Genomic DNA, 115,343 nt, shown 5'->3' on the forward strand with positions numbered 1-115,343 from the left:
TGGAAAAGATGAAGTGTTAAAAAATATTTCTTTTGAAGCGAAACAAGGCGAGACAGTAGCGCTTGTCGGTCATACTGGATCAGGAAAAAGTTCCATTATGAATGTACTTTTCCAGTTTTATGAATTTCAAAAAGGAAAGCTTACAATTGATGGTCACGATGTAACAGAGATGCCGAAACAAGCAACGCGTGAACATATGGGAATCGTACTGCAAGATCCGTTTTTATTTAGCGGGACAGTGGCATCTAATGTTAGCTTAGAGAATGAAAACATTTCAAAGGATCGCATCGTAAAAGCATTGCGTGATGTTGGTGCTGAAAGATTTGCGAACAATATAAATGAAGAAATCACAGAAAAGGGAAGCACGCTTTCCACTGGAGAACGTCAGCTTATTTCGTTTGCTAGGGCACTCGCTTTTGATCCGGCGATTTTAATTTTAGACGAAGCAACATCTAGTATCGATACAGAGACAGAAGCGATGATTCAACAAGCGCTAGAAGTTGTGAAAAAAGGAAGAACGACATTTATTATTGCTCATCGCCTTTCAACAATTAAAAGTGCAGATCAAATTATTGTACTTGATAGAGGAACGATTTTGGAAAAAGGATCTCATGATGAATTAATGAAAAAGCGCGGGCGTTATTACGATATGTACAAAACGCAAATGGAAGGAAACCAGAGCGCTTAATATGTAGAGGGGAGAACTTGCGATTTTCGCAAGTTCTTTTTTTAGTGAATCAGGGCAGTTAAATAAGAAGTATTGTTTTACCTTTTTCTATATAAATGCTATATTTAAAAATGTTACTTATTTTTTGTATGTAGCGTTATTTTTCCATTTTGTTTGATTATGAAGAAAAAGGATAAACTAAATAAGAACATTTTCATTGAAAAATTGCTCAAGATTGCATACAATCAATATAGTTTTTAAATTCCTATCAGAATACTTGGAGGATTACTATCATGAAGAAATTATTTTCAGTGCTTGCAGTAACTACATTAGCGATCGGGATTGTAGCCGGCTGCGGTAAAGAAGAGAAAAAAGATACAGCTAGTCAAGACGCATTACAAAAGATTAAACAAAGCGGTGAACTTGTAATTGGTACAGAAGGTACATATCCACCATTTACGTTCCACGATTCAAGCAATAAATTAACTGGATTTGACGTTGAACTATCGGAAGAAGTTGCAAAACGTTTAGGTGTAAAACCTGTATTTAAAGAAACACAATGGGATAGCTTACTTGCTGGCCTAGACGCAAAACGTTTCGATATGGTTGCAAACGAAGTTGGTATTCGTGAAGATCGTCAAAAGAAATACGATTTCTCTAAACCATACATTTCATCTTCAGCGGCATTAGTTATCGCAAAAGATAAAGATAAGCCTGCTACATTTGCTGATGTAAAAGGGTTAAAAGGAGCACAATCTTTAACAAGTAACTATGCAGATATTGCTAAGAAAAACGGTGCAGAAATCGAAGGTGTAGAAGGATTTAGCCAAGCGGCAGAATTATTAGCTTCAGGACGCGTTGATTTTACAATTAATGATAAGTTATCAGTATTAAATTATTTAGAAACGAAAAAAGATGCAAAAATTAAAATTGTAGATACAGAAAAAGAAGCTTCACAAAGTGGATTCTTATTCCGTAAAGGTAGCGATAAGCTTGTACAAGAAGTAGATAAAGCGTTAGAAGATATGAAAAAAGACGGTACGTATGACAAAATAACGAAAAAATGGTTCGGTGAAAATGTTTCTAAGTAGTGTAGTGGTCTCAGATCGACTGTCTACTTGGATAGATATTATGCAGTCTTCCTTCATGCCTATGCTGAAGGAAGCTGTATTTACGACAATTCCATTAACGCTTATTACATTTATTATCGGTATTATACTTGCGACGCTAACAGCGCTCGCTCGTATTTCAGGTAGTCGTATTTTACAATGGATTGCTCGTATCTATGTATCTATCATTCGCGGAACGCCACTTCTTGTACAGTTATTTATTATTTTCTATGGTCTTCCAACTCTTAATATTGAGGTTGAGCCATATACAGCAGCAATTATTGGTTTTTCATTAAATGTTGGTGCATATGCATCTGAAATTATTCGTGCTTCTATTCTTTCTATTCCGAAAGGACAATGGGAAGCAGCTTACACAATTGGGATGACATATCCACAAGCATTAAAACGTGTTATTTTACCGCAAGCAACGCGTGTATCTATTCCGCCGCTTTCGAATACATTTATTAGTTTAGTGAAGGATACGTCATTAGCGTCGTTAATTTTAGTAACAGAAATGTTCCGAAAAGCGCAGGAAATTGCGGCAATGAACTATGAGTTTTTAATTGTTTATTTCGAAGCAGGTCTAATTTATTGGGTAATTTGCTTCTTATTATCTATCGTGCAACAAATATTAGAAAAACGTTCAGAACGTTATACTCTAAAATAACCCTTTCATAAAAGGAGTTTTTGTTTTTATGATTTCAATTCAACATTTACAAAAAAGTTTCGGAGATAATACCGTACTAAAGCATATAGATTTATCAGTTGAGAAGGGCGAAGTGGTTGTTATTATCGGGCCATCTGGATCTGGTAAAACAACGTTCTTACGTTGCCTCAACGTGTTAGAAACGCCGAACGCTGGTAGCATTCGTATCGGCAATAAAGAGCTTGATTTCGCTCAAAAAGTATCGAAGAAAGATATTGTAAATCTTCGTACGCAAACAGGTATGGTATTCCAGCACCATAATCTATTTCCTCATTTAACGGCACTTCAAAATGTAATGGAAGGGCTCGTTACAGTGAAAAAGATGGAGAAAGAAGAAGCGAAGAAAAAAGCAAACTATTTCCTTGAAAAAGTTGGTCTTGCGGATAAAGTAGACTTATATCCGTTCCAATTATCAGGTGGACAACAACAGCGCGTTGGAATCGCTCGTGCGCTTGCGATGGAGCCGGAAGTTTTACTATTTGATGAACCAACGTCAGCACTTGATCCTGAGCTAGTTCAAGAAGTTTTAAAGGTTATGAAAGAACTTGCTAAAGAAGGAATGACGATGGTCATTGTAACGCATGAAATGCGCTTTGCTCATCAAATTGCGAACCGTGTTATTTTCATGGATGGCGGTGTCGTTGTCGAACAAGGTACACCGGAAGATGTATTTACAAATCCAAAAGAAGAACGAACGAAGAAGTTTTTACAAATGTTGCAATAAATTAAGGAAGGTCTCAAGGCATATGCCTTGAGACCTTTTTGCCATATATATTTATTTTTGGAATCCGCCAAGGCTTTGCTCAGCCATTGCAACTAGACGTTTTGTAATTTCTCCACCAACAGAACCGTTAGCGCGAGCCGTAGAATCTGCTCCTAATTGTACACCAAATTCTTGAGCGATTTCGTACTTCATTTGATCGATTGCAGCTGTTGCTCCTGGTACTACTAATTGATTGTAAGAACTTTGGTTTGCCATAGGAATATATCCTCCTTAGAGTTATAAAAATTTTTTTGGTTGGACTAGCTGGATTTGAACCAGATTATCGCCCCGTTTGGCGCTAATCCATCGGTAATTAAGTTTGTACTCATAGTATGGATGTTACCTAGAAAGATATACAAAATAATAATTTGTAAATTTTGTAAAAAAATCTTCGCTATTTTGTAAATTATGAAATAAGAGTAATCGTTGTATTTTTAAGAAAGAAGGCTAAACTAAGAGCGAAATCATCTACGTTTAAATTCTATATATAATCAGCTGTGCTTACAGCTTAGTAAAATAAAAATTAAATTGGTATTAACTTCATAGTTCTGTTTTAATCCGGGATGGGGCAGGAAAAGGTACTGACTGACCGCTCTTATGCACGGCTAGAATCTAAAAAGGATAACATATGGAGGAATCACGATGGGAATTTGCCCGCTTTGCAATGCATTAGAATCACAAACATATTCTTGTCAAAATTGCCAAGGAATACTCCAAGATTATGGGAAAACTGTGGATTACATAGATGATTACAGTGCATATATGGATCAGGAATTATTAAGTGCGGTAGATGGTTTAACACATAATAATTCAAATGAATATTGCAATCATATTTTTTATTGCGGAGTATGTAATGTGGAAACGGAAGTTGTAGTGAAGTTTGTATAAAGTGAAACTTTAATCAGTGGGGGTTTTGTTCATCCCCACTAATTATTAGCCCGTAACAATCGGGCGTTTACGGGCAGCCTGACTCCAGCCGAATTTTGAGGTGGGAGTTTTACTGCCCACAAATAGCGGGATAAATAGAAAACTTCCACCTTATGAGTGAGGTGGAAGTTTTTGTTTTTTTATTTGTGAGTTAATCATAGGGGACGGGATATTTTCAGTGTTAGGTGCAGGATTTGATTGTATTTGAGATATTTTTTCTTTCGAATCGCGCAAAGAGTGTTCAGTTAAATAGATGGCATATTCATAAAATAATTGACGCGTAAGCTCGCTTTGTTCTTTTAACTTTTCATCTTGGAATACAGTTCGCCCCGGTTTAGAATTTGCTTCAAATAACCACGGATTTTCCGCTGTATCTAAACCGATATCGAAACCAATCTCTCCAATGTTCCCGGTTACTTGTTGATCAAGTGCGTAACTGATTTGTAAGGCTGTTTGTTTTAGTTTATTTTCAATTTGAACTTGCTTTGTTGAATCAGGAAATAGTTCCTGAAGTAATTTCGTATCACCGCCGCTATTTACATGAGTTGTTAAGCTACCTTTGCCGGCGATTTTTGCGACGATTGCACTGACTACCCAATTACCAAAATGGTTTTTATTTGTATGAATGCGAAAATCGACGGGTTGCCCTTCGAAGCGGAGCAGTGAGATACCTTGTTGTACGATAAACTTTTTTAAATCATGTCCTTTTAACACATGGTTCAGAAGAGCTTCTAATGATTGATACTTTCTTAGTTTATTTTGGTCATTTTCACGATAACGACAATAGTAGCAATTCTCCGTTTGGGAATAGAGTATTTGATGAATATTTCTTCCGAAGCTACCATGTATCGGCTTCATATAAATGTACTTATACGTACCGAGAAGTCGTTCTACTTGTTCAAAATGTTGAAATGCTTCTGTTTTTGGTAAGAATGGTTGAATCGAATCTTCTTTTATTAGAAGTTGATGAACTTCCCATTTGTTGAAAAAACCTGGATTAAACCATGGAATCGCATAGTCACTTTCTAATCGTTTTTTTGCTCTTATGATAGGTTTGTAATTTTCTGCTTGGCGATTGGGTAAACGGTCGTAAATGACATTTGGTAAAGGGACTTTGTTCTTTACCCATTTGCTATCTTGAAAGAAGTACCCTTCAATTGTTTCCTCTTCCCAGTTTATATGTTGAAGGCCAAAGACAAATACAAATGGCTGTAATGTGAATGGTGGTGTTAATAACTCACTGAGAGAGATGGAACGACTTCCTAAAGGAGAATTAGAATCATCGTTAAAGCCAGTTGTGAAAATCCCGATTAATGGGCCGAAAACAATGGTTTGATTGTGTAAGAAGGCATGAATTGTTGCTGAATGCGGTAGTAAAAGATCGGCTGCAATCTGTTCGCCAATAATAATTTCTCGCGTGAATGAATAATGAATTTTAATATTCTCACATGCAATATAACGTAAGCCAAAGGAAAGGGATGTAATTGGCGGTGTAATAGAAAAAACGTAAGGTAAAGTAATACTATTTGGATGCTCATCTGAAATACTTAATGTATATATGTGCTCTTTCAACGGGTGTCTCCTCCTTTCGTTATGGTGTAAATCGGCTAAACTTTAATGGACCATGAAAAATTTGTTCGGCTAATTGGTCGTTGTACTTGGTGTAAATTTCGTATGACGGCATTGTATTGACGTACATAAGCCAAATGGCACCTTTGTGATCCATAATGGTAGAAAGCTCTAATTCAAATAATGAAGAATAGGACTGATCAAGTGTTTTAAAAACTTCAGTTACAACGTCATGTAAAGCATCTTTCAATAATTGAACGCCAGTTGAAGAAAGTAAATATTTAATTTTAGGAAATGGATGTAACATAGAACGTTCTGTTGCTGAAAGTAAAAATTGTGTAGGGAAGGTATCCTTTTGTATAAATTGACCGAGTACTTCCCAATTCTGTTCTTTATTTTTTTGCATAATGGTTCGAATATGAATTGGATATGATAGTTGATTTGGAGGTTGTAACATTGGATGAATCATATAACGGGATGCGTGTATGTGAAATTTGCACCATGATATAAATTCATCTGTCCGTTTGAATTGAGTAGAAGTATGATGCTGTTCATTTATTGTATCGACATGAAATGTTTTATTTTTGTAAGTGGCCCGATATAAATTTTCATTGGAATGTATATTGATTGGTCTTATAATGATATCTCTTGTTTCTAGTAGTAATTTAAAAATTCCTTGTACTGTCCCTTTTTTTATTTTTGGTACGTAAGGAGAAAGACGTTTATTAGTAAGAAAAAGATTGTGCAAATCGTTTGGATTAATAAGAGTGTTGTTTAAAAAAGTAGTGGAAGAACGTTTGTGTAATGAATGAATAATCGCATTTGCTTGTTGGAATTCCTCATCCTCTTTGAAATGACAACGATCATATATATATGAAGGAATGGGAAAGGTTTGATTTATCCAATTTCCTGTATCTGTATCGTAAATAAGACCGGAAATAAGATCTGTCTTTGAATCAATGCTAAACGGTGTGAATTGAGCAACGACGTTATGATAAAGACGAGCACGCTTAGCGATTTCGGTGTAATACGTTTGCTCGTGATGGAGCCCGGAAGTTAAAAGACCAAGAACCAACGAAATCACTCCTTTATTAACAAGATGTTTGCATAATAGGCGAAGTTATATATTGCAAATACGTTTTTATACTATTATACTTTTGTCCGTATGATGATATGCTATAGTTTTGGAGAAGTGAAAGGTTGATTGTGATGAATATATGGTTGAATATGTTAACAACGACAGGACTCGGGGCAATTATTGGAGGGTACACAAATCATTTAGCAATAAAAATGTTATTTCGTCCTCATCGTCCTATATATATTGGGAAGTTTCAAGTTCCATTTACGCCAGGGTTAATTCCGAAGCGCCGTGATGAGCTTGCTGTTCAATTAGGAAAAATGGTTGTAGAGCATTTGTTAACACCAGAAGGAATCGGAAAGAAGCTAACAAATGAAGAGTTTCAAGTCGGTTTAATCCGCTGGGCGCAAGTTGAAGTTGAGAAAGTAATTACGAATGAACAATCGTTACGGGATATGTTAGAAAAATGGAATTTAACACATGTCGAAGAAGAGGCGACTCAAAAAATCGAACATGTTATTACAGGAAAAATTCATGCATTTTTAGCAGAGTATTATACATATACATGGGAACAAGCATTGCCTCATTCTGTTCATGAAAAAGTAGAGCATGCGATTCCGAATATCTCGGCGTTTATTTTAGAGCGAGGAATTCGCTTTTTTGAAAGTGAAGAAGGAAAAGCACGTCTTTCAAAAATGATTGATGATTTCTTTGCTTCTAGAGGAACGCTACTTAACTTAGTCGGAATGTTTTTAGGGAATGTCAGTTTAGTGGATCGAGTACAGCCAGAAGTCATTAAGTTTTTAGGGCAAGATGGCACGAAGCAGATTTTAAGTGATGTACTGCAAAAAGAGTGGGAAAAGTTAAAAGGAAGAGATGTAAAAGAATTAGAAACGTTTGTAGAAAAAGAAATGATTGTGAAATCCATATTGTCAGCAGTTAAAGTTGAGGAAACAGTGAGTAAATTTTTAAATCAATCTGTTCAGCAAGTATGTGAGCCAGTTCGAGAAACAATCATGGAAAAGGTAGTCCCAAGTGCAGTAACGAAAGGATTGAAGTGGGGGACAGAAAACGTAGAAAGTATATTAAACAATCTACACCTTGCGGAAATTGTACAGCAAGAAGTGTCTACATTTTCAACAGAGAGACTAGAGGATCTAGTCTTATCTATAACAAAAAATGAATTGAAAATGATTACGTATTTAGGGGCATTATTAGGAGGAATGATCGGACTCGTGCAAGGATTGTTACTGTTGTTCCTTAGGTAATAGAAGCGAATACATAGAAATAAAAGTGAAATTTCTTCACATCTCTTGCATAGTTTGATATGGTAAGAAGAGGTGCGTATGTAAATGCACTTAAAAGGCAGTGCGAGCGAAAAGCGCTAGCCTTCTAAAGGAGGAAAAATAAAATGACAAAAAACATTCATGATGTTGCATATGAATTACAAAAAACAATCGCTGAAAACGAAGATTTCCAAACATTAAAAGCAAGCTACGCAGCAGTACAAGGAGATGCAGTTTCAAAGAACTTATTCGATGAGTTCCGCATGATGCAACTTGGCCTACAACAAAAAATGATGCAAGGTCAAGAAATCACTGAAGAAGATAACCAAAAAGCACAAGAAGTTGTAGCTCGTATTCAACAAGATGCTAAAATCACAAAGTTAATGGAAACTGAGCAACGTTTAAACATCGTTATCACTGACGTTAACAAAATTATCATGAAGCCACTTGAAGAATTATATAACGCGCAACAACAAGCGTAATGATGAAGATGCTCCTAGTATAGGGGCGTCTTTTTTGTTTATGAAATAGATGAATTGCATTTTGATAGTCCATCCACAAAAAAAAGCCCATTCAAAATAGTCTTTTTTAGTGACTATTTTGAATGGGCTTATGATAGATTCAACAATTTTTGAATATTTCATCACTTGTTGAAATACTCAGTTTCAATATTCTTTTCCTTCAAAAACTTTTCAATCTCTTTTTGCTTTCTACCATTAACTTTCTCAAAGCGCTTTGTAAAAGAAAAATCGGCCTTGAATAAGTTACCATCTTGAGCGATTTTTTCTATTTCTTGATCTAGCTCTATTGAAAGTGCGGTAGACGATGAAATAAATTCATAGATTTCTTTTGAAGGCTTTTTGTAATCATTAGGTATAGTGTTGTTACTAATAAAATCATGGAAATTTGCATCATTTTGTTTTGCTAAATCTATTAGTTTTTTTAATTTCTCTCGGTCGGATTCAGTGACATTCTCGTCAGACAGGGCTGATGAAAGGGGAACGGTGTTTTCAAATAACTCTCCGCTATAATCTAAATAATTTTTTATATTTTGTTTCATTTCGTCTTCATTAATATTTTCGTCCTTTTTTTGAGAGTTAAATATATTTTCTGGAATTTTAATAGTAACATCTTTAATAGATTGTACATCGTCTAATTTATCGGATTGTGTATTGTTCATATCATTAGATTGTGCACTGTGTGAACAAGCTGATATAAATAAAAGAGCAAGCAGTATGAGTGGATATAAAGTGTATTTCTTCATTTTAATCTCCTTTTTCATTCATTAATATCTTTGTAAAATGGAAAAATTCCACTTTAAATACTTTACTAAAATTGAGTATACATGTTTTATCATTTGGTAAGATATCACAGAAATTAGTAAACCGATGCAAAAAGCTATGAACACACTATATACATCTGAATAACTGATTTGATGAAATCCTTTAAAAAATCCTAATCCTAGTAATAAAATAGGTGAAATGATTAACAATGGTGTGGCAATGATAAGGGCTAGAAGAATCGGTAATAAAAAGAGTAGTACGAAAAAGGCGATAATGATAAAGGCAAAGTTTAAAACACTTAAGCTCATAACAGAAAATAGTGCGGTTATCATATTTTTGAAGCTTCGTTTATTGTCCGCGTTTTGTATTGCATAGGAAACATTAAGTTCTTTAGCAATAGTTTTAGGGTCTCCTAGTTTTCTAGAAATTTCTTCTTCAGATTTCCCATCCTGTTTAGCACTGATAAAATGAGTTTCATACTCTGAAATAATATCTTTCTTTTCTGCATTAGGCATATTCCGCAGGGAAGAACTAAGTTGTTCCAAAAATTCACTTTTGTTCATAACAATCACTTTCCTTTATAAAATGATGAATTACAGCTAAGAATCCTATCTTTTGAAAAGGGGGATAAGAATTATAAGGAGTGTTCCAATTATTGGGTATTCCAATATTTACAAATATATCATTTAGTAGTATTCTTTGCAAGGTACTATAATCTTATTAATACTGTGATTAGATGGAATTTTTTCGTGCATTTTTAGAGGAGATATAAAAATATTATTTTAGGATAAACAAAGGGTTGTAAGCGTATTCCTTAGAGGTTGTCAAAAAACTGTCAAATTCATATCGTTGGAAAAATAATGCATTTGTAATATAATGATAAACGATACTTCACCACATTAATTAACTAGGTGAAATTAAAAATCTTTATTACACACATTATGAAATAAAGGGATGATTAGTTTGAGTACAGGTGTAAAAGCAAACGACGTGAAAACAAAAACAAGAGGAGCAGATCTTGTTGTTGATTGTTTAATTAAACAAGGTGTTACACATGTTTTCGGTATTCCAGGAGCGAAGATTGACTCTGTATTTGATGTACTGCAAGAAAGAGGACCAGAGTTAATTGTTTGTCGTCATGAACAAAACGCAGCATTTATGGCAGCTGCTATTGGTAGATTAACAGGGAAACCGGGTGTGTGTCTTGTAACTTCAGGACCAGGGACATCGAATTTAGCGACAGGTCTTGTTACTGCGAATGCGGAGAGTGATCCCGTTGTTGCTTTAGCTGGTGCGGTTCCACGTACGGATCGATTAAAACGTACGCACCAATCTATGGATAATGCTGCACTATTCGAACCAATCACAAAATATAGCGTAGAAGTAGAGCATCCTGATAATGTGCCAGAAGCGCTATCAAATGCATTCCGAAGTGCGACTTCCACAAATCCAGGAGCTACTTTAGTAAGTCTTCCGCAAGACGTTATGACTGCGGAAACGACTGTAGAGTCTATCGGTGCGCTTTCTAAGCCACAGCTTGGAATCGCTCCCACACATGAAATTACATATGTAGTAGAAAAAATAAAATCAGCGAAATTACCAGTTATTTTACTCGGTATGAGAGCGAGCACGAATGCAGTAACGAAAGCGGTTCGTGAATTAATTGCTGATACAGAACTTCCTGTCGTTGAAACATATCAAGCAGCTGGTGCGATTTCACGTGAGTTAGAAGATCATTTCTTCGGCCGCGTTGGATTATTCCGTAACCAACCAGGTGATATTTTACTAGAAGAAGCGGATCTTGTTATTTCTATCGGTTATGACCCAATTGAGTACGATCCGAAATTCTGGAATAAACTTGGAGACAGAACGATTATTCATCTTGATGACCATCAAGCAGATATCGACCATGATTACCAACCAGAGCGTGAATTAATTGGCGATATCGCTTTAACTGTAAATAGCATTGCAGAGAAATTACCGAAGCTTGTATTAAATACGAAATCAGAAGCAGTTTTAGAACGATTACGCTCGAAATTATCAGAGCAAGCAGAAGTTCCAAACCGTGCTTCAGAAGGTGTTACGCATCCACTTCAAGTCATTCGTACACTTCGTTCTTTAATTAGTGACGATACAACCGTTACATGCGACATCGGTTCACATTCTATTTGGATGGCAAGATGTTTCCGTTCTTATGAACCACGTAGACTATTATTTAGTAACGGTATGCAAACGTTAGGTGTTGCACTTCCTTGGGCAATTGCCGCTACTTTAGTTGAACCGGGCAAGAAAGTTGTTTCCGTGTCAGGTGATGGTGGTTTCTTATTCTCTTCAATGGAATTAGAAACAGCGGTACGTTTAAATGCTCCGGTTGTCCATCTCGTATGGAGAGACGGTACGTACGATATGGTTGCGTTCCAACAAATGATGAAATACGGCAGAACATCAGCTACAGAGTTTGGCGATGTTGATCTTGTGAAATATGCGGAAAGTTTCGGGGCGTTAGGTCTTCGTGTCAATACACCAGATGAATTAGAAGATGTATTGAAAACTGCATTAGAAGCAGACGGTCCTGTCATTATTGATATTCCAATTGATTATCGTGACAACATTAAATTAAGTGAAAAACTATTACCAAATCAATTAAACTAATGGAGGCATGAGTGAGATGAATGTTGCGCAATTAATTGATATTGATGCAAAAAAAACGAAAACGAGTAATGAAGTATATCAAACATCTACAATGCTTGCGCTATTAGATGGTATATATGATGGTGTTATTAACTTTGAGGAATTGAAAGAACGTGGTGATTTTGGCATCGGCACATTTGATCAATTAGATGGTGAAATGATTGCGTTTGATAATGAGTTTTATCATTTACGTTCAGACGGTTCAGCGGAAAAGGTAGATCCGGAAGAAACAACACCGTTTGCGACTGTAACGTTTTTTGAAAAAGAAATGAGCTATACGGTAGAGCGTCCGATGAATCGTGAAGAAGTGGAAGCATTATTACATGAGTTAATGCCAAGTAAAAACTTATTTTATGCGATTCGAATGGACGGTACGTTCCGTGAAGTTAGAACGAGAACTGTTCCAAGACAAGAAAAACCGTATACGCCACTCGTTGAAGTGACGAAATCACAACCGATTTTTTCGTTTAAAGATACGGATGGAACGATGGCTGGATTTTGGACACCGGATTACGCGCAAGGTATTGGTGTAGCTGGTTTCCACTTACATTACATTGATGATGAAATTAGCGGGGGTGGACATGTTTTCGATTATGTTGTAGAAAACTGTACGATCCAAATTTGCCAAAAATCTCATATGCATTTAGCACTTCCAGAAACAGCTGATTTTATGGCGGCTGAATTATCAAGAGAAAATTTAGAGGATAATATTGCGACTGCGGAAGGTGCGGAGTAAAAGGAATCGAAATCATGTATTCTCTATATAAGAAACGAAGTCTTGTTCAGGCTTCGTTTTTTTTATTGATGAGCAATCTTCTCGTGAAATTCCCCTCTACCGCCTCATTATGTTTCATTTGTAAAATGAAAACTCAATTTTGAATCAAAAGAAATATAAATTTCTCCCTAAACATATACATCAAAAGGATAGGGGGGATATGATGGGAAACTCGATTACTATTAGTTTATGCATGATTGTAAAAGATGAGGAACAAACTATATCGGAATGTTTAGAATCGGTCAAAAGTGTTGTGGATGAAATTATTATTGTAGATACAGGTTCCACAGATGCTACAAAAGAAATTGTGAAGAAGTATGACGCGAAAGTTTATGATTTTCAATGGATTGAAGATTTTTCAGCGGCACGAAATTTTGCATTTTCTAAAGCTACAAAAGAATATATTCTTTGGCTAGACGCAGATGACATAATAGATACGGAAGATGTAAAGAAATTGTTGCAGTTAAAAAGTACGTTAGATCGTAGTACGGATGCAGTATCTATGAAATATTATTTAACTTTTGATATAGAAGGAAATCCAACACATTCTTTAAGGCGATATCGATTAGTCAACAGAAGTAGAAATTTTCAATGGCATGGATTTGTTCATGAATATTTAGAGGTGTATGGAAATCTTATAAATAGTGATGTAGGGGTAAGTCATAAAAAAATAAAAGCATATACTAATCGTAATTTAAAAATATATGAAAAACATCTTGAGAGTGGAAAAGAATTTAGTCCCCGTGATGTGTACTATTATGCAAATGAATGTAGAGATCACAGATTATTTGATAAGGCTGTTAATGGGTATTCTAAATTTTTAGATGAAGAAAAGGGTTGGGTTGAAGATAATATTCAAGCTTGTTTAAAAAGAGCCGAATGTTATTTAGAATTGGGGGACTTAAAAAAATCTATACAATCTTGTTTGCAATCATTTACGTATGACACGCCTAGAGGAGAACTTTGTTGCCACTTAGGACGTGTATTTTTGCAACAAGGGGAATATTCTAAAGCGATATATTGGTACCATGCAGCAATTGACGGGCCAAGGCCAAAGGATTCTCCGTTTGTCCGAGAAGAGTGTCATACATGGTTGCCGCATATTCAACTATGTATTTGTTATGATCGAATAAAAGAATATGAAAAGGCGATTTATCATAACGAACAAGCTGCACAGTTCATACCTAATAATCCAAGCATTGAATATAATAGAAAATATTTTGATAGTTTATCGGAAAAATAATATTTAATAATACTAGATAATCATTTTGGCTGCTGAGAGGAGTTTGATTCATGCTCACAAGTATAATTATATTGACTCATAATCAATTACAGTATACAAAAGAATGCATCCAAAGTATTAGAACTTATACAGTGGAACAAGAGTATGAGTTAATAGTTGTGGACAATGCGTCAACAGATGGTACTGTAGAATGGTTACAAAAACAATCGGATATTATGCTAGTGGAAAATGCGGAGAATATGGGTTTCCCAAAGGGATGCAATCAGGGAATTAAAGAGGCAAAAGGTGACAATATTCTATTATTGAATAATGATGTGGTCGTAACTGAAAATTGGCTAAGCAACTTAATTCGGTGTTTATATGAAAGTAAGGATGCTGGAGCGGTAGGGCCCGTAACTAATAATGCCGCTTACTATACTGCTATACAAACTTTTTATAAAGATATTGAAGGAATGCAGAAGTTTGCAACTTTATATAATCAAAGTGATAAAGATAAATGGGAAGAACGTATGAAATTAATCGGATTTTGTATGCTTATAAAAAAATCGGTGTTAGATGAAGTTGGATTATTAGATGAACGATTTACACCGGGGAATTATGAAGATGATGATTTGTCACTAAGAATTTTTGAAAAAGGGTATAAATTGTATTTATGTAGAGATACATTTATTCATCACTATGGAAGTGTCTCATGGAAAGAAGATAGTATGAAATTTTCTGTAGTTTTACATGCGAATAATATAAAGTTGTATGAAAAATGGGGATTTTATGGTGAAAGTTTATACATTCATTATGATTTACTAGCAATTTTAGAACGATTTGCGCCTGATAAAGTAAATATTCTTCATATAGGAGCTGGATGTGGTGCCACTTTATTAAAAATGAAAGGGTGTTATCAGGCAGTTTCTTTATTCGGAGCAGAAAGTAATGAAAAAGCGGCAGCTCTTGCAAATCGGGTAGCTCCTACAACTTCTGCTGAGTATGACAAGTTACATGAGGTATTTACAGATGAAAAATTCCAGTACATTTTGTTATCACATCCTATTGAGTTAGCTCAATTACCTCAGGTCATACAATCTATGTCACAACTTTTAACGCCAACAGGAACTTTCATTATGTCGAAATTCAATTTGGATAATTATTATGCATTAAAAAAATAATGCTTTTAAGGTTTTCTCTTTGGAGATGAGCTGTATTTGGCAATGTTGGAGGAACAACGGTTTCTTCTATAGAAGCAAAACCGAAATCCGAGCCCGGATTTCGGCTTTTCGACGTGTGGTGAATTACGAAAAAAGAGCTATCCTATAAGTTGGTTTCACTGACTTATAGGATAGCTTCTTTATTTTGAAACAAACGGATGCTTTTCATAATAAAACCGCCATGGGTAGTGAATGGCTTCTTCTGCGTAATCAATATTAATACGAGGGCCAGCTATTATGTTATGTGTGGATGATAAATGTTCTTCTTCCGGAACTAACTCAATATATAATGTATCACTTTGTAATGATACCCCGCGTTCTTCTAAAGTGATTCCGAGTGCGCGGCATAGTTTTCCAGGTCCATTTGTTAAGTTTTTATACTGCTTATTTGTAATATCGGTTTTGTTGTAGCGCGCTAGTTTCATTTCTTCGATTCCGTCTATAGGCTCAAGAGCACGAATGAGAATTCCTTGCGGGGTGCCGACTGGTGCTGTAATTACGTTAAAACAATGATACATACCATAAATAAGATATACGTAAGCATGTCCGGGTGCACCGAACATTACTTCTGTTCGATCTGTTCGTCTACCGCCGTAACTATGTGCGGCCTTATCATCTGGACCTTTGTATGCTTCTACTTCTACAATAATTCCGCTTCGTTTTATTCCATCTACAATATGAACAAGTTTATGTCCGAGTAACTTCTTTGCGACTTCTAACGTATCGCCTTCATAGAAAGAAGGTGGTGCCTGCATTGTACTATCTCCTTTGCTGGTTGTATATGTATATAGTAAACCAAATTTTGAGTAGTAATTCTAACTCGTTCTATTTGCTACATTTATTTCATAAATTATGGATAGAGTACAACAGCGAAGAGGGGGAGTGCGACATGATTTATCGCTTACTAGCTCTTAATATAGATGGGACACTACTATACAACAACGGAAAAATCGCAAAAGGGTTACGGGAAACGATTGAATTTGTGAAAAGAAAAGATGTATACGTTACATTATTTACGAATCGTAATTTTCAATCGGCTCATAAAATTGCCAAGGCGCTAAAATTAGATTCTATATTAGTTACACATGGCGGAGCTTTCGTTTCAGCATCGTTAGATAAGCCGTTCGCTCAAAGGAGATTATCTGAAGAGAAAACCTTTAATATTGTGCAAGTGTTAGAGCATTTTGATTGTAATGTTCGCATTTCTCATGAACGATTTTCAATTGGGAATCGTGAGAGAAATACACCAAACTTAATTGCGCGTACTGTATTATCGAGCGCAGATCCGTTATTTTATCCAGTTCAATTTGTAGATTCGCTAGGGGATGCACTGCGCGATCATCCAGTAGCTGCACCAAAAATTGATATTGTTTTCCATACGAAAGGTGAAAAAGAAAGAGGGATGAATACGTTAAGAAAGGCATTTCAAGATATAGAGTACGTCGAATGTGATGCGAGGCGTATAGAAATTCTCCCTCAAAATGTATCGAAACTACGTGGTTTACAATTACTTGGGGAGCATTTAAATATTCACCTTAGTGAAATGGTCGCGATTGGGGATAGCATAGAAGATTTAGAGGTCATTGAAAACGTTGGACTTGGGGTAGCGATGGGGAACGCGCCTGTAGAGTTAAAGCAAGCCGCAGACTGGATTACACGTTCTAATATTGAGAACGGCGTAGAATATATGATTAAAGAGCATTTCCGTAAGCAATTTCCGCTTCCATTTTTGAAAAATCATAAAAATACACCGAAACGATGAAAAAAGAAACGTAGCATTTTCGCTACGTTTCTTTTTTGTTTTTATGCTTCGATTACTTTAAGCATTCTATTTAAAAATGCAGCAGCTTCACCACGTGTTGCTGTACCTTTTGGGACAAACTCGTTTCGCTCATTACCTTTTACAATTCCGTATGCATAAACGTTTTGTAATGCTTTTTTATTGTATGCTAAGTCTTGGTCAGTGAATGGTAATTTCACTTCTTTTCTATAAATCCATTTGTATTCTAGTGCACGATCAATCATAATAACAGCTTCATCACGTGTTATTGTAGCATTTGGATCAAATGTATTATTCCCACGACCATTAATTATACCTGCGCTAGCGGCACGATTAATTCCATCTACTAAAGATGAATGTGCTTCGTTTAAGTCCGTAAATTTAGAATTTCCAGCAGGTAATTTTAAAGAGCGGGACATTAAGTTTGCAAATTCGGCACGTGTTACAAGACGATTTGGCCAATAAGAACCATTACCGTCGCCGAACATAATTTTTTTAGCTGCTAACTGGCGAATATCTTGCTCATACCAGCCACCTGTAATGTCGTCTTTTTCATGTGGGATTTCTTCAGGGATAACATCTTTACGATTTTCATTATAATAAGCATTTGTTCCTTGTAAGAAAGCAGTCCATTGTCCACGTTGAATCATAAATGCAGGACAGTTTTTTCCACTCCAAAATTGGTGCTTTTGAACGTGATCTAGTGAGATATTTAGTTCATTCATTAAATACGCAGCTAATTTGCGGGCGTTTTCTACTGCTTTAACATAATCGCCATCGCTATTTACAGCAATTTCAATTCCGATTGATTCATAATTTCCAGTTTTATTTCCAGCATGCCATCCAACTTCATTTAATGGAAGGTGTTGATAAATTTCTTTATCATCGACAGTAAAATGCCAAGATGCTGAACGATCAGTGTTTCCACGTGCTTGACTATCTAGGTACTTTGCGTGATTTAAAGCGTTAGCACCGTTGCTCGTATTAGCAGTTTCATGAATTGTAATGTATTTTGGATCCATTGCGTATCCAGGTCGAATGTTTTCATTACCTTTTGGGACAATCATTTCTTTAAATGTCACACCATAAATATTGCTTGTATATAAATTTGCGGGAGTTCTATATAAAGTTTTCTTTTCTGTAGAACTCTTATTTTCTAATAAGGATGCTTTCGTACCTTCAAACGTAGCTGAAGGCGCGTAAATCCATTTTGATGTTTCGTTTACTTGAATTTTAAACCAATTCCCAGATTGTTCAGTAGGAGTGATTGTTTGTGGTTGTATTTTATTTTCTTCTTTAAATGGTTCGAAAGGAAGTGAATATGTAAAAGTCTCTTCCTTTATAATTAATTTTTTATTGGAAAGTTTATGAATCTCTCGTACTTCTAAACTATTATCATCATTATTGATCCAGCCAGAACTAGACGCAGTTTGTACATAGTATGCAGTATCTTTTTTCTTTGTTGCCTTTACGACTTGGTCAGTAACTTCACTATTTGTTTTGTTCTGTAAAGTGTTCGAATCATATAGTGGAAGTTTTTTTGATAAATGGAGCAGATATTCACCATTTATTTCAAGGTGATTCTCTTCATCATGTCGATGTTTTTTTGCATGTTCTTCGATGCTTTTTAAGGCTTCTTCATCAGTAGATGTTTCTGTGTTTGTCTTTGCAGTTTCTGCAAATGAATAAGTGGGAGTTGCAAATGTTTGTAATGCCAAAGAAAGTGCTAAAATGTTGTAAAACTGTTTTTTCATAGTTGTTATAACACGCTATAGTCTGTATCTCGTGTTAACAGTCCTCCTTTTATAGTTAAATTAGTAACAAAATATGTTCTAGATTGTAGCAAGAGTATGTTATAATGTCTATACAACTAGAAAATGTTCGTGGAAAATCAATATTCAGTATGTTGTAAATATAATATAGAAATAAGGTAAAACCTTCTGTATTGACCTGCAAACTCCCTTCAAGTAAACTAAAGAGAGTTTGCAAATGAAAAGGTGATAATGTTGTTAATTTCAATTAAAACGTTACAAGATGATCGTTTTTTACGTCCGCTACAAAATATTGGCGGTTTATTTTTTGAAGAGAGCACGATAGGGTTTGAGAAAGAAGAAGCAAATCTGATCGTTGATATACAGATAGAAGGTAATGTGGCAGCATCAGCTCGTTTAACAGATGTTGCAACCGGAAATGTGTATGAAGAAACATTCTCGAAAGATTTATCTGCTTTTACAGATGAAAAAGAACGTATGAAGCAAGTGAAACATGTTGTTTCTTATGTATATCTTTCTGTGCTTCAACAGCTAACTGGGCTTGAACAGAGCTGGGGTATTTTAACGGGAGTACGCCCAACGAAGCTGCTTCACAAAATGCTTCAAAATGGTATGTCAAAAGAAGAAGCGCACCAAGAACTTCGTGAAAGTTATTTAATTCATGAAGAGAAAATTGAACTTCTTCAGCGTATTGTTGATTGCCAATTAGCGGTGGTTCCAGATTTATACCGCTTGAAAGAAGAAGTAAGTATTTATATCGGTATTCCGTTTTGTCCTACAAAATGTGCGTACTGTACGTTCCCTGCTTACGCAATTAACGGACGCCAAGGATCTGTTGATTCATTCTTAGGCGGTTTACATTATGAAGTTCGTGAAATCGGTAAGTTTTTGAAAGAAAAAGGTGTTAAAGTTACGACGATTTATTACGGCGGTGGTACACCGACGAGTATTACAGCAGAAGAGATGGATATGCTGTATGAAGAAATGTACGAAGCGTTCCCAGATGTGAAAGATGTACGTGAAGTAACAGTTGAGGCAGGTCGCCCAGATACGATCACACCAGCGAAGCTAGAAGTGTTAAATAAATGGAACATTGACCGTATTAGTATTAATCCGCAGTCATACCATCAAGAGACACTAAAAGCAATTGGACGTCATCATACTGTAGAAGAAACGATTGAGAAGTATCATTTAGCACGTGAAATGGGAATGAACAATATTAACATGGACTTAATTATTGGTCTTCCTGGTGAAGGATTAGAAATCTTTAAGCATACGTTAGATGAAACAGAAAAGTTAATGCCAGAATCGTTAACAGTTCATACGTTATCATTTAAACGTGCTTCTGAAATGACACAAAATAAACGTAAATATAAAGTAGCAGGTCGCGAAGAAATCACTGCGATGATGCATGAGGCGGAAGAGTGGACGAAGAACCACAATTACGTGCCATACTATTTATATCGTCAAAAAAATATTTTAGGTAACTTAGAAAACGTTGGATATGCAATGCCTACGCAAGAAAGTATCTACAATATTGTTATTATGGAAGAAGTACAATCAATTATTGGACTTGGTTGCGGGGCATCAAGTAAATTTGTTCACCCACAAACAGGAGCAATTACACACTTTGCGAATCCGAAAGATCCAAAATCATATAACGATGGCTTTGTGAAATATACAGAAGATAAACTGAAAATTTTAGAAGAGCTATTCGCGTAAGGAGAAGGAGACTGTTCCGATTTGGAACAGTCTCTTTTTTATCCCGCTATTTGCCGGGCTGATTAAAGTTTCACTTTATATTGTCAGTTTTTGTCGGTAAGTCGATATATTCGAAAAATCGCTGATATAAATTGAGTTGCGGTCGATATATTTTAAAAATCGCTGATATATTTCAAGTTGCGTCGATATATCTTAAAAATCGCTGATATATTTCAAGTTGCGGTCAATATATTTTAAAAATCGTCAATATAATTTCATTTACCGTCAAGTGGCACTGTTTGTAAAACTATGTCGATAATAATCAGAAAAATTAGTTAAATTATTAGAGGACAATGTCTACTTATAGACGAAATGATAGATTTATGAAAGAGAAAAGGGGGAAATTGTTGGCATGTACATGACGATAGGGAGAATTTTTGATTTAGCAGTTGGCAAGTATCCGAATAAAGAGGCGTTAGTAGAACCAGAAAAAAATATTCGCTGGACATATAAACAGTGGGATGAGCAAATAAATAAAACAGCGCAAGCTCTATTGAAAGAAGGAGTACGAAAAGGAGACTCTGTATCTGTTTACTTATATAACTGTCGTGAATTTGTAAACGTTTACTTAGCCTGTGCCAAAATTGGGGCGATCTTTAACCCGATCAATTTCCGCTTAAAAGCAAAAGAATTATCGTATATCCTCCAAGATGCAGCCTCGAAATTAGTTGTCTTTGAAAAAGCAGTCGAATCAACTGTTGCTATGATTGAACGAGATTTTCCAAATACGTCTTTTTGGTATGTAGAAGACGATACACCTTCCTATGCGAGTTCTTACCATGAAAAAGTAAATGAAGCATCAGCTGAAAAAGTAGATATTGTAGTAGATGAGATGGATTATTGTTCTATGCTTTATACGAGTGGTACGACTGGTCATCCGAAAGGTGTACTACATCGCCATCGTGATATGGCTGAGCATAGTATGATTTGTACGTACTTCATAAAATATAACAGGGATAGCGCCGGACTTGTGGTAGCGCCTTTATATCATTGCGGCGAGTTAAATGCTGGGATCATACCGCGCATTCAAGTTGGCGGAAAAAATGTTATTTTACATCATTTTGATACGGATCGAGTGCTACATACAATTCAAGAAGAGAAGATTACGACGTTTTTTGCAGCACCAACGATGTGGAATATGTTACTGCAAAAAGATCTATCCGAGTATGATTTAACTTCGATGAAAATCGGTGTATATGGCGGGGCCGCGATGGCTCCAGCACTAGTGAAGGAATGTAAAGAGCGTCTTTATATTGATCTTGTCCAAATTTACGGAATGACAGAAATGGGACCGGTTGTTGCGTTTCTCGTAGAGGAGGATCAAATTACGAAAGCTGGTTCAGCAGGAACACCGTGCTTTAGCCATGAAATTAGAATTGTTAAACCGAACGAAGATGCACCAGCAGAGCCAGACGATGTATTGCCTCCTTATGAAGTAGGGGAAATTATTTTGCGCGGCCCGACTATGATGGCTGGATATCATAATCGAGAAGAAGCAAATGCAAAATCGATGTATAAAGGGTGGTATCATTCTGGTGATTTAGGCTACTTCGATAAAGACGGCTATTTATTCGTCGCAGACCGCGTTGATGATATGGTAATTAGCGGTGGTGTAAATATTTATCCTCGTGAAATTGAAGATTTCCTTCATAGTCACCCTGGTGTATTAGATGTTGCAGTACTTGGTGAGCCAGATGAATTATGGGGAGAGCGTGTCGTTGCGGTCGTTGTAAAGAAAGATGAAAATATTTCAGAAGCTGATTTAGAAACGTATTGTAAAGAAAGTGATGAATTAGCAGATTATAAACGTCCGCGTCATTACTTATTTGTAGATGAACTTCCTCGTAATGCGAGCGGAAAATTACAAAAATTTGTGCTAAGAGAGTCGTTAAAAAGCGCGAAGAAATAAGGTGTAGAGCAGTTGTCTATACAAATAAGGCTATCTTTCTTAATAAGGAAAGGTAGCCTTATTATTGTGAAATTATTAAAAATGAGGAGATAACAGTCTAAAAAAAATTGTATGCACCTCTATTTATAATTACTTCCTATTATTATAGTAGGATATATTTTATTATTTCCTGTTTTAATTTTAATACTATATGATCCTTGTTAAAAAGGTTATTTTTGAAGTGATGAGAAATATTAAAATAGTAAATGTGGGTGTGTAATTTCAGAATATGTTCGTGCTTTGGTACTAGTGGAATAAAATTATTAAGGAGAATGGTGATGGATAATGTTTGAAAGAGAAAAAAATCAGTCGTCAGATGACCGTATGACTAAAGTGGTCATTTAGTAATTTTTGGTTACTACTGGTATAGTAACAAATTAAAGTGCAAATGAACAGTCTTGTAATGCATTTTTATTAGTACTAATATTTATTGTTGGCTGCCAGAAAAAGAGAACAATATGGTTAATGAATCGTGTTGTTTACTGATTTGTTTTGCATGATTAAAGATAGTTTGATGCTGCAAATATTCTTTAATTGTAACCTTTTTCAAGGTGGTTTAGGGTGAAAAGGATTTTGTAATATAAAAATGTGATGATTGAAATTGGAGGCGTTATGAGTACATATTTAAAAAGAATATCTGTAATTTGTTTTATTGTTACCGTTATTATTGGACAAGTTTTTACACCTATCATCGGACATGCTCAAGAATTAAACACAGCAGGATTTGTTGATAGTTTTGCAATCGAAAAAACAACATTAAATTATGGGGAACAGACTAGCATACGTGTAAACTTTAGTGAAAAACCTGGAAAAAAGATGAAGTCCGGGGATACATTAACGTTAGCACTTCCTCCAGAATTAAAGGGTTTTAGTGGCACAATTGCATTAAAGGATGATTCAGGACGTGTTTTTGGTGCGTGTCAGATTAATGGAAATAATGTGGTTTGTACATTTAATGATACAGTAGATAAGCTTGAAAATATTAGAGGGAACTTTAATTTCACTGTTCAAGCTACGAATGTAGAAGCAGGAAAAACGAAAGATGTCCAAACGAATTTAGGAACAAATTTAGAAAAACAAACGGTTAGCATTACCCACTCGAAAGGAGGAGGTACAGAACCGGGGATCTTTTTCTATAAATCTGGTGATATTCAGCCAGACAAAAGTAATGAAGTACGTTGGTTTTTAAATATAAATTTAAAGAAACAATATTTACATGACAATATCGTTTTGAAAGATACTTTACAAGAAGGACAAATTCTTAATAAAGGTAGTTTTAATATAGCTATTAATAATAGAGAATATTTGTCTCTTGAGCAATTTCAACAGCGAGGCTATGGATATATTAAGTTTACTAGTGATAACTCATTTGAAGTTGTAGTTTATAGACATATGGGGAATGCCACTTCATTTACTGTTGCCTATACATCAACTATAACTGAGAGTGGGAAAAAGTTAGAATTTTTACAAAATGACTATAAACTTGATTATCAAATTTTATATGAGAAGCCTACTTCTGAATCTAATAGTGTAAAGGTTAAAAATATATCATTTGGTGGCGAAGCTGAAGGGGATTTACCTGCGAAGGGAACATTGCAAATTGTTAAGCATATTGAAGGAAACGAAGGGAAAATTATCCCAGGTGTTTCTTTTAAAGTGTACACAGAATCAGGTCAGCAAATCGGTGATTCCTATACAACAAATCAAGACGGAATAGTTGAAGCGCCAAACCTTGCTCCAGGTAATTACTATGTACAAGAAATTTCAGCACCGAACTATGTAGAGTTCAATCCACAAACGAAAATTCCTTTTACAATTAAGAAGGATGATGTAAATGGAATAAAACTTATGGTTCCAAATAAGTTGAAAACTACATCAGTTACAGGAACAAAAACGTGGAAAGGCGACAAAGTAAAGGATCGCCCAGAAACAATTAAAGTAGATTTACTGCAAAATGGTAAAGTTATTACAACGAAAGAAGTTACCGCAGCAAATGATTGGAAATATGAGTTTGAAAAATTACCAGCAGTTGATAATGAAGGAAAAGCTCATAAGTATGAAGTGAAAGAACAACCAGTATCAGGATATCAATCGAAAGTTAATGGATATGATATTACAAATATAAAGATACAGGAAGCAACGGAAGTAGAAGAGCAAGGTAAAGAAGAAACAATAGAAGAACTGGAAGATCCAACTAAACCGGAAATGCCAAAGGTGACAGAAGAGCCGAATAAGCAAGAAAAACCAGAGGTAACAGACAAACCGGAAATTTGGGTGAAACCAGAAGAAGAAAAGATTGAAGAAGAAACAACAGAAGAAATGGAAGAGCCAGTAAAACCGGAAACGCCAAAGGTGACAGAAGAACCGAATGTTCTTGAGAAACCAGAGGTAACAGACAAACCGGAAATCTGGGTAAAACCAGAAGAAGAACAAGTGGAAGAAGAAACAACAGAAGAGATGGAAGAGCCAGTAAAACCGGAAACGCCAAAGGTGACAGAAGAACCAAATGTGTTAGAGAAACCAGAGGTAACAGAGAAACCGGAAATCTTGGTAACACCGATCGAAGAAGAAAATAAAGAAGAAACAACAGAAGAGATGGAAGAGCCAGTAAAACCGGAAACGCCAAAGGTGACAGAAGAACCAAATGTGTTAGAGAAACCAGAGGTAACAGAGAAACCGGAAATCTTGGTAACACCGATCGAAGAAGAAAATAAAGAAGAAACAACAGAAGAGATGGAAGAGCCAGTAAAACCGGAAACGCCAAAGGTGACAGAAGAGCCGAATGTGCTAGAGAAACCAGAGGTAACGGACAAACCGGAAATCTTGGTAACACCGATCGAAGAAGAAAATAAAGAAGAAACAACAGAAGAAATGGAAGAGCCAGTAAAACCGGAAACGCCAAAGGTGACAGAAGAGCCGAATGTTCTAGAGAAACCAGAGGTAACGGACAAACCGGAAATCTTGGTAACACCGATCGAAGAAGAAAATAAAGAAGAAACAACAGAAGAAATGGAAGAGCCAGTAAAACCGGAAACGCCAAAGGTGACAGAAGAACCGAATGTTCTAGAGAAACCAGAGGTAACGGACAAACCGGAAATCTTGGTAACACCGATTGAAGAAGAAACAACAGAAGAAACAACAGAAGAAATGGAAGAGCCAGTAAAACCGGAAGGACCAAAGGTGACAGAAGAACCAAATGTTCTAGAGAAACCAGAGGTAACAGAAAAACCGCAAGTAGAGGTAACACCGATTGAAGAAGAAACAACAGAAGAAACAACAGAAGAAACAACAGAAGAAACAACAGAAGAAACAACAGAAGAGATGGAAGAGCCAGTAAAACCGGAAACGCCAAAGGTGACAGAAGAGCCGAATGTGCTAGAGAAACCAGAGGTAACGGACAAACCGGAAATCTTGGTAACACCGATTGAAGAAGAAAATAAAGAAGAAACAACAGAAGAAATGGAAGAACCAGTAAAACCGGAAACGCCAAAGGTGACAGAAGAACCGAATGTGTTAGAGAAACCAGAGGTAACAGAGAAACCGGAAATCTTGGTAACACCGATCGAAGAAGAAAATAAAGAAGAAACAACTGAAGAAATGGAAGAGCCATCGAAACCGGAAACGCCAAAGGTGACAGAAGAGCCGAATGTTCTAGAGAAGCCAGAGGTAACGGAAAAGCCGCAAGTAGAGGTAACACCGATTGAAGAAGAAACAACAGAAGAAACAACAGAAGAAATGGAAGAGCCATCGAAACCGGAAGAACCAAAGGTGACAGAAGAACCAAATGTGTTAGAGAAACCAGAGGTAACAGAAAAACCGCAAGTAGAGGTAACACCGATTGAAGAAGAAACAACAGAAGAGATGGAAGAGCCAGTAAAACCGGAAACGCCAAAGGTGACAGAAGAACCGAATGTTCTAGAGAAACCAGAGGTAACAGAAAAACCGGAGGTCTTGGTAACACCGATCGAAGAAGAAAATAAAGAAGAAACAACAGAAGAAATGGAAGAGCCATCGAAACCGGAAACGCCAAAGGTGACAGAAGAACCAAATGTGTTAGAGAAACCAGAGGTAACGGAAAAGCCGCAAGTAGAGGTAACACCGATCGAAGAAGAAAATAAAGAAGAAACAACAGAAGAAATGGAAGAGCCATCGAAACCGGAAACGCCAAAGGTGACAGAAGAGCCGAATGTTCTAGAGAAGCCAGAGGTAACGGAAAAGCCGCAAGTAGAGGTAACACCGATTGAAGAAGAAAATAAAGAAGAAACAACAGAAGAAATGGAAGAGCCATCGAAACCGGAAACGCCAAAGGTGACAGAAGAGCCGAATGTTCTAGAGAAGCCAGAGGTAACGGAAAAGCCGCAAGTAGAGGTAACACCGATTGAAGAAGAAAATAAAGAAGAAACAACAGAAGAAATGGAAGAGCCATCGAAACCGGAAACGCCAAAGGTGACAGAAGAGCCGAATGTTCTAGAGAAGCCAGAGGTAACGGAAAAGCCGCAAGTAGAGGTAACGCCGATTGAAGAAGAAACAACAGAAGAAACAACAGAAGAAATGGAAGAGCCATCGAAACCGGAAGAACCAAAGGTGACAGAAGAACCGAATGTTCTAGAGAAACCAGAGGTAACGGAAAAACCGCAAGTAGAGGTAACACCGATCGAAGAAGAAACAACAGAAGAAACAACAGAAGAAATGGAAGAGCCATCGAAACCGGAAGAACCAAAGGTGACAGAAGAACCGAATGTTCTAGAGAAACCAGAGGTAACAGAAAAACCGGAGATCTTGGTAACACCAGAGAAAGAGCATTCAGAAGTACCGAACAAACCAGAAGTACCAAACAAGCCAGAGGTAGAAGAGAAACCGGAAGTACCAAACAAGCCAGAGGTAGAAGAGAAACCGGAAGTACCAAGCAAACCAGAAGTAAAAGAGAAACCGGAAGTACAAAACAAACAAAATGTACAAAATAAATCTGAAGTACCATCTAGTAAAGAAAATAATAAGCAATCCAAATTACTTCCTCAAACAGGGGGAGCATCAACTGAATCTACTTCTATTATTGCAGGTATGTTTGCATTAATTTTGGGATCGAGATTGTTTAGACGCAAAAAAAATTAATGGTGAGAGTTAGTTCGGAAACAAAATGTATGTGAAAAAGCGGAGACTATGGGTCTCCGCTTTTTATTATTTTTGTACGCAGCTAATTTGGATAAAACGTATTGTTGAAAGATTTTAATAACATGCTCTTCGTTTTAATTCATATTTTTTACAAACGCATGCTTTATTTTTTTGCGAAATCGGGTGATTAGCGTAATGATAATAATACCGAAGAGAATTTTCCAAATGTGTTGTTCAAGTACTAGGAAAATATTGTCTAAGTTTTCCCCTAACCAGTAACCACTGATTAAGAAGAATGATACCCAAAATAGGGCGCCTGCATAAATTGTCATCGCAAAGCGGCGAAACGGTAAGTTGATAATTCCTGCAAAGTAGCCTGTGAAGTGGCGAACGCCTGGAATGAAAAAAGCGATAAAGATTAGAAAATATCCGTATTTATCAAACCACATTTTCGTTAAATTAATTTTTCGTTCTGTTAAAAATACATATTTCCCGTATTTCTGAATGAAAGGCATACCAAGTTTATTCCCTAAAAAGTATTGGAATGTCATACCTGCACTTGTCCCAATAAAGGATAAAACAATTAAAATTGGTAAACTTAAATCACCTTGATGTGATAAAAATCCTGCATAGGCTAATGTTGGCTCTCCTGGAAACGGAAGAGCAATATATTCTAATAGTAATCCGACAAGTACCACATAATACCCATATTGCTGAAATAATTCGTGAATCCATTCCATATTGTGCGCTCCTTTTTATATTGAAGTTGTTATACATCTTCCTCTCTTTCGCACTAATCGAACTGAAACAATAGTAGTAGAAGAGTTTGGCTGAAGGATCTAGGTTAGTATGATTTTTGACAACCACTCACGATCATACTTAATATAGCTCTTTGCTAAGTAGCAAAGAGCTTCGAAGTGTACACGCTACGATTAGTTAAAGTCATAGCGGTATAAAAATACGTTGAAATCTTCTTTTTTTGGCCCAAAATCAACTGCTTTTTCTTGTATACGTTGGAAGTTTTGTTTGTCATAAAATTTATAGTTACATTCATTATCCGTATATAAATATAAAGATATTACATCTTCTTTTGTCATGTATTGGAATAAATGATTTAATAAAGATTTTCCAACTCCAAGACCTCTCGATTCTTCGGATACGATGAATAATTGTATACAGCCTTGAAAATGATCTTCTTTTCCTTGAATGAGTTCTTTATATGTTTTTTGAACTTTTATAAATGCTTTTAAAAATTCTCTATTCTCTTTATTTGTTATGAATAGTTTCAGCGTGTTAAAGGTAAAGCTAATAGTATTATGGAATTTCTTTAAACGGTTTTTATCTTTTTCGGAATCGCCTAAAATAACACCGATAACTTTATTATCTTTTTCAGCTACCTTACTAAAAGAACTTCCTAAAATGCAACTGTGTAGATAGAAGTTTAATATTGAGTTTAAAAACTTTTTATCTGTAATGAATTCATTAAATCCAAATGCTTCACCAATTAAATGTTTTATAGGCTCATAGTCTTCCTTAACAAGACTTCTATATTTTACTGTGTTCATAATTCTATACTCCCTTTATCAATATAAATAACTTATTATAAATAGTAAGGTCTCCTCTTAGAGGAGAGTCAATAGTCTTGTGAGAAAAAATATGAGGGAAGAGATTCAAATGAAAAAAATATTTTCTATTGGAGAAGTTGCAAAAATAAAGGATATTACGATAAAAGCACTAAGGTACTATCATAAGATGGGGATTCTTATTCCAAAACATGTTGATGAATCAACAGGATATAGATATTATTCTATAGATCAATTCATTCATATTGATATTATAAAAAGCTGTAGAGAGTTGAACACTAGTATAGTAGAACTTCAAGAGATTTTTAAGGAATGTAATACGGATAAGTTGCTACAATTTTTACAATTAAAGAGAGCGGAAGCGGAAGAACATATAAAGAAAATGAAAGAGGTAATTGAAACGATTGATGGGTTAAATGAGAAAGTAGGGAGTTCACAGGACATATTAAAGAATGATGAAATATCTATTCAGTTCTTTGAACAGCGTTATGTAATTGTAGCGCCTTGTAAAGAAGTGGGGAGTTTACAGGAGTTACTTTATTATTCGGATTTAGAGAAACTTATTCAAGATAATGAAGAGAAAATGTCAATGGAAATGGGGATTCTATACAATGTCAATGAAAAGTGGGATGTAGAACCAAAGTATGTTTTTAATAAGGTACAAGATTATGTACATATGGAAGAGATGCCAAATATAAAAGTATTACCAGGCGGGAAATATGTAACATTAGCGTATAGTAAAGAAAATGAAGAAGAACGTCGAAATATTATAATCGAATATACAAGAGAAAATAATATAGAAGTAGAGAGTTTTATTGAAGTAGAGTTAGTTAATGATTTTTTTAATACGGAGTCTTATAGTTGTCAAATTCAAATTTTTATAGGGGATAGTGAGAATAAGAAGTTTTGATTCCATAATTTTAGGGATGGAAATGTTCCAAAAGCCTAATCCTAAATATATCGACTTAACTGCAAAATACGACAATAATAACCTGCCTATTAATAAGAGAGGCCGTCCCCAAAAAAATGGGACGGCCTCATTAGTAGTAAGAAACGTATTATTTACGTGAGAAACCTTCTTCATCAAGGTATTCCGCAGCTTCTGGATAAGAGTTGAATGTACCGTCTAAGTTTACGCCAGCGTAAACGTTCCACATATCATCCTCTTGAATAAGAGTTAGGATATGACCGTCTTCGTTCTTCCATTCTTCTTCTGCAGCAGGTTCCATCGGTGTAACAATTTCTTCTTGCTCCTGTGATAGACGTTCAATTACTTTTTCAATTACTGAACGCAATTCTTCTTCTGAAAACTCACGGATGTTAATCATGCCTTTATCATCTGTTTTATAACCTTTAATGAAGTTTGCGTATACAAACCCGTTTCCGTTTGGATGTAAATGATATACAACGTTCTTTTTATCTAAACGACTTTCTTCAAAGTGAAAGTTTACGCGTTTTAATGATACGTTCTTTCTTTCTAATTCCGGGAAAGATTCAATAATTGATAATTTTTCTTCAAAAGTTAGCATAGTGCCTCCAAGTATATAGTAAAAGATTTAATTTGTTCATTATAGCATAGTTGCAATTGTTTCCAAAGGTAAGGGGGAAACTTTTCATTGAATCCGTTTACGTCACGATACTGTAAAAAGTAAACTAACGAATGTATCCTTTTAGGTGTACAATGGAAAATGGACTTTATACAAAGGTGGTTATTCTTATGTTTCAAAAAATAGCAAAGGAATGTTTAGCAGGGTTTACTGTTGCGATTGTTGCTTTGCCGCTAGCAATTGCATTTGGTATTGCCGCAACGGGAACGTCTGAGGGAGCGCTAGTCGGGTTGTATGGTGCGATTTTTGCAGGTTTGTTTGCGGCGTTATTTGGTGGTACACCGGGGCAAGTAACGGGTCCTACTGGGCCGATTACAGTTATTGCAACAGGTGTTATTGCAACTCACGGATTAGAAGCAAGTTTTATTGCATTTATGATGGCGGGGTTATTTCAAATCTTATTTGGTGTATGTAAGCTAGGCTCTTACGTTCGTTATATTCCGTATCCTGTTGTTTCAGGGTTTATGAATGGGATTGCACTCATTATTATTTTAGGTGAAATGAAGCACGTACAAAATAGCTTTCTGCTTGTGTTATTAACGATCATTGTAATGATTGTTTCTGGAAAATGGATTAAGGCCATTCCATCAAGTTTAGTAGCATTAGTAGGTGTTACAGTAACGTTGCCGTTGTTTTCTTCTATGCTACAAGGACTTACGGTAAACTTACCAGTTGTAGGAACTCTTTCTTTAAATAAGATGATTGAAAAGATAGGTGCAATTCCAGAGGCGATGCCATCTCTTCACGTACCGACTTTAGACGCAAATGGCATGTTAGCACTTGTATTACCGGCACTTAGTATTGCTTTACTGGGATCAATTGACTCATTATTAACATCTGTCGTAATGGATAATGTGACGGGGACACGTCATAAAAGTAATAAAGAGTTAATCGGACAAGGTATTGGCAATGTTGCAAGTGGTTTGTTCGGTGGATTAGCAGGAGCAGGTGCAACTGTTAGGTCTATCGTTAATATAAGAAGCGGGGGGAAGACGGCACTTTCAGCTTGTATGCATAGCGTCATCTTATTCATTTTCATTATGGGACTGGGTTCAGTGGTACAATATATTCCGCTCGCTGTATTATCAGGTATTTTAATTTTAACCGGTATTGGAATGTTTGATTGGGAAAGTATGAAGAAGATGCATGTAGCACCAAGAGGTGATGTAGTTGTAATGCTCGTAACGATGTTTGTGACAGTGAAATTTGATTTAATGGTTGCTGTTGCGTTTGGCATTATTCTTTCTTTCATTATATACATGGTGAAGTGTAAAGAACGTAAAGCTTCTATTATAAAAGAAAAAGAAGCGACGTATACAATTCAGGGACCACTTTCATTTCTAACAGTAGATCGTATTTTTGCTTCTTTACAAGATGTGAAGTCACCAGTTATTTTACGGATGAAAGATGTACGCTATATGGATGTATCAGGGGCTATGGCATTATTAAACTTTGTTGAGCAATCGGATAAAGCAGGAGCGAGTGTAACACTTGAACATATACATCCGCATGTTGAAAAGACGATTGTGATGATGGCGAATAATGAACAAAAAGAGAAATTACAATTTTTAGGAACTAAATCTATGTAATAATAAGGACTTTCACACGGAATGCTTTGTAGAGTGTGAAAGTTTTTATTATTTTTACTGTGTTTGTTATATTTGGAATTCTTCATCAGGTAAACTAGACATTTGTTTTTCTAAATTGTTAATTTCTTGAACAAGTTGTTCATACTTTTTTAGCTTTCTCTTTTGAAAATCTCCTAACAATTTCTTTACCGCATTCAGCATGTTACAAACACTCCTCTTACTGACAATAGCTACGTTATATAGCACATATTTATCTTGAACAAGTAGAAGTAGTAAATTGAAGAAAAAACTGGATAAAAGAACATATATATGGCACATATTATATTTAAAACATAAAAAGAAAGAGAGTATTCAACATATAAGAAATTTGGTATGATAACTAAATGAGATAAGGTGATGATTCTCAAAATGAATGAATAATACTGATTTAATATTTTATGTAGATTATATATTGAAAGAAAAGAGATAGAAGATGAATAAAAAGTTTGTAAAAGGCGCTGCGATTTTAACCGTTACAACGTTTCTATCGAAAGTAGTGGGGAGTTTTTTTCAAATTCCATTGCAAAATATAGCGGGGGATGAAGTACTTGGGATTTTTCGCCTTGTTTTTCCTGTATATATGATAGCCTTAACTTTATCAGTAGCGGGAGTCCCGCTAGCAATATCTCAGTTAATAGCTGAGCTTCATGAAAAGAATGATCGGGACGGAATAGCTAAATTGTTTACGTCCGCGTCTATTATCGGTGTTATATTTGGGGTGCTCGGATTTTTAATTATTATCATGGGGTCAAGTGGCATTGCAAATATGCTTGGTGGGCAAGAGACGAGGCTAGCATTAATTGTTACTTCGTTTGCTTTATTAATCGCACCATATATGGCAGTGTACCGTGGATATTTCCAAGGGTTCGGAGATATGATACCTACTGGTGTATCACAAGTAATTGAACAGTTGATTCGCGTATTCTTAATGTTAACGATCGCTTATGTATTTGTATATTCGAATAAAAGCAGTGATATCATAACGGGCGGAGCGATGATTGGTTCTTGTTTTGGTGTTATTACGTCACTCATATATTTGCGAGTAAAATATGTGAAAAGCCCGTATCGCTATAAGAGTAAAACATATTCATTGCAAGACTTTAAGAAAAACGGGAAAAACATACTCCGTATTTCAATTCCGATTGCAATTGGAGCGTTATCTATGCCGGTTTTAAATTTAGTTGATTCTGTAACAATTCCACATGTGCTACATGAATCTTCTACAACGATTCAGGAACAGTTTGGTATATATAGCCGTGGTTTTGCATTTACGCAATTAATTGTTGTATTTGCAAGTGCGATAGTATTTCCATTAATTCCATTATTAACAGCAGCTTTAACAAAAAAAGATATAGCTTTAGCTAAACTGACAGTAAAACGTACAAATGAGTTTGCGCACGTTTTAACAATGCCGATAACGATATGGCTTATGGCGCTCACAGTACCGCTTAATGTTGCATTATTTACAGATACAAAAGGAAGTGGTATGTTAGCTATTTTAATTGGTAGCTCGTATTTCACATCACTTATGGTATTATCAATAGGAATCTTGCAAGGGATTAATCGTTCGATGCAAGCAGCATGGATTGTCATCGGTGCAAGTTTTGTAAAAATTATATTAAATATAGCGCTAGTAAATCAATTCGGTATAAATGGAGCAGCGTATAGTACTCTAATTATTTATATAATGATTTGTATCGCAAATCATATTTATATTAGAAAAGATCTTTCTTATCCAATGGATATAGGGAAGTTTTTGGCTGTGATTGGAGTATCTAGTATTTTAGGTATAGCATTATACTTTGTGTCTACATTAATTAATGTGACAGATTCCAGGGTTTTAGCAATGATATATAGTGGTGTAGCGCTAAGTGTAGCTTCAGTATTATATGGCATATGTGCACTTAAACTAAACTGGATATCGAAAGAACAAATTCCATTTTTACGTAAATAAAATCGTTTGTTATAGAAAATGAACAATATTATAAATGGGTACGACTTTTTAGATGTTTGCGAAAGAAATCAATTTGAAGTTATCAATCCTTCCTCGGCAAGGAATGGATAACAATTTGTTTAATTACAAAAAGAGTTGATTGTGAAATGTTGGAGGAGATTAAGAGTGCGGTTAGTTTTATCAGGATATTATGGTTTTTATAATGTTGGGGACGAAGCAATTTTGCAATCAATTATTAAAGCGCTACATGAAGAGGATCCTACTCTTGAGCTTGTTGTACTTTCAAATGACCCCGACTATACAAGGAAAATGTACAGTGTAGAAGCAGTAAATCGCTGGGATATAAGAGCGATTTACCGAGAAATAAAGAGAAGTAATGGTTTAATTAGCGGAGGCGGAAGTCTCTTGCAAGATAAGACGAGTATTAAAAGTATTTTATACTATACGGGTATTATGCGGCTTGCCCGTTTTTTGAAAAAGCCGTATTATATTTACGCTCAAGGAATCGGACCTATTACGAAGAAGCAAAATCGTTTATTAGTGAAATGGCATGTATCAAAGGCTGAATATATATCAGTACGTGATGAAGACTCTTTTTTGTATTTAAAAGAAATTGGTATTAAGAAAGATATCGAACTTGTTCCAGATCCGGTATTAGCTTGTCAGCAAGAAGAAAAGAAATCCAATTGGCTTCAAAAACATTCTCTGCAAGGAAAGATCGTTGCGGTTAGTGTAAGGTACTGGGATGCAAAAGAAGATTATATGAAGAAGTTAGCAGGTACGCTGAAAAAGCTTAAGCAAGAGGGATACCATATTTTATTTGTACCGATGCATGGACCATTTGATCAAAATGCATCAAAGGATATCATTAATTTGATGGGAGAAGAAGCGCACATGCTCCCTTATAAAATGGATATTCATGAGAAAATCTCTATTTTATCAGAATGCTCCCTTTTAATAGGGATGAGACTGCATGCTCTTATATTATCGGCAGTTGCAAACACGCCTATGATTGGAATTTCATATGATCCAAAGATCGATTCGTTTTTACAACAAGTAAATCAGCCGATTATTGGGAATGTTGATGGAGACTGGACGACAGAAACATTACATAGTATGGCGGTTAAACAATTAGAGCAAACAGAATATGTACAAGAAATGTTAGGACAAAGGGTAGAGGAATTGCGTGAGCAAATTGCCATAGCGTCCAAATATATTATTAATGACTTACATGCAAAAGAGTCTATAAAAAGAGGAATAGAATAGAGGTCATTCCTCTTTTAATTCAATAATTGAGTTGAAAAAGAACAGGAATTACCTGTTCTTTTTTTGCTATGTAAGTAAGAATTTGAAAGAGAAGCGTATGAAAGAAAAAATGTCGGCAAAAAATTAATCGTAGGTACAATGACAGCAGCAATGGTAGCAGGTGTTGTATCTTCAGTAGCAGCAGGTAAAACATTCTCAGACGTTCAACCTGGTTCTTGGAGTGAAGAGTACATTAATTATTTAGTAGCAAAAAAGGCTATCGAGGGTAAACCAGACGGAACATTCGATCCATCTGAAGCAATTGACCGTGCTTCTGCACTTCCAAACTTCAATGCAGACATCTACAATACTTTAACTACTAAGTACACTGACAAAGGTACATTAGTATTCAAAGTATTAAGAGATAAAGATGTTGTAACAAGCGAAATCGTTTCACAAGCTGTACACACCCAAATATATAATACAAAGAAGCCTCTTGTACATGTACAAGAGGCTTCTTTTATTGTTTAAACTTAAACATCTCACCGCTCAAGTTCGAATCACTATACACAAACAATACCATGTTAATGTTGTTGTCTTTAATGTATTGATATATATCCTTTTCGTGATAGTGACGAAGGTCGAGGATAGATGTGTGATTGAAGCTTTGTGCTAAGTGAGGCACGATTGCGTTTGCGAATGAATCTTTTAGGACTAAAGCTCGTACATCATTTGGTGCATTGTTATTTTCGATGACGATTTCTGGATAGTCGTTTGTGTAATAACCGGCGTATGATGTTGTATCATTTTGTTTTTCTACGCCATATAGTTCATCCAATGTGCGATATACAGTGCCGTTCACATCTTTTGCGGTTACGCTTGTAAAGTTGAAACCGTCTTTTGGTGTGTAGTAGCATAGTTTTTCACCAGTCGCATCAATCAGTTGGTATAGCTGGTTGTTAAAGCTTCCGACTAGATGTTTATTTGGAGCGCACGTACGAGTGTAATCTTCTTTTTTTATTTCTTTTCCTTTATATATAGAAGATTGTTGCACGATTGTGTTCATTATATATTGATAGCCTAAGAAGGCACCATCCATATTCCAGTGATGGTCTGTTTTGAAGTACATACTTTGTATTTCTTCATTTGTATAGTTTTTCTTAAAGTGTTCCATGAGTTTAATTGGTTTTACGTCCGCTGGAAGTTTATCTAGAAAATAATTTAAATTTTCCTGTGCATATGTGTGAATATGAGAAGGTAATTTAAATGATAATGCATTCGTTTTGGACGGTGGTAAGGCAAAGTAAAACTCGATATTTTGTTCTTTTAAAAACTGAGATAAGTCGTTTACAGCTGGCATGGATTGATCGATTTCATTATATTTTGTAGTCCATGCTGGATTTTTAAGAAGCCATTTATCATCAGTTAAAATAATATCGTTAATGAGAGACTTGTCCATTTTAATTTGAGCAAGTGTATAGTTTTTTATGAGATCATCTCTTCCGATTAATTGATCGTTTGTATATGTCTCAAAGTCTTTAAAGAAGCTACCATTTATGACAGCTTCTTTTGTAAGAGCTGGTTTTTGAGCGAGTGGACGATTTTCAACGGGCGAAACTGCTCGGTCAGTTTTGAGAAGCGATAATATGCCAAATGAAAAGATAATGGTGAGAAAACCGGTAAATAGGACGATGTTCCCCAATTTTTTCATAATAACGTTTCCTTCCTACATAAAGTGAAACTTTAATCAGTGGGGGTTTTGTTCATCCCCACTGATTATTAGCCTTAACCAATCGGGCTTTTACGGGAAGCCCGACCCCCACCTAACTTCTTTGCTTTCGCTGAATTTTGAGGTGGGGATCTTACTGCCCGGCAAATAGCGGGATAAGTTAAAACCTGAAATAAATAAATGGATTATATGTTGAATTAACTAAATACATAATCGAAAGCATAAATAATGTTAGTAATAATATAGGACGTACAACTTGCATCCCGAACGTATATGTTTTTGGTGCAAGTTCTAGTATGTTTTTAACTCTCTTTAAAATAGGTGTCGCTGCGATAAAGGCAATGATAAAAATAATAATGTATTCATGTACGTATAACATTGTATTATCATCGACGAAAGAGTGCCCCCCTATGCCAAACATAGCTTTTAAATATTGGAACGAGTAAGCGAAGTTGTCAGCTCGGAAGAAGACCCAGCCAATCATAACGATTACTAATACGTATGCATGTTGCAGCGGCTTCCATAGTTTGTTTAATATTTTTTCGAATCCAGCTTTTTCAATTGAAATAATAAAGCCATAATATAAGCCCCAGGCGATAAATGTCCAGCTCGCCCCGTGCCATAAACCAGTTAACCCCCATACGATGAAGAGGTTACGATAATTCGCTAGTTTTGAAACGCGGTTTCCGCCGAGCGGGATATATATGTAATCGCGGAACCAAGAGCCGAGTGTAATATGCCATCTTCTCCAAAATTCTGAAATAGATTTAGAGATGTACGGATAGTTGAAGTTTTTCGGGAAATCAAATCCGAACATTTTTCCAAGTCCAATTGCCATATCAGAGTACCCTGAAAAATCGAAATAGATTTGAAGTGTATAGGCGATAATCCCAATCCAAGCTGTTCCAGCGCTTATCTCAGACGGCGGTAAGGCGAAGATTTTATCTGCGACAAACCCGACTTGGTTGGCGATTAATATTTTTTTCGCTAATCCTAGAATGAAAATTTGTAGACCTTCTGTAAATTTTTCAAAAGAATGGATACGCGTTTTAATTTGTTCAGCAACGATATTGTAACGAACGATTGGTCCGGCAATAAGCTGAGGGAAAATAGAAATATATAGTGCTAAGTTAAGTGGGTTCTTTTGAACATCACCGTCTTTACGATATATATCGATGACATAGGACATCGCTTGGAATGTATAAAATGAAATCCCAATTGGTAGTGGAATAGGTTCCACTTGGATAGATAAATGTAAAGCGTTGTTTAAAATGTCTGTGAAAAATGAAATATATTTAAAATAAGAAAGTAATAAAATATTCCCGACCACAGCCATAATCAAAAATGTGACTTTCATATTTTTTCGTTTATCATAATGATGCACGAGTAGGCCGAAGCAATAGTTTAATACAATAGAAAAGAGCATTAAAAGAACGAAACGTGGTTCTCCCCATGCATAGAAAATTAAACTAAATGCAAGTAATACGAAATTACGAAGCTCGGCACGCACTATAAAATAGAAAAATAATACGAGAGGTAAAAAGATAAATAAGAAAATCGAACTACTAAATACCAAAGGATTCTCCTCACTTTATTCAAAAATACATTTCGTGCAAAAAAACGACATTTCTATTATATATTCTTTTAAATAAAAGTGCCTTTAATATTTTAGCATGTTAATAATTCGATTAAAATAATTATTCTATGTAAATAGTTTCTAATTTAATACATAAGAAAGGTGGGCAATTAAGTGTTTTTTAAAATGGAAAAGAAGGCATTTGAGTGATTTATGGGAATTATTAATTTTGAGATAAGAGAAGTGACATAACTAAGGAGGAGAATAGGGAGTAAATTCGGATTGTATGGCAAATTTATCGTGGAAGAAAGTAATCGAGATATATTAGCAGATATTTTGTTAGAGGCGAAGGAATCAATGCAGTCATTAGGGATACTTGTGAAGTGTATATTGTAAGTAATTCTAATGATGAGCCGAATGCTGTATATGTTTTTGAAGTATGGAGTAATGAAGAGGAACAACGAGATTTTCTGTCTATACAAAAATGTAATAAGCAGATAAAACCACTTATTACAGAAGCGGTAAGAATTAGTATCTTGAATATGAGAGGAGGTAAATTTATCCATAGAAAAACTGCACCCCAATTGTTAGATTGTGTGTCTAACAATTGGGGTGCAGTTCACATCCAAATAGATGCTGCTTCTTTTTTTATTCTATTTCTAAATCAACAATTAAGTAAGCGAGTATAACAACGAAGAAAATACTAACGGACGGCGCTGTTAATACATGGCCGGACATAAAGCCGATTCCAAGTGATAGTACAACAGTGCTAGCTAATAGCATATATTTCACGGTTATTATTTTCTTAAAGTTTGTTATGACGCGAATGAATAATTTAATACCGAAGTATAGAAGCGGTATTAAGTAAATAAGGAAACCGACGATTCCGAATGCAAAGAATAGATCGTGGAAGTCCATTTCGATTAATTTAATTTTAACCGTATAGTTACCAGCATAGCCCATTCCGAATAATTTTTGTGATAGCGGTGCTTCTTTATAGTATTGTTTGTATACTTTTAAAAACTTATCGCGATCACTGTAAATTAAACTTTTGACCTCAGAGTCTGTTAGCTCACCTTTTGCATGTTTTTTTGCTTCGTCTGGATCTTCTTTAATTACTTTTCCTTCTTTTCTATCCTTTTCTTCTTGTACTGATTTTTTGTATTCGTATATTTGCATGTGGATGCCCATATTTTTTGCAATAGGAGTATGCGGTGTAAGTGCAATTAAACCTCCTAAAACAACAGCGGCAACAACTGTATTTACGAGATATGTGAATCCTTTACCTTCTTTTTTGCGATGAATCATATATTCAATGAATGAGAATAAAAGTGCCACGCCAAGCGTTAGAACAATTGCACCATATCCTACTTTCGTTCCGACCATAATACTTGCATACATCGCAAGTATTGTTGGAATCCAGTAATAGATTTTCGAGAAAGAAGTTGTTTTATGAATCGAATATAACACTACGCTTGGGAACATAATTGCAAAAATAGAACTTAAATCATTTCCAGCAAAGAACCAACCTCTTGAACCAATCTTTGAGTGAGGATAGCTTGGGAAATCTGTACCAGTTTGCATTGCAACAATCAGTGTGATGCTGAAAATTAAAGTTGCATATAAGAAATATGTAATGATTTTATGAAACGTATATTCTTTATTTTTTAACTCTTTAAAGACGATAATATATCCAAACAGTAGCACAATTGGATATATGCTCTTTAAAATAAATTTCACTTCTTCGCCAAATGAAACTGGAGATTTGACCATCATATTATTTACAAGACCAATTGCTAGTACGATCCCGAGTAGGCATAAATAGAGAATGTACTTTTTTGCCCCGTGTTGTTTTCTATGAAGAAGTAGATAACCTAATGCAAGAAGCATAAAGGCGAAACGGACTACGATTCCAACTGTTGCGCTCATGTGTAACACATAGATTGAAAAAGATGTTAATAAATCTAAAATTGGTTGAAACACAATGAATAGCAATAGGAAATGTGGGAAGTAGTTAGCCGTTTGTTTCAACTTAGTAACCATATGTTCCTCCATTTCTTCATTCCTTTATTTCAACACCCGAGAGATGGGTATAAAAGCCTTTTTTTGGCATAGTAAGGTGAATGAATTTCAATGTTTGTTTTTTGCATCAAACTTAAGAATACACCATTTCATTGCAATGGTAAATAGATGAAAAGCAATGATAAACCGACTTTAATTTCTATATTTTTTAACGAAATTGTATGTTTTATACGGATATATATACAAATTACGAGAATATTAGACAGAAAATTAAGAAAAAAGAAGGGTTTTTAACATGCTTTCTATAATTATAGAAGTATAATCTTTATGTGGAAAAGAGGGGTATATATAATGGAAGTAACAAGTAAAACAGAATCTGTTGTTGTAAAATATGAAGGGCGCGTAGCGACGGTTATGGTCAATCGCCCAGAGGTTTTAAATGCATTAGATGAACCAACGTTAAAAGAGTTATTACAAAAGTTGAAAGAAGTGGCGGAAAGTTCTGTTCACGTTGTTGTGTTATGCGGCAGTGGCCGTGGTTTTTCTGCGGGTGGAGATATTAAATCGATGCTTTCAAGTAATGATGAAAGTAAGTTTGAAGGCATTATGAATACAATTGCTGAAATCGTTGTGACGTTATATACGATGCCAAAGCTTGTTATTAGTGCAATTCATGGACCAACTGCTGGACTTGGATTAAGTATTGCATTAACAGCTGATTATGTTATGGCAGATATATCATCAGTTATTGCGATGAACTTTATTGGAATCGCTTTAATTCCAGATGGTGGTGGCCATTTCTTCCTTCAAAAGCGCGTCGGTGAAAATATGACGAAGCAAATCATTTGGGAAGGGAAGAAATTATCAGCGACAGAAGCGTTAGATATCGGTTTAATTGATGAAGTAATCGGTGAGGATTTCCAAACGGCTGTGAAGCAAAAAATTAATGAATGGTTACACAAACCAATTAAGGCGATGATTCAAACGAAACAAATTTTATGTGAAGTAAATCGTTCTAATTTAGAACAAACGCTTCAGCTCGAAAAGCGTGGTCAATATGCGATGAGACAAACAGCGGATCATAAAGAAGGTATTGCTGCTTTTCTAGAAAAACGTTTACCAGCATTTAAAGGGGAATAAAGGGAAGCTGTAATCCGAGGGGATTTGTTTATCCCCCGCGGATTATTAGTTTTACTGCCCGTTAATTCGAGATAAAGGGAAGAAAGTGCTAACACATTTTAGTATAATTGTGTTAGCACTTTTTTTAGGAGTAATAAATGAAGAAAATTATCGGTGTTATCGTTATGATTTTACTTATATATTATGCTTTGCATAGTACACCATCTCTTGCGGTGCGGACTGCATTATTCTTTGAGGGACATCCAACTGTTGCTTTCTCAGGTGAAGTGAAGAAAGCACGGGATGTGAAAAAAGAGGCGATTCCTGATGAGTACCGGACCTTATACGGCGATAAGAAAGAAGAACCAGAGCATTACTTCTTTCCGGTAGTAAGGGCGCACGGATCGGGAATTGATATGTTAAGTGCTTGTGTGAAAAAAGAGTGGTTTTTCTATAAAGCAGAGCTTGGTTGTTTTTAAAAATAGGAGGTAAGTGATGTCAACTTATAACAGGTTAGTGAGAGACCGTGTCCCGGAGAAAATTTTAATGTCTGGAAAAACATATACAGCACAAAAATTAACAGGACAAGCTTACATACAAGCGTTAGCGAAAATTGGTACAGAAGAAATTCGTGAATTTGCTTCAATGAAAGAACGTGAGCATGCGCTAGATTCACTTGCAGACGCACTTGAAGTTATTATTTCTTTAGCGCGTGCAGAAGGTGCAACAATTGAAGATATAGAGCGTATTCGTAAGCAAAAAGAAGAAGAACGCGGCGGATTTACAAGAGGGATTTATTTGATGGACGTTTCGGAAGAGTAGTTTAATAGAAAAAGCACAGCTTACTCAGTAGCGCTGTGCTTTTTTCCTACAATTAGGCTAGTGATTAAGAAAATAATCGTTAATGCCCAGCCAATTGTAATTGAGGTAGTAGTGTGAAAGACATAAGAAACTTGTAAACATAGTAATGATGATAAAAACCAAATAAGTGCAATATGTACATGTTTTTTCGTTACATTCATTTTTGTTATCTCCTTTTCACTTACTAAACTAAATTTTACTATAATTTAGAAAATTAGACTATATGAGTAGAGGTTTTATTGTAATTTCGCTATACTAAATAGTAGAGAAAATGAGGAGGAAACGACAATGACACATCATGCAAAAGAAACGATGGAATTAATTAAAGAGCTTGTCTCTATTCCAAGTCCATCTGGAAATACGGCGAAAATTATTAATTTTATTGAAAACTATGTAAGTGAGTGGAATGTAGAGACGAAGCGTAATAATAAAGGCGCTCTTATTTTAACGGTTAAAGGAAAGAATGATGAGCAGCATCGTTTATTAACTGCACACGTTGATACGTTAGGTGCGATGGTGAAAGAAATTAAGCCTGACGGTCGTCTTCGTCTATCTATGATTGGTGGATTTCGCTGGAACTCTGTAGAAGGGGAATATTGCGAAATTGAAACGTCAAGCGGTAAGAAGTATACAGGTACAATTTTAATGCATCAAACTTCTGTCCATGTGTACAAAGATGCAGGGGAAGCGAAGCGCGATGAGAAAAATATTGAAGTGCGTATTGATGAGCGTGTCTTTTCGGCAGATGAAGTACGTGAGTTAGGAATTGAAGTAGGAGACTTCGTTTCATTTGATCCACGCGTTCAAATTACAGAGAGTGGATACATAAAATCACGTCATTTAGACGATAAAGTAAGTGTAGCAATTCTATTAAAATTAATTAAAAGATTGCAAGATGAAAAGGTAACATTACCGTATACAACACATTTCTTAATTTCTAATAATGAAGAGATTGGGTACGGTGGTAACTCAAACATTCCAGAAGAAACTGTAGAATATTTAGCAGTTGATATGGGAGCGTTAGGTGATGGACAAGCATCTGATGAATATACAGTATCCATTTGTGCGAAAGACTCTAGCGGTCCATACCATTACGCTTTACGTAAGCATTTAGTTGAACTGGCGAAAGCGAACGCTATTGAATATAAAGTGGATATTTATCCATACTACGGATCAGATGCATCAGCCGCGATTCACGCTGGATTTGATGTGAAACATGCATTAATTGGAGCTGGTATTGATTCTTCTCACGCATTTGAGCGTACGCATGAAAGCTCGATTGTACATACAGAAGCACTTGTTTATGCATATGTGTTATCAGAAATGATAGTAGAATAGTGAGAGGGTGGTTGATTCTATGAATCAGCCACTTTTTTTTGCATAAAAACTACTTAAATTGTATTGTGCAATATTAAAAAAGTAGGTTTACTATAGAATTCTAGTATTATAAAATGATAGAGGCGCACTAATTTTTTTAATTTATATTTTCTAAAATTTGTATATTAAGATTGTGTGTTTTTAAAACGTTAATTTTCGAGGGGAGTATTATTATTTATGAAGTATCGTGCAGTCGCGGCAGGTATTTTAGCCGCAAGTTTATTATCGTCTCCAGTTAGTAGTTTCGCAGCAGGGAAAAAGTTTTCGGATGTTCCTACATGGGCGCAGGAGTCGGTTGACTATTTAGTAGGGAAAAAAGCACTTGATGGAAAACCAGATGGAACGTTTTCTCCATCTGAAGCAGTAGATAAAGGATCAGCTGCAAAAATATTAGCGGTAGTTCTTGGTTTACCAATTGATCCAAAAGCGAAACCATCTTTTAAAGATTCGCAAGATCATTGGGCAGCACCATATATTGCTGCGGTAGAAAAAGCGGGTGTAATTAGTGGAGATGGTACTGGGAAATTTAATCCATCAAGCCAAATTAACCGTGCATCTATGGCATCTATGCTTGTAAAAGCATATTCATTAGATAAGAAAATTATTGGAGAACTTCCAACACAGTTTAAAGATTTGGAACCGCATTGGGGTAAGAAACAAGCTAATATTTTAGTAGCTTTAGGGATTTCAATGGGTACAGGAAATGGCTGGAATCCTGACGGTACTGTAACTCGTGCTGAAGCAGCTCAGTTCATCGCGATGGCAGATAAAAATAAAACAAATACATCGAAAAGAATGTATATGAATAGAAACTTTATTACATATCATCAAGCATCGTTATCATCTGGTATTACTGACGTTCAACATAAGCCGCAAATGATTGAAGTGACAGAGCAAAGAGGGGATGGATGGTTGAAGGTTGTAACAAGTAAAGGTGAGAAGTGGACGCCATTACAAGAAAAAACAGAGTCTATTAATGAAGGATTTACTACATATCAAGAAGCTTCACATACGTCTACAGTGGCAGGGACACATAAAGCACAACAAGTAACTGTTATTGAAGAAAAAGATAGCTGGATTCGTATCCGTATGGGAGTTGGTTTCCAGTGGATGGATAAAAATCAATTAAATCCAGTGAAGCAAGGTAACTTCCTAGAAGGTAAAGCGATTATTATTGATCCAGGTCATGGTGGAATTGACTCAGGGAACCCTGGTTATTATGAGAAAGAAAGTCAAACCGTATTAGATGTATCATTACGATTACAGAAAATATTTGAGAAAAAGACACCGTTTACTGTGTTATTCACTCGTACAGATGATACACGCCTGGGAACAAGTGGTCCTGATTCTCTAAAAAAACGTGTAGAATTTGCACAGCGAAATAATGGAGATATTTTTGTAAGTATCCATGCTAATGGTTCTGACTTGAAAAATGGACAAGGCACAGAAACATTATATTATGACTCAGAACGAGCAAGAGCAACGAATCCAAATGTAGAAGAGAGTCGTTTATTAGCAGAAAAAATTCAAAAACGTCTTGTGAAAGCACTTGGAACAAAAGATCGTGGTGCGAAACATCAGGACTTATACGTAACTAGAGAAAATACAATGCCAGCTGTATTAACAGAATTAGCATTTGTAGATAATAAAAGTGATGCAGATAAAATTGCTACACCAGAACAGAGACAAAGTGCAGCGGAAGCTATTTATCAAGGTATTTTAGATTACTACGAAGCAATGGGTAACGACGTATCTTCTTTCCGTTAATAAATAAAAGAGATTGCCAATGGGCAGTCTCTTTTATTTATGAAACAAATTATAAAGGTTTCTCTTTATTTCGAGCATATGATATCATTTAATTTTACGTAAAAAGGTATTTGAGTAATTGTAATCATAACAATTTTAAACGATAAAGGATGATAATAGATTGAGTAATTATAGTAAAACACCTGCATGTATATATACGTATGCGTTTCGAGAAGAGGAACGTGCTTTATGTTACTTGGAAATGCGTTCGTTCTTTGGGATGGAGTCTCACGTTAATATTTTGAAAAGTGAAGTCAAGATTGCTCCGAGTAGAAGTCCGTTTATTAAAGAGCGCGTTGAGGTTATGTATGAAGGGGACGACTTAGAAAGCATTTTAGAACAAGTGGAACAAATTGATTTAGCGGGAGCGACATTCAAAGTTATCTTCGTTAAAATCAATGATCTTGGTAAAGAAAATAAAATTGAATATGGGGAAAGACGCCTTATTGAACGAGACCTTGGCATGCATATTGAAGGAGAAGCTGATGTTCGTAATCCAGAGCGTGTATTCGGGATTGTTCCTCTTGGAGGACGCTGGTACTTCGGGCACTATGTAGAAAGTGATCCAGTTTGGTATCATCACATAAAAAAACCGCATAGCTATTCGACATCACTGAGCACACGTGTTGCTAGAGCTGTCGCAAATATCGCTGTACCAAACCCAGATGGAGTACGAGCAATTGACCCGTGCTGCGGAATTGGAACAGTAGTAGTAGAAGCACTTTCTATGGGGATTAACATCGTTGGTAGAGATATAAATCCACTTGTAGTTCTTGGAACGAGAAAAAACATCGCACATTTCGGATTTGAAGGAACAGTAACAAAAGGCCCAATTGAAGAAATTACTGAGAACTACGACGTCGCAATTATCGATATGCCGTACGACCTATTTACGCACGCAACACCAGAAGATCAACTCTCGATTCTTTCAAGTGCGCGCCGTATCGCAAAAAAAGTAGTCGTTGTCACGATGGAAACAATGGACGACATGATTCATGAAGCGGGATTTGAAATTACAGACCGCTGTATCACAAGAAAAGGATCATTTTCTAGACAAATTCTTGTTTGTGAATAAGAAAGAAAGATCACCCGTTTGTTAAATTTAGGTAATAATTAATAGGATAGTTAGTCCATTATGAGGGCTGATTATCCTTTTTTATTTACATAATTGATTTGGAAAATAAAGGTTGGGAATATGGTTTAAAATGTATAGTATGGAATTAAATAAAAGAATGTACATTTGTATTCAACTAAAGAACAGTTTAATTAAAGAAAATGGATCTATAATGTGGGAGGAAATCAAATACATTTATTAAAATTAAAGGAGCTGTTGAAATTGGACACTATTCAATTAATTGAAGATTTCATATTACCTTACTATACTCAAAAAGATATAATGCACAATGTTGAACATATAAAAAGAATTTTAAATTTATCTCTAGAAATGGCTAAAATATATAAAAATAAAGTAGATGAGGATTTACTTAAATATGGCGCATATTTTCACGGAGTAATATATGAAGAAGAGATAAGAATAAGTATTAAAGAATTTCTTAAGGGTATTGGGTTTAGTGGAGAAAAAATAAAACGAATTCTAGAAGTAGCAGACGGTTCTCAAAAGGATGGAAAACCAGAAAGCCTAGAAGCTAAAATTCTCCACGATGCACATTTACTTGAGGGTGGAGAGACATTTTTAATTGTTAAATCTTTAATCACTGGATCACTTAGGGGACAATCCTTACTAGAAACGATTGAATATCTGGAAACAAATATACTTAATAAACATCATTGTTACTTACCCGAAAATATTGAAAAATACAAGGAAAAGGAAAAGTTCGCTTTTGACTTTCTATACAAACTCAAAACACATATATAATTTTTAATTTGTGAAGTTTTGTACTTAAATTATATGAGGGGTTTTATGGAATATTTGGACTCTAAATAAATAGAAATTTTTAATAATAAAAAATCTTTGTATAAAGTGAAATTTAGTCAACAGTCTACATCCTTATTTTATTAAATTTAAAACATAAGAATAGATAAATACAATTAAACCAGTGATGTTTAGTCTAAATCATTATTTTAACTGAACAAGGACCACACATATTAGACGTGTTTAATATGTGTGGTCTTTTTAATTTCAACTGTTCCACTTACCTAACCTAAATATAAAATATTGGTGACCTTTTTTGGTTTGCATAATCTTAGCATGATGTGTGATTGGTTGGTGGAATAGAGGGAGGGATTTGGCGATAAGTCGATATTCCAGGTCGAAACGTCGATATATTCTAAGAATCGATCGATATCATTTTGTTAGTACAATTACTCTTCTTTCGTCTTCTCTTGTTGTGCAATTAGTAAATTGCGTAATACGTGTCCGCGGTAACTTTCTAGTTTTCTTCCTTCATGATAGCGAACACCTAATTTCTTAAGTTCAGCTACGTACCAGCCTTTTGTTCCGTAATACATGAGACCACTTCCTTTTTTCTTTTGAACAGTATATGTGCCTGGGCGAGAGAATTTTCTATTTTTATTCATGAAATTTACAGAAATGAACATTGAATATTCAGTCTATTTGTATTATGATTAACTTATTATCGGATGACAGTGATTAGCCTCTCTGTAAGCCCGGGTATATTTTTATTCAATTGAATAGAGGAACTTCTTTCCACTTGAGCTTCCTTAGCAGGAGGACGAGCCATAAGGATAGGGGCAGTAAAATTCAATGCAGTTGCATGTGTTGTTTTTCTGGCTCTTTTTATTTTTTACTTAAAGTAGGAGGGGATTTTTAGAAAGCGTTGTCAATGGAGTATGGTGCACGTCCACGCTAATGGAGGGGCTGGTGAATTGGTTGGCTAAAGAGAAAAAGGAGTTACAAAAGGATTTAAAAACTCGGCATATAACAATGATTTCGATTGGCGGGGTTATCGGGGGCGGTTTGTTTGTAGGAAGTGGAACGATTATTCAATCGACGGGTCCAGCAGCGATTTTGTCCTATATTATTGGCGCTTTAATGGTTGTGCTCGTGATGCGGATGTTAGGAGAGATGGCAGCGGAAAATCCTGATAGCGGTTCTTTCGCAACGTATGCGAATAAAGCAATTGGGCCGTGGGCAGGGTATACGATTGGGTGGTTATATTGGTTTAATTGGGTCATTATTATCGCGATTGAAGCGGTGCTTTTAGGCGTGATGATTAACAATTGGTTCCCTTCAGTTCCAGCATGGATCGCGAGTTTATGTATGGTTCTTTTAATGACGATGACGAATGTATATTCAGTAAAATTGTACGGTGAGTTTGAATATTGGTTAGCGTTTATTAAAGTTATTGCGATTGTTGCGTTTTTAATTTTAGGAGTTTCAATGTTCTTTGGTCTTGTTCCAGGGGTGGATAGACCGAGTCTTTCTGTTATTACGGAGCACGGTGGTTTCTTCCCAAATGGAATTGTCCCTGTCTTACTGAGCGTTGTGTTTATTTCTTTCTCTTTATCGGGAAGCGAAGTAGCAGCGATTGCAGCCGGGGAATCGGAAAATCCAGAGAAGAATGTTATACGAGCTATTAATAGTGTTGTATGGCGCCTAATGCTTTTCTTCGTAGGTTCGGTAACGATTTTAGTTATGTTTATTCCGTGGACGGATAAGGAGTTATTAAAACTTCCGTATGCAAGTTTATTTAATATGGCAGGAGTACCTGCAGCCGCAGAAATTATGAATGGTGTTGTCTTTTTATCACTACTTTCCGTTATGAATTCAGGTATATATACGAGTTCGCGTATGTTATTTTCACTTGCTAAAAAAGGCGATGCTCCGGCTAGTTTTTCACGATTAAATAGTAGAGGGACGCCGGTTGTAGCGATCTATGCAAGTATCGTATTTGCATTTATTTGTGCGATGTTGAAATTTATATCTCCGGATAAACTGTTCGCATTTTTAGCGAATAGTTCAGGCGGGGTAACGATGCTTATGTATATGTTCGTTGCCGTTTCACATGTCAAGTTAAGGCGAGAAAGGGAAAGAGAAGGGGCTGGAAAGCTGAAAGTGAAAATGTGGTTATTCCCTTATCTCACATATGCAACGCTTTTAATGATTGTCACGATATTTGCTTCACAGGCGTTTATAGAAGATATGCGTATGCAGTTTTACATGACATTACTAGCTACGATCCTAGTAATAATAAGTTATTTTCTAAGAGTTAGAAAGTTAGATAAGCAAAAGTTGAATGATTTTACGATTATAAAAGATTCGGAAGTTAGTTTAGAAGAAAAATAAGAAAAGGGGTATGTACCATGTTAAAAGAGAAGAAGGATATTACAACTACAAAATCTAGCATATTACATGAAAGAAGAAAAAATGCGGTGCCAGAAGGGCCTTACAATATTACAGAGTTGTATGTGCAATCAGCAAAAGGCGCGATTATTACGGATGTAGATGGTAATGAATTAATCGACTTTGCGGGCGGAATTGGTATGCAAAACGTCGGGCATTGTCATCCGAAAGTAGTAAAGGCGATTCAAGATCAAGTGGAATCTTCTATTCATAGTTGTTTTCATGTAGCGCCGTATGAAAGTTATATTACACTGGCGGAAAGACTGAATGAGTTAACGCCAGGTGATTTTAAGAAAAAAACGATGTTTGCGAATAGCGGAGCTGAAGCAGTAGAAAATGCGGTGAAGATTGCTAGAAAAGCAACTGGAAGAAGCGCGATCGTTTCGTTTGAGCGTGCATATCATGGGCGTACACTTTTGACGATGTCACTTACAAGTAAAGTGAAACCGTACAAGCATGGATTTGGGCCGTTTGCATCAGAAGTATATAAATTACCATATCCATACTATTACCGTGCTGACGAAGGGCTAACACAAGAAGAAGTAGACGCGCAAATTTTAGCGTATTTCGAACGCTTTATGTTAGAGGAAGTAGCAAGTGATAATATCGCTGCAATTATTTTGGAACCGCTTCAAGGAGAAGGTGGATTTATCGTTCCGACGACTACATTCATGCAAGGTGTCCGAAATATTTGTGATAAGTATGGAATCATTATGATTGCGGATGAAATTCAAACTGGTTTCGCTCGTACGGGCAGCTTATTTGCAATGGATCATTTCGGCGTAGCTCCAGATTTAATGACTTTCTCAAAATCAATCGCTGCTGGAATGCCGCTTAGCGCAATAACAGGAAGAGCGGATTTAATGGATGCACCTGGACCAGGTCAATTAGGTGGTACTTTCTCAGGAAGTCCGGCTGCTTGCGCGGCTGCATTAGCTGTTTTAGATGTAATCGAAGAAGAGAATTTAGTGAAGCGCGCTGTAGAAATTGGCGAGCGTATGATGGAAGTGTTTAATAGCTGGAAAGAGAAATATGAACTAGTTGGTGATGTCAGGGGCCTTGGTGCTATGACGGCAATTGAGCTTGTAAAAAATAAAGAGACGAAAGAGCCAGCAGCGGAAGAAGTTAAAGCAATTATGAAGGAAACGCATAGTAAAGGGGTCATTACGATAAGCGCCGGTATTTATAGTAACGTACTTCGATTCTTACCGCCTCTTGTTATAACAGATGAACAGCTTGAAGAAGGGCTTACTATTTTAGAAGCTGCTATTGCGAAACTATCAAAATAAAAATGGTGGGGGCAGGGGAATGAAGTTTTTCAATTATATAAACGGTGAGTGGAGAGAGCCTTCCACGAATGCATATGTGAAAAATTATAATCCGCATAACGGGGAAGTGTTAGGTGAATTCCCGTTTAGTTCAGTAGAAGATACACGAGTTGCAATTGCATCAGCGAAAGAGGCTTTTCATAAATGGCAAAAGTTATCGTTTCAAGAGAGAGCAAGTTATTTATGGAAAGCGGCAGCTATTTTAAAAGAAAAGGTAAATGAAGTTGGCCGGGATGTAACGAATGAAGAAGGAAAGACGATTGCAGAAGGAATAGGAGAGACGAAGCGAGCAATTAGCATTCTTGAATATTATGCCGGGGAAGCAAATCAGCCGATTGGAGAGATTATCCCGTCTGCTAATGAAAGTACAATGCTCTATAGTAAACGTGTGGCAGTAGGACCAGTCGGATTAATTACGCCGTGGAACTTTCCAATTGCGATTCCGGCATGGAAAATGGCGCCGGCACTTATTTACGGAAATACGATTGTCATTAAGCCGGCTGAAGTTACACCAAAATCGGTGTACCATCTCGTGAATGCTTTTCATGAGGCTGGCATTCCGGCGGGCGTTATAAATTGTGTATTCGGCAAAGGCTCTGAAGTTGGAGCAGAATTAACGGGAAACCCTGATATAAAAGCGGTATCTTTTACGGGTTCTAATCACGTTGGAAATATCATTCAGAAAGCAGCTGTTGAAACTAGGAAAAAAGTCCAATTAGAAATGGGCGGGAAAAATCCGTTAGTTGTATTAAAGGATGCTGATATTGAAAAGGCGGTAAATATTGCGATAAAAGGTGCGTTTATGTCAACGGGGCAAAAATGTACCGCAACAAGTAGAGTAATAGTCGAAGAGGAAATTTATGAAGCGTTCCGTAATCGACTATTGCAGCGCACTGAAGCTCTTACAGTTGGGAACCCGTTAGAACCTAATACATTCATGGGCCCATGTGTCTCAAAGGGGCAGCAGCAATCTGTTCTATCGATGATTGAAGTAGGAAAAGGAGAGGCTTCCTTACTGTATGGAGGTAGCGTGCCGGACGAAGCTGAACTGCAGCGAGGATGTTATGTTTTACCGACTATTTTTGAAAATGTAGATGTAGATGCACGCATTGCAAAAGAAGAGATTTTCGGTCCAGTTATATGTTTATTTAAAGTGAATAGTTATGGAGAAGCAGTTTCTTTAGCGAATGATACAGAATACGGACTAAGTGCATCGATTTGTACAAATAATTTAAGTTTATCGCAAAGGTTTATTGATGATATGGAAGTTGGAATGGTTCATGTGAATTCAGAAACTGCAGGAGCAGAACCACAAGTTCCGTTTGGTGGAATGAAAAACTCTAGTGCTGGACCGCGTGAACAAGGAAAAGCAGCGAAAGAATTTTACACGAGAATAAAGACAGTATACGTAGATCAAGTATAAACACTAAAAAACATAGTAACGGAGGATGAAATATGCGTAAAGGGACATTTTTTATGGCAGGACATTCGAGACTTCCGAAAGGGATGGCTGTTCGCAGTATGTACGAAACATTAACGATTACAATTGAGGCAGATCATAAATATCACGTCATTATTGAAGCGTCATGTACGCTTGCGACAGAGCATGGTAGGGACTTCGTCGCTCAAATGTTGAGAGGACATAGTTTGCAAGATGGTATTGAAGAAATCGTTCAAGATATTATGGACCATTATCAAGGAAAAGCGCAAAATGCCATTGTCAGTGCGGTAAAAGATTTGCATCGCCAATATGTAAGTTATTTAAATGATGAACAGCTAGAAGGAGAGTACGAGGAAACAACACCATAAAAACTGTCTAGTTTATCCCGCATGAACGCGCAGTAAGATCTCCACAGATCAACTGCCCGTAAATGCCCGATTGGTGAAACTAATGATCAGTGGGATGAACTAAGTCCCCACTGATCAAAGTTTCACTTTATATCGCCATAAACGAGAGCCAGTTGTATTTCCGTTAACGGGATACAACTGGCTTATTTTATTGAGGAGGCAAGAACTATGAAAAAGTTAAATGAAGTTCAAGTTGTAAAACAAGAGACGAAAAAAAGAGGGTGTGCTGAAAGTAAGGGTATTTGTAAAATGTGTAAAGTTTGTCGAGAAAATAATAAAAAACGAATTGACAGTTAGAATATTTCGAATTATTATTTAATTAATAAGATCCATACGAGAAATTAGCCTTCTCTATATCCGATCTTTCTTTCCTGTTTTACAAATATTTTCATACAAACTGTCTATTATTATTGTACTTTAAGAGATTAAAGAACATTCGTAATTATGAGCCAGTTGTACGTTTCTACGATTTTATGTCGTGGTATGCGTATGACTGGCTTTTTCGTTATTAGGACAGTAAGACCGAATCTCAGCATAAGAAGATAAGGATAACTGTCTGTAAAAAGCGTCAATACGTTCTTCATATTTAAATTAGGGAGGAATTGAAATGTCGATTATTACAGAACAAAATGCGAAGATGAAATTTGCAAAAAAATATGAGGGGTATGAAATTGCTCCTCATCCAGAGCATAAACGTTTATATCATATTACGCTAAACCAGCAATTGCTTAAGCAGTTCTTTGAAGAGGTAAAAGAGCATTCAGAGCAGTCACTGCAATACATTCCTTATTCTCGGTTTAATCTTGCGGATGGAATGAGAAAGATTTTTGGGCAATCATTTATGGATAACATTCGCGGCATTATTCATGACCGTGAAACGGGCGGATTTACAATTGGGGTGCAAGGTGAAACGGCAGATCCAGCAGACTACGTTAAATTTGCAACAGCATTAACACATTTAATCGGGGAGCCAAACTTTGATGCAATGACAGGAACGTATTATGCTAGATTTAATGTAAAAGATACAGATAGTAGTGATTCTTACCTTCGTCAAGCGTACCGATTGTTTACTCTTCATACGGACGGTACATTCGTTGATGAGCCGACAGATTGGCTTCTGATGATGAAAATTGAAGAGCAAAATGCAGTAGGCGGAGAATCTCGTTTACTACATTTAGACGATTGGGAAGATCTTCAGAAATTTAGAGATCATTCACTCGCATCTGTTAAAATTACGTATAAAGCACCACCAAGTAAAAATTCGCAAGAAATCGTTTATCGTGAAACGTTTTTTGATGTAAATAACGCACCGTGTATTTGCTTTATTGATCAGTTCGCTTATCCAGATAATATTGAACAAGCAAACTATTTGAAAGACTTATCATATTCTGTTGAAAATTCACCAGCAACACATGCATTGAAATTACCAATTGGGGACTTAGTTCTTTTAAACAACTTATTTTGGATGCACGGAAGAGCTGCATTTGAGAAAAATAAAGATTTATATAGAGAACTAATGCGTCAACGTGGTTGTTTTTCTAAATAAGTTTGTACGGCGGGTCTTAAAAAAGGCCTGCCTTTCATCATATTAAGGGGGAAGTAGGATGTATGACTTTATAATTATTGGCGGAGGAATTGTTGGCCTTTCAACTGGAATGGCTTTAACGAAAAAATTCCCTCGTGCGAAAATCGCGATCATTGAAAAAGAAAAGGAACTTGCACATCATCAAACTGGACATAATAGCGGAGTAATTCATTCTGGAATTTATTATAAACCAGGGAGTTATAAAGCGAAGTTTGCCAAAGAAGGAAACGCAGCTATGGTTCAATTTTGTAAAGAAAATGACATCGCTTATGACATGTGCGGAAAAGTAATTGTCGCTACAGAAAAAGAAGAACTTCCTCTTTTACATAACTTATATGAAAGAGGCTTACAAAACGATTTACGTATTGAAAAAATAGATAAGGAAGAATTAGCTGAAATTGAACCTCATGTAAAAGGACTTGGGGCAATCCGTGTTCCTTCTTGCGGGATTGCTGATTATAAAGGAGTAAGTTATGCATTTGCCCGTTTGATTCAAGAAAGCGGAGGAGAAGTACATTTAGGAACAGCCGCAGAGCGTATTACTGAGAAGAAAGACGCCGTAACAATTGAGACAAACAAAGGCGTATTCAAAGCGAACTTCCTCATTAACTGCGCTGGATTACATAGCGATCGTATCGCGAAAAAGACAGGCATATTAACGGATATGAAAATCGTTCCGTTTCGTGGTGAATATTATGAACTTGTTCCAGAAAAACGTCATCTCGTAAAACATTTAATCTATCCAGTCCCAAATCCAGAATTCCCGTTTTTAGGTGTTCATTTCACAAGAATGATAAACGGAGACGTACATGCAGGACCGAACGCAGTATTAAGCTTTAAGCGAGAAGGTTATACGAAAACAGACTTTGATATTAAAGATTTCATGGAAACAATGACATACACAGGCTTCTGGAAAATGGCAATGCCAAATATGAAAGAAGGCATAAAAGAAATGGTGCGTTCATTTAGTAAACAATCATTCCTGAAAAGCTTACAGCGCTTAATACCAGAACTGACAGAAAAAGATATCGTGCCAACTCATGCAGGTGTAAGGGCACAAGCTATTTTATCAAACGGAAATATGGTTGATGACTTCTGCATTATCCCTGGCATCAATTCTCTGCACATTTGTAATGCGCCATCTCCAGCTGCAACGGCTAGTATAAAGATTGGTGAGGAGATTGCTAAGCAAGTACCGGATGTTGTGGCGGTTAGGGTTTGATGGGTAATGGGTCCCCCGGGTTTCGGGGGATTTTTTTGTTTTTCAGTTATTCGGCGGGGGCCGGTCGTGGGATTGGTTGGTGGTTATTAGGTGCAAAAGCGCGAAGTTTGTCGGTAAGTCGATATGTTGTGTCGAAACGTCGATATATTCGGAGTTGTGGTCGATATAATTGAATAATCGCTGATATATTTTTGCGGAGTGTGGTATTGGTTATAGGTTAATGGACAGCGACTGTCTACTGTATAAAAAAGTAGACAGTCGTGTGTATTTTTCAAAAAATGTATACAGATTTATCCCGCTATTCGCTGGGCGGTAAGACCCCCACCTCAAAATTCAGCGAAAGCAAAGAAGTTAGGTGGGGGCCTTACTGCCCGTAAAATCCCGATTGGTGAGGACTGATTAAAGTTTCATTTTATACTCTATGCGTTGGCATGATATTTGCAATGAAAATAGTATTAACATATAGGGGAGAGATAGAAATGAAGGTTAGTAAAATATACACAACAATTGATGCGCACGTAGCTGGGGAACCGCTTCGAATTATTACGGGCGGCGTGCCAGAAATAAAGGGAGAAACGCAGCTAGAAAGACGTGCATACTGTATGGAACATTTGGATCATCTTCGCGAAATTCTTATGTACGAACCGAGAGGCCATCACGGCATGTACGGTTGTATCATTACACCGCCTGCAAGTGCTCACGCTGATTTTGGCGTACTATTTATGCACAATGAAGGCTGGAGTACGATGTGCGGTCACGGGATTATTGCTGTTATTACAGTAGGAATTGAAACAGGTATGTTTGAAGCGACAGGTGAAAAACAGAAGTTCATTATTGATAGTCCTGCTGGGGAAGTCATTGCGTACGCAAAATTTAATGGTAGCGAGGTAGAATCCGTATCGTTTGAAAATGTTCCTTCATTTGTATACAAAAAAGACGTTCCTATTAAAATAGATAACTATGAATTTCAAGTAGATATCGCGTTTGGCGGAGCATTTTATGCTGTAGTGGATAGTAAAGAGTTTGGTTTGAAAGTTGATTTCAAAGACTTACCTGCTATTCAAACGTGGGGCGGTAAAATTAAACATTATATTGAGAGCCAAATGGAAGTTAAGCATCCACTTGAAGAAGGGTTAAAAGGAATATACGGTGTTATTTTTTCAGATGAACCGAAAGGAAAAGACGCTAGCTTACGAAATGTAACGATCTTCGCTGACGGGCAAGTAGACCGTTCCCCTTGTGGCACAGGAACTTCCGCAAGAATCGCAACCCTTTTTGAAAAAGATGCCTTACAAAAAGGAGAGATTTTCATCCACGAATGCATTACTGACGGCCAATTTGAAGGAGAAGTATTATCTTTAACAGAGGTAGATAAATATGAAGCAGTCGTTCCGAAAGTAACGGGGAATGCGTTTATTACAGGATTCCATCAGTTCGTTGTAGACCCGAGAGATGTGTTGAATCGGGGGTTTTTAATAGGATAAAAGGGGGATAAACAAATATGCTAGTCATAAGCGCGAACGAGCAAAAAAACTTAGTAAATATGAATGAAGTCATTGAATACGCGGCGCTTGCTTTAAAAGAATTTTCAGCAGAAAGAACGATCACACCAATTCGCGGCTCATTACCATTTGCGAGCGAGCAAAATACCGCATTAATTATGCCTTCGGTAGCGGAAGGACTGGAAGCTCTTGGTTTAAAAGTAGTAACAGTAGTCCCGCAAAACAAAAAGATAGGAAAGAAAACGATAAACGGAATTGTAATGCTATCAGACTTTCAAACAGGAGAACCACTCGCACTTTTAGAAGGTTCCTATTTAACGATGATCCGAACAGGCGCCTTATCAGGAGTAGCGACAAAACATTTAGCTCGTCATAACGCAAAAACTTTATGTATCATCGGCACCGGTGAACAGGCGAAAGGAATTGCAGAAGCTGTATTCACGGTTAGAGATATTGAAAAAGTAATTTTATACAACCGAACGGAAGAAAAAGCCTATGCATTCGCGCAATATATACAAGAGAAATTCAGCAAACCGGCCTACGTTTACACAAATCCAAATGAAGCAATAAGCGAAGCGGACATCATCGTCACAACTACGAATGCATCTACACCAGTCTTCTCAGAAAAACTACAAAAAGGCGTCCACATAAACGCCGTCGGTTCATTTAGACCGAGCATGCAAGAACTACCATCTCACGCCATCACAAGCTCAAACAAAGTAGTAGTCGAATCAAAAGAAGCAGCATTAGAAGAAACAGGTGATCTTCTAGTGCCAATAAAAGAAGGTTTATTTAAAACTAGCGACATCCACGCTGAACTTGGTCAAATTATAAGCGGGGAAAAAGCTGGTAGAGAGAACGATGAAGAGATTACCGTTTTCAAATCGGTAGGTTTAGCGGTAGTAGATATTATCGTTGCGAAGTATTTGTATGAGAAAGCGGTGGAGCGTGGGATTGGGAATAGGATTGAGTTTTGAGAGGATGAGTGTGCTAGAATTTATAATTAGATCCTCTTGATAAAAATTAAATTGATATTATGTTGGAACATGTGAACCCTATGCAGATATCAAATCATTAATTCAATTGGCGTATGAAAAAAGTTGCACCTCTAACAATTAGAGGTGCAACTTTTTTTACCATTCCCGCCATTCTTCTGTTATGTCTTCTTCGGATTCTAATCCAGCTATTCGTGCTGCTGTATCGATAAATTCATAGAGATCTTCTCTTTCCATTGTTTCGATAAAATAGTCATGTTCGTCATTTAATTCATTTATGTTAACAACGACTTCTTTAACGACTTGCATTATTTCGACTTCGGTTGGATTCTCACCCAATTGCTCTAAATTGTTAATGTAAGTGTCGAGAACTTTATTTGTTGCACTTATATTTTCTTCAGTGAAAAACTCCCCATCTTCATCATTCTCAATCCATGGGGTTGTTGGTTTGTTTTTTTTCAATTCATCAAATGTCATGATAACCTCCTAAAAATGTTTTTTATCTTTAATCCCATTCTACATTTTCGATCATATATAACAACCATTTCAGAGGAATTTCTTGTAGGCTGCTAGTTTTTTAACTCATTTTGCGAGGCTACCTTTTCGTGGTCTTTTTATTTTACCCTCCGCATAAATATAGTTTATCGCAAGGATTCATTGATAGATGTCAAACTTTCTACCTTTGCGAAAAAGTTTGACAATACATACGGGTAGTGGTAATTTAAAACCTATAAGAAAACTCGGTATTAATTCCGAGTTTTCTTATAGGTGTAAATAGTTGAGAGGGGTCGAAACATGAAGAAGAAGTTGTTTGCATTACCATTTGTCCTACTATTACTTATTGCATTAGCGGCTTGCTCAGGAGAGAAAGATTCTTCGAAGCAAGCGAACACTAGTAAATCAGGGACTCCGAAAGATGGAGGGACGTTAACAGTTGGTGTTAGCGACAATCCCGATACGATGAATCCGCTTTATGCGAATGATCGTGTGTCGTTAACGATACAGCAAGCTTTATATGCACCGCTGTATCATATGGAAGACGGTAAGAAAAAGTTTGTTCTTGCTGAGAGCTTTACGCCTTCAGAAGATCAATTAACATGGACTTTAAAACTAAAAGATAATTTGAAATGGCATGATGGTAAGAAAATTACATCAGACGATATTGTATTTACATTCCAATCTATTTTAGATGAGAAGCAAAATAGTTCAAGCCGTGAAAACTTTATTTTTAAAGGAAAGCCGCTTGAGGTGAAAAAAGTGGATGAGCTAACGACTCAATTCGTATTACCACAAGTAAGTGCATCTTTCGAAGGGGTTATGAACGATTTCTTCCCAATTCCGAAACATGTATTTGAAGGTGAAGCAGATTTAGTGAAGAGTAAGAAAAACTTACAACCTGTTGGATCAGGTCCATTTAAATTAAAAGAATTTAAATCAGATGAATATGTTGCGTTAGAGCGATTTGATGATTATTTTGCTGGTAAAGCGAAATTAGATTCTATCGTGTACCGCGTTGTAAAAGACCGTAATACAGCAAATGTTTCACTTCAAAATGGTCAAATTAATATGAAGATGATCGAACCGCAAGACTTTAAGAAATTAGATAGCACTGGGAACTTCTCAATGGTGACTTTCCCTGAAGGTAGATTATTCTACTTAGCTTATAACTTTAATACAGACCTTATGAAGAAAAAAGAAGTGCGCCAAGCAATTGCGCATGCATTAGATAAGAAAGAAATGATTAACTCAGCGTTCGTTTCTAGTCAATTTGCGGAACCGGCAAATTCAATCTTAACACCAGACGCTATGTATTATGCGAAAGATATTAAAGAGTATAAGTATGATCAAAAAGAAGCGAAAGATTTATTAGCAAAAGCTGGTGTAAAAGATAAAGAAAAAATACGTGTTATGTATGTAACGAATAATAAAATTATGGAAAGCTTAGCGCTATATACACAGCAAAAATTACAAGAAGTTGGTTTACAAGTTGAACTGAATGCATTAGATGCTAGTGCGGCAAGTGAAAAAGGCTTGGATAAAGAGAATAAAGAATATGACATTACATTTGGTGGTTACATAATGGGACCAGAGCCAGATTCATATAAGAGCTTATTCTTAAGCAATGCAGAATACAATTATGCACGTTATAAAAATGCTGACTTCGATAAGTTATGGGAAGAAGCTGCAGTTGAAACAGATAAAACGAAACGCGCAGAGCTATACCATAAAATTCAAGATACAGCGAGAGAAGACTTACCGTATCTTCCAATCGCATATCCGAAAGCAGTTATTGCAGTAGATAAAAAGTTTGATGGATTAAAAGAAGCAAAAGCAATTCCAGTCACAATGTTTGAAGATCTATCGAAGATTTATGAAGTGAAATAAGAAACTGTAAAGAAGCTGGTGGAAATCAGCTTCTTTATCTTGAGGGGGGAAGTTTGTGTATAAAGTAATTGCAAAGAGGCTTTTAAATGCAATTCCGCTTTTATTTGTTATTTCTATTATTTCTTTTCTATTAATAAAACTAGCGCCGGGCGATCCCGTTCGAAACTTTGTAACGCCGAATATGAGTCCAATTGATGTCGAGCGTATTCGCAAAAGTTTAGGACTAGATCAACCGATTTACGTGCAATATATTTTATGGCTAAAAAATATTTTAACAGGGAATTTTGGATACTCACTTCAAAATCACCGCCCTGTTTTGGAACTTATTACAGAAAGATTACCCGCAACAATTGGGTTAATGGGATCATCTTTACTCGTCTCATTTGTAATCGCAATCCCGCTTGGACTATTTACAGGTGTGAAAAAGAATTCTATCTTTGATCGCATCGTGAACTTTATCTCCTATGTGGGAATCTCAATGCCAGTCTTTTGGTTTGCTTTACTATTAATCTACCTATTCTCTTTAAAGTTAAATCTACTTCCGAGTATGGGTATGCGCACAGTTGGTCAAGATTCCTTCTGGGATATTGTCCAGCACGGCATTTTACCTTGCATGGTGCTAGCGTTCCAAAACGTCTCTGTTTATATGAGATATATTCGTTCAAGTACCATCCAGCAATTAGAAGAAGATTACGTACAAATTCAATATGCGTACGGCGCTTCAAAGAAAACAGTTTTATTTAATCACGTACTTCGAAATGTATTAATACCAATCATTACAATTTTCGGATTATCCATTCCAAGTTTAGTAGGCGGAGCGTTCATTACGGAAACAGTATTCTCATGGCCGGGACTTGGTTCACTCGGGGTGAATGCTATTTTTAGATTTGATTATCCAATTATTATGGCAATCACATTATTATCATCGTTCATGTTAATTCTCGGTAATTTAATTGCTGATATTTTATATGGCGTAGTAGATCCGCGCATTCGAATGAGGGGGTGATTTGGAATGAATAATAGGAGATTTCAAACGATAAAAAGTAGTTTTACAAAAAATAAGTTTGTACTAATGGGAGTTATTATACTTAGTGTTTTAACAATAGCGTCTCTTTTCGCATTCATATCACCATATGATCCTAGCAAAATGTCGATTCCAGATCGTTTACAAGAACCGAGTATGAGTCATCCGTTCGGTACAGACGATTACGGAAGGGATTACTTAACGAGAGCGTTATATGGCGGAAGAGTTTCGCTTGCTGTTGGTTTTCTAGCGATGGTTGTTTCTATTACAATCGGCACGGCAGTTGGAACAATTAGCGGATATTTTGGCGGAAAGTTAGACAACTTCTTAATGCGAGTTGTTGAAGTTTTAATGTCAATTCCTTCATTCTTTTTAATGTTGTTATTAAATGCGTATTTAAAACCAGGAATTACAACGCTTGTTCTTATTATCGGACTATTAACGTGGATGGACACCGCGCGTATCGTAAGGGCAGAAACGTTATCTGTAAAAGAGCGTGAGTACGTTTTATATGCAAAAGTATCCGGACAAAAATCATTGATGATTATTGTAAGACACATCATTCCTAATATTTTATCGACCATTATTATCGCAGCGACATTAACAATTGCGTCATCGATTTTAATGGAATCATCACTTAGCTTCTTAGGATTAGGTATTCGTGAACCAGATTCTTCTTGGGGCAGCATGCTTAACAATGCGCAAGGATATATCGGCGAAGCCTGGTATTTAACACTCTTCCCAGGGTTCCTTATTCTATTAACAGTGTTGAGTTTTAACGTAATTGGTGAAGCGCTTAAGAAAGCTTTCGCACCAAAAGGGGCCGGACATGAAAACTAAGTCGTTAAGCGAGAGGAGTGAGGAACGTGTCTGAAAAACTATTAGAAGTGAAAAATTTAAAGACTTCTTTTTTCATAGAAGACGGAGAAGTTGAAGCGGTTCGCGGCGTTTCATTTCGCTTAAATAAAGGAGAAGTAGTTGGAATCGTTGGTGAGTCTGGAAGTGGAAAGAGCGTTATGGCGAAATCTGTTATGTCTCTTGTTACATCGCCAGGGAAAGTGAAAGAGGGAGAGATTCTATTTCACAATGAAAACATACTTTCAAAATCTGAAAAAGAATTGCGTTCTATTAGAGGAAATCAAATTTCACTTATATCTCAAGATCCAATGTCGGCATTAAATCCAGTTGTGAAAATTGGAAAGCAGATGACGGAAGTAATTATTCGGCATCAAAAAGTGAAAAAGAAAGAAGCAGAGCACATCGCAGTCAACTTGTTAAAACAAGTCGGTCTTTCTTCACCGGAAGAAAGGGTGAAACAATATCCGCATGAACTAAGCGGCGGTATGAAGCAGCGGGTTATGATCGCAATGGCGATGTCTTGTAATCCAGACCTCCTCATTGCGGACGAACCGACGACAGCGCTTGATGTAACGATACAAGCACAAATACTAGATTTAATGAAAAACTTAAAAAATGAAACGAATATGTCGTTACTTCTTATTACGCATGATCTTGGAATTGTTGCGCAAAACTGTACACGCGTTATCGTAATGTACGGCGGACTTATTATGGAAGAAGGACCTGTACTTAATATTTTCCAATCGCCGAATCATCCATATACGAAAGGGCTATTAAACTCTCTACCAAAAATATCGAACGGCGTAAAAGAAAGACTAGCGCCAATTCAAGGTGTAACACCAAACTTATTACACCCGCCGAAAGGATGCCCATTCGCAGAGCGTTGCCCACATAAAATGGACATTTGTGAACAAGAACGTCCGCCATATTTTGAAATCGGAAACGGAAGGCGCTCTATGTGCTGGCTAAATGATAGGGCGGTAGGTGATTCCCATGCATGAAGAAAACTTAATTGAAGTTCGGAACTTAAAAAAGTATTTTCCTATTAAAAAAGGACTATTCGGCAGAAAAACAGAGCAATTAAAAGCAGTAGATGATCTTAGCTTCACAATTAAAAAGGGTGAAACATTCGGGCTAGTAGGAGAATCTGGCTGCGGAAAATCAACGACAGGAAGAAGCATCATTCGTTTACACGACGTTACTTCAGGTAACATCCTATTCGACGGAAAAGATATCGCAGATCTAAAAGAAAGTGAACTAAAAGAATATCGAAAACGAATGCAAATCATTTTCCAAGATCCATACGCATCATTAAATCCGACAATGAACGTATTCCAAATTATTAGCGAACCGATGAACATTCACGGATCTTACACAGCGGAAGAAAGAAAAGAAATCATTCTAGACCTTCTCAAAAAAGTAGGCCTAAAAGAAGAACACCTATATCGCTACCCGCACGAATTTAGCGGAGGACAAAGACAGCGCATAAGCATCGCGCGCGCACTATCTGTAAAACCAGACTTCATCCTATGTGACGAACCAATTTCAGCACTAGATGTCTCAGTCCAAGCACAAGTCGTAAACATGCTGCAGGATATTCAAGAAGAAACAGGCGTCACATACTTATTCATCGCCCATGACCTATCCATGGTAAGACACATATCAGACCGAATCGGAGTCATGTACCTAGGAAACATAGTAGAAATTGCCGACAGCGAAGACCTATACACAAAACCGGCACATCCATACACACAAGCACTACTCTCATCCATGCCAGAACCAGATCCAACAAACACAGGTAAAGAAAGGATCATTCTGCAAGGGGAAGTACCAAGCCCACTAAACTCACCATCCGGCTGCAAATTCAGAACAAGGTGTAAATTCGCCACTGAAAAATGCGCACAGGAAGTACCGAAGATGCTTGAGATTGCGAAGGGGCATGAGGTGGCTTGTCATTTGTTTTAGAGGGGGAAGCATCGGGGGGACCTGGTGGTATTTCAGTTGGTAATATAATAGTTGGTATGGCTTGTAGCGTTAAATAATTTATATAATAAACAATAAACATAAAAAAGAGCTAAGGTTCTCATACAGCCTTAGCTCTTTTTTATGTTTGTTAAACAATATCCTTTCAAAAAAATATTTAAGTCTATATTTATCCCGCTATTTGCCGGGCAGTAAAACTCCCACCTCAAAATTCAGGTGGAGCAAAGAAGTTAGGTGGGAGATCGAATGCCCGTAAACGCCCGATTGGTTCAACTAATAATCAGTGGGGGATGAACAAAACCCCCCACTGATTAAAGTTTCACTTTATAATTTTTTCTATCTTAATGCATAAAGACAGGGAAGGATTATATTTAATTCCCTTCCATACTTCTGATGGGGTGGACATCAATGAGATGTGGTTTTTTGTTCACGGATTTTTAACATCTTTATTTACAGTGTTTTGAATGTAAACTAATAATAAAAAGTTTGCTTTCAAATTAGAAAAGGTTAGTCCCTCACTCCACTCCAGCTAAAAACCTCACACCCAAAAACAAAGGGGAACTCAATTGTTCAAACTCATAAAAAGTTTCAATCTTGTCTAAGCATCCATTAGGATATAGAATTGATCATCCATTTTTCTTTACATAATCTCCAGATACAGTCCATATCAACTATAGATTCTTGTCTTATGCTAAATGTAATCAAAAAGCAAGTAGATAAAGATAATGACTAAAACATTAACTCTAGATACTTTTTTGATGAATATTACAAATAAACAGGAGGTAATGAAAAATGATTAAAACATTATTAGCAGGAGCACTTTTAAGTACAGGATTGGTAGCGGGAGGTGCAGTAGGTGCAGATGATGCGAAAATGGACAATTTAAAGTCAAATGAAGATAGTTCAAATCAAGTAATTACACAAAGTGCAGATGGAACAACGTCTTTCTCACAAAACTTTGATTTACCTAAAGATGCAGTGCCAGCAACTCCTAAAGGAGACGTAAAAACTGTTGAAAGAACAGAAGGTACAGGTTCTCAAGAAGGAAAAATGGTACCAGCAAAAGAAGGTACAGATTCTCAATCTGGATTTGAAATGGGAGCCCCTGAAAAACCAGAACATGCAAAAACTGTTGAAAGAACAGAAGGTACAGGTTCTCAAGAAGGAAAAATGGTACCAGCAAAAGAAGGTACAGATTCTCAATCTGGATTTGAAATGGGAGCCCCTGAAAAACCAGAACATGCAAAAACTGTTGAAAGAACAGAAGGTACAGATTCTCAAGAAGGAAAAATGGTACCAACAAAAGAAGGAAATTAAATAATATATAGTTATAACGAAGAGCATCCAAAAAGTGGTGCTCTTTTTATATTATAGGAACCAACCGGTTTTACTCAATATAGAACCGTAGAGGGAATTTAAGCTAGAATATGGGTTACTGTCTCTTCAAATCGTGGTGTTTGAAGCACTAGTTTTGGTGGTAACGTTACAACATAAACATTTTATTAGAGATTTTTTAAATTTACATACACTCTAGATAAACTACATATCAACTTCAGATACTTGTTTTATGATACAAGTAATCAAACAAAAGGAGGGCAATGCAAAATGATTACAACAGTATTAACAAGGCACTCTTTTAAGTACAGGAGATTATTAACAGGTGGAGAAAATGTTGAAGATGTACAGACAGATAAACATATTCCATATGAACAAAATGAATTGCAGCAAACTCTAGAAAAGTACGATTCGAAGAAATTTGAGTTATAAAAAGAAAGTAGATAAATATAGTGAAAATAGATAAATTGACAAGAGAAAAGCACTTTGTGTATATCACAGGTGCTTTTTATTTTCATTTTGATATAGGGCTTGAATTGAATTTTTACACTAAAATATATACGGCAAAAAGGGGGGAGTTCATTGCACAAAGTTATTTATGGAATATTAATTTTAATTTATACTTTGTATTCATTTTTTGTAAGTGATGGAAGTGAAGTAAGGTTTATTATGGTGTTAACTATAGTACTTATCTTTTCTGTGGTTTTAGAAAAAGGAAATGCAAACAAAACGACTGATTAAAGGTCTTTTTGTTTGCATTTTTTAGTTGGCTATTAAAGTCCAGATGTTTTAGGAATAGCACCAAATCGCCATCAAGCTTAAAGAACGATTTATCCCCAAACAATAAAAATGAGCTTTTTATTACAAGTTAGCACCAAATTTCATTTTTGGGACACTATTAAATTTTTAGTTGATGAAAACACCCGCCTAAAATAGAAAACTTTTAACCTATTATCATTTATTCCGTGGCTTTTAAGGTATTTAACACGACTTTGGTTGCGTCTGCAATAAGTTTATCATCGTATTTAGCATCTTCTTTATCATGATTAGAAAGTATAGCAAGAACAATCGGCTTTTTATTTGGTGGCCAAATAATTGCGATATCATTTCTTGTTCCGTAAGATCCCGCGCCTGTTTTATCAGCTACTTCCCATCCTTTTGGTACGCCCGCACGAATCAATTTATCTCCAGTTGTATTTCTCTTCATCCAATCTACTAATAGTTCACGTTTTTCTATTGGAAGTGCAGTTCCTAATGTAAATGATTGAAGTGTCTTAGCTATCGCTTCTGGTGTACTGGTATCATGTGTTTCTCCTGGATGCACTTCATTTAATTCAGGCTCAAATCGTTCTGAAGTAGTAACAGTATCTCCCATTTCTCTCAAGATTTTTTCAAATTCAGAGGGCCCCCCTAACTGTTTAAGAATCAAATTATGTGCTGTGCTGTCACTATATCGAACAGAAGCATCTGCAAGTTCTTTTAACGTCATTCCTGTATCAACATGCTTTTCAGTAATTGGATTATAATTAGAAAGATCTTCATGAGTATACGTAATCCTTTGATCAAGAGCTTCTAATGAGTTCTTGCGTAAAAGAGCGCCCACAGCTAATGATTTAGATGTAGATGCAAATGCAAAACGATCATCTGAATGATAAGCAACAGTTTGATTCGTACCTGTGTCCAGTGCATAAATACCAAGCTTAGCATCATATTCTTTTTCAAGTTTAGCGAAAGATTGATTACCTGTATTTTCTTGTTTAATTTGATTAGCTTGATTCGCTTGTTTAGGTGGTTCAGATTGAGTGTTACTATTGGAACAGCCTATAAGTGATACACATGAAAGTAATACTACAGGCACAATCTTTTTGTAATGTGAGATGTTAAAGAACTTGTTTAAAACGAACATAAATTTTCAACCTCTTTCAAGAATATATGGATTTTGTCTAGGTATTCTAAATACCAATGCAATTAAAGATGGCATTGGGTAACAATACTACTGCAGCTAAAATTTCACAGGTTAAATGACATCCAAAACGTTTATCCCGCTATTTGCCGGGCTGCCCGTAAAAGCCCGATTGGTGAGGGCTGATAATCAGTGGGGGATGAACAAAACCCCCACTGATTAAAGTTTCACTTTATATGATTGATAAGTCACGGTTTGGGTTGTTTCTTTTTTGTTTTCACTTGTAATGGTTCACCTGTGAAAGTATTAAACTTGTAATACTTAACCGTAGTATTACGATCTATATTTTCCGCTTTTTGGATAATAACTCCTTTCTTTTTTTGTAATACATAAAAATAGATGTCAAACGGGATATGTTGTATCCAATCTGGACAACTAATATTAGAAATACACTTATTAGACACTCTAAGTAATAAATTTGTTCCACTTTAAGATGAGGAAGAATTTGGGGCTTGTAAAATAACAATGGAACTACGTGTTTTTTCGTCATACAAAAACCTCTACATATAAGTAGAGGTTTTTAAATTGTATATTAATGAATTATGCTTTTTTAGATAAAGTAAATCGAGTTCAGGTAAACGAAGAACATAGCATACGTAATTTTAACTAGATTTATTATTAGCTAGTTTATCTCCACCATTAAGCTCCGCCTCAATCTGCGAAGTCTTCGATGACTCATCCATACGCCAATACGTAATAAAGCTTATTGCGATACATCCAGCTACGTAAAAATAGAATAGTGATTCCATCCCGATACTCTTTAGCCATAATGCGATAAATTCCGCTGTTCCGCCGAATATCGCAACTGTTAGTGCATACGGTAAACCTACGCCTAGTGCGCGAATTTCAGTTGGGAAGAGTTCGGCTTTTACAATTGCGTTAATGGAAGTGTAACCAGTAACGATAATGAGGCCGACCATCATGAGTAAGAATGCTACCATTGGTTCTGTCGTTTTTTCCATAAAGAAGAAGATCGGTGCTGTTAGTAACGTTCCGAGAATACCAAAAGCCATTAATAGTGGGCGGCGTCCAATTTTATCGGATAGTAGCCCCGCAATCGGCTGAAGTACGACGAAAATAAGAAGTGCGACAAAGTTAATCCAGCTTACAATTTCTTTCGGAAGACCGACTGTGTTTACCATGAATTTTTGTAAATATGTTGTGTACGTATAGAATGCAACAGTGCCTCCAAGTGTTAGGCCGACTACAGTTAATACTGCTTTCGGATGCTTCATAAGAGCGCGAATTGTTCCTGCGTTTTCGCGGTTTTTAGATTCCATTTTTGAGAACTGCTCCGATTCATCCATCGTACGGCGAAGCCATAATACAGCTACTGCGCCCATTGCTCCAATAATGAATGGAATACGCCATCCCCAAGCTTTCATATCTGGTTCGCTTAGTAATTGCTGAAGAACAATTTGAACGCCTAACGCAACCATCTGTCCAGCAACGAGCGTTACATATTGGAAACTTGAATAAAAGCCACGGCGTCCACTACTAGCCATTTCAGATAAATACGTTGCGGAAGTTCCATACTCTCCGCCGAGTGACAACCCTTGCAGTAAACGGGCAAGAACTAAAATAATTGGCGCCATAATACCGATGCTTTCGTAACTCGGTGTACAGGCAATAATTAAAGAACCACCGGCCATAACCGTAATGGAAAGCGTTAATGCTGCCCGGCGTCCATGACGATCCGCATAGCGTCCCATTAGCAAACTTCCGATAGGACGCATTAAAAATCCAACTGCGAAAATAGCTGCTGTGTTCAGTAACTGACTCGTTGGATCTCCTTTAGGAAAGAATTCTGCTGAAAAATAAACAGCAAAAGCAGAGTAAACGTACCAGTCGTACCATTCAATTAAATTGCCGACGGAACCTTTAAAGATATTGCCGGCGACTCGGTTAGATTTTGCTTGAGCCATAATAATTCCTCCTCTTGCTTATAAATAAAATGATAATTATGAAAGCGCGTTCAATATAGTTGAATTGTACTGTTCATGAATTAAAATCTCAATATTATGACAATTTTATTCTTTTTGTACTTTATGTACATGGAGAGTTTTAATAGTTGCTTCATTATTAGTTTTGTCATAATAATAGAAAAAGGAGATTGATAGTTTAGAATATTTTATCAAAGGATATGGAGTATGAAGAAATCACACAAAGTGTCATTACAAACGAAAATAGTAAGCTTAATTATTACGTTAATTTTATTTGTCGTTCTCCTATTAGCCGGAATATTTGTTTACATTCAGTCCGTTGATACGAAGCGCCAAGTGGAACAATTAGCTCTGCAAACGGCGAAGTCACTTTCTTTTATGCCAGCTATAAAAGATGCTTTTCAATATAACGAGCATAAAAGTACCATTCAATCCATTGCGGAACAAGTTCGCGAGCAAGCTGGTGCAGATTATGTCATTATAGAAGATCGTTATGGGGTTATGTATTCACATTCTAATTCGGAGTTGATTGGTACAAAGAGTAACAATCCATATAACTATGAAGCACTCACTTTTGGTGGCTATTATACACTCGAAGGAAATGGTGCAAGTGGCCCGGCTTTAATGGCGAAGGCACCCATTATTGTTCATAACGGAGACTACGATCAAGTCGTAGGTGTTGTGACAGTGGAGTTTTTAATAAAAGGTATTGAATCTAACATATTGAGCAGAACGAAAGAAATTATCCTCTTTTCCTTAGCTGTATTACTAGCCGGAATTGTTGGTGGCATTCTTTTAGCACGTAGTATCAGGAAAGATACACTCGGTCTAGAGCCGAATGAAATCGCAGCGCTATACCGGGAACGAAGCGCGATACTACTATCTATAAAAGAAGGAATTATCGCTATTGATCAAAACGGTTTTATTACGATGATGAACACTTCGGCAGAAGAAATGCTGTATGTAAATGGTGATTATATGCAGCAGCACATTTCAAAAGTTTTGCCAGAATTTAATATGGAGAGAGTGTTAGAAAACGATCAAGAAATATCGTTTCAAGATAAAGTATTCATTTTAAACATGACACCGATACTCGAAAATAATAGTACGGTAGGCGTTGTATGTAGTTTTAGAGATAAAACAGAATTGCAAAACCTTGTGAATACAATATCTGAGGTAAGAAAATATTCAGAGGACTTACGCGCTCAAACGCATGAATTTACAAATAAACTTTTCGTTTTATCAGGATTACTTCAGTTAGGACATTACAGAGAAGCAATTGAATTCATCCAGCAAGAATCTAATATTCATCAAAGCCAAAACCATATTTTATTCCATCAAATTCACGATGCGAAAGTACAAGCTATTTTATTAGGAAAACTCGGAACAGCGTCTGAAAAGAAAATCGATTTTCATATTGAAGGAGATAGTGCGCTTCAACCGTTACCAGACCATATAAAAGTTTCGCACCTTATTACGATCCTTGGAAACATAATCGACAATGCGTTTGATGCGGTGAGTGAACGAGCGGAAAAGAGTGTTTCCTTCTTTGTTACGGATATTGGACACGATATTGTGTTTGAAGTGATAGATAGTGGAGCAGGGATACCGGCAGAAAAAATCACGACCATTTTTCAAAAAGGGTTTTCAACGAAAGGGAATGATCGTGGTTACGGACTAGCAAACGTGAAAGAAATGGTAGATCTACTACAAGGAACAATTGAAATTCAAAACGAGAAAAATGGGGGAGCTATTTTTACAATTTACCTTCCGAAAACATTGAGAGAAAGTACATGACAAACAGGGGGATGGGAATATGTTGAAGGTTGCAATTGCAGAAGATGATTTCCGCGTGGCGCAAATTCAAGAGGAGTTTTTATCAAAAATAAAGGACGTAAAAGTGATCGGAAAAGCATTGAATGCAAAAGAAACGATGGAACTACTACAAAAGGAAGAAATCGATTTACTTCTATTAGATAATTATTTACCAGATGGAATTGGTACAGACTTATTGCCGAAAATCCATGCTGACTTTCCAAACGTTGACGTCATTATGGTTACAGCGACGAATGAAAACCATATGCTAGAAAAAGCAATTCGAAACGGCGTAAGCAACTACCTTATAAAACCGGTCACGTTAGATAAATTTGTTCGAACCATTGAAGACTATAAAAGAAAGAAGCAATTATTACATAGTAACAATGAAGTAAATCAAGTACTAATCGATAACTTCTTCGGTACTTCACAAATACAAGATATGAAAAACTTACCGACAGGTGTTGATCCGTTAACACTGCAAAAAGTGAAAGGAATTATAAAAGGGTTCGAAGACGGAATTACAATAGAAGAAATGGGAGAACAAATGGGAGCTTCCAGAACAACTGCAAGAAGATATTTAGAATATTTAGTGGCGACAAACGAATGCACAGTAGAGTACACATACGGCATTATCGGACGACCAGAACGAAAATATCGAATAGGACGAGGACTATGAAAAAACGATTATTACTATGTATATGGATCATGACAGGAGTAATAGCTGGTTGTTCCGTAGAAAAAACGCACACGAATAAAGTGGACATAGAAGAAGTAGAAATCGTTGCGCCAAACGTTCAAGGAGCAGGATGGGATTTAACAGCACGGGCAATGCAAAAAACGCTAACAGAAGAAAAAATCTTCACAAAACCAATCACAGTCACAAATAAAGTAGGTGGCAGTGGTGATGTCGGCTGGAAATATACGAAACAAAAAGGCGGTCACGTACTGGCGATTAACTCAAGCTTACTCATAACGAACAACCTACTAGGCCACAGTAAACTAACCTATAAAGACTTCACCCCGCTCGCAACATTAGCATCAGACTGGGAAGTCGTTGTCGTCTCAAAAGAATCAAGCATAGAAAACGCAAACGAACTAATGGAACAACTAAAACAAAACAAGAAAAACTTCAAAATCGGCGTTGCCCCCGGCCTAGGAAACGACGATCACCTATCCTTCGTACAAGTAAGCAAAGCATTCGGCATAAACCCAGCCGAACTACAATTCTTCGTTTACGAAAACAAAGAAAAAATCATAAACGCCCTAACGAACAAACAAATCAATGCCGCAACCATGACCCTATCCGAAGCCGAAAAACAATACAAAGCCGGCAAAATAAAAATACTAGCCGTATCCGCACCAAAGCGCCTAGACCGACTACCAGAAATTCCGACGTGGAAAGAACAAGGAGTCGACGTTATATTCCAGCACTGGAAAGGGATTATGGGCCCGAAGGATATGACGGAGGAAGAGGTTGCTTATTGGGATAATATCATTAAGAGGATGGTGGAGAGTGAGAGTTGGAAGGGGATTTTGAGGGAGAGGGGTTGGAATTCTTTTTATAAGAATAGTGAGGAGAGTAGGATTTTTCTTGAGGAGAGTAGTCAGGAGTATGGGGAGCTAGTGGGGAATAATAGGGATTAGTAAATCATACGGTATGGCGTATGATTTTTCTTTTATACATAGTTTGATAAAATAGTAGTAATTGTAATTTATTGTAACGGTGGGGATAAAAATGTTGGATCAACTCATAATTGAATTGGCTAAATCAACGAAGCAGGTTGAAGATATAAATGGTGATAAAACTTATTTGATTAGAAATAAGGATAATGGAGAATTAGAAATTGAAATTAAATTTTCACGTGAGCGATATGAAAAAGAAGAAGCACCGTCTTATTTTAACGTGGGCTTTGAACTTCTTAAGGATGCTTGGCAAAAAATTATTGATATGCGCACGGTAAAGAGTGAGGATTTCGGACAAGCAAGTGAATGTAATACTTTCTTGGTAGCTTTCTGTTCACAGCTTCCATTTGTGAATGTAATGGAAGCAGGAGCTATTGAATTTAAAGAATTCAAAACAGATAACCTACCAAGTGAAAAATATGATAAAGTAATGCTCTTTTTAGAAGAGACAATGAATGGTACATATAATCCAAGTACGTTAAGTGAACAAGCGGATGAAAATTTATATAGAGTGAAATCTAATGCACGCCAGGATTTAAGATTGTTGGGCTTTTTGAATGAATCTCATGAAATGAATCAGCTTTTATTAAATGAATATGTTCAATCAGAAGATAAGAATGCTTACATTGCACAGCTAGTTTTAAGACAGGAATATTTCCGTCAAAAAGAAAGAAGCTTTAGTAGGTTTGGGAATGACGATTGTCCGAAATTCATTAGGGGCTAATTTGATGGTTGAATCAGTAGCGAAGCGGCGTACGAATAACTTACTAGATTGGTTGGAACAAGTAGGGCTGATTAATAATGAGTGGATTCCTATTGAACAATACGTAAAAGATGATAGAGAAAAGGGCGGTAGTATGAACAGTAATTTACGTGAAAAGTTTTTAACGGTTATGGATGAATATTTACAGGCAAGAACAGAAAGATTTGCAGGTCATAAAATGGGAGCGGTTGTTAGGCATGAAATGACAACGGAAATAACGAGGTTACCATTTATTAATCATAATCAATATGTTGTCACAGGTTCAATTGGACAAGGGAATTGGGCTGCTGTTCCGTGGCTTGCGATTATGAATAAAGATATTACGACATCTACGCAGAGAGGTTATTATATCGTTTATTTGTTTAGTGAAGATATGGAGCGATTATATTTAACGTTGGCGCAAGGTGTGACGGAAACGACTAAAGAAGAGATGCAAAAAATTAAAGAAGAGATCCGTGAACAAATACATATGTCCCAAAAGGTGAAAAAAGATAATGAGATTTTCCTAGGATCAAGTCCAAAAGCGAAAGGATATGCGAATTCAACAGCGGCTTATATTGCGTATGATGCTAATGATATGCCAAGTGAAAAAGAGTTAGTAGAGGACCTAGAAGAAATGCTTCGCTATTATGAGGGATTCATAGCTTATAAAGAGGAAGGAACGAAATATGAAATGATTTATGAGAGGAAAGAAGTGTATTTAGATCAGCAATCAATTATCGATCATGTGTCTTCTTATATTCAAAGTAAAGGTTTCTTTTATGAGAAAAAGGATCTTAATAATTTCTTCCTTTCGTTAAAGACGAAGCCATTTGTAATTTTATCAGGTATTTCAAGTACAGGGAAAACGAAAATTGTTCAGTGGTTTGCGGAGAGTTTAGGGGCTACGGAAGAGAATGGACAATTTACACTCATTCCGGTTCGACCTGATTGGAGTGATAGTTCTGATTTGCTTGGTTATGTGAATCTTCAAGGGGAATTTCAAGAAAGACCGTTAATTAAAGTTCTTGAAAATGCAGATGCAAATCCAAATAGGCCGTATTTTGTAGTGTTGGACGAGATGAACTTAGCTAGAGTGGAATACTACTTTAGTGATTTTTTAAGTGTAATTGAAAGTCGTAAATGGAAAGATGGAAAAATTGTTACGTCACCAGTACTTCCAGAATCAATTACGAATAAGCATATTACGATTCCATCAAATGTATATATTATCGGAACGGTAAATATGGATGAAACGACACATCCGTTAAGTAAAAAAGTATTAGATCGTGCGAATACAATTGAATTTAATACCGTTAACTTAGATTATTTTAATTTCTTAATGGATATGGAAGAGAAGGAAGCTGAAATTGTTTCTAATAGCTCTTTAGCAACCAAGTATCTTCATTTAAAAGAATGCTTTAAAGAAAACGAAGATCTTGTGAGAAATATCTCAACTATTTTAATAGAAATAAATAAAACACTTGAATCAGTTGGAGCTCAAGTTGGATACCGTATACGAGATGAAATTTGTTTCTATATGGCATACAACGAAAAAGGAAAGTTATTATCGTTTGATGAAGCGCTTGATTATCAAATATATCAAAAGATTTTACCGCGTCTTGCAGGGAGCGATGGACGAACAGAAGAGGTATTAAAGCAGTTGTATGTATTATGTGCAAATGAAGAATATGATAGTGGTAATAATGATGCCTCATATGCTAAGTATCCTCGTTCAGCTAACAAGCTGTCTCATATGTTAAGGAGGTTCGAGTATGATGGCTTCACCTCTTTCTGGATCTAATAATGAGATAGAGCTAGTTAAGATTGAAACAGAGGAGCTATCATTGACGATTAAAGGAAACCCTTATCATGAAAAATACGAGAGTTTAAAAGAATATCATGCTATGAACGCAGATGAAATGATGTATTTTCATGTAGATGGGAAGACGGAATCCGTTTTTGTATTTGATGCGAGATTGCAGCGGCTAGATGAATGGAACGAACATCCGCCAATCTTTTTTGAGAATAGAAGTTATCAGCTTGTTGTTGTTCCGAAAAATAACAAGCAGCTCTCTTTTTATCATGAACATCCGGGATTTCGAAAACAAGTTAGTTCTATTCAAATGGGTTCACTACACGTGTTAATGGGGAATCTTTCGTTTCCGAATGAAGTAGGAAATACAACGTTTGAAATTAAAGATGATAAAGAAACTTTATTAACAGTTACATTTGAAGTTTTTCCGGTAAAGCTTGATTATAAGGATGATTACAGAGCTTTATTAGATGAGGTAAATGATGAAATTTATAATTTAGCGTTTCATTTACTAAAGAGAACTTACTTAGGAGCATCTGCAATTTACGCTACAAATCCATCGAAGAGTGAGTTTTATCGTATTTTAAATGATTCCTTTGAGCGGTTTATGAAGTCGATCTCTTACATTAAAAGACAACCGCATCATACGCTTATGACTAGACATCAACTTGTACGAGGAGAAAAAATTCGTAAATTTGATTCTGTCGGAATGAATTATTTGCGAAAGCGACCACACTTAATACAAGGAGAAAACAGTATACCGGCTAAAGGAATTACAGCTTATAAGGAAGTGTCATATGACACGCTGGAAAATCGATTTGTTAAATGGATGATTCAAAGAGTCGTACATAAAATAGAGGATTTACTTAAGGCGCTAGAGCCAAAGTCTAGATATACACGTGGTGAAACTGATGAAGATTTACTACAACGTGTAAAAAATATGAAGTATCGAATGAAAAATGAATTGAACGATCCATCTTGGCGAGGAATAGGAAAATTAGATCGCTCAGTCTTTTCGCTCGTAATCCAAATGGCTGCAGGATATAGAGATGCGTATCAAATCTTTTTAATGCTATCGCGAGGTTTAACATTACGAGGACAAATTTTCAAAATGTCGGTAAAAGATGTCGCAAGGCTATACGAATACTGGACGTATTTAAAACTCGGACAAATTCTATCTAAAAAATATATACCGCTCCATCAAGACGTTATTCAAGTTAAACAAGATGGTTTATACGTAACGCTTGATGAAAGTAAAACTGCAAAAAGAACGTTCAAGCATCCAGTCACTGATGAAGTAATAGAACTTTATTTCCAGAAAAGAAACGGTAGACTGCCAACAGTTACACAAAAGCCAGATACGATGCTTGCTATTGAGAAGAAGGGAAAGAACTATCAATACCAATACATTTTTGATGCGAAATATCGAATTGATTTTGCTGAAAATCCTCATTACAAAAGGAAGTATGGCACCCCTGGTCCAATGGAAGAAGACATTAATACAATGCATCGTTACAGAGACGCACTAGTGGTAGAACAAGAGGGGCCTTTTGAGCGAACAGCTTACGGAGCGTACGTACTATTCCCATGGAATCAAGAGGAAGAATACGAGAATCATCCATTTTATAAAAGTATCGAAAAAGTAAATATCGGTGGTTTCCCATTCTTACCAAACGCAACGAGACTGGTAGAACAATTTCTAGATCATCTCATTGAAAAAAGCCCAGAAGAAATTATAAGAGAAGGCATCCTTCCAAGAGGAACAAAAGAAGAATGGCACTCCTCGCTAGAAGAAAAAGTATTAGTGGGCAGCGTGAAAACTGAAAGTGACTATGAAACATATAGAAAAAATGGCGTATATCAGCTACCAGTCACACAGCTAAAACCAGGATGGCAAGAAGCTAAGTACATAGCATTATATGCACCGAAAAAATGGCACGGAGAAAAAGGTGGCATTCAATACTTCGCAAAAATTAAACACATTCAAATGCAACAAAACGATGAGTATGTAAATTTCGAACTAGAGCCATGGAAAAAACTAGACCACCTCATCCGCCCAGTAGGATATGGCATTCAAGCATACACAATAACAACTATGTCGTTATTAAAAGAGGTGCAAGAACTCCCGGAACTATTTATGAAATCAAAAGAAGAACGAATCCTTTGGAAAACATTACGCCGTTTTACGAGGCAAGTTAAAGTTGAGCTGGATCATCGTAATTTAGATGAGGCATCTTCTGTTAAGAGTTATTATGTGCAGGATGTTCAGATTTGGGTTGATTATGAGAATGGGGTTGTTATGGTTGGGAGAGATGGACGAGTTAAAGAGGTGCCTTTGGAGTTGGTTGTTGGGCGGGGATCGGTGTTGTTTAAAGAAGTTATAAAAGTACTAAATGTTAGGGAATAGCACTTAGATACAAGGTTGATTAAGTCATGAATAAGGGCCAAGTTTTTAAATGTAATAGATAAATATTAGTTGGATAAAGTGTATTGTTAACTATGGGAAGAAGAGCATATGGGGTATATGCTCTTCTTTTATTTGTAAATAACATGGATGTGAAACTCTAAATGATGACCTCCACCCTGTCAAGGTAAAGGTCTTATTTTACCTCTATATTAGTGATACCGGATTTTTTCTATACATTCCCCTTGTACCTCCCCCAACGTCACCCCCTAACCTAAAGAAGACAAATCAAAAAGGGGGGACAAAACCACTCATGAAAACCACCACAAAAGAAAAAAGGAACACCATCATCATGCTACTACTCTCAGCTGCAATAGGAATCTTTTCACCACTACTCATGTACATCACACTGGCACGTAAAAATGAGGTGTACAAATACCATTGCCGAAAAGCATTCAACTTTCATTTGTTAATCTTTCTTCTATTTAATATTAGTTCGTGTATTAGTGATGTTTTATTTTGGATTGTATTTGCCTTTGAGGTAGTTCAAGTGATCATTGTTGCTTGGAAAGTAATACGCGACGAACCATATCGTTATTTCATTCGAATTCTGTTATTTAAAGAAGATAAGTATGCAGTGGAAGGAGAATAGATGATGAAACAAGAAGTGGAGATAAAAGGAAAGCGATTTTTCGTTATGATTGCCGTGTTGTTTATTGCGACTTATATTGTTTTACGAAAAAGAAAGTATGAGCACTTTTATGATGGTATTAGTGAGTATGAAAATCGTTATAGCGGGAAGGTTCCTTTTTTATTACTTGTTGTAGGTTTGTTTCAATATTGTAGGCAGAATGAGGTAAGTTTTTCTCATATGCTTCAGTATGTGAAAGAGAAGTTAGTGGAGTAGGTGAGGATATGGCGTGGATGATTAGTGAGTTTGCAAGTGTTGGGGATGTTACGGTGCGGACGCTTCGTTATTATGACAAGATTAATTTATTAAAGCCGAGCGATTATACTGAGGGTGGGCATCGGTTATATACGAAAGATGATTTGTATGTGTTGCAGCAAATTCAATCGTTTAAGCATCTCGGTTTTTCGCTTGGGGAAATTCAAAATATTATATTGCAGCGTGATATAGAGACGGAAGAATTTTTAAGACAAATGCATTTTCAAAGAGAACTGCTTTTGGCAGAGCAAGAAAGAATTGCGAAGGTACTTTCGCATATGGATGAGATGACGAAGAAGTTTCAAAAGGAAGAACGAGTGGATATCGCTTTGTTTTCTTCGTTTCTGCAAACCTTTATATGGGAGAAAGAAAATAAGGAATGGTTAGAGGAACATTTTTCAAAGGAGAGTGTTCAAGCGGTTTATAATAATAAGGAACTAAAAGAAAAGTTTGATCGGCGATTTATGGATGTGATAGGGAAGTTGAAAAAGTATAAGGAAGAAGAGAAGGATCCGAGTCATCATGACGTTCAAGTTACTTTGAAGGAATTTTTCAATTTAATAGAAGAGGTAACGAAATATCTTGATACACCTCAAAGTGATGTGGAGGATATAATCCAAAAATCCAACCTCCCACTATCCGAATTCCCAACCCTCTTCACAACCGAAGAAGAAAACTATATAAAAGAAGCAATCCAGCAGTTTAACCCCTAGTTAAACTGCTTTTCCATTATAATAGAAGAAAAACCAAACGGAGGAAAATCCCATGCCAACCTACAACAAACTAATCCGAAATAAAATCCCACAAATAATAAAAGCTAACGGAAAAACACCAACAACAAGAATTCTATCTGAAGACGAATACATAAAAGAACTCTGCAAAAAAACACAAGAGGAACTAACCGAATACCTAGAAGCAGACACAAAAGAACATAAACTCGAAGAACTATCCGATCTTCTAGAACTAATAAACGCCCTAGCTGAACATGAAGGCACAACACTAGAAGAAATCAATAATATCCGTAAAAAGAAAGCGGAAGAACGAGGTGGCTTTTCAGATCGAGTATTCTTAATCAGGGTAACTGATAACTAACCCCTCCTAAGCCCCTCCCAAGTAATAAATCACTAAAAAAAAACACAACAAAACAAAAACACCAACAAACACCGTAGTAGTAGTCAAAAAAAATTTGAAATAACACGCCAAAAACCCACCCCTCCTTCTTATATATAGTACAAAGAGGAATTTTTCATTTTTGAATGGAGACGGGAGGAACTTTGATGGCGGTGTATCGTAATGTGCAGGTAAATTTTTGGCAGGATGATTTTGTTTTGGATTTGACGCCGGAGGAGCGGTATTTTTATGTGTATTTGTTAACTTGTTCGAAGACGACGCAGTGCGGGATTTTTCCTTTTCCGAAGCGGTTAGCTGAGATGGAGACGGGTTATAATCGGGAGACTGTTGACAAGCTTGTGCAGCGCTTCATTGATTATGGAAAGATTCTTTATGATGCGGATACGAGGGAGTTATTTATTTTAAATTGGCTTCGTTATAATCCTGTGACGAATACGAATGTGGAGAAGTGTGTGCTTCGTGAGCTTAAGGGTGTGAAGAATAAGGAGTTTGTATGTATGTTTCTTCGTAAGTGCGTAGAGGAGGAGCTGAATGTTCCGATGCTTTTAGCACATTTCGGTATGCCTAGTGATTTGGCCGTTCATGATGTTGATCCGGTCTGTGATGAGGCGGAAGAAGAGGTTAAAGAGGAAGAGACGGGGAGTCGCGTGTTTTCTTTTTACGAGCAACATTTTGGTAGTTTGTCTCCGTATACGGTAGAGGAATTGAATGCGTGGATGAATGATTTGTCAGAGGAGCTTGTGCTGAAGGCTCTTCAAATTTCGTATGAGAATAAAAACCGGAAGATGGCTTATGTGAAGGGGATTTTGCGGGGGTGGCACGGGAAAGGATTTACGAAAGTGTCTGAGGTTGAGGCGGATACGGCAAGGTTTCGGAAGAAGGAGTCGTCTGTTAGTAGCGGGGAGACGGCAAATTTTTTGGCGAAGTGTGAGGAGTGGGAGAAGAATGTGCCGTCTGAGGAAGAGTTGCAGCGCTTTTTAGCGGAGCGCGGGTGGCGTCCATGAGTATTCAAAATGTGGAGGCGGAAAAGACGGTGTTAGGTTCTCTATTACTTGATGGAGAGCTTATTAAGGAGTGCCGTTTGACGGAGCAGTATTTTTCTATGCCAGTGCATAAGTCTATATTTCAGTTAATGCGAAAAATGGAAGAAGAGGGGCAACCCATTGATCTTGTGACGTTCATTTCTAGGGTAGATCCGAATTTTTTGAAGGGGATCGGGGGAATGGAGTATTTTATAGGGTTAATGGATGGTGTGCCTGCGACTAGCAACTTCTCTTATTATGAGGGGCTTGTTCGAGGTGCATGGAAAATGTATCAGGCTGGTGTTCTTGGGCACAAGATGGGAGAGCGTCTTATTGAGGAGAAGAATGAGAAAATTATTGGTGAGACGATTACGGCACTTTGTGAGTTAGAGGAAAAGGACTGTGTATGTGAGTTTGATTTGAAGGATGCGTTAGTTGGTTTGTATGAAGAGCTTCATCAAGATACGAAAGAGAATACTGGTATTGAGACTGGTTATATATCGCTAAATAAAATGACGTGCGGATTGCAGGAAGGTGATTTTGTCGTTCTTGGTGCACGCCCTTCTATGGGGAAGACTGCGTTTGCGTTAAATGTTGGACTACATGCGGCGAAGTCTGGAGCGGCAGTTGGATTGTTTTCATTAGAGATGAGTAGTAAGCAATTGTTAAAAAGGATGGCGTCTTGCGTAGGTGAAGTGTCAGGAGGCAGATTGAAAAATCCGAAGCACCGTTTTGCGATGGAAGACTGGGAAAAGGTGAGTAAGGCGTTTGCGGAGATCGGGGAGTTACCACTTGAGATTTACGATAATGCAGGCGTTACAGTGCAAGATATTTGGATGCAAACTCGTAAGTTAAAGAGGAAGCACGGCGATAAAAAGCTTTTAGTCATTGTAGATTATTTGCAGCTCATTACGGGGGATCCGAAGCATAAGGGCAATCGGTTTCAAGAGATTAGTGAGATTTCTCGTAAGCTTAAGTTATTAGCGCGTGATTTAAATGTTTGTGTAGTAGCGCTGTCGCAATTGTCTCGTTCAGTAGAATCACGTCAAGATAAGCGCCCGCTTTTATCTGATTTAAGAGAGACGGGACAAATTGAGCAAGATGCGGATGTCATTATGCTTATGTATCGTGAAGATTATTACGATAAGGAAACGAAGCAGAAAGAGATGACGGAGATTCATGTGGCGAAGCATCGGAATGGACCTGTTGGTAGTTTTAAACTGAGATTTTTGAAAGAGTTTGGACGGTTTGTGGAGGGAAAATAGTGAAAAGACTGGAGTATCACTTTGCAAATAAAATAAAGCATAAGTTTTCTATTTAATTAACTTATGCTTTATTTTTTGATTCTTTGAATATGTTTCTTATTTTTCCATAAAGAAAGATCTTCTCTCTGCAGTAATCCATTGCTGCAAGTCATCTTGGCTACGTCGTACAAGTCGATTCACTAAAACATCATGCCATACATAATCCTCTAATAGGTATATATGAACGGGGTCATCTGTATAAAAAGCAATATTACGCTCCTCAAGTGATGGTCCATAAATCATCTCTTTAGAATCTATCGATAAAATAAACCAATGTTCTGTAGACAGGGTTTCTGTATAAGGTGTTATACGGTGGGCTTCTAGATTTTTAATGGGATTTTCAACATGCAGGGTAATACCTTGTATCATGACTTTATCGGCTACCTCAGATAGTTCTTCTTTTAATACTTCGTACATCTCATCCCACATCGAAATGACAATACGTTTTTCTGCTTTTTTGATTAATGCCTGACAGTAGCTAATTATTGTTTTATTGTCTTTTAAAGTAATCACTCGATTATCCGTTTTTTCCTCGAAAGTTTCTAGTTTTTTTAATGAGTCACTGATTCCTTCATAAGTAGACTGCCATTCTGATTGAGCCTTCTGCAAAAAGATTTCAACAGGTAGAGGTGAATAGCGAGTGGTGTCATTTATTTCTTCCTTCATGACAATTCCTTTTTCTACAAGGTTACCTAAAACCTCGTAAATCCGCGCTCTTGGGATACCTGAATCTTTACTCACTTGGTAGGCTGTGACAGGCCCCTGTTTAACAAGAGATACATAAGATTTAGCTTCATATTCATTAAAACCAATTTTTTTAAGCTGTTGCACTATGTAGTCCACTTTTTTCGTCCTCCGATGTTTGCTTTTATATTTCAACGTTACAATAACTGTTTACATTTAGCAAATTATTAGTTACTATTCGAATAGTGACTAAAGGGGAGGTTAATAGTATGGATTTTTATTTAGACCCATCAGTATTAATTATTTTGATTGCTTTTGGATTTTTAGCTGCATTTATTGATTCAGTTGTAGGTGGCGGTGGACTGATTGCTTTACCAGCTTTATTATTTACAGGACTGAATCCAGCAAGTGCAGTAGCTACGAATAAACTAGCGTCGACAATGGGGTGTGCAACTAGTAATATTGTGTTTTATCGTTCTGGTAATCTTGATTTGAAATCGGCGTTTAAATTAGTTCCACTCACTTTCATAGGTTCCGTAATAGGTGCATGGACCGTTCATTTAATGAACCCAGAAGTACTGAAGCCATTGATGCTGATCATGCTTGGTGCGGTTGCTATTTATACGATTTTCAAAAAGGATTGGGGTAGTGTTTCCACTCATAAGAAATTGTCCGGTCGACACTTCATTATTTTTACTTTTTTTATTTTTATTATTGGTTTTTATGATGGATTTCTAGGTCCTGGCACAGGTTCGTTTTTAATGTTTTCTCTTTTATTTATTGGGTATGATTTTTTAAAAGCAGCAGGTAATGCGAAGCTTCTTAATTTAGGAAGTAATGTTGGTGCATTGTTGATGTTTATGTATGTAGGGCAAGTAAACTATGTGTATGGTTTTATAATGGGGATTGCTCAAATTGCTGGAGGGATTGTTGGCTCCAAATTTGCTATAAAAAAAGGAAGCGGGTATGTTCGTGCTCTTTTCATTACAGTAACTTGTTTATTGTTAGCGAAAAATCTGTATGACTATATTCAGTAAGTAATTTTGAACATCTTCACTTCAAAGAACGTAGAAAAGGTCAAATATGAAGGCTACATAAAATATAAGAAGATACTAGGGGCAAATTTCTTTTAACATTTTTTAGATGCTACCTTATTCGAAGATAGCATCTAAAAAAAGGCTCATTTAAAAGAAAATAATATAAACTCATATTTTTCTGGGGTATGTTTATTGATCATAGTGAAATGTTTACTCTATATTCTTCTTATAATTAGGCCTCAACAAACTCTTAAAATCCAACTCAGCAATCAACACACTCAACAATATAAGCGTCGCCCCTAAATATCCTTTCCCAGTAAGCGTTTCGCCTGTGAAAACGAAGGCAAAGCCTGCGGAAAAGACAGGTTCTAATGAAAAAATAAGTCCTGTATGGGTAGGCGTAGTGTATTGCTGGGCGATAACTTGCACGATGAATGCGACTGCGGTGCAAAATATGCTTAAGGCTAAGATGATTAGCCATGAGTCGATCGTGCCAGGAAGCTTTGGCGTTTCTATAATGAATGAAAAAATAAGGCTAAATAGGCCGACGAAACCGAGTTGTATGACCCCGAGCGCAATCGAGTTCACATGTTTCGTTACACTTCCAGTAATGATGACATGAATGGCATAAAATAAAGCAGATAATATGCAGAATATATCGCCATTACCGATCTTGAATTCGCTAGTTAATGTTAATAAGCCGATTCCTATTATCGTTAACACAATTCCTACTATAACTTTCTTTTCAGGAATGTGTTTTAAAAATATAGCTGATAATATTGGAATGAAAATGACTGTGAGGCATAGTAAGAAACCAGCATTAGAGACACTAGTATACTTTGTGCCAAACGTCGCAAAAATGTAAACGATAAATAAAACAGAGGCCAATATAAATGCATATTTTACAGTTTTTAAATCGACTTTGAATAAATGTTTGTAAAATATTAAACCTGATAAAAGAAAGGCAATAATAAATCGTAATGCGATTAAATTATATTCTTCTATGCCATCAAGTCCAAGCTTCGTAAGTAGGATGGATGCACCCCAAAAAAATGTAACTAGTAGTAGCATTAAATCAGCTTTTAATTGAATTTTCATTTCTATTCCCTCGTTATGTATAATTTATGATTCCATACCCCTATCCCTATTGTTTATTTTAATATCAATTCTGAATATTTGGAACAAAAATTTATCGACGCTTTTTTCTCCATCCAATTATTGAAAGTTCGGACCTGAAGAAAATCGGTATGTAAGTTTCTAAAGTGAATAGAAATAATGAAAAAGAACCCAATTTCTCTATTTTATATGGAGAGATTGGGTTCTTTCGTTTTGGAATAATTATGAGAAAATTTTTAGATGTTTCTCATATATTCATCATGTTTCTTTCATCCTTTTCTCACGTCCAAGTTTTACACTCATATGTATCAAAGGTAAAGGGAGGTAATACATTTTTTACTTATCTCAAAACGAATGATAGATGGTGGTGAGCAGATGAAAAAGAATAAACGTAAAAAATTGCGTTGGTTAAAATGGATTTTGATCCTTCCGTTACTTCTGGTATTACTATTGTTTGGATTACATAGTATGAAGTTCGAAAGGTGGGACCATGAGAAGCATAAGCAAGCGGCGTATACTGTTTCTCACGATAAAGAAAGGGAAGCTTTCATCACGCAAAAAGAAAAGTTTAATAACTTTGAGCGAAATCAGCATCATGAAAAACACCATGAAAAAGAGTTTGAAGGTTTATTCTTTATACCATTCCTGTTAGCGTTTGGATTTGTTCTTTTCGGCTGGTTAATCCTTCGTAAGTCTGAAGGGAATATGGTTAAAAAATGGACAGGCATATTACTCCTTGTTATTGGTTTATTACCGGTCCTTCCGATGCTTGCATTTGTTGCAGCGATTGTTTGGGCATATAAAAAGTTTAAAGAAAAAAGAATGGCAACTGATATAGATTTATACAGCGATTTTCAAGTACAACAACAAGTAGATATTTTAGATCAATGGGAACGCAACATTCGTAAGGAGGAGAAGTAATAATGGGTATTTTAAAACGTATTAAAAATATTGTGGTAGCGGATGTGCATCAAACGTTAGATAAGGTAGAAAATCCTGTTAGCATGTTGAAGCAATATCTTCGCGAAACAGAACAGCAAATTACGAAAGCTCAAAAAGCACTCGCTCATCAATATTATTTAGAGAAGAAATATGAAGCATTAATTTCAGAAACGGATGCCCTTATTGCGAAGAGAACTCGCCAAGCTGAGCTTGCAGTATCACGCGAAGAAGATCAAATGGCACAGTTAGCCCTGCAAGAAAAAATCGTGAATGAGAAAAAAGCGGAGCTATATCGCAAGCAGTACGAAATAACAAAAGAGCAGACAGCGACGCTTTATGAACAAATTGACAAATTGCAAAAGAAATATGGAGAGTTGCAATATAAAGAACTAGTTCTTGTTTCGCGGTTAAATGCGGCGCGAGCGATAAAAGAGAGCAACACGGCAATTGATTCGTTCCATACAGAAAGTGCAGCGAAAGGCTTTGCACGCATTGAATCGTATGTGCAAAAACTAGAAGCAGAAACAGCTGCTAGTAACTATTTTTATAATTTGAAGTCTCCTAATCAACAAGAAGTGTTAGATCAAAATTTGCAAGAAGAAGTACAGCTGGAGTTAGAGAAGTTAAAAGAGAATAAATAGTATGCAAAAAGCCCATTTTCATATGGGCTTTTTTTAATGGTGAAATTATTCCTTTCCAAACTGAAAAATATCCCGATTAATAAGTTGATGGAAGTGCCTATCCATTTCTGCTGCAGAAACTTTTCTTTCATTTTGAAACCACCACGCACTTAATGAAGTGATTACTCCTGAATAAAATTCCGTTATTAAATCGTTTGGCATCGTATGATTTTTACAAAGTTGATTTAATGCTTCCGTTTCTTGTTTTCTTGTTTCATGACTTAAATAATGTATACGGCTAATAAATTGCTCATCAGACATTTGCGCCTCTAATATTTTACCGATTTCTTCATGATGAAGGAATTGTTCCATCACTTGAAATGGTTTACTTAATCGATCTAAAAGCGGTATTTCAGCAATCATTTCGCCATAGCGTTTAAATCCAAATGCTAATAAAGCATCTTTATCTTCAAAATGTTTATAAAAGGTTGTGCGATGTACCATCGCACGATCACAAATTTGGTTAATCGTGATGGAACTATATTTCTGTTTTGATTGCGTCATTAATTCAAATAAGGAATCCCACAATAATTTATGTGTACGTCTAATACGTAAATCAAGTTGTTTTTCATTATCGTTCATCTACAATTCTCCTTTTTTGTAGATTAAATATACAGTGGCTGAAAATTGATTCTCCCTTTTTAATCTACATATGTATATTATATTACATGTGTTCTGGTGTATATAAAGCTTTTTTAGTAAAAAAACAGGAGGAGAATCAATACATGAATATTACAACTAAGAGCCCTACAAGTGGCAAAGTTGATACTTCTAATATGAAACATACCCCCATTTTAATTGCATTACTTTTAGGGGCAATGGTTGCGTTATTAAACGAAACATTACTTGGGAATGCGTTAACGGTACTAATGAAAGAATTTGACGTAACAGCTTCAACTATTCAATGGCTTTCTACAGCTTACATGTTAGTAGTTGGTGTTTTAGTCCCGATTACAGCGTTACTTCAGCAATGGCTCACAACGAGACAAATGTTCTTGATCGCTATGGTAACGTTTTTAGTCGGTACATTAATTGCGGGATTTGCACCGACATTTTCCGTTTTATTAGTCGGCCGTATCGTCCAAGCAGTAGCGACGGGGTTAATTTCACCGTTATTAATGAATACAATTTTAATTATTTGTCCGCCTGAAAAACGTGGTGCTACGATGGGATTAATCGCACTCGTTATGATGTCAGCGCCAGCAATTGGTCCTACATTATCTGGAGTAATCGTTGATTCACTGAATTGGCGCTGGTTATTCTACTTTGTCGTTCCAATCGTAATTATTTCCATTGTAATTGGAATGAAGTATATTCAAAATGTTTCAGAGTTAACAAGGCCAAAAGTAGATTATCCATCTATTCTTTTATCGACATTAGGCTTTGGCGGAATTGTGTATAGCTTTAGCGCATCAGGTGATTTAGGATGGTCGGATGCGAAAGTGTATGGCGCTTTAATTGTTGGGCTTATATCACTATGTATTTTTGTCGTTCGACAATTAAAAATTGAGAATCCAATTTTAGAATTACGTGCATTTAAAGTTCCGATGTTTACATTATCAGTTGGATTAATCGTCATTGTGATGATGTCGTTATTTTCAACGATGACTTTATTACCGATGTTCTTGCAAACAGTTTTACTCGTTACAGCCTTTAAATCAGGACTTATCATGCTTCCGGGAAGTATTATTAGCGCCATAATGGGACCGATTGCAGGTAAACTATTTGATAAATTTAGCCCGAAAGTTGTTATCGTTCCTGGCATTGTGTTAGTAGGGATTGCAATGTTCTTATTTAAAGGCATTACTCCTGAAACATCAATGCTACAAATTATTGTCATGCATAGCGTATTAATGGTTGGACTTATGTTTGTCATGACAGCACAAACATATGGTTTAAATCAATTAACACCAGATTTATATCCACACGGAACAGCACTATTTAATACGTTGCAGCAAGTAGCTGGCGCAATTGGTACAGCTATATTTATATCGAAAATGTCTTCAGGAACAACTAAGTATATGGAAGGCTCCGCAAATCCAATGGATCCAGTAGAGAAGTTAAACGGTTTAACATCCGGATTCCAAGGTGCATTTACACTAGGGTTAATCTTTATCGTTATTGCTTTTATCGTATCGTTGTTCTTAAAAGAAGAGAAAGAGGAAGTAAAGGCAGCAGGGATTTTACAGAACGAAAACTAAGGTTCATAGTAAAAAGACATCTTTACGATTAAAGATGTCTTTTTACATTTCTTTCGTAATATCATACTGCAACAATTGCTTTTGATCGTAAAACTTTTCGAAAATAATCCCCATTACATAGAAGAATACTAGACCGAATCCAATATGAATGAGTGTAAATGTAGCTCCGAATGAAGAAAATTCATACACCATAATTGGTAATTTCGCAGTTGTCCAAACGCCTAAGAAAAATACGATGTACTTAATGCTTGCGCCTTTTTTTAATAGTAGTGCTGCAATCGGAAAGGCAACATAGAGGGGACCAGCTGCAATTCCGCCTAATAATAAAGAGAATAAGATTCCATATATGCCGGACTTTTCTCCCATGTATTTCATAAGCGTCTCTTTCTTCACCCACTGATCGAGTAACCCTACAAATATTAGGACAGGGGGGAGGAGAAATAGCATATCTAAAATACTATTCCCTGTTAGTTGTAATGCGCTCCATCCTAAAGATGGGTTTATAAAAGTTAATAAGAGAAGCCCAAACAGTAATATGAAAAAGAAGCGATATCTTTTTAGTTCTTTCATACCATCACCACCCAAATGATATATGAGAATAGGAGTGACATGAGTAACGCAGATGCATTACGTGCGTAAGCAAAGCTTCGGCCGAATATCTTTTGTTCCATCGGCATGGTTGTAAGCCCTACTGACATGAGTGTAGACATAAGTGCCGCAACTTGAGGAAGGCCTGCGCCGTGTTGGACTAACGTATTACCAAGAGGAAATACGATAAAGCTTGGAATAAGTGCAACGGAGCCGAGTATTGCTGAATAAACAATACCTAACAATCCAGACTGTTCTCCAATAATAGAAGAGATGAAGGGCGGTGTTAATATAGAAAGCGATAGTCCGACGAAAAGCATAATGGAAAGCATGGCAGGTAGAAGATTTCGAAACATTTTCCATGACTTCATTAGAGCGTCTTTCGTTTTATTACGATCTTTCATAAAAGAAATCCCCGTAAGAATAATGGCCAAAGTGTAAAGAATAGCGCCATTAATCATGATTAGATTTCTTTAAGTCTTTATATTTCTTTAAGTCTTTATATTTGTTTAAGAAAAAGGTTAAGTTTTTCATTTTTTCCTCAATATCCATTTGAAAATCTGCTAATTGTTCTTTTCCGGCTGTAGTAATTTTGTACATTTTTCTCGGTTTATCTGGAACGGATGTACTTACATAAGATTCAATCGCACCTTCGTTTTCTAATTTCTTCAGCGTGCGGTAAAGAATGGCACTATCGATTGGATTGACCGGAAGTTCTTCTTCGCATTTCTGAAGTAGTTGCCCGCCATAGTTATCACCTTCTGCTAAAAATAACAAAAGAAATGCACCTGTATGTCTTCCTGTATGTTTCATGAATATACCTCCTAGAATGAATTGGAATATATACTGTTAATGACAGTATACTGTTGTTAACAGTATATGGTGCATGAAGTGCTATGTCAATTTTAAAATGTGGATTCGTGCAAAGGGTGATCCTTGTTTTCATCTTTTTAAATAACAAAATAAAAGCCACTGTTTTCTTGTGACAGTGGCTTTCATAGTTGGTAAACTACTATATTACGCTTAGAGAATCTCGCACTTTGATAGTAACACAAATAGGTTAGCCCTATATTGAGAAATAAAAAAAAGACACTCTCAAGAGTGCCTCTTATTAGCAGCCGAATCCGCCGCCCCAACAGCTAGCTCCAACGATGATTAATAAAATAAAGAGCACAACAAGTAAGGCGAATCCACCGCCAAAACCACAGCCGCCACCGCAACTACCACCATAGCCTCCACAACTACCACCATAGCCCATATTAACTCCTCCTTCCATAAAGTCCATATATTAATGGATTTATATCACTTTATGTTTTTACGGATAAACTTGAGCAGGTCCCTTGGAAAAATAAAAGTATTCGGTATTTTAAGAGAGTTGACGAGCGTATTTTTGTCACGAGTATTCCGCTTATTACATATGTTATTTTATTCTGTGTATTGGGGGAAGGAGGATCTTTATGGCTAATTCTGAGATGATTTTACGTTTACTTACGGATTTAAAGATTGAACAGCAAGCTTTAAAAGAGCAGTTGGAGAAAATGCAAACAGCTTTGACTATTCTTGAAGAAAAACAAACTATTTCTGAGGAGAAATCAACTATTCTTGAAGAAAAACCAGCTGCTCCAAAGCAAAGAGCTTATTCTGGACGCCCAACATCGTTTCGTGATTGGAGAGCATCTTCTCAAAAGAATTAAGGGATAATGTGATAGTAAGTTACACAAAATCACAAATAAAAAAGTACAGTCTACTGTAGTTAATACAAAGGCTGTACTTTTTGTTATGTTAGGTGATTTATCTATTTTGACTATTCCACTTTTAACTCGATCCCTTTACCCAACGTATCTCCACTAACTTTTAAAGTTAATCCTTGCGTATTTTTCGGCACATCGAATACAATGTTCCCTTCCAAATTTTCACGAGGATTAAGAACACCAAATTTAAATGTAGCGGTATTAGCAGCTTTAAGTACTAATTGATATTCATTAGAAATGTGATATTCTCTTCCGGTTCCGTCAATTAATGTAAAGTTGTCGCTATTTAGTGTAATGGGTTCCTCTTGACCATTATGCACTCGGAGATCTAATACTTTAAATACGCCTTGTGCTTGAACTTCTCCATTACCGATAACATCTAATGAATCTACTGGGCCTATAGATATGTATATATCAGAAAAATCTCCACTGATTGGAAGTTCTTTTTGAGGATCCTTGTTGCTAAGTTCATCATTCTTTGTTTTTTTAGAAGTCTCCTGTTCGTTTTTCGTGTTATTGCTGGATGTATCATGTGAACTGCAAGCTGATAATCCAAATAAGAATGTGCTACATAATAATGATGTTAATAACCTTTTGTTCATATTTTGTTCCTTCCCTCCAAAATAAGGCACTTTCAGGGGGGGGGATAATGATTTGGAAAATCTATATTTCTCTTTATATGTATTGAATGTTACATCTTATTATATCGGTTTTGGGATAAAAAGGAAACTTAATGTAAATAAAAAAGACACTTTGCAGTGTCTTTTTTATTTGAGTTATGCGCATTGCTTATTAAGACGTTAGTTCCTCATCCTGAACATGAGTAACTATGTAGGTTGATTTAATTATAACATTTTAACCAATAATGGGTCTATATGGAATTTTAATAATGGGTACGTTTAATTATTCGGAATGATATCTGTAGTATATTATGTTGGGATTTGATCCATTAAAAGCAGTAGACAAGGTAAAGGAGCATACCCTATTTCATAATTTACACAAATTGTGTAGAAAAGTATGGAGCGATATTTCCCTTTACACGAACATAAAGGTGTAATATAGTTTAGTTAACTTAACTAAACTATATTACGAAACGAAATAACATCATGACTGGAGGAAAAACGCTATGACTAGATCGTATAAAGAAGTAATTAATGAAATGAATCGAGCCTACAATGACTTCTACATTTTACTATTTCAGGAGTTAAAGGATGAGTTCGGTCTTACAGGGCAGCAAGAGAGCATGCTATTTTATATCAATTTAAATGAAAACACGACAGCAAATAACATTGCGAGTACTTTTAATATATCTAAAAGTGCTGTGAGCCAAGTTTTATCGAAATTGGAAAAACAGAAGATGATTTCGAAACAAGTAAACCCTAATAATAAAAGGGAGTATTTCCTTACGCTTGGTCCAAACGGTAGTAAGTATATAGAGCGGTTGTCTGAGTTAGATGACGTATTAATTGAGAAGTACTTTTCTAAAATCGATATCGATGCTTTACAGCAAATGACTGATACATTAACGAAAATAAATAAAGTTATATTGGAAGAAAAACAGAAGGACATTGATCCGAATGAGTAAGAAAGTCTATATGAAGTGGATAGTTGAGAGGAGGAGGAGCGTGTTATGAGTTACATACCAAATATGATTACGATAGCAAATTTTGTATGTGGGCTTTTGGCTATTTATGCTGTTTTCGTTCACGATATGTATTTGGGAGCAGTTTTTATTATTACAGGAATGTTATTTGATTTTTTTGATGGCATGGTCGCTCGGAAACTTGATGCTGTTTCGGAAATTGGCGGAGAGTTAGACTCATTTGCCGATCTAGTTACTTTTGGTGTAGCACCGTCTATTCTTGCATATAGTATCGCTTTAAAAGATTTGCAGTCTATCGGGATGTTATGTGCGCTTGCTTACAGTGTTTGTGGAATGCTGCGGCTTGCTAGATTTAACACACAACAAAGCAAACTCCCAACGTTTATCGGAATGCCCATTCCATTCGCAGCAATGTGTCTCCTTATTTTATGCTTTTTGAATAATCCAGTTTCCGTGGCGTTTGGCACATGCATACTCGCTTATTTAATGGTAAGTAAAATCAAATTCCCTCATTTTAAAAAAGATATAACGGAAAGCTTGAAGTCTGAAAGATGGGATTGATGATACGTAAATATAATGAGAAAGATAAGGAGCATAACATGATCCGTATGGCACTAAGATCATTTAACATACAAATGTATTGCTTGCTAGGCGTGATGTTACTGGGGTGGTTTATGACACCTTTCTCAGCCCATTTTGTCGGGATAGGCATTGGCCTTCTAGTTAGTATGTACTGCGCCTGGATTTTAGGAAGGCGTATTGAAAAGTTTGGAGATAGCATTGTAAAAAAAGAAAAAGCACCGATGCTTGGAATGATGAATCGGTTTGCAGCCGCGATCCTCGGTGCGATTATTATGTATGAAATTGAACATCATAAGTTCATGTGGACATTTGCTGCTGGAATTATGGGTGGGTATTTCTTAATTATTATTAATTTAGGATATTACAGCATGAAAGATGCGAAGAAATAATGTGAAACTTTAATCAACACACACTAATCGGCCTTTTTAACTATTTAAGTTTTGAATCTAAGGAATTAAAGTTAGTTGAGCAACTTTGTGTTGCGGAAGGATTATTTGTATTTCACACTAAAGACTGAAAGTGATAAAGTGTTGTGTAAATAACTAATTTGGATGACTTGAATGTATAAACCTAAAAACTTTCCTTTATGGAGAGCTTTTTTATTATAAAGAAAAGACACCCATATAAGAGTGTCTTTTCCAATAGTTTTTTAGCAGAAGCAAGAAGCTCCAACAATGATCAATAAAATAAACAATACAACTAGTAAAGCAAAGCCGCCGCCACAACTACTACAACTACCACCAAATCCCATAATAGTTCCTCCTTTAATAAGAGGGGAAAACAAGGGTACATTCATGCATTTTAACGGATTCAAATTACTTTATGTTTTTTACACAATAATTGAGCAGGTCCTTTTGAAAATAAAGAAAAGACACCTTAAGGTGCCTTTCTCCGACTTGAACCACTTTAATTTTAATAATATGTATTGGACATTAAGTAAACACGCCCTATAAAACAGAATCATTTATTTTTACCAGATTGTTAGTGTACAAATACAAGAGAATCGAGATCGTTTGTTTGGCTAGCTAGATTAAAGTAACGCCACATCTATATGGGTGAGATGTGTTACGCCTTTTAATCGGAGAATCTGCTTTATAGAGCGTGTCCACAAGTTATATTTTACTACGTGTAATATTTATTTGGTGTAATTTTTACGAATATGTATAATTACATAAAGTTTATGAGAAAAAGAGAGTATACTTTGATATTGTGTAATAAAGATAAGGCCCACCTACGGAAATAGGTGGGCTTTTTAACGCATAAAGAAAAGACATCCATATAAGAATGTCTTTTCCGATAGTTTTTTAGCAGAAGCAAGAAGCTCCAACGATGATTAATAAAATAAACAATACAACTAATAAAGCAAAGCCTCCAGCGAAACCGCCGCCGCCACAACTACCGCAACTACCACCAAATCCCATTTTAATCTCTCCTTTGAGTAGGAGGGGAAAATTAAGGTCATTCATGTATTTTAACGGGTTCACTTTACCTTATGCTTTTATGCATTAATTGAGCAGGTCCTTTTGAAAATAAAGAAAAGACACCACAAGGTGCCTTTCTCCGACTTGAACCATCTTAATTTTAATAATATGTATTGGACTCCCGTCCGAATAATATTTTACCACGTTAAGTAATACGATACATTGAGAAAAAAGAAAAAGCCCCATATATTGGAGCTTTTATTTTATAACAAGGGTACTTTTACATTTTAAGCATTGTATCTCTTTTTGTTTAAACAATAACGGCTGTTGTCTATTGCAAGAAGGGCATTGCCGTTTTAAATAAAAAACTTATTCAATTTGAATGTTATTGGAAAGGGGAATAGGCGATGAATCTATTAAAAAATCAAGAGTGTCCATATTGTGCTTCAAGTGTTGAAGATTGTTGTGCTGAATGGGAAGAAGGAAGGCATTATGTAGAATGGAATTCATGTAACAAAAAATATCAAGTAGAGCCAATTTATGAATTTAAGGGATTTGAGATTGAAAAAGTTTGTGAGCATTGTAATGAAGCTGAAGAAGATTGCTATTGTGATGATGAAGAAAAAGAAAATGAAATAGGAGTTATCTGAATACAAGAGGGGGAAATCAAAATGTGTGCATGTAACGGAACGGGAGTAATTCAGAACGACATTGGAATGGGTATATATCAATTCGCACCATGTATTTGCGAGGCAGGGAATCGTAGTTCTGAGGAAGTGGATAGAAGACGTCATGCCGTTATGGCGATACTAAGAGGAATTCACCAATTACAACTGGAGGGGAAATGGGATGCCGAGACTTGGGACGGATTTGGAAAAGGAGAATTACACAATAGCAGCACAACAAAGGAAGTATATGAAGAACTCGCGTCGTAACATGTATATCGCTTTAGAAGAACTGGACCTGGTGTTGAAGTGATTCGATTGCAAGAAATGTGGAAAGAGAACAAAAACATTATCGAAATTGCAAAAGAATTGGGAAGACATCAATTGGAAATTGCGGCGTTGATAATGGATCAGGCGGATAAAAACGAGATTACATCACGTCCAATGGGGTTAGGAGCATGAAGCAGCTAACACTTGAGGATGTAGTAGGAAGTTTTGATTATACCGCAACAAGTACAGCGGAAAAGTTCTTGAAGCGTAATAGTGTTATGACGTACTCAATAGAGTTTTACGACAAAGACGAGAAGTGGAAACTCCGTTGGTTTGAGGCGAAGTCAGAGAGCGACGCTATAGAAATGGCTAAAAAGAAATACGGACAGATACAAATTATTACCACCTATATTTCGGATAGAACCTTAGAGGAAATAATGAATTTAGATTAGGAGGCATACCGTTATGACGATAAATAGATGGCTAGAAAAAGAGGAGTATGAAGCCGCTGAGAAGAATGGCGTCACCCATGACGCGTTGGTAGGTTTGGATCTACAGGCGTGAAGTAAGACCAAATTTGAATTTTATAGAAAAAGAGCAGCTAGCAAAAGCTAACTGCTCGGCAGGTTCTTTAAGAATAGACAGGATAGAATATTGACAGAATATAGAGGTTTATTCTGGTTATCTAAACGTAGTTAAAGAAAGAATATAAAATACTATCAATATTAATAAAAATTATCTGTATCTTTCATTTCTTTATTTTATTCACAGATAGTTCCAGTAGCTATTCCGGTTGGAGCAACACCTACTGGGACGGTATCAATAACCGTATTTGTAGCAGTATTGATGACAGAAACAGTATTACTAGCTTGGTTTGTAACATAGGCGAGAGTGCCATTGGGTATGATAGTCACTTGATCAGGGGATAGAGCAACAGGAATCGTATCGATTACAGTATTTGTCGCCACGTTTATTACCGATACATTATTGCTAACTTTATTTACTACGTAAATACGAGTGCCATCTGGTGTAATAGCTATACCAACAGGTTCAGTTCCTACGTTAATTGTATTAATAACGGAATTGGTTGCGGTGTTAATAACAGAAACAGTATTGCTGTTTTGATTTGTGACATAAGCACGAGTCCCATCTAGTGTAAAGACGATTATCCTAGGGCGAATGCCAACAGGAATGGTATCTATAACTGTGTTGGTAGCAGTATTAATAACAGAAATTGTGTTGCTTAATTCATTTGCAACATATGCAAGGGCTCCATTTGGAGAAACAGTGATTCCTTGCGGAGCGATGCCAACAGGAATGGTATCTATAACTGTGTTGGTAGCAGCATTAATAACAGAAACGGTATTATTACCATGATTCCCAACATAAACAGTTGTGTTATTTGGAGAAACAGCTACACCAATTGGATTAGTTCCAACAGGAATGGTAGCGATAACAGTATTGGTAGCAGTATCAATAACGGAAACTGTATTAGAGAAAATATTAGTAACATAAGCACGAGCCCCATTTGGTGAAACTGTTACTTCAAGAGGTGCATTATCTACAGTGATTGTATCTATTACTGTATTTGTTCCGGTATTAATTACCGATACTGTATCATCTGAAGGATCATCAATAGCTCCTGCGTTTGTAACATAAACAAGGAAATTACATCCAGGTGCAGTAGGTCCCGTCGGTCCAGTAGGCCCCGTCGGTCCAGTAGGTCCCGGTGGGCAATCACAATCTCCCGATGGCCCAGTAGGTCCTGGTGGCCCTTCAGGTCCTTCAGGTCCTTGAATACCCTGCACGCCTTGAGGTCCAGTAGGTCCTTCAGGCCCTTCAGGTCCTTGAATGCCCTGCACGCCTTGAGGTCCAGTAGGTCCTTCAGGCCCTTCAGGCCCTTGAATACCTTGCACGCCTTGAGGTCCAGTAGGTCCTGGTGGCCCGGGAACTCCTGTTCCTGTCCCTGAACCAGTAGGTCCTGGTGGTCCTTCAGGCCCTTGAATACCTTGCACACCTTGAGGTCCAGTAGATCCAGGTGGTCCTTCAGGCCCTTGAATACCTTGCACGCCTTGAGGTCCAGTAGGTCCTTCAGGCCCTTCGGGTCCCTGAATACCTTGCACACCTTGAGGTCCAGTAGGTCCTTCAGGCCCCGTCGGCCCCGTCGTTCCAGTAATGTTTAATAGTGAGCTATTCAAGACTCCTTGCAAAATTAAGTTAAATGTCTGCTGTAACAAGGGGTCCAGTATATTTGAACAACTAATAAGTGAAGACAAGTTTTGGAATAGAAATTGGAATAATGCTGAGATTTGAGTGAGAGAAGCAGTAGGTAAAGAATGGATTAATTGATTTATAGTTCTTATAACTAAATTTCTATTTGGTGTATTAGGTTGTACTGCTATTAATAAATCATTTAATGCCTGTAATGCTGATTGGAGTATTTGTATAGTCGTTGGGTTGGGTGTTGTGAAAAAAGAAAGGATAGCTTGATTTAATTGGTTTATTATTTGCAATAATTCTTGTTGTTGAGAATTTGAGAAAAAAACAGGTGTACAGCAATTACTTTGATCACAAGGGGATATAGAAATAAAGCAGGGTTGTTGAAACTTATCACACGGATTTGGTGAATTTGATTTTCGATTATATCTCATAAATACCTCCTTTTAAAAAATTAAAATGTTAGGTATGTCTTGATAAATTTTATTAGTAACTGAGTTTAAAGTATTTGTAGGTATATGATTAATGTGAAACGTTTTTTCCTTTAAAGTATATGCCAACAATATTGAGGCGTTCTTATGGGACATACAATCAATATTTAGTTACAGGTAGGATATTGTAATCATAGGAAAGGAAATGAAGGTGACAAAGTGAAATAGACAAGCGATTGTATTAGATAAATTTAATGAATGCGTTATTTTAACTGAAAGAGCATCCAACCTTTAGTTAAAGGCTCTTTGATTTTAACTTCAGATGTGTCTCTAATTGAATAGTTTTCACTAAAATTTACAACAGCAGAAACTTTTTGCTCTTTATTATCTGCGACATGTCCGTATAGGTGGATTTCATGTGTTCTATATTCTTTTGATGGATTAATTTTGTCAACTACAATATCAAGTTCCATATTTTTTTTAAAGTAACCGATAGTTACTAGTTCAGCAGTTTTTCTTACTTCCGGCCATTCTTCACTGTATTCTTTTGGAACGAATTGAGATGAAACAAAGTGTATAAATAAAATGGGGATAGTAATAAAAGCTATACTTACAATGCCATAAAGTAATAATTTTCTTTCCACTAACTGTCACCTACTAATGATGTTTTGTTTAATCAAGTTAACAATCTAAATGTTAGACCAATATTAACCAGTCTACTATTCATTAAGGTGACACTAGTATTACAAATTTGTAAGGTTTATTAGAAAAATTAGCTTAATGGAAAGTCGAACAAAATAATTATTTGAAACTATTCACGAAAAAAGAGCACTATCGAAAGTGCTCTTAGAAAATACATTTTATATTCTGTTTTGAGCTACGATTTTAATATTCTCTGGTGGAATGATATCTTGAATTTTTTCTTTTAAATCTACTTGGACCATTTCTTCAAGATGTTCAAGTGAAACTTCAAAGTTTATGCATTCCGCAGTTGCGATGTTTAATAAAGAATAATTTTCATTCTTTTTAACAACAAGATATTGTGATTGATCTGTTAATACTATACATCCTTGTTGAATTCCTAATTTACGATTATCTTCAAAAGTCATAAATAAATCTCCTAACATTTTCTGATAGGAATTGTACTACATAAAAATGTTAGTGTCTAGTCGGTTTTATCTAAGAACTAAAGTCAAACAAAATCGTTATTTTGTACATCAAGGTAGTCAGCACAATCAACTAACGGTTTGTTAAAAAAAGAGAAGCGCTTAATCAGGACGCTCCTCTTAATGCCAATACACAATAACTATCCCATTATACTGTATAAGAGTAAAATATTTAACAATTATCTTCATGGTAAAAATTTCATTTTTCATTAGTTTAAAACCCAAAAAGAGTACTTAATAAAGTGCTCTCGTGACGAGATTATCCATTTGTAAAGACAATTTCAATATATAGAGAAAGGAACACAGAATATTATATGTATGCCCAGTTAATTGAGTACTTTTTACAAACAAAGAGCAGCTAGCAAAAGCTAACTGCTCGGTTCTCCAAGGGGGAACAAGGAGAAAATCTAATGTCATATACAGTATTTACGGAATATTGAGTTTTATTCATGAAGAATTACGTTTAACTTAATGCATAGCCAACGATCAAAGTTAGTGTTAAAAACACTGATAATAACAATGTTAGTAGAACTGTTACTATGCTTCTAAGCATTGCTATCCAATTATCTACTTTAGAGAATCCTATAATACCAGCAAAAAAAGTTCCTATTGAAAAAATGAGTACGAAAAATAAAGGGTGAAAATAAACGACGTTTATAAAAGATGCATTCATTTCAGGTGTGCATAATTCAAGATATAAAAGAAAAAAAGCAATGCAAACGAATGAAAAAATAAAGGACCATAGATTTATATTATGCTTCATACGTTGCTCCTTTGTTATCGAAATATTTCTATTAAATTCTAATGGAAAATATAAGAAAAAGATAGTGTTTATAAAGTGGTGTGTATAAAGGAAAGCCTAAGAAATACACTGAGACAAATGAAAGTATGAAACAAGCTTTGGGATTATTTAAAGATCGTAAGAATAACGGTTATACCGTAAAGAAGATATGTAATGAAACTGGAGTTAGTCGTACTGTTTTGTATGAAATAGCAAAAGAAAAGGGAATAGTTTAATTTACTTTAAAGTAGCGAATCCGCTGCTTTTTTTATTTTATATAAATTTTTTTTGAGTAGAAATGAAAATAGGGGTTTGCCTTAAACATTTATTATTAATCAAGAATATGAGTATAGAAGGTCTAATTTTTGTAATGGTGGAGGGGATTGTTGTGGACATAACTCAAAGTGTGGCAAGAATAGTGGTTAATGGGAAAGACCTTCCGTTCACTTCAGTTCAAACCTCTGCATGGAATCATGGACCTGTAAATGATTTAATCGTTTCGACGAATCAGAGAGTGAATGAGCTTTATCAATTCATGTGGTCACAAGTACCAGTTACGATTTCGGTGTATTTTCTTCAAGGGGCGGACTTAATGAGATTCGCTAGGATTGCTGGAATTAATGAACGTGTAACGGGAGAATATATATATCATTTCATTTGGGGATAAGAAGAATTCAAAGTGGCTTAACAGCTGCTTTTTTATTTTGCATAGAAAAAGGAACCATAATAGGCTCCTTAGTTCGATTCAGAAGTTGTGTAGTTTTTCTTGATAATATCTTTTATGTTGATAATTAAGGATATAAGGAATCCAGCAGCTAGGATAGCGTTTAACCAGTAATATGTATTCCCTGATGTGAACTTTTTATAAAAAGAATCGACATTATAATATAATAAGCCTGCTGAAAGGACGGTAGAAATTACTAACGTACCAAAACTTTTCATATTTTTCACTCCGTTTCTGAAGATTAAGATTCTTACAAAAATTATACAGGGAAATTTATAGATTTAAAATATTTTATGAAATAATTACCATATGGAGGGGTTATGACGAATTTCTTCCTATTACTACTCAGTAAGATTTTTCATGGTTTTATATGTGTGTGCATGCCTAGCTTCGATTTTGTTTCTCGTTGAATTTTTCGTGATGTGATTGCACTCGATCAATTACTTGTTTTGAGTATAGGAATTATTATTTTAATAACAGCGTTTTTTGTAAAACGTTGTAGTAAAGAGTTATGAGGTGATAAAGGTTAATCGCCCTAAATGTAGTTTTAGAATTTCGCAATCGGAGTATATTTTTGAAAAAGGCTTATTGAATAATGACAGTTTATTTTAAGAAAATAAATCGATAATATAGTAAATAATACTTTCCTTGACCCCGTACTATGGTATAGGGTTTATACTTTATATGAGGTGAGATAGATGCAATATTTTATTATCGAAACTTTAATAGATTTAGAAAAGAAAGCCGAAGAATATTTATAAAAATAATAAATTGTAAAGGCGGAAGAATAATGGAAGATTGTTGTATTAACCTTAAAGGAATAAAAGTTGAAAATAATGGTCATTGTCCATCATGTAAAAATAAAGCTAAGAATGTAAAGTTGATTACACTAAAATCATTGCTTAAACCATCTGCATTAGAAACATTAAATGCTAAAGAAAATCACTATTTTTGTTCAAATGAAGATTGTGATGTAGTCTATTTTGATACGAATAATAAAAAATACTTTGTATCTGACATAAAGGTAGCTGTAAATCAAAAAGATGACTCAGCAACTACACCAATTTGTTATTGTTTTGATTGGACAAAAGAAAAAATCAAACAACATGTGAAAAATGGACTTACTCCTAATCCAGTAGAGCATATTCGCGAAAACATAAGAGAAAATCGATGTGGTTGTGAAGTAAACAATCCACAAGGTAGTTGTTGTTTAGGCAATGTTACAACTTATATAAGAAAAATGTCATAAGGAACTTAAATGTTGCTTTTTTTCACCAAAATACTTGGGGGTATTTCAAAATCTCAAGTCGATGGGCATGTGACGTTGCCTTATGCTCACCAAGCTAGTTAGTGTATGTTAAGTAAACCTTATGGATTTGTATATCTCATCCATCCACTTTCAGATTGTTTCGCTTTATACTTCCCATAAGACAGAAGCTTCATTGCCGAGCGATTGGCCGCATGAAAAACCAAGTTCAGCTTCCATTCTTCCTCCATTTCACTGGGATAGGTGGTAGATTCATAAACATAATAACCCGCCATGATACAAGGGATTACTTGCTCAGGTTCAAATCCATAAGCAGTTGCATCATCCACAACCAAATCAATGATGCATCGGTTTCCATCTTTAACTTTTTTCTGGAGTAATTTTTTTACCGATCCTGGTACTAATTCTAATATTTTATCCTTCATGTCAGTCACCTCATCTTTTATCATGTCCAGATAGCCTGGGGATATGTGTCAAACAGAATGAAGTTCCAACCGTAATTGCACAGGTTTAACAAGATCTTAAGGACTATATCACCCTAAAATAGAAAATGGATTTAAATAAAAGAAACCCCGATTGTCTGCGGGGCTCCTAAGGGTAATCGTCAAGTAATGACGTACTCGACTAATTAACGATATCATGAATTTTTTGGTAAAAATACTGGTAAATGTGTCCAAATGAATGAGGACATCATTTGGAACAAAAACGTTATTTTAATTCCAAACAAAAGAACAGTCAGCAAAAGCTAACTGCTCGGTTCTCCAAGGGGGAACAAGGAGAAAGTAACTTAATCGGTTGTCTATAGTATTGACGGAATATTGAATTTTATTCAGGGGACTATGTTATATCTAAACCGATGTCCTACCTAATACAGGGTTAGACAAGATTACTTGGTGGATGGATACTAGATCAGGTGGTAAATGCTTCTTTAGCTTTCTCTATCTGTATGTAACCTTGAATACAAGATTTTTTCATTTTTATTCCCGGATATATTTGAAAAACGGTATGTTTTTTATCTCAAATCAATTATATCTATAAATTTAAGGAAAACTCTGTTATAAGATGCATCAGTGCAAGTTATTAAATTCTTTATCGGATTTATGTCAGTTACAGTCATATATCTAGTAAGCAAATGACCATCTCTATAATAAGTAATCGATATCTTCTCTTCAGAAAGAAATGAACATAGTAACTTGTTTTCAATAATTTCTTGTTCGTCTTGGGTTAATGTAGGGCGCTCCACTTTTGTTTGTTTTTTAACAATCTTACCAATACCGATGGATTTCTTCGGTATCGAAGTGAATGGAGTCTGCTTAATCATTCCTATTTCTTTTGGCATATGTGTATAGTCCATGCTGTATATCTCCCTAATTGTTATTAATAACTGTATCATTATATCAATTTTTGGAGATATTAGGATTATTTATATACTTATAAAATAAACATTTAGAGGTTTTTACTCCTTATAAAATCAACCCAATTTAACTAAGCATGGTCTATATATAATTGAGTAATGAACATGAATCAATTATTGTCATAGATGTAAGCAACATTTATAATGCAAAAGAATTGCATTTACTTCTTAAAGAGAAGCTTGAGTTTCCTGATTTGTACGGGGGAAACTGGGATGCTTTTTGGGATTGTATTACAGGATTTGTATGTCCTTTGCCAAACAAAATGATCTTCGACGGATGGTCCAAGTTAGAAAAAAGGTTACCGAGAGATACAAAAATAATGAAAGAGTGTCTTCTTGATTATAATGAAGAGGATAGAAAGGATCCTGAATGGAAAAGCGAATTCTTATTTAATTGAATACTGACAATATGATATGTAAATATGCATATTGTATTTATTTGGGTTTTTTGTATGTTAAAATCAAATATAAGGATGTAAATATATAACAAACTAAAAGTAGGAATATCCAATGAATTTTGAGAGGTGTTACATGTTTAAAAATAAGAAATTAATTCGATTTTGTCTAACATTATTTGTATGTTTATCTGTAATTGATTTTACAATCGGTTATTTTCAAACATATCTTGAAACAGCAGCAGATATTAAATGGATAATACCAGGAATTTGGAAAACTATTTTGATAGATGCTCCTGAAAGCATACTTGTTATTTTAGGTGCAATAGCTTTATATGATTTCACAAAAGAGACATCGCCAAAAGACGCATCAATCTAAATGCGTCTTTTTTATTAAAATTTATATTTTAAAGAGTTACCTAGAAGAGAACAATCTATTAATTAACAAAAAAGAAAAGACACCCTAAGGTGCCTTCCTACGACTTGAACCATCTTAATTTTAATAATATTGGACTCCCGTCCAAATATTATTTTACCATGTTAACTTATTTTATCCATTGAGAAATAAAATTCAAATCTATGTTTGGTTGTTTTGGAAATAATCCATATTAATCATTACAATACATTTTTTAGTTTTTGAATTATTTATTTGTTTAAAAGTTGAAATTAAAAAGAACCCCATAAATGATAAACCATGCCACTAACAAAAAACACTAATACTAAAAACAAAACAATTAAAGCAAGTATTCCATTTTGATTATGTTCCATAAAATTAGCTCCTTTTAGAATTATTTTTATATACAAAAAAGCCTTTAGTTGTAATTATGGCTAAAGGCTTTGAGCATTATACTTTTAGTTTATGAAATCTTATATATAAAATAACCTGTATTTTATATAGAGAAAAATTTATAATGTTTTTTTATCAAATTTGAAACTGAAAATGTACTAGCTTGATAATGAAGCCTGGCTATTAGAATTGAAAAATTTTAGTTTTATTATAATTAATAGAAATGAAAGTAGTGTGAATATAAATCCGCTCCAAATAAGCTGGTGAATACCTAAGTTTGAAATGAACCAGCCTCCAATAGTTGTTCCTAAAGTAATTCCGAGATTTGAGAACGAAACGAATAGACTATTACCAAATTCAGGTGCTTCTTTTGCTTCGCTTATTAACCATGTTTGGCCAACAATTAATCCACCAGCATGTACGATTCCCCAAACGAATACTATAAAAATCATTGGAACAAGGTAGGAACCTAAATAATAAACCAATATGTAAACAACAGAATATAGAATAGGGAATGATATTACGGTGTTTATTATGCTTTTTTGCAGGAGACTACCAAATAAATGATTGCCTAAAATCATAACTACACCAAATATGAATAGCATGATACTGATGAGAGATCCGTTCATGGAAGTTACTTTTGCAAGGTATTCAGCGAAGTAGCTGTATACGGAAAACATGGCTGCAAAAAGGAATGTGACGGTTAAAATATTTAACCATAATCCTGGTTTGCCGAGTATACGAATTTGTTTGCCGAAAGACATTTTTTCTGTAACAGGCATAGAAGGAAGTAGGATTAGTATTCCAATGAATGCAAGAGTGTTAACAAGCGCTCCGAATAAGAAAGCAATTTCGAGTGAAAATTGGTCTGCAAGGTAAGAGGTTAGTGGTACACCTAAAGCAAAGCCAACAGTAATTCCCATAAAAACTTTTGTAACCGCTTGACCGCTCTTTTCTGGAGGGACAAGTTTAGCAGCTGTTACAAGAGCGATTGAAAAGAAGAGTGGATGAAGTGCTGCCGGTAAAATACGAAAAATAAGCATGATTTCAAATTGTGTTGTATAAGCGTAGATTATATTTGAAATAACGAATGTGAAAATTGCTGTTAATAAAATTATTTTGCGATTAATACTAGAGACGAGCAGAATTAGAAACGGACCAGAAATAGCAACAACTAGTGCAAATATACTTACTAAAAATCCAGCTTGTGTAGTTGAAATTCCGAATTTTTGAGTGATTTGTGGTAATACGCCGACAATACCCATCTCGGTAGTAATAATTCCGAACACACCTATTGCCAGTGTCAGAATAAGTAAAGGATTTACTTTTTTCATTTATAAAACTCTCCATTCGTATCAGTATTTTGAAAGTAAATTCATTAAAAAATAAGCATTATTATAAGCATGATTGGATGCTAATATTATTAGGGGTATGTAATTCGAAATACAATAACAGATATCTAAATAACTAGATATGATATATTAAAAAATTTTCTCCTTTCTATGTTTCTTGCTTTTATAGGTAGTGTAATTTTATAAAAGGTAATTGGATACCTGTAAAAAGCAGAATGTGTGAAAGCTAATAATCAATTGATTATTAGCTTTCATTTTATAATTCGTTTTGAACGTATTCAGAAAACTCTCGGATTGTTTTTTCATTTCGACGATAGTATGTCCATTTTCCGATTCGGTCAGAGTCTAGTAAGCCTGCTTTTTTCATAGTTAATAAATAACTAGAAATAACCGATTGGGCTAAGCCAGTTTTAAGCTGGATATCTCCTACACATACTCCAACTTGAAAGCTAAGATCTTGCTCTAGATAAGGCTTTTCATCGAAATGGTTTTCTGGATTTTTCAACCATGATAAAATTTGACATCTTGTTTCATTTGACAATGCTTTATAAATTAATAAAGGTTCCATAAGGATATTATATCTACTTTTATAGATTTGTAAATGGGTTTTGGTGATTTTAAGGGAAGGAGGTATATGTAGATTCTTTTAAATGTGAATGAGGTACTCTAGTAATAGGGCTTTTTTGGGTATGTGAATTTATAAAAGGTTGCACTGTAATATAGCTTGAGAATATGATTGTCTAAAGAATAGGTGATGAATACATGCAGGAAACAAAACAGTTTAAGCGAGCATTCTATTCTTACTATGTTTTATTTTTTTATATAGAAAATAGCCTTCAGTCGTAATAATGGCTAAAGGCTTGGGTTCTCATACTTTTTAATTTATAAAGAAAAGACACCCATATAAGAGTGTCTTTTCCGATAGTTTGTTTAGCAGAAGCAAGAAGCTCCAACTATGATTAATAAAATAAACAATACAACTAATAAAGCAAAGCCGCCAGAAAATCCACAGCCGCCACAACTACCACCAAATCCCATAATAGTTCCTCCTTTAATAAGAGGGGAAAACAAGGGGTCACTCATGTATTTTAACGGATTCAATTTACTTTATGTTTTTTACGCAATAATTGAGCAGGTCCTTTTGAAAATAAAGAAAAGACACCTTAAGGTGCCTTCCTACAACTTGATAACCGTATTTCGAAACTAGTGGATAAATTGCAAATAGTATTTATGCTTCGATTTATTTACAGATACCTAAGATTTATACATCCTTCATATAAGGCAGTATTTTTGATTACTAAACGTTAAATCGTCATAATTTTTCGTTTATTGTTACCAACTACTCGCTCCAACATCCGTCTTCAACCACGTCACCCAATCAGAATCCTCTATCTTAAGCAAACTGAGCGAAACACCCTTCATATCTAAAGAGGTTAGCAGTGTACCGACTTTTACGAACTTCACATGTAAGCCTTCCAGCTCACATAAACGGCGGATGTCGTTTGCGAAAATGTATTGTTCCATTAATGGTGTCGCACCGAGTCCGTTAATGAGGATGGCGAAGTTGTCACCTTTTCTCCAGCGATAAATGCTTTTCAGTTTATTCATTAGTTCGATCGCTAATATTTCAGAAGAGGATAGTGCTTCTTTGCGGTAACCTTTTTCGCCATGAATGCCGACGCCGTAAAACACTTCATCGTCGTTCAATGTGAAGGAAGCTTTTCCTTGCATGGGATCATTGGCAGGTGAAAGGGCGACTCCTAATGTATGTAAGTTTCGGATGACAGAACGGCCAAGTGTTGTTAATTCTTCTAAAGAATGTCCGTGGGGAGCGGCCGCGCCTACTATTTTTTGAACGAAAACAGTGCCCGCTACGCCGCGTCTTCTTTTATTAAAAGAAGCATCATCTTCAATTGAAACGTCATCATTTACGATGATGTGGTCAATTTTTCTTCCTTCTTCTTTTGCGACTTGTTCTGCAGCTAGAAAGTTTGCTACGTCATCTTTAAAGTTTTTAATGATGAATAATATACTTTTATCTTTTGGCATGAGGCGAGTTGCCGCCACAATTTGCTCCACTGTAGGCGGGGTGAAAATACTTCCGTTTACTGCTGCCGTAAGCATTCCTTTTCCTACATAACCAATGTCAGCAGGTTCATGTCCGCTACCACCGCCGCTTATAATGACAACGTTTTGCTTCATTTTTTCGATATCTTTTACATAAATGATGTTATGTGTTTCGTCGTAATTTACTTTGTCGTTATGTTCAAAATAAAAGCCATGCAGCATATCTTGAACAATATTTTCTACATCATTCATAATCTTTTTCATTGCTTTTTCCACCCTTTAATTACTTTGCTGATTGCTCCAGTAATAGTAGTAATTGATTGTTTATCATATTTTTCATGAGAGAAGACATAATAGCCGGATCTACTTCGCATTTGCTTTCAATCCAATCTTTTATCGTTCCAACGAAGCCGTGACTATAAAAGGAGGCAATCGTATTTTTTGTCTCATCAGAAAGGCTGAATCCACAGCTCATAGATAGTTCATCAATAATTTTCATATATAAGTTTTTCGTATGCTCAAATAAATAGTGATTAAACGAGTTTTGCTCAATGACTTTAAATGCATTTCGGTAAAATTTTTGATTTTCGTAAAAGTAATCAAATAATAAATCAAAAATATTTTCCCATGTTTCATAGTCGAGAAAGTCGATGATATTTTCTTTCGTTTCTTCTCTATAAATCCAGCTTAATAGTTCGAATTTATCTTTAAAATGATAATAAAAAGTTTGCCTACGCATTTGACAGTGTAACATAATATCGCTCACTGATATTTTATGAAACGACTCTGTTTCCATTAAATGTTTCAACGAGTTCGCGATTATCTTTTTAGAAATTATAGAAGAGGTCATCTGAATCATCCCTAGAATGTTAGTAATATAAAAATCCTATTCAAAAATGAGAGCGGTGTCTTTAGACAGATTGTCCATTTTGTCCGTTTACTATAAAACGCTTTCATTTTAACATGAGTAGTAAGAAGAAGATTTCAAATATATCACAATATATTAAAGGAATTGAGGGAGAATCACAATGAAAAAGATTATAAACAAACCAGAAACATTAGTAATGGAAATGTGTAACGGAATGGTTATGGCTCATCCAGAGCTTGAGTTTTTGAAAAAATATAAAGTTATTAAGAAGAAAGAAATGAACGAAAATAAAGTAACGTTAATTAGTGGCGGCGGTAGTGGTCATGAGCCAGCGCATGCGGGATTAGTCGGAAAAGGAATGTTAGATGCGGCAGTGTGCGGAGATGTGTTTGCTTCGCCTTCACAAATTCAGGTATATCAAGCGATTAAAGAGACAGCTAGTAAAAAAGGTACGTTATTAATTATTAAAAATTACAGCGGCGATATTATGAATTTCAAAAACGGAGCGCATTTAGCGACTGAAGATGGAATTGAAGTAGACTACGTAAAAGTGGACGATGATATTGCGGTAGAGGATAGTTTGTATACAGTAGGACGCCGCGGCGTTGCGGGAGTTATTTTAGTGCATAAAATTGCCGGTGCAGCAGCGGAAGCAGGTATGGATTTAGGGGCGGTGAAAGCTGTAGCAGAAAAAGCAGCGGCTAACGTGCGCACAATTGGTTTAGCGTTAACTTCTTGTACAGTTCCAGCAAGTGGATCACCTACTTTCACACTTGATGAAGATGAAATGGAATACGGCGTAGGTATTCACGGCGAACCAGGAATTAAACGTGAAAAAATGATGTCAGCTGATGAATTAGCGAACCGTATGACAAATGATTTAATAAAAGATTTAGGAGTAAAAGATGGCGAAGAAATTGCGGTTCTAGTAAATGGCTTTGGCGGAACACCACTGCAAGAACTTTACCTATTTAACAACGCAGTTACGAGAGAATTAGCTGCTAGAAACATTAAAATCAATAGAGTATTCGTCGGCAACTATATGACGAGTATCGATATGGCTGGTATGTCTTTAACAGTGATGAAATTAGATGACGAGCTAAAAACGTTATTATCGGAAGAGTGTAATACACCTGCGTTTAAAGTAGACGGACCAGTTGAAAGTGTAGAGTACGTGAATGCGCTTGAAGATGTAGAAGAGAAGGAAGTTTCATTTGAACTAGAAACAGCGGAAGAGCACGCTGTTATGAAAAATAATGTCATTACATTAAACAACATGATTTATCTCGTTGATAAAATGAGCGACGTTATTATTAAAAATGAAGTACCGTTCTGTGAGTTAGATACACATGCAGGTGACGGTGACTTCGGAATGAGTGTGGCAAAAGGATTTAAACAATTAAAACGTGAGTGGCATTCTATTGTAGAACAAGAAAATGTAACAATCGGATCATTCCTTGACGGCTGTTCGATGATTATTATGGAACATTGCGGCGGAGCTTCTGGTCCAATTTGGGGTGGTGCATTCCGCGCAGCTAGTAAAGAAGCAGGAGAAAAACGTGAGCTAACAGTAAAAGAGTTCGCTGAAATGTTGCAAGCAGCACTTCAAGGCATACAATCTATCGGTGAAAGATCATTCGGTAGAGGAGCGGTAGTTGGTGATAAAACGCTTGTTGATGCACTTGCTCCATGTGTAGACTCTTGGTTAGACAGTGCTTCAAACGAAGAAGACATGAAAACTGCCTTTGCAAAAGGAGCAGAAGCAGCCGTTAAAGGCGCAGAGTATACGAAAGAAATCGTAGCTCGCATGGGCCGCGCCGGTACAGTTGGTGAAAGAAGTTTAGGATATCCAGATGCAGGTGCGCATGCGCTTGGGGTTATCTTTACGGAGATTGCGGGTAGTTTGAAATAGGAATGAGAAAGTCCCCTCTGCCTTAAGGTGGAGGGGATCTTCTAATATAGTTGAATGATATATTAATGTGGTTTAGAAGCAAATCAATTACTTTAGTTGCAAATAATTTCGGTGCAGAGTTTAAGGTTAAATGGGCTGAAGTTAATAAGTAGTCTGCTATATGTTGTTTAAGAAAGGGCACTCCATTGAGGGAGTGCCCTTTTCGTAATTCATGATATAGAATCTCTTTATATTACCAGGAGTCACCGTGACTGGATTGCATGTACATAATTGTACTAGATTTAGTCGAATCAACTTGTTCCTTGGATTCTGATTGTGAAGGGAATGCTAATCCTATAGATAAAGCAGCTGAAAGGGTTAAACCTAAAATCGTTCCGAAAATTTTCTTCATTATTTTAACGCTCCTTTTTCGAAAGTTTTTTCTTTAGCTTGATGACTAATATAAAAGTATTTACTAGCTTTTACAGTGTCTCTTTCTTCGTAAAACTTGATTGCTAATTTTTCAGTGTATTCTTGTGTGTAATTAAATAGTTGTTGCTTATCAAAAAATGAGATAGCTTCCCAAGATAATTCTTCGAGAATAGCAGCTGGAACACCTTTATTCATACAATCTAAAATTTTGAAATGATATAGGTATTCTTTATTGTCTAATTGCTCACAAATCGCCAATCCTCGTTCGATCAACTCGGCCGATTGATTAACTTCACCGAGTTTGAAATGTTCTCTAGCTTCAAGGAAAAGGGCTTTAAAATGCTCCGGAGTTTTAGTTGTTACTTCTGATAAGTGTCGGATTGCTAAAGTGGATAAGTTTTGGCTACTATATAAAAACCCTAAATTATTGCGGACTCTTAATATTAGGGAATCCTCATTATTTTTACGTAAAATATCTATTGCAGAATTAAATTTTTCTTCTGCCACAGGGAATTGTCTTATATCAATACATGCTAAACCGTATAAGTTCTCACAAGCGGCAACATTATTTTCATAACCATTATGTTTAGAGAAAATCTCTTTAGCTTTAGTCACATGTTGAATTGCTAATAGAGGTTGATAGGTATGAAGATAGAAGTTAGCAAAACGATAGCTAAACTCGGCTATTTCAAGATCGTCATGAATATGTTGTAATAGCGTTTCGGCTTTTTCGTAGTATTCCCAGGCTTCATTGTTGTTTGAAATTAGTGTGGCGTGAATCCCTTTGAAAAAGTGATAATAATAAGACAACGATTCATTTTTTGGTATATTCAGTGAATCAATTGCCTGGAAGCTTGTTGGTGTGATGCTTAAATGATTAAGCAGAACTTTAAAGCGAAAAGTAAGAAGTGAGTAATGGAATAGTAAATTTGAATCTTCATTAATGCTATTTATGTATTTATCAATCTCGTCTTTTAAGTGTTGTGCTTCCTTTAGGTGTTGGGCACGTATCTCTTGATACCAATTATTTAAAAGTTGTGTGATCATATCTCTTGTTTTTAGGTGACTTACCATAATTCTCCCCACTTTCTACTATGTTTATTTGTATATTGGTATGTATATACTAGCAAGAAATTAAGTGTGATAGAGTAATATATTGAAAGAAAAAAACTTTTTCAATAATTTTCTGATAATTTAAAAGGTAATTAGAATATAAATAGAAAAGGAATTCAATCGGATTCCTTAGGTGGTGATCATTTATTTATTGCCAAAAAATAAGTGAATCGAGTAAGTATGACTATTGCACTTAAAATAAATAACAGCTTTTTTGTAAAGTGAATCTGCATAAACTGATTCAGAATCTTATAAGAATCCATATGGAAAGTATTCATTCAAATAACAAACAGCCCGAGTTCCAATGAGGAACTTGGGCTGTTTGTTATTTCCTTTCCCAGCACTACTCTATCGCCATCAAAACAAAAGAACGAGTGATCCCACTTTATGGTTATGTGCAAAACATAAACTAGTAGAAGTTTTGTATTTTGTTATCCTACGCATCCCACCCTGCACAAAAAAATATTTCTCAACATTTTATCTATTGAAAAACATTGAATATTCTTATTATAAAGAATATTATGTTGCTATCGGCAAAAAGAAGACACTGGGGAGGAAATGCATTGAAAAAGAATAAGAAATTAAAACCGTTATCAGTTTTAGCAACAGCGGCAGTACTAAGTAGTAGTTTTGTTTTTGGAAGTCATGCAGCGTATGCTGATACGCCATCATCTCTACCAATAGATGAGCATTTAATACCGGAGGAGCGTTTGGCAGAAGCGCTAAAACAACGGGGCGTAATTGATCAATCTGCATCACAAGCTGAGACGTCAAAAGCTGTTGAGAAATATGTTGAGAAAAAGAAAGGGGAAAACCCTGGTAAAGAAATCTTGACAGGAGATAGTCTTACGCAAGAAGCTTCTGATTTTATGAAAAAAGTAAAAGATTCAAAGATGAAGGAAAATGAACAGGCGCAGCAGCCCGCAGTAGGCCCAGTAGCTGGACAAGATGCAGCATTGAATTCTAGTAAATTAAATGGAAAAGTACCTACTGCACCAGCGAAGCAAGCTGAGTACAATGGAGCTGTTCGAAAAGATAAAGTGCTTGTTTTACTTGTAGAATTTAGCGATTTTAAGCATAACAATATTGATCAAGAGCCAGGATACATGTATTCTAAGGACTTCAATCGTGAACATTATCAAAAAATGTTATTTGGTGATGAACCATTTACTCTATTTGATGGATCGAAGATTAATACATTTAAACAATATTATGAAGAACAATCTGGCGGGAGCTACACAGTTGATGGTACTGTAACGGAATGGCTTACTGTTCCAGGAAAAGCTTCAGATTATGGTGCGGATGCAGGTACTGGACATGATAACAAAGGTCCTTTAGGGCCACGTGATCTTGTGAAAGAAGCACTAAAAGCAGCGGTAGCAAAAGGAATCAATTTAGCAGACTTTGATCAATTTGATCAATACGATCAAAATGGTGATGGAAATAAAAACGAGCCAGATGGTATTATTGATCATTTAATGGTTGTACATGCTGGCGTGGGTCAAGAAGCTGGCGGCGGTAAGTTGAAAGATGATGCGATTTGGTCTCATCGTTCAAAACT

At 36.0% G+C, this 115,343-nt stretch carries 114 protein-coding genes and 3 pseudogenes (2 of these 117 cut by a window edge); 74 read left to right on the forward strand and 43 right to left on the reverse strand.

Features of this window, described 5'->3' with window-relative positions; translation table 11 throughout:
- From LUS72_RS04375 to LUS72_RS04390, 4 genes are all read left to right on the forward strand, one after another.
- Positions 1 to 688, forward strand: partial view of an ABC transporter ATP-binding protein gene (locus LUS72_RS04375; RefSeq protein ID WP_097831244.1) — the 3' portion only. The gene continues 1,313 nt to the left of window position 1, outside the view; the window shows 688 of its 2,001 coding nt (coding positions 1,314-2,001); the start codon falls outside the window, past its left edge; its stop codon occupies positions 686 to 688.
- Between the two features lie 272 nt (positions 689 to 960).
- On the forward strand, positions 961 to 1,758 hold the full coding sequence (locus LUS72_RS04380) for an amino acid ABC transporter substrate-binding protein (protein ID WP_016082716.1): 798 nt from the start codon (positions 961 to 963) through the stop codon (positions 1,756 to 1,758).
- A complete protein-coding gene (locus LUS72_RS04385; RefSeq protein WP_071747859.1) occupies positions 1,745 to 2,443 on the forward strand; it encodes an amino acid ABC transporter permease in 699 nt (232 codons plus the stop codon). Before LUS72_RS04380 ends, LUS72_RS04385 begins: the two co-directional genes overlap by 14 nt.
- A gap of 28 nt (positions 2,444 to 2,471) precedes the next feature.
- Positions 2,472 to 3,206 carry an amino acid ABC transporter ATP-binding protein gene (locus LUS72_RS04390; protein ID WP_097831243.1) on the forward strand — a complete coding sequence of 245 codons (735 nt, stop codon included), beginning with the start codon at positions 2,472 to 2,474 and terminating at the stop codon, positions 3,204 to 3,206.
- Between the two features lie 51 nt (positions 3,207 to 3,257).
- Here LUS72_RS04390 and sasP read toward each other — a convergent pair whose 3' ends face one another.
- The gene (sasP, locus tag LUS72_RS04395; RefSeq protein WP_000013349.1) at positions 3,258 to 3,461 is read right to left on the reverse strand and encodes a small acid-soluble spore protein, SasP family; all 204 of its coding nucleotides are present in this window, start codon (positions 3,459 to 3,461) and stop codon (positions 3,258 to 3,260) included.
- A gap of 426 nt (positions 3,462 to 3,887) precedes the next feature.
- Between sasP and LUS72_RS04400 the strand changes: the two genes are divergently transcribed.
- The gene (locus LUS72_RS04400; protein WP_088062099.1) at positions 3,888 to 4,133 is read left to right on the forward strand and encodes a hypothetical protein; all 246 of its coding nucleotides are present in this window, start codon (positions 3,888 to 3,890) and stop codon (positions 4,131 to 4,133) included.
- Positions 4,134 to 4,283: 150 nt separating this feature from the next.
- Here the strand turns inward: LUS72_RS04400 and LUS72_RS04405 are convergent, their stop codons facing one another.
- Both LUS72_RS04405 and LUS72_RS04410 read right to left on the reverse strand, forming a co-directional pair.
- A complete protein-coding gene (locus LUS72_RS04405) occupies positions 4,284 to 5,744 on the reverse strand; it encodes a YheC/YheD family endospore coat-associated protein (protein WP_097831242.1) in 1,461 nt (486 codons plus the stop codon).
- Between the two features lie 19 nt (positions 5,745 to 5,763).
- Entirely contained in the window at positions 5,764 to 6,816 is a 1,053-nt protein-coding gene (locus LUS72_RS04410; RefSeq protein WP_141533571.1) for a YheC/YheD family protein, read from the reverse strand.
- Positions 6,817 to 6,941: 125 nt separating this feature from the next.
- On the opposite strand from LUS72_RS04410, the gene LUS72_RS04415 reads away from it, so the two are divergent.
- Both LUS72_RS04415 and LUS72_RS04420 read left to right on the forward strand, forming a co-directional pair.
- Positions 6,942 to 8,087, forward strand: coding sequence for a DUF445 domain-containing protein (locus LUS72_RS04415; RefSeq protein ID WP_097831240.1), 1,146 nt, complete (start codon positions 6,942 to 6,944; stop codon positions 8,085 to 8,087).
- A gap of 143 nt (positions 8,088 to 8,230) precedes the next feature.
- Complete coding sequence (locus LUS72_RS04420) at positions 8,231 to 8,587, forward strand: YlbF/YmcA family competence regulator (RefSeq protein ID WP_097831239.1); 357 nt, start codon at positions 8,231 to 8,233, stop codon at positions 8,585 to 8,587.
- A 161-nt stretch (positions 8,588 to 8,748) separates the two neighbouring features.
- Here the strand turns inward: LUS72_RS04420 and LUS72_RS04425 are convergent, their stop codons facing one another.
- Entirely contained in the window at positions 8,749 to 9,369 is a 621-nt protein-coding gene (locus LUS72_RS04425; RefSeq protein WP_097831238.1) for an NDxxF motif lipoprotein, read from the reverse strand.
- Positions 9,370 to 9,390: 21 nt separating this feature from the next.
- Positions 9,391 to 9,951, reverse strand: coding sequence for an HAAS signaling domain-containing protein (locus LUS72_RS04430; RefSeq protein WP_097831237.1), 561 nt, complete (start codon positions 9,949 to 9,951; stop codon positions 9,391 to 9,393).
- Between the two features lie 400 nt (positions 9,952 to 10,351).
- Between LUS72_RS04430 and alsS the strand changes: the two genes are divergently transcribed.
- The 4 genes from alsS to LUS72_RS04450 all read left to right on the forward strand — a co-directional run bounded on the left by alsS (position 10,352) and on the right by LUS72_RS04450 (position 15,257).
- Positions 10,352 to 12,040 carry an acetolactate synthase AlsS gene (gene alsS / locus LUS72_RS04435; RefSeq protein WP_097831236.1) on the forward strand — a complete coding sequence of 563 codons (1,689 nt, stop codon included), beginning with the start codon at positions 10,352 to 10,354 and terminating at the stop codon, positions 12,038 to 12,040.
- A gap of 16 nt (positions 12,041 to 12,056) precedes the next feature.
- A complete protein-coding gene (gene alsD / locus LUS72_RS04440; protein ID WP_097831235.1) occupies positions 12,057 to 12,815 on the forward strand; it encodes an alpha-acetolactate decarboxylase in 759 nt (252 codons plus the stop codon).
- Positions 12,816 to 13,017: 202 nt separating this feature from the next.
- Complete coding sequence (locus tag LUS72_RS04445) at positions 13,018 to 14,097, forward strand: tetratricopeptide repeat-containing glycosyltransferase family 2 protein (RefSeq protein WP_097831234.1); 1,080 nt, start codon at positions 13,018 to 13,020, stop codon at positions 14,095 to 14,097.
- Positions 14,098 to 14,147: 50 nt separating this feature from the next.
- On the forward strand, positions 14,148 to 15,257 hold the full coding sequence (locus tag LUS72_RS04450) for a glycosyltransferase family 2 protein (protein WP_097831233.1): 1,110 nt from the start codon (positions 14,148 to 14,150) through the stop codon (positions 15,255 to 15,257).
- Positions 15,258 to 15,436: 179 nt separating this feature from the next.
- Here the strand turns inward: LUS72_RS04450 and LUS72_RS04455 are convergent, their stop codons facing one another.
- Positions 15,437 to 16,051, reverse strand: a complete 615-nt coding sequence (locus tag LUS72_RS04455) for a DNA-3-methyladenine glycosylase (RefSeq protein ID WP_097831232.1) — start codon at positions 16,049 to 16,051, stop codon at positions 15,437 to 15,439.
- 134 nt (positions 16,052 to 16,185) lie between these two features.
- Here LUS72_RS04455 and LUS72_RS04460 point away from each other — a divergent pair, with 134 nt between their 5' ends.
- Positions 16,186 to 17,058: a Cof-type HAD-IIB family hydrolase gene (locus LUS72_RS04460; protein WP_097831231.1), complete on the forward strand. Its 873-nt coding sequence runs from the start codon at positions 16,186 to 16,188 to the stop codon at positions 17,056 to 17,058.
- Between the two features lie 41 nt (positions 17,059 to 17,099).
- On the opposite strand, the gene LUS72_RS04465 is transcribed toward LUS72_RS04460, so the two are convergent.
- Complete coding sequence (locus tag LUS72_RS04465; protein WP_264448618.1) at positions 17,100 to 18,830, reverse strand: S-layer homology domain-containing protein; 1,731 nt, start codon at positions 18,828 to 18,830, stop codon at positions 17,100 to 17,102.
- Between the two features lie 249 nt (positions 18,831 to 19,079).
- On the opposite strand from LUS72_RS04465, the gene LUS72_RS04470 reads away from it, so the two are divergent.
- The 3 genes from LUS72_RS04470 to LUS72_RS04480 all read left to right on the forward strand — a co-directional run bounded on the left by LUS72_RS04470 (position 19,080) and on the right by LUS72_RS04480 (position 27,669).
- Entirely contained in the window at positions 19,080 to 20,570 is a 1,491-nt protein-coding gene (locus LUS72_RS04470) for a coproporphyrinogen III oxidase (RefSeq protein WP_141533569.1), read from the forward strand.
- A gap of 391 nt (positions 20,571 to 20,961) precedes the next feature.
- Positions 20,962 to 22,518 (forward strand): fatty acid--CoA ligase, encoded by a 1,557-nt coding sequence (locus LUS72_RS04475; protein WP_097831229.1) that lies wholly within the window; start codon positions 20,962 to 20,964, stop codon positions 22,516 to 22,518.
- 651 nt (positions 22,519 to 23,169) lie between these two features.
- Entirely contained in the window at positions 23,170 to 27,669 is a 4,500-nt protein-coding gene (locus LUS72_RS04480) for a Cna B-type domain-containing protein (RefSeq protein ID WP_264448619.1), read from the forward strand.
- 134 nt (positions 27,670 to 27,803) lie between these two features.
- On the opposite strand, the gene LUS72_RS04485 is transcribed toward LUS72_RS04480, so the two are convergent.
- Positions 27,804 to 28,409 (reverse strand): DedA family protein, encoded by a 606-nt coding sequence (locus LUS72_RS04485; RefSeq protein WP_097829808.1) that lies wholly within the window; start codon positions 28,407 to 28,409, stop codon positions 27,804 to 27,806.
- Between the two features lie 192 nt (positions 28,410 to 28,601).
- Positions 28,602 to 29,234: a GNAT family N-acetyltransferase gene (locus LUS72_RS04490; protein WP_097829809.1), complete on the reverse strand. Its 633-nt coding sequence runs from the start codon at positions 29,232 to 29,234 to the stop codon at positions 28,602 to 28,604.
- 79 nt (positions 29,235 to 29,313) lie between these two features.
- Here LUS72_RS04490 and LUS72_RS04495 point away from each other — a divergent pair, with 79 nt between their 5' ends.
- The gene (locus tag LUS72_RS04495) at positions 29,314 to 30,162 is read left to right on the forward strand and encodes a MerR family transcriptional regulator (protein WP_097829810.1); all 849 of its coding nucleotides are present in this window, start codon (positions 29,314 to 29,316) and stop codon (positions 30,160 to 30,162) included.
- Between the two features lie 148 nt (positions 30,163 to 30,310).
- On the opposite strand, the gene LUS72_RS04500 is transcribed toward LUS72_RS04495, so the two are convergent.
- A complete protein-coding gene (locus LUS72_RS04500; RefSeq protein WP_097829812.1) occupies positions 30,311 to 30,781 on the reverse strand; it encodes a hypothetical protein in 471 nt (156 codons plus the stop codon).
- Between the two features lie 188 nt (positions 30,782 to 30,969).
- Between LUS72_RS04500 and LUS72_RS04505 the strand changes: the two genes are divergently transcribed.
- A complete protein-coding gene (locus LUS72_RS04505; RefSeq protein WP_097829813.1) occupies positions 30,970 to 32,448 on the forward strand; it encodes a SulP family inorganic anion transporter in 1,479 nt (492 codons plus the stop codon).
- 66 nt (positions 32,449 to 32,514) lie between these two features.
- Here LUS72_RS04505 and LUS72_RS04510 read toward each other — a convergent pair whose 3' ends face one another.
- A complete protein-coding gene (locus LUS72_RS04510) occupies positions 32,515 to 32,649 on the reverse strand; it encodes a hypothetical protein (protein WP_255290760.1) in 135 nt (44 codons plus the stop codon).
- Positions 32,650 to 32,920: 271 nt separating this feature from the next.
- On the opposite strand from LUS72_RS04510, the gene LUS72_RS04515 reads away from it, so the two are divergent.
- From LUS72_RS04515 to LUS72_RS27220, 3 genes are all read left to right on the forward strand, one after another.
- Complete coding sequence (locus tag LUS72_RS04515) at positions 32,921 to 34,441, forward strand: putative polysaccharide biosynthesis protein (RefSeq protein ID WP_097829814.1); 1,521 nt, start codon at positions 32,921 to 32,923, stop codon at positions 34,439 to 34,441.
- 165 nt (positions 34,442 to 34,606) lie between these two features.
- Positions 34,607 to 35,707 (forward strand): polysaccharide pyruvyl transferase CsaB, encoded by a 1,101-nt coding sequence (csaB, locus tag LUS72_RS04520; RefSeq protein ID WP_097829815.1) that lies wholly within the window; start codon positions 34,607 to 34,609, stop codon positions 35,705 to 35,707.
- A 138-nt stretch (positions 35,708 to 35,845) separates the two neighbouring features.
- A complete protein-coding gene (locus LUS72_RS27220) occupies positions 35,846 to 36,217 on the forward strand; it encodes an S-layer homology domain-containing protein (protein ID WP_097829816.1) in 372 nt (123 codons plus the stop codon).
- On the opposite strand, the gene patB1 is transcribed toward LUS72_RS27220, so the two are convergent.
- The 3 genes from patB1 to LUS72_RS04540 form a co-directional block, all read right to left on the reverse strand.
- Complete coding sequence (gene patB1 / locus LUS72_RS04530) at positions 36,207 to 37,397, reverse strand: secondary cell wall polysaccharide O-acetyltransferase PatB1 (RefSeq protein ID WP_097829817.1); 1,191 nt, start codon at positions 37,395 to 37,397, stop codon at positions 36,207 to 36,209. The genes LUS72_RS27220 and patB1 overlap by 11 nt on opposite strands.
- Positions 37,398 to 37,575: 178 nt before the next feature.
- A complete protein-coding gene (locus LUS72_RS04535; protein WP_097829818.1) occupies positions 37,576 to 38,991 on the reverse strand; it encodes an MBOAT family O-acyltransferase in 1,416 nt (471 codons plus the stop codon).
- A gap of 648 nt (positions 38,992 to 39,639) precedes the next feature.
- On the reverse strand, positions 39,640 to 41,034 hold the full coding sequence (locus LUS72_RS04540) for an O-antigen ligase family protein (RefSeq protein WP_097829820.1): 1,395 nt from the start codon (positions 41,032 to 41,034) through the stop codon (positions 39,640 to 39,642).
- A gap of 330 nt (positions 41,035 to 41,364) precedes the next feature.
- On the opposite strand from LUS72_RS04540, the gene LUS72_RS04545 reads away from it, so the two are divergent.
- The 3 genes from LUS72_RS04545 (at position 41,365) to LUS72_RS04555 (ending at position 42,954) form a co-directional block, all read left to right on the forward strand.
- Positions 41,365 to 42,153 carry an enoyl-CoA hydratase gene (locus LUS72_RS04545; RefSeq protein WP_097829821.1) on the forward strand — a complete coding sequence of 263 codons (789 nt, stop codon included), beginning with the start codon at positions 41,365 to 41,367 and terminating at the stop codon, positions 42,151 to 42,153.
- Positions 42,154 to 42,290: 137 nt separating this feature from the next.
- Complete coding sequence (locus tag LUS72_RS04550; protein ID WP_097829822.1) at positions 42,291 to 42,611, forward strand: hypothetical protein; 321 nt, start codon at positions 42,291 to 42,293, stop codon at positions 42,609 to 42,611.
- Between the two features lie 16 nt (positions 42,612 to 42,627).
- On the forward strand, positions 42,628 to 42,954 hold the full coding sequence (locus LUS72_RS04555) for a nucleoside triphosphate pyrophosphohydrolase (RefSeq protein ID WP_097829823.1): 327 nt from the start codon (positions 42,628 to 42,630) through the stop codon (positions 42,952 to 42,954).
- Positions 42,955 to 42,974: 20 nt separating this feature from the next.
- On the opposite strand, the gene LUS72_RS04560 is transcribed toward LUS72_RS04555, so the two are convergent.
- Positions 42,975 to 43,154 carry a hypothetical protein gene (locus tag LUS72_RS04560; protein ID WP_097829824.1) on the reverse strand — a complete coding sequence of 60 codons (180 nt, stop codon included), beginning with the start codon at positions 43,152 to 43,154 and terminating at the stop codon, positions 42,975 to 42,977.
- A 127-nt stretch (positions 43,155 to 43,281) separates the two neighbouring features.
- On the opposite strand from LUS72_RS04560, the gene LUS72_RS04565 reads away from it, so the two are divergent.
- The 4 genes from LUS72_RS04565 to LUS72_RS04580 all read left to right on the forward strand — a co-directional run bounded on the left by LUS72_RS04565 (position 43,282) and on the right by LUS72_RS04580 (position 48,052).
- The gene (locus LUS72_RS04565) at positions 43,282 to 44,331 is read left to right on the forward strand and encodes a M42 family metallopeptidase (RefSeq protein ID WP_097829825.1); all 1,050 of its coding nucleotides are present in this window, start codon (positions 43,282 to 43,284) and stop codon (positions 44,329 to 44,331) included.
- Positions 44,332 to 44,547: 216 nt separating this feature from the next.
- Positions 44,548 to 46,137, forward strand: a complete 1,590-nt coding sequence (locus tag LUS72_RS04570; protein ID WP_097829826.1) for an N-acetylmuramoyl-L-alanine amidase — start codon at positions 44,548 to 44,550, stop codon at positions 46,135 to 46,137.
- A 160-nt stretch (positions 46,138 to 46,297) separates the two neighbouring features.
- Positions 46,298 to 47,251, forward strand: coding sequence for a TRM11 family SAM-dependent methyltransferase (locus tag LUS72_RS04575; protein ID WP_002116583.1), 954 nt, complete (start codon positions 46,298 to 46,300; stop codon positions 47,249 to 47,251).
- A 261-nt stretch (positions 47,252 to 47,512) separates the two neighbouring features.
- Positions 47,513 to 48,052 (forward strand): HD domain-containing protein, encoded by a 540-nt coding sequence (locus tag LUS72_RS04580; protein ID WP_097829827.1) that lies wholly within the window; start codon positions 47,513 to 47,515, stop codon positions 48,050 to 48,052.
- A gap of 446 nt (positions 48,053 to 48,498) precedes the next feature.
- Here LUS72_RS04580 and LUS72_RS04585 read toward each other — a convergent pair whose 3' ends face one another.
- On the reverse strand, positions 48,499 to 48,714 hold the full coding sequence (locus LUS72_RS04585; protein ID WP_141533295.1) for a YflJ family protein: 216 nt from the start codon (positions 48,712 to 48,714) through the stop codon (positions 48,499 to 48,501).
- A gap of 304 nt (positions 48,715 to 49,018) precedes the next feature.
- Here LUS72_RS04585 and LUS72_RS04590 point away from each other — a divergent pair, with 304 nt between their 5' ends.
- From LUS72_RS04590 to LUS72_RS04630, 9 genes are all read left to right on the forward strand, one after another.
- A complete protein-coding gene (locus tag LUS72_RS04590) occupies positions 49,019 to 50,443 on the forward strand; it encodes an amino acid permease (RefSeq protein WP_097829828.1) in 1,425 nt (474 codons plus the stop codon).
- 17 nt (positions 50,444 to 50,460) lie between these two features.
- Positions 50,461 to 51,789, forward strand: a complete 1,329-nt coding sequence (gene gabT, locus LUS72_RS04595; protein WP_071747960.1) for a 4-aminobutyrate--2-oxoglutarate transaminase — start codon at positions 50,461 to 50,463, stop codon at positions 51,787 to 51,789.
- Between the two features lie 19 nt (positions 51,790 to 51,808).
- Entirely contained in the window at positions 51,809 to 53,251 is a 1,443-nt protein-coding gene (locus LUS72_RS04600) for an aldehyde dehydrogenase family protein (RefSeq protein WP_097829829.1), read from the forward strand.
- 32 nt (positions 53,252 to 53,283) lie between these two features.
- Positions 53,284 to 53,637, forward strand: a complete 354-nt coding sequence (locus LUS72_RS04605) for a DUF3870 domain-containing protein (RefSeq protein ID WP_001225454.1) — start codon at positions 53,284 to 53,286, stop codon at positions 53,635 to 53,637.
- 207 nt (positions 53,638 to 53,844) lie between these two features.
- Positions 53,845 to 53,973, forward strand: a complete 129-nt coding sequence (locus LUS72_RS04610; protein WP_002159095.1) for a hypothetical protein — start codon at positions 53,845 to 53,847, stop codon at positions 53,971 to 53,973.
- Between the two features lie 310 nt (positions 53,974 to 54,283).
- Positions 54,284 to 55,222, forward strand: a complete 939-nt coding sequence (glaH, locus tag LUS72_RS04615) for a glutarate dioxygenase GlaH (RefSeq protein ID WP_097829830.1) — start codon at positions 54,284 to 54,286, stop codon at positions 55,220 to 55,222.
- A gap of 58 nt (positions 55,223 to 55,280) precedes the next feature.
- Entirely contained in the window at positions 55,281 to 56,483 is a 1,203-nt protein-coding gene (gene lhgO, locus LUS72_RS04620) for an L-2-hydroxyglutarate oxidase (protein WP_264448620.1), read from the forward strand.
- Between the two features lie 479 nt (positions 56,484 to 56,962).
- Positions 56,963 to 57,967 (forward strand): proline racemase family protein, encoded by a 1,005-nt coding sequence (locus LUS72_RS04625; protein WP_097829832.1) that lies wholly within the window; start codon positions 56,963 to 56,965, stop codon positions 57,965 to 57,967.
- Between the two features lie 17 nt (positions 57,968 to 57,984).
- Entirely contained in the window at positions 57,985 to 58,962 is a 978-nt protein-coding gene (locus tag LUS72_RS04630) for an ornithine cyclodeaminase family protein (protein ID WP_098361653.1), read from the forward strand.
- 156 nt (positions 58,963 to 59,118) lie between these two features.
- Here LUS72_RS04630 and LUS72_RS04635 read toward each other — a convergent pair whose 3' ends face one another.
- Positions 59,119 to 59,457 (reverse strand): hypothetical protein, encoded by a 339-nt coding sequence (locus LUS72_RS04635; RefSeq protein ID WP_071747949.1) that lies wholly within the window; start codon positions 59,455 to 59,457, stop codon positions 59,119 to 59,121.
- Between the two features lie 318 nt (positions 59,458 to 59,775).
- Here LUS72_RS04635 and LUS72_RS04640 point away from each other — a divergent pair, with 318 nt between their 5' ends.
- The 8 genes from LUS72_RS04640 to LUS72_RS04675 all read left to right on the forward strand — a co-directional run bounded on the left by LUS72_RS04640 (position 59,776) and on the right by LUS72_RS04675 (position 67,306).
- Entirely contained in the window at positions 59,776 to 61,365 is a 1,590-nt protein-coding gene (locus LUS72_RS04640) for an ABC transporter substrate-binding protein (protein ID WP_097829834.1), read from the forward strand.
- Positions 61,366 to 61,420: 55 nt separating this feature from the next.
- Complete coding sequence (locus LUS72_RS04645) at positions 61,421 to 62,371, forward strand: ABC transporter permease (RefSeq protein WP_097829835.1); 951 nt, start codon at positions 61,421 to 61,423, stop codon at positions 62,369 to 62,371.
- Between the two features lie 6 nt (positions 62,372 to 62,377).
- Positions 62,378 to 63,229, forward strand: a complete 852-nt coding sequence (locus tag LUS72_RS04650; protein ID WP_097829836.1) for an ABC transporter permease — start codon at positions 62,378 to 62,380, stop codon at positions 63,227 to 63,229.
- A gap of 26 nt (positions 63,230 to 63,255) precedes the next feature.
- Positions 63,256 to 64,248 carry an ABC transporter ATP-binding protein gene (locus LUS72_RS04655; RefSeq protein ID WP_097829837.1) on the forward strand — a complete coding sequence of 331 codons (993 nt, stop codon included), beginning with the start codon at positions 63,256 to 63,258 and terminating at the stop codon, positions 64,246 to 64,248.
- A complete protein-coding gene (locus LUS72_RS04660; protein WP_141533296.1) occupies positions 64,241 to 65,212 on the forward strand; it encodes an ABC transporter ATP-binding protein in 972 nt (323 codons plus the stop codon). The genes LUS72_RS04655 and LUS72_RS04660 overlap by 8 nt, the downstream gene beginning before the upstream one ends.
- Positions 65,213 to 66,022: 810 nt before the next feature.
- Positions 66,023 to 66,547: a hypothetical protein gene (locus LUS72_RS04665; protein WP_264448621.1), complete on the forward strand. Its 525-nt coding sequence runs from the start codon at positions 66,023 to 66,025 to the stop codon at positions 66,545 to 66,547.
- Positions 66,548 to 66,835: 288 nt separating this feature from the next.
- Positions 66,836 to 66,997, forward strand: a complete 162-nt coding sequence (locus LUS72_RS04670; RefSeq protein ID WP_170961002.1) for a hypothetical protein — start codon at positions 66,836 to 66,838, stop codon at positions 66,995 to 66,997.
- Between the two features lie 150 nt (positions 66,998 to 67,147).
- Positions 67,148 to 67,306 carry a hypothetical protein gene (locus LUS72_RS04675; RefSeq protein ID WP_002087303.1) on the forward strand — a complete coding sequence of 53 codons (159 nt, stop codon included), beginning with the start codon at positions 67,148 to 67,150 and terminating at the stop codon, positions 67,304 to 67,306.
- A 217-nt stretch (positions 67,307 to 67,523) separates the two neighbouring features.
- On the opposite strand, the gene blaIII is transcribed toward LUS72_RS04675, so the two are convergent.
- Both blaIII and LUS72_RS04685 read right to left on the reverse strand, forming a co-directional pair.
- Positions 67,524 to 68,471: a class A beta-lactamase BlaIII gene (blaIII, locus tag LUS72_RS04680; protein WP_264448622.1), complete on the reverse strand. Its 948-nt coding sequence runs from the start codon at positions 68,469 to 68,471 to the stop codon at positions 67,524 to 67,526.
- Positions 68,472 to 69,130: 659 nt separating this feature from the next.
- The gene (locus LUS72_RS04685) at positions 69,131 to 70,453 is read right to left on the reverse strand and encodes an MFS transporter (RefSeq protein WP_264448623.1); all 1,323 of its coding nucleotides are present in this window, start codon (positions 70,451 to 70,453) and stop codon (positions 69,131 to 69,133) included.
- A gap of 225 nt (positions 70,454 to 70,678) precedes the next feature.
- Here LUS72_RS04685 and LUS72_RS04690 point away from each other — a divergent pair, with 225 nt between their 5' ends.
- The 11 genes and pseudogenes from LUS72_RS04690 (at position 70,679) to dnaB (ending at position 83,298) form a co-directional block, all read left to right on the forward strand.
- Complete coding sequence (locus LUS72_RS04690; protein WP_097829842.1) at positions 70,679 to 72,268, forward strand: ATP-binding protein; 1,590 nt, start codon at positions 70,679 to 70,681, stop codon at positions 72,266 to 72,268.
- 19 nt (positions 72,269 to 72,287) lie between these two features.
- Entirely contained in the window at positions 72,288 to 72,965 is a 678-nt protein-coding gene (locus LUS72_RS04695; RefSeq protein WP_264448624.1) for a response regulator, read from the forward strand.
- Entirely contained in the window at positions 72,962 to 73,933 is a 972-nt protein-coding gene (locus LUS72_RS04700; RefSeq protein ID WP_097829844.1) for a tripartite tricarboxylate transporter substrate binding protein, read from the forward strand. The genes LUS72_RS04695 and LUS72_RS04700 overlap by 4 nt, the downstream gene beginning before the upstream one ends.
- Before the next feature lie 91 nt (positions 73,934 to 74,024).
- Positions 74,025 to 76,518 (forward strand): annotated as a pseudogene (locus LUS72_RS04705) (MrcB family domain-containing protein).
- Entirely contained in the window at positions 76,493 to 78,937 is a 2,445-nt protein-coding gene (locus LUS72_RS04710; protein WP_264449050.1) for a restriction endonuclease-like protein, read from the forward strand. Before LUS72_RS04705 ends, LUS72_RS04710 begins: the two are co-directional and overlap by 26 nt.
- Positions 78,938 to 79,247: 310 nt before the next feature.
- Positions 79,248 to 79,586: a magnetosome magnetite crystal formation protein family gene (locus LUS72_RS04715; protein WP_097829847.1), complete on the forward strand. Its 339-nt coding sequence runs from the start codon at positions 79,248 to 79,250 to the stop codon at positions 79,584 to 79,586.
- Between the two features lie 3 nt (positions 79,587 to 79,589).
- Complete coding sequence (locus LUS72_RS04720; RefSeq protein ID WP_264448625.1) at positions 79,590 to 79,841, forward strand: hypothetical protein; 252 nt, start codon at positions 79,590 to 79,592, stop codon at positions 79,839 to 79,841.
- Positions 79,842 to 79,849: 8 nt separating this feature from the next.
- Positions 79,850 to 80,593: a MerR family transcriptional regulator gene (locus LUS72_RS04725; protein ID WP_264448626.1), complete on the forward strand. Its 744-nt coding sequence runs from the start codon at positions 79,850 to 79,852 to the stop codon at positions 80,591 to 80,593.
- 52 nt (positions 80,594 to 80,645) lie between these two features.
- Positions 80,646 to 80,972 carry a nucleoside triphosphate pyrophosphohydrolase gene (locus LUS72_RS04730; protein ID WP_264448627.1) on the forward strand — a complete coding sequence of 109 codons (327 nt, stop codon included), beginning with the start codon at positions 80,646 to 80,648 and terminating at the stop codon, positions 80,970 to 80,972.
- Between the two features lie 185 nt (positions 80,973 to 81,157).
- Positions 81,158 to 82,015: a DnaD domain-containing protein gene (locus LUS72_RS04735; protein ID WP_264448628.1), complete on the forward strand. Its 858-nt coding sequence runs from the start codon at positions 81,158 to 81,160 to the stop codon at positions 82,013 to 82,015.
- On the forward strand, positions 82,012 to 83,298 hold the full coding sequence (gene dnaB, locus LUS72_RS04740) for a replicative DNA helicase (RefSeq protein WP_264448629.1): 1,287 nt from the start codon (positions 82,012 to 82,014) through the stop codon (positions 83,296 to 83,298). The genes LUS72_RS04735 and dnaB overlap by 4 nt, the downstream gene beginning before the upstream one ends.
- 96 nt (positions 83,299 to 83,394) lie before the next feature.
- On the opposite strand, the gene LUS72_RS04745 is transcribed toward dnaB, so the two are convergent.
- Positions 83,395 to 84,180, reverse strand: coding sequence for a TrmB family transcriptional regulator (locus LUS72_RS04745; protein ID WP_097829852.1), 786 nt, complete (start codon positions 84,178 to 84,180; stop codon positions 83,395 to 83,397).
- A gap of 110 nt (positions 84,181 to 84,290) precedes the next feature.
- Between LUS72_RS04745 and LUS72_RS04750 the strand changes: the two genes are divergently transcribed.
- Positions 84,291 to 85,058 carry a TSUP family transporter gene (locus LUS72_RS04750; RefSeq protein WP_097829853.1) on the forward strand — a complete coding sequence of 256 codons (768 nt, stop codon included), beginning with the start codon at positions 84,291 to 84,293 and terminating at the stop codon, positions 85,056 to 85,058.
- Between the two features lie 210 nt (positions 85,059 to 85,268).
- Here LUS72_RS04750 and LUS72_RS04755 read toward each other — a convergent pair whose 3' ends face one another.
- Positions 85,269 to 86,156, reverse strand: coding sequence for a DMT family transporter (locus tag LUS72_RS04755; protein WP_097829854.1), 888 nt, complete (start codon positions 86,154 to 86,156; stop codon positions 85,269 to 85,271).
- A 393-nt stretch (positions 86,157 to 86,549) separates the two neighbouring features.
- Here LUS72_RS04755 and LUS72_RS04760 point away from each other — a divergent pair, with 393 nt between their 5' ends.
- Positions 86,550 to 87,095, forward strand: coding sequence for a hypothetical protein (locus LUS72_RS04760; protein WP_097830174.1), 546 nt, complete (start codon positions 86,550 to 86,552; stop codon positions 87,093 to 87,095).
- 2 nt (positions 87,096 to 87,097) lie between these two features.
- Positions 87,098 to 87,757 (forward strand): PspA/IM30 family protein, encoded by a 660-nt coding sequence (locus LUS72_RS04765; protein WP_071772290.1) that lies wholly within the window; start codon positions 87,098 to 87,100, stop codon positions 87,755 to 87,757.
- 45 nt (positions 87,758 to 87,802) lie between these two features.
- Here LUS72_RS04765 and LUS72_RS04770 read toward each other — a convergent pair whose 3' ends face one another.
- Positions 87,803 to 88,378: a TetR/AcrR family transcriptional regulator gene (locus LUS72_RS04770; protein WP_264448630.1), complete on the reverse strand. Its 576-nt coding sequence runs from the start codon at positions 88,376 to 88,378 to the stop codon at positions 87,803 to 87,805.
- Positions 88,379 to 88,521: 143 nt separating this feature from the next.
- Here LUS72_RS04770 and LUS72_RS04775 point away from each other — a divergent pair, with 143 nt between their 5' ends.
- Positions 88,522 to 89,997: an MDR family MFS transporter gene (locus LUS72_RS04775; RefSeq protein ID WP_264448631.1), complete on the forward strand. Its 1,476-nt coding sequence runs from the start codon at positions 88,522 to 88,524 to the stop codon at positions 89,995 to 89,997.
- Positions 89,998 to 90,039: 42 nt separating this feature from the next.
- Here the strand turns inward: LUS72_RS04775 and LUS72_RS04780 are convergent, their stop codons facing one another.
- The 4 genes from LUS72_RS04780 to LUS72_RS04795 form a co-directional block, all read right to left on the reverse strand.
- Positions 90,040 to 90,567: a permease gene (locus LUS72_RS04780; RefSeq protein ID WP_264448632.1), complete on the reverse strand. Its 528-nt coding sequence runs from the start codon at positions 90,565 to 90,567 to the stop codon at positions 90,040 to 90,042.
- Positions 90,564 to 91,046: a hypothetical protein gene (locus LUS72_RS04785; RefSeq protein ID WP_097829858.1), complete on the reverse strand. Its 483-nt coding sequence runs from the start codon at positions 91,044 to 91,046 to the stop codon at positions 90,564 to 90,566. The genes LUS72_RS04780 and LUS72_RS04785 overlap by 4 nt, the downstream gene beginning before the upstream one ends.
- Complete coding sequence (locus LUS72_RS04790) at positions 91,039 to 91,398, reverse strand: PadR family transcriptional regulator (protein ID WP_264448633.1); 360 nt, start codon at positions 91,396 to 91,398, stop codon at positions 91,039 to 91,041. The genes LUS72_RS04785 and LUS72_RS04790 overlap by 8 nt, the downstream gene beginning before the upstream one ends.
- A 298-nt stretch (positions 91,399 to 91,696) precedes the next feature.
- Positions 91,697 to 91,843: a YjcZ family sporulation protein gene (locus LUS72_RS04795; protein ID WP_000540380.1), complete on the reverse strand. Its 147-nt coding sequence runs from the start codon at positions 91,841 to 91,843 to the stop codon at positions 91,697 to 91,699.
- 199 nt (positions 91,844 to 92,042) lie between these two features.
- On the opposite strand from LUS72_RS04795, the gene LUS72_RS04800 reads away from it, so the two are divergent.
- Positions 92,043 to 92,279 (forward strand): preprotein translocase, encoded by a 237-nt coding sequence (locus LUS72_RS04800; RefSeq protein WP_097829860.1) that lies wholly within the window; start codon positions 92,043 to 92,045, stop codon positions 92,277 to 92,279.
- Positions 92,280 to 92,389: 110 nt separating this feature from the next.
- Here LUS72_RS04800 and LUS72_RS04805 read toward each other — a convergent pair whose 3' ends face one another.
- Positions 92,390 to 92,938, reverse strand: a complete 549-nt coding sequence (locus tag LUS72_RS04805; protein ID WP_097829861.1) for a DUF4352 domain-containing protein — start codon at positions 92,936 to 92,938, stop codon at positions 92,390 to 92,392.
- A 524-nt stretch (positions 92,939 to 93,462) separates the two neighbouring features.
- On the opposite strand from LUS72_RS04805, the gene LUS72_RS04810 reads away from it, so the two are divergent.
- From LUS72_RS04810 to LUS72_RS04820, 3 genes are read left to right on the forward strand one after another with little or no spacing between them, the layout of a single operon-like run.
- Positions 93,463 to 93,921 (forward strand): MarR family winged helix-turn-helix transcriptional regulator, encoded by a 459-nt coding sequence (locus LUS72_RS04810; protein WP_097829862.1) that lies wholly within the window; start codon positions 93,463 to 93,465, stop codon positions 93,919 to 93,921.
- 45 nt (positions 93,922 to 93,966) lie between these two features.
- Positions 93,967 to 94,500: a CDP-diacylglycerol--serine O-phosphatidyltransferase gene (gene pssA, locus LUS72_RS04815; protein WP_264448634.1), complete on the forward strand. Its 534-nt coding sequence runs from the start codon at positions 93,967 to 93,969 to the stop codon at positions 94,498 to 94,500.
- Between the two features lie 38 nt (positions 94,501 to 94,538).
- Complete coding sequence (locus tag LUS72_RS04820) at positions 94,539 to 94,910, forward strand: ATP synthase subunit I (protein WP_097830175.1); 372 nt, start codon at positions 94,539 to 94,541, stop codon at positions 94,908 to 94,910.
- Positions 94,911 to 95,170: 260 nt separating this feature from the next.
- Here LUS72_RS04820 and LUS72_RS04825 read toward each other — a convergent pair whose 3' ends face one another.
- Positions 95,171 to 95,272 (reverse strand): YjcZ family sporulation protein, encoded by a 102-nt coding sequence (locus LUS72_RS04825; RefSeq protein ID WP_000505688.1) that lies wholly within the window; start codon positions 95,270 to 95,272, stop codon positions 95,171 to 95,173.
- Between the two features lie 553 nt (positions 95,273 to 95,825).
- The gene (locus LUS72_RS04830; protein ID WP_002069235.1) at positions 95,826 to 95,942 is read right to left on the reverse strand and encodes a YjcZ family sporulation protein; all 117 of its coding nucleotides are present in this window, start codon (positions 95,940 to 95,942) and stop codon (positions 95,826 to 95,828) included.
- 407 nt (positions 95,943 to 96,349) lie between these two features.
- On the opposite strand from LUS72_RS04830, the gene LUS72_RS04835 reads away from it, so the two are divergent.
- The 4 genes and pseudogenes from LUS72_RS04835 to LUS72_RS04850 all read left to right on the forward strand — a co-directional run bounded on the left by LUS72_RS04835 (position 96,350) and on the right by LUS72_RS04850 (position 97,329).
- Positions 96,350 to 96,592, forward strand: a complete 243-nt coding sequence (locus tag LUS72_RS04835) for a hypothetical protein (RefSeq protein WP_264448635.1) — start codon at positions 96,350 to 96,352, stop codon at positions 96,590 to 96,592.
- Positions 96,593 to 96,613: 21 nt separating this feature from the next.
- Positions 96,614 to 96,877: a hypothetical protein gene (locus tag LUS72_RS04840; RefSeq protein ID WP_264448636.1), complete on the forward strand. Its 264-nt coding sequence runs from the start codon at positions 96,614 to 96,616 to the stop codon at positions 96,875 to 96,877.
- Positions 96,792 to 97,069: pseudogene (locus tag LUS72_RS04845) on the forward strand (helix-turn-helix domain-containing protein). The gene LUS72_RS04840 and the pseudogene LUS72_RS04845 overlap by 86 nt, the downstream one beginning before the upstream one ends.
- Complete coding sequence (locus LUS72_RS04850; protein ID WP_097829866.1) at positions 97,066 to 97,329, forward strand: hypothetical protein; 264 nt, start codon at positions 97,066 to 97,068, stop codon at positions 97,327 to 97,329. The pseudogene LUS72_RS04845 and the gene LUS72_RS04850 overlap by 4 nt, the downstream one beginning before the upstream one ends.
- Positions 97,330 to 97,638: 309 nt before the next feature.
- On the opposite strand, the gene LUS72_RS04855 is transcribed toward LUS72_RS04850, so the two are convergent.
- The 4 genes from LUS72_RS04855 to LUS72_RS04870 all read right to left on the reverse strand — a co-directional run bounded on the left by LUS72_RS04855 (position 97,639) and on the right by LUS72_RS04870 (position 101,454).
- Positions 97,639 to 99,528, reverse strand: a complete 1,890-nt coding sequence (locus tag LUS72_RS04855; RefSeq protein WP_264448637.1) for a YVTN family beta-propeller repeat protein — start codon at positions 99,526 to 99,528, stop codon at positions 97,639 to 97,641.
- Between the two features lie 260 nt (positions 99,529 to 99,788).
- Positions 99,789 to 100,169, reverse strand: coding sequence for a phosphoglycolate phosphatase (locus LUS72_RS04860; protein WP_264448638.1), 381 nt, complete (start codon positions 100,167 to 100,169; stop codon positions 99,789 to 99,791).
- A 216-nt stretch (positions 100,170 to 100,385) separates the two neighbouring features.
- Positions 100,386 to 100,634: a hypothetical protein gene (locus LUS72_RS04865; RefSeq protein WP_097829869.1), complete on the reverse strand. Its 249-nt coding sequence runs from the start codon at positions 100,632 to 100,634 to the stop codon at positions 100,386 to 100,388.
- Between the two features lie 520 nt (positions 100,635 to 101,154).
- Entirely contained in the window at positions 101,155 to 101,454 is a 300-nt protein-coding gene (locus LUS72_RS04870) for a hypothetical protein (RefSeq protein ID WP_097829870.1), read from the reverse strand.
- Positions 101,455 to 101,860: 406 nt separating this feature from the next.
- Here LUS72_RS04870 and LUS72_RS04880 point away from each other — a divergent pair, with 406 nt between their 5' ends.
- Positions 101,861 to 102,139 (forward strand): hypothetical protein, encoded by a 279-nt coding sequence (locus LUS72_RS04880; protein ID WP_000355688.1) that lies wholly within the window; start codon positions 101,861 to 101,863, stop codon positions 102,137 to 102,139.
- A 68-nt stretch (positions 102,140 to 102,207) separates the two neighbouring features.
- Here the strand turns inward: LUS72_RS04880 and LUS72_RS04885 are convergent, their stop codons facing one another.
- Positions 102,208 to 102,414, reverse strand: a complete 207-nt coding sequence (locus LUS72_RS04885) for a hypothetical protein (RefSeq protein ID WP_000834525.1) — start codon at positions 102,412 to 102,414, stop codon at positions 102,208 to 102,210.
- 572 nt (positions 102,415 to 102,986) lie between these two features.
- Between LUS72_RS04885 and LUS72_RS04895 the strand changes: the two genes are divergently transcribed.
- A complete protein-coding gene (locus LUS72_RS04895) occupies positions 102,987 to 103,445 on the forward strand; it encodes a putative iron-sulfur cluster-binding metallochaperone (RefSeq protein ID WP_264448639.1) in 459 nt (152 codons plus the stop codon).
- 119 nt (positions 103,446 to 103,564) lie between these two features.
- Here LUS72_RS04895 and LUS72_RS04900 read toward each other — a convergent pair whose 3' ends face one another.
- A complete protein-coding gene (locus LUS72_RS04900) occupies positions 103,565 to 103,888 on the reverse strand; it encodes a hypothetical protein (protein WP_002110670.1) in 324 nt (107 codons plus the stop codon).
- A 409-nt stretch (positions 103,889 to 104,297) separates the two neighbouring features.
- On the opposite strand from LUS72_RS04900, the pseudogene LUS72_RS04905 reads away from it, so the two are divergent.
- Positions 104,298 to 104,402 (forward strand): annotated as a pseudogene (locus LUS72_RS04905) (N-acetylmuramoyl-L-alanine amidase C-terminal domain-containing protein); the annotation flags it as partial.
- Positions 104,403 to 104,475: 73 nt separating this feature from the next.
- Here LUS72_RS04905 and LUS72_RS04910 read toward each other — a convergent pair.
- Positions 104,476 to 104,817: a YolD-like family protein gene (locus LUS72_RS04910; protein WP_097829872.1), complete on the reverse strand. Its 342-nt coding sequence runs from the start codon at positions 104,815 to 104,817 to the stop codon at positions 104,476 to 104,478.
- Positions 104,818 to 104,969: 152 nt separating this feature from the next.
- Here LUS72_RS04910 and LUS72_RS04915 point away from each other — a divergent pair, with 152 nt between their 5' ends.
- Both LUS72_RS04915 and LUS72_RS04920 read left to right on the forward strand, forming a co-directional pair.
- Positions 104,970 to 105,275, forward strand: coding sequence for a barstar family protein (locus LUS72_RS04915; RefSeq protein WP_097829873.1), 306 nt, complete (start codon positions 104,970 to 104,972; stop codon positions 105,273 to 105,275).
- 112 nt (positions 105,276 to 105,387) lie between these two features.
- On the forward strand, positions 105,388 to 105,651 hold the full coding sequence (locus LUS72_RS04920) for a DUF3937 family protein (protein WP_002087256.1): 264 nt from the start codon (positions 105,388 to 105,390) through the stop codon (positions 105,649 to 105,651).
- 566 nt (positions 105,652 to 106,217) lie between these two features.
- Here LUS72_RS04920 and LUS72_RS04925 read toward each other — a convergent pair.
- The 5 genes from LUS72_RS04925 to dhaS all read right to left on the reverse strand — a co-directional run bounded on the left by LUS72_RS04925 (position 106,218) and on the right by dhaS (position 110,328).
- Positions 106,218 to 107,393 carry an MFS transporter gene (locus tag LUS72_RS04925; RefSeq protein ID WP_097829875.1) on the reverse strand — a complete coding sequence of 392 codons (1,176 nt, stop codon included), beginning with the start codon at positions 107,391 to 107,393 and terminating at the stop codon, positions 106,218 to 106,220.
- 274 nt (positions 107,394 to 107,667) lie between these two features.
- On the reverse strand, positions 107,668 to 107,979 hold the full coding sequence (locus tag LUS72_RS04930) for an ArsR/SmtB family transcription factor (protein WP_097829876.1): 312 nt from the start codon (positions 107,977 to 107,979) through the stop codon (positions 107,668 to 107,670).
- Between the two features lie 362 nt (positions 107,980 to 108,341).
- Positions 108,342 to 108,449 carry a YjcZ family sporulation protein gene (locus LUS72_RS04935; RefSeq protein WP_000505673.1) on the reverse strand — a complete coding sequence of 36 codons (108 nt, stop codon included), beginning with the start codon at positions 108,447 to 108,449 and terminating at the stop codon, positions 108,342 to 108,344.
- 294 nt (positions 108,450 to 108,743) lie between these two features.
- Positions 108,744 to 109,742, reverse strand: a complete 999-nt coding sequence (dhaQ, locus tag LUS72_RS04940) for a DhaKLM operon coactivator DhaQ (RefSeq protein ID WP_097829877.1) — start codon at positions 109,740 to 109,742, stop codon at positions 108,744 to 108,746.
- 19 nt (positions 109,743 to 109,761) lie between these two features.
- On the reverse strand, positions 109,762 to 110,328 hold the full coding sequence (gene dhaS / locus LUS72_RS04945; protein ID WP_097829878.1) for a dihydroxyacetone kinase transcriptional activator DhaS: 567 nt from the start codon (positions 110,326 to 110,328) through the stop codon (positions 109,762 to 109,764).
- A gap of 178 nt (positions 110,329 to 110,506) precedes the next feature.
- Between dhaS and dhaK the strand changes: the two genes are divergently transcribed.
- Entirely contained in the window at positions 110,507 to 112,258 is a 1,752-nt protein-coding gene (gene dhaK, locus LUS72_RS04950) for a dihydroxyacetone kinase subunit DhaK (RefSeq protein WP_097829879.1), read from the forward strand.
- Positions 112,259 to 112,490: 232 nt separating this feature from the next.
- Here the strand turns inward: dhaK and LUS72_RS04955 are convergent, their stop codons facing one another.
- Positions 112,491 to 112,649, reverse strand: coding sequence for a general stress protein (locus LUS72_RS04955; RefSeq protein WP_088077832.1), 159 nt, complete (start codon positions 112,647 to 112,649; stop codon positions 112,491 to 112,493).
- Positions 112,649 to 113,743: a response regulator aspartate phosphatase gene (locus LUS72_RS04960; RefSeq protein WP_097829880.1), complete on the reverse strand. Its 1,095-nt coding sequence runs from the start codon at positions 113,741 to 113,743 to the stop codon at positions 112,649 to 112,651. Before LUS72_RS04960 ends, LUS72_RS04955 begins: the two co-directional genes overlap by 1 nt.
- 602 nt (positions 113,744 to 114,345) lie before the next feature.
- Between LUS72_RS04960 and LUS72_RS04965 the strand changes: the two genes are divergently transcribed.
- Positions 114,346 to 115,343: the 5' end (the start) of an immune inhibitor A domain-containing protein gene (locus LUS72_RS04965; RefSeq protein ID WP_097829882.1), read on the forward strand. 1,387 nt of this gene lie beyond the right edge of the window; 998 of the gene's 2,385 nt are visible here — the first part of the coding sequence; it begins with the start codon at positions 114,346 to 114,348; the stop codon falls past the right edge of the window.

Source organism: Bacillus cereus, assembly GCF_025917685.1.
In the GTDB taxonomy this organism is placed as follows: domain Bacteria; phylum Bacillota; class Bacilli; order Bacillales; family Bacillaceae_G; genus Bacillus_A; species Bacillus_A cereus_AT.

Coding starts and splice junctions, on each gene's coding strand:
- LUS72_RS04955 (WP_088077832.1), bottom strand. CDS start 112,649: ATGAAGAAAATTTTCGGAACGATTTTAGGTTTAACCCTTTCAGCTGCT.
- LUS72_RS04810 (WP_097829862.1), top strand. CDS start 93,463: ATGACTAGATCGTATAAAGAAGTAATTAATGAAATGAATCGAGCCTAC.
- LUS72_RS04545 (WP_097829821.1), top strand. CDS start 41,365: ATGGAAGTAACAAGTAAAACAGAATCTGTTGTTGTAAAATATGAAGGG.
- LUS72_RS04650 (WP_097829836.1), top strand. CDS start 62,378: ATGAATAATAGGAGATTTCAAACGATAAAAAGTAGTTTTACAAAAAAT.
- dhaQ (WP_097829877.1), bottom strand. CDS start 109,742: ATGAAAAAGATTATGAATGATGTAGAAAATATTGTTCAAGATATGCTG.
- LUS72_RS04855 (WP_264448637.1), bottom strand. CDS start 99,528: ATGAGATATAATCGAAAATCAAATTCACCAAATCCGTGTGATAAGTTT.
- LUS72_RS04500 (WP_097829812.1), bottom strand. CDS start 30,781: ATGCTAACTTTTGAAGAAAAATTATCAATTATTGAATCTTTCCCGGAA.
- LUS72_RS04400 (WP_088062099.1), top strand. CDS start 3,888: ATGGGAATTTGCCCGCTTTGCAATGCATTAGAATCACAAACATATTCT.
- LUS72_RS04485 (WP_097829808.1), bottom strand. CDS start 28,409: ATGGAATGGATTCACGAATTATTTCAGCAATATGGGTATTATGTGGTA.
- dhaS (WP_097829878.1), bottom strand. CDS start 110,328: ATGACCTCTTCTATAATTTCTAAAAAGATAATCGCGAACTCGTTGAAA.
- LUS72_RS04480 (WP_264448619.1), top strand. CDS start 23,170: ATGAGTACATATTTAAAAAGAATATCTGTAATTTGTTTTATTGTTACC.
- dnaB (WP_264448629.1), top strand. CDS start 82,012: ATGAGTATTCAAAATGTGGAGGCGGAAAAGACGGTGTTAGGTTCTCTA.
- LUS72_RS04825 (WP_000505688.1), bottom strand. CDS start 95,272: ATGGGATTTGGTGGTAGTTGTAGTAGTTGTGGCGGCGGCTTTGCTTTA.
- LUS72_RS04910 (WP_097829872.1), bottom strand. CDS start 104,817: ATGGACTATACACATATGCCAAAAGAAATAGGAATGATTAAGCAGACT.
- LUS72_RS04665 (WP_264448621.1), top strand. CDS start 66,023: ATGATTAAAACATTATTAGCAGGAGCACTTTTAAGTACAGGATTGGTA.
- LUS72_RS04835 (WP_264448635.1), top strand. CDS start 96,350: ATGAATCTATTAAAAAATCAAGAGTGTCCATATTGTGCTTCAAGTGTT.
- gabT (WP_071747960.1), top strand. CDS start 50,461: ATGTTAAAAGAGAAGAAGGATATTACAACTACAAAATCTAGCATATTA.
- LUS72_RS04605 (WP_001225454.1), top strand. CDS start 53,284: ATGCGTAAAGGGACATTTTTTATGGCAGGACATTCGAGACTTCCGAAA.
- LUS72_RS04510 (WP_255290760.1), bottom strand. CDS start 32,649: ATGCTGAATGCGGTAAAGAAATTGTTAGGAGATTTTCAAAAGAGAAAG.
- LUS72_RS04670 (WP_170961002.1), top strand. CDS start 66,836: ATGATTACAACAGTATTAACAAGGCACTCTTTTAAGTACAGGAGATTA.
- LUS72_RS04635 (WP_071747949.1), bottom strand. CDS start 59,457: ATGACATTTGATGAATTGAAAAAAAACAAACCAACAACCCCATGGATT.
- patB1 (WP_097829817.1), bottom strand. CDS start 37,397: ATGAAAAAATTGGGGAACATCGTCCTATTTACCGGTTTTCTCACCATT.
- LUS72_RS04795 (WP_000540380.1), bottom strand. CDS start 91,843: ATGGGCTATGGTGGTAGTTGTGGAGGCTATGGTGGTAGTTGCGGTGGC.
- LUS72_RS04570 (WP_097829826.1), top strand. CDS start 44,548: ATGAAGTATCGTGCAGTCGCGGCAGGTATTTTAGCCGCAAGTTTATTA.
- LUS72_RS04830 (WP_002069235.1), bottom strand. CDS start 95,942: ATGGGATTTGGTGGTAGTTGCGGTAGTTGTGGCGGCGGCGGTTTCGCT.
- LUS72_RS04870 (WP_097829870.1), bottom strand. CDS start 101,454: ATGAAGCATAATATAAATCTATGGTCCTTTATTTTTTCATTCGTTTGC.
- LUS72_RS04490 (WP_097829809.1), bottom strand. CDS start 29,234: ATGAACACAGTAAAATATAGAAGTCTTGTTAAGGAAGACTATGAGCCT.
- LUS72_RS04725 (WP_264448626.1), top strand. CDS start 79,850: ATGGCGTGGATGATTAGTGAGTTTGCAAGTGTTGGGGATGTTACGGTG.
- LUS72_RS04935 (WP_000505673.1), bottom strand. CDS start 108,449: ATGGGATTTGGTGGTAGTTGTGGCGGCTGTGGATTTTCTGGCGGCTTT.
- LUS72_RS04560 (WP_097829824.1), bottom strand. CDS start 43,154: ATGAATGTAACGAAAAAACATGTACATATTGCACTTATTTGGTTTTTA.
- LUS72_RS04960 (WP_097829880.1), bottom strand. CDS start 113,743: ATGGTAAGTCACCTAAAAACAAGAGATATGATCACACAACTTTTAAAT.
- LUS72_RS04770 (WP_264448630.1), bottom strand. CDS start 88,378: ATGAACGATAATGAAAAACAACTTGATTTACGTATTAGACGTACACAT.
- LUS72_RS04585 (WP_141533295.1), bottom strand. CDS start 48,714: ATGAATAAAAATAGAAAATTCTCTCGCCCAGGCACATATACTGTTCAA.
- lhgO (WP_264448620.1), top strand. CDS start 55,281: ATGTATGACTTTATAATTATTGGCGGAGGAATTGTTGGCCTTTCAACT.
- LUS72_RS04445 (WP_097831234.1), top strand. CDS start 13,018: ATGGGAAACTCGATTACTATTAGTTTATGCATGATTGTAAAAGATGAG.
- LUS72_RS04515 (WP_097829814.1), top strand. CDS start 32,921: ATGAATAAAAAGTTTGTAAAAGGCGCTGCGATTTTAACCGTTACAACG.
- LUS72_RS04630 (WP_098361653.1), top strand. CDS start 57,985: ATGCTAGTCATAAGCGCGAACGAGCAAAAAAACTTAGTAAATATGAAT.
- LUS72_RS04930 (WP_097829876.1), bottom strand. CDS start 107,979: ATGGAACCTTTATTAATTTATAAAGCATTGTCAAATGAAACAAGATGT.
- dhaK (WP_097829879.1), top strand. CDS start 110,507: ATGAAAAAGATTATAAACAAACCAGAAACATTAGTAATGGAAATGTGT.
- LUS72_RS04785 (WP_097829858.1), bottom strand. CDS start 91,046: ATGATTAATGGCGCTATTCTTTACACTTTGGCCATTATTCTTACGGGG.
- LUS72_RS04600 (WP_097829829.1), top strand. CDS start 51,809: ATGAAGTTTTTCAATTATATAAACGGTGAGTGGAGAGAGCCTTCCACG.
- LUS72_RS04555 (WP_097829823.1), top strand. CDS start 42,628: ATGTCAACTTATAACAGGTTAGTGAGAGACCGTGTCCCGGAGAAAATT.
- LUS72_RS04550 (WP_097829822.1), top strand. CDS start 42,291: ATGAAGAAAATTATCGGTGTTATCGTTATGATTTTACTTATATATTAT.
- LUS72_RS04380 (WP_016082716.1), top strand. CDS start 961: ATGAAGAAATTATTTTCAGTGCTTGCAGTAACTACATTAGCGATCGGG.
- LUS72_RS04690 (WP_097829842.1), top strand. CDS start 70,679: ATGAAGAAATCACACAAAGTGTCATTACAAACGAAAATAGTAAGCTTA.
- sasP (WP_000013349.1), bottom strand. CDS start 3,461: ATGGCAAACCAAAGTTCTTACAATCAATTAGTAGTACCAGGAGCAACA.
- LUS72_RS04925 (WP_097829875.1), bottom strand. CDS start 107,393: ATGAAAAAAGTAAATCCTTTACTTATTCTGACACTGGCAATAGGTGTG.
- LUS72_RS04760 (WP_097830174.1), top strand. CDS start 86,550: ATGAAAAAGAATAAACGTAAAAAATTGCGTTGGTTAAAATGGATTTTG.
- LUS72_RS04695 (WP_264448624.1), top strand. CDS start 72,288: ATGTTGAAGGTTGCAATTGCAGAAGATGATTTCCGCGTGGCGCAAATT.
- LUS72_RS04610 (WP_002159095.1), top strand. CDS start 53,845: ATGAAAAAGTTAAATGAAGTTCAAGTTGTAAAACAAGAGACGAAAAAA.
- LUS72_RS04660 (WP_141533296.1), top strand. CDS start 64,241: ATGCATGAAGAAAACTTAATTGAAGTTCGGAACTTAAAAAAGTATTTT.
- LUS72_RS04505 (WP_097829813.1), top strand. CDS start 30,970: ATGTTTCAAAAAATAGCAAAGGAATGTTTAGCAGGGTTTACTGTTGCG.
- LUS72_RS04430 (WP_097831237.1), bottom strand. CDS start 9,951: ATGAACAAAAGTGAATTTTTGGAACAACTTAGTTCTTCCCTGCGGAAT.
- LUS72_RS04865 (WP_097829869.1), bottom strand. CDS start 100,634: ATGACTTTTGAAGATAATCGTAAATTAGGAATTCAACAAGGATGTATA.
- LUS72_RS04800 (WP_097829860.1), top strand. CDS start 92,043: ATGGCTAATTCTGAGATGATTTTACGTTTACTTACGGATTTAAAGATT.
- LUS72_RS04685 (WP_264448623.1), bottom strand. CDS start 70,453: ATGGCTCAAGCAAAATCTAACCGAGTCGCCGGCAATATCTTTAAAGGT.
- LUS72_RS04850 (WP_097829866.1), top strand. CDS start 97,066: ATGAAGCAGCTAACACTTGAGGATGTAGTAGGAAGTTTTGATTATACC.
- LUS72_RS04460 (WP_097831231.1), top strand. CDS start 16,186: ATGATTTATCGCTTACTAGCTCTTAATATAGATGGGACACTACTATAC.
- LUS72_RS04775 (WP_264448631.1), top strand. CDS start 88,522: ATGAATATTACAACTAAGAGCCCTACAAGTGGCAAAGTTGATACTTCT.
- LUS72_RS04420 (WP_097831239.1), top strand. CDS start 8,231: ATGACAAAAAACATTCATGATGTTGCATATGAATTACAAAAAACAATC.
- LUS72_RS04920 (WP_002087256.1), top strand. CDS start 105,388: ATGAATTTTGAGAGGTGTTACATGTTTAAAAATAAGAAATTAATTCGA.
- LUS72_RS04755 (WP_097829854.1), bottom strand. CDS start 86,156: ATGAAAATTCAATTAAAAGCTGATTTAATGCTACTACTAGTTACATTT.
- LUS72_RS04450 (WP_097831233.1), top strand. CDS start 14,148: ATGCTCACAAGTATAATTATATTGACTCATAATCAATTACAGTATACA.
- LUS72_RS27220 (WP_097829816.1), top strand. CDS start 35,846: ATGACAGCAGCAATGGTAGCAGGTGTTGTATCTTCAGTAGCAGCAGGT.
- LUS72_RS04805 (WP_097829861.1), bottom strand. CDS start 92,938: ATGAACAAAAGGTTATTAACATCATTATTATGTAGCACATTCTTATTT.
- LUS72_RS04750 (WP_097829853.1), top strand. CDS start 84,291: ATGGATTTTTATTTAGACCCATCAGTATTAATTATTTTGATTGCTTTT.
- LUS72_RS04765 (WP_071772290.1), top strand. CDS start 87,098: ATGGGTATTTTAAAACGTATTAAAAATATTGTGGTAGCGGATGTGCAT.
- LUS72_RS04390 (WP_097831243.1), top strand. CDS start 2,472: ATGATTTCAATTCAACATTTACAAAAAAGTTTCGGAGATAATACCGTA.
- LUS72_RS04640 (WP_097829834.1), top strand. CDS start 59,776: ATGAAGAAGAAGTTGTTTGCATTACCATTTGTCCTACTATTACTTATT.
- LUS72_RS04625 (WP_097829832.1), top strand. CDS start 56,963: ATGAAGGTTAGTAAAATATACACAACAATTGATGCGCACGTAGCTGGG.
- alsD (WP_097831235.1), top strand. CDS start 12,057: ATGAATGTTGCGCAATTAATTGATATTGATGCAAAAAAAACGAAAACG.
- glaH (WP_097829830.1), top strand. CDS start 54,284: ATGTCGATTATTACAGAACAAAATGCGAAGATGAAATTTGCAAAAAAA.
- LUS72_RS04385 (WP_071747859.1), top strand. CDS start 1,745: ATGTTTCTAAGTAGTGTAGTGGTCTCAGATCGACTGTCTACTTGGATA.
- LUS72_RS04710 (WP_264449050.1), top strand. CDS start 76,493: ATGGCTTCACCTCTTTCTGGATCTAATAATGAGATAGAGCTAGTTAAG.
- LUS72_RS04780 (WP_264448632.1), bottom strand. CDS start 90,567: ATGAAAGAACTAAAAAGATATCGCTTCTTTTTCATATTACTGTTTGGG.
- LUS72_RS04885 (WP_000834525.1), bottom strand. CDS start 102,414: ATGAAAAGTTTTGGTACGTTAGTAATTTCTACCGTCCTTTCAGCAGGC.
- LUS72_RS04790 (WP_264448633.1), bottom strand. CDS start 91,398: ATGAAACATACAGGAAGACATACAGGTGCATTTCTTTTGTTATTTTTA.
- LUS72_RS04820 (WP_097830175.1), top strand. CDS start 94,539: ATGATCCGTATGGCACTAAGATCATTTAACATACAAATGTATTGCTTG.
- LUS72_RS04475 (WP_097831229.1), top strand. CDS start 20,962: ATGTACATGACGATAGGGAGAATTTTTGATTTAGCAGTTGGCAAGTAT.
- blaIII (WP_264448622.1), bottom strand. CDS start 68,471: ATGTTCGTTTTAAACAAGTTCTTTAACATCTCACATTACAAAAAGATT.
- LUS72_RS04895 (WP_264448639.1), top strand. CDS start 102,987: ATGGAAGATTGTTGTATTAACCTTAAAGGAATAAAAGTTGAAAATAAT.
- LUS72_RS04735 (WP_264448628.1), top strand. CDS start 81,158: ATGGCGGTGTATCGTAATGTGCAGGTAAATTTTTGGCAGGATGATTTT.
- LUS72_RS04425 (WP_097831238.1), bottom strand. CDS start 9,369: ATGAAGAAATACACTTTATATCCACTCATACTGCTTGCTCTTTTATTT.
- LUS72_RS04465 (WP_264448618.1), bottom strand. CDS start 18,830: ATGAAAAAACAGTTTTACAACATTTTAGCACTTTCTTTGGCATTACAA.
- LUS72_RS04840 (WP_264448636.1), top strand. CDS start 96,614: ATGTGTGCATGTAACGGAACGGGAGTAATTCAGAACGACATTGGAATG.
- LUS72_RS04470 (WP_141533569.1), top strand. CDS start 19,080: ATGTTGTTAATTTCAATTAAAACGTTACAAGATGATCGTTTTTTACGT.
- pssA (WP_264448634.1), top strand. CDS start 93,967: ATGAGTTACATACCAAATATGATTACGATAGCAAATTTTGTATGTGGG.
- LUS72_RS04715 (WP_097829847.1), top strand. CDS start 79,248: ATGAAAACCACCACAAAAGAAAAAAGGAACACCATCATCATGCTACTA.
- LUS72_RS04900 (WP_002110670.1), bottom strand. CDS start 103,888: ATGAAGGATAAAATATTAGAATTAGTACCAGGATCGGTAAAAAAATTA.
- LUS72_RS04455 (WP_097831232.1), bottom strand. CDS start 16,051: ATGCAGGCACCACCTTCTTTCTATGAAGGCGATACGTTAGAAGTCGCA.
- LUS72_RS04720 (WP_264448625.1), top strand. CDS start 79,590: ATGAAACAAGAAGTGGAGATAAAAGGAAAGCGATTTTTCGTTATGATT.
- LUS72_RS04700 (WP_097829844.1), top strand. CDS start 72,962: ATGAAAAAACGATTATTACTATGTATATGGATCATGACAGGAGTAATA.
- LUS72_RS04540 (WP_097829820.1), bottom strand. CDS start 41,034: ATGGTTACTAAGTTGAAACAAACGGCTAACTACTTCCCACATTTCCTA.
- LUS72_RS04565 (WP_097829825.1), top strand. CDS start 43,282: ATGACACATCATGCAAAAGAAACGATGGAATTAATTAAAGAGCTTGTC.
- LUS72_RS04730 (WP_264448627.1), top strand. CDS start 80,646: ATGCCAACCTACAACAAACTAATCCGAAATAAAATCCCACAAATAATA.